The 115,343-nt window shown below is 55.7% G+C and carries 98 protein-coding genes (1 of these 98 only partly in view); 56 read left to right on the top strand and 42 right to left on the bottom strand.

Annotated features, from left to right (window positions below; genetic code table 11):
* The 8 genes from cobI to ACP5OT_RS03595 form a co-directional block, all read left to right on the top strand.
* Nucleotides 1-168, top strand: the 3' end of a protein-coding gene (gene cobI, locus ACP5OT_RS03630; protein ID WP_424677372.1) for a precorrin-2 C(20)-methyltransferase. Its footprint begins 555 nt before the window's first position; only the last 168 of its 723 coding nucleotides appear in the window; the start codon falls outside the window, past its left edge; its stop codon occupies nt 166-168.
* Nucleotides 165-968: a precorrin-4 C(11)-methyltransferase gene (gene cobM / locus ACP5OT_RS03625; RefSeq protein ID WP_424677373.1), complete on the top strand. Its 804-nt coding sequence runs from the start codon at nt 165-167 to the stop codon at nt 966-968. The genes cobI and cobM overlap by 4 nt, the downstream gene beginning before the upstream one ends.
* A 51-nt stretch (nt 969-1,019) precedes the next feature.
* The gene (cobJ, locus tag ACP5OT_RS03620; RefSeq protein ID WP_428112309.1) at nt 1,020-3,356 is read left to right on the top strand and encodes a precorrin-3B C(17)-methyltransferase; all 2,337 of its coding nucleotides are present in this window, start codon (nt 1,020-1,022) and stop codon (nt 3,354-3,356) included.
* A 396-nt stretch (nt 3,357-3,752) separates the two neighbouring features.
* Nucleotides 3,753-4,535, top strand: a complete 783-nt coding sequence (gene cobA / locus ACP5OT_RS03615) for a uroporphyrinogen-III C-methyltransferase (protein WP_424676646.1) — start codon at nt 3,753-3,755, stop codon at nt 4,533-4,535.
* The gene (locus ACP5OT_RS03610; RefSeq protein WP_428131349.1) at nt 4,532-5,929 is read left to right on the top strand and encodes a cobyrinate a,c-diamide synthase; all 1,398 of its coding nucleotides are present in this window, start codon (nt 4,532-4,534) and stop codon (nt 5,927-5,929) included. The genes cobA and ACP5OT_RS03610 overlap by 4 nt, the downstream gene beginning before the upstream one ends.
* A gap of 408 nt (nt 5,930-6,337) precedes the next feature.
* On the top strand, nt 6,338-6,892 hold the full coding sequence (gene cobU, locus ACP5OT_RS03605) for a bifunctional adenosylcobinamide kinase/adenosylcobinamide-phosphate guanylyltransferase (RefSeq protein ID WP_424676644.1): 555 nt from the start codon (nt 6,338-6,340) through the stop codon (nt 6,890-6,892).
* Nucleotides 6,871-7,968 carry a pyridoxal phosphate-dependent aminotransferase gene (locus tag ACP5OT_RS03600; protein ID WP_424676643.1) on the top strand — a complete coding sequence of 366 codons (1,098 nt, stop codon included), beginning with the start codon at nt 6,871-6,873 and terminating at the stop codon, nt 7,966-7,968. Before cobU ends, ACP5OT_RS03600 begins: the two co-directional genes overlap by 22 nt.
* A 36-nt stretch (nt 7,969-8,004) precedes the next feature.
* Nucleotides 8,005-9,480, top strand: a complete 1,476-nt coding sequence (locus ACP5OT_RS03595) for a cobyric acid synthase (protein ID WP_424676642.1) — start codon at nt 8,005-8,007, stop codon at nt 9,478-9,480.
* Here ACP5OT_RS03595 and ACP5OT_RS03590 read toward each other — a convergent pair.
* From ACP5OT_RS03590 to ACP5OT_RS03580, 3 genes are all read right to left on the bottom strand, one after another.
* Nucleotides 9,469-10,590: a tetratricopeptide repeat-containing protein gene (locus ACP5OT_RS03590; protein WP_424676641.1), complete on the bottom strand. Its 1,122-nt coding sequence runs from the start codon at nt 10,588-10,590 to the stop codon at nt 9,469-9,471. The genes ACP5OT_RS03595 and ACP5OT_RS03590 overlap by 12 nt on opposite strands.
* A gap of 34 nt (nt 10,591-10,624) precedes the next feature.
* Nucleotides 10,625-12,019 carry a tetratricopeptide repeat protein gene (locus ACP5OT_RS03585; RefSeq protein ID WP_424676640.1) on the bottom strand — a complete coding sequence of 465 codons (1,395 nt, stop codon included), beginning with the start codon at nt 12,017-12,019 and terminating at the stop codon, nt 10,625-10,627.
* Nucleotides 12,020-12,261: 242 nt separating this feature from the next.
* Complete coding sequence (locus ACP5OT_RS03580; protein ID WP_424676639.1) at nt 12,262-15,921, bottom strand: SDR family oxidoreductase; 3,660 nt, start codon at nt 15,919-15,921, stop codon at nt 12,262-12,264.
* A gap of 176 nt (nt 15,922-16,097) precedes the next feature.
* Here ACP5OT_RS03580 and ACP5OT_RS03575 point away from each other — a divergent pair, with 176 nt between their 5' ends.
* The 8 genes from ACP5OT_RS03575 to ACP5OT_RS03540 all read left to right on the top strand — a co-directional run bounded on the left by ACP5OT_RS03575 (nt 16,098) and on the right by ACP5OT_RS03540 (nt 29,845).
* Entirely contained in the window at nt 16,098-17,438 is a 1,341-nt protein-coding gene (locus ACP5OT_RS03575) for a cytochrome P450 (RefSeq protein ID WP_424676638.1), read from the top strand.
* 51 nt (nt 17,439-17,489) lie between these two features.
* Nucleotides 17,490-18,458, top strand: a complete 969-nt coding sequence (locus tag ACP5OT_RS03570; RefSeq protein ID WP_428131345.1) for a YgfZ/GcvT domain-containing protein — start codon at nt 17,490-17,492, stop codon at nt 18,456-18,458.
* Between the two features lie 16 nt (nt 18,459-18,474).
* Nucleotides 18,475-22,473 (top strand): GAF domain-containing protein, encoded by a 3,999-nt coding sequence (locus tag ACP5OT_RS03565; protein ID WP_428112314.1) that lies wholly within the window; start codon nt 18,475-18,477, stop codon nt 22,471-22,473.
* 324 nt (nt 22,474-22,797) lie between these two features.
* Nucleotides 22,798-25,542 (top strand): VWA domain-containing protein, encoded by a 2,745-nt coding sequence (locus ACP5OT_RS03560; RefSeq protein ID WP_428131343.1) that lies wholly within the window; start codon nt 22,798-22,800, stop codon nt 25,540-25,542.
* A gap of 53 nt (nt 25,543-25,595) precedes the next feature.
* A complete protein-coding gene (locus ACP5OT_RS03555) occupies nt 25,596-25,919 on the top strand; it encodes an ATP-dependent Clp protease adaptor ClpS (protein WP_424676634.1) in 324 nt (107 codons plus the stop codon).
* A gap of 95 nt (nt 25,920-26,014) precedes the next feature.
* The gene (locus ACP5OT_RS03550; protein WP_428131341.1) at nt 26,015-27,529 is read left to right on the top strand and encodes a serine hydrolase; all 1,515 of its coding nucleotides are present in this window, start codon (nt 26,015-26,017) and stop codon (nt 27,527-27,529) included.
* Between the two features lie 3 nt (nt 27,530-27,532).
* On the top strand, nt 27,533-29,329 hold the full coding sequence (locus ACP5OT_RS03545) for a hypothetical protein (protein ID WP_428112319.1): 1,797 nt from the start codon (nt 27,533-27,535) through the stop codon (nt 29,327-29,329).
* Nucleotides 29,330-29,443: 114 nt separating this feature from the next.
* Complete coding sequence (locus ACP5OT_RS03540; RefSeq protein WP_424676631.1) at nt 29,444-29,845, top strand: hypothetical protein; 402 nt, start codon at nt 29,444-29,446, stop codon at nt 29,843-29,845.
* Here the strand turns inward: ACP5OT_RS03540 and ACP5OT_RS03535 are convergent.
* The 8 genes from ACP5OT_RS03535 to ilvB form a co-directional block, all read right to left on the bottom strand.
* Nucleotides 29,842-32,217 carry a LamG-like jellyroll fold domain-containing protein gene (locus ACP5OT_RS03535; protein ID WP_424676630.1) on the bottom strand — a complete coding sequence of 792 codons (2,376 nt, stop codon included), beginning with the start codon at nt 32,215-32,217 and terminating at the stop codon, nt 29,842-29,844. The two genes, ACP5OT_RS03540 and ACP5OT_RS03535, sit on opposite strands and share 4 nt — an antisense overlap.
* Nucleotides 32,218-32,314: 97 nt before the next feature.
* Nucleotides 32,315-32,929 (bottom strand): 3-isopropylmalate dehydratase small subunit, encoded by a 615-nt coding sequence (leuD, locus tag ACP5OT_RS03530; protein ID WP_428112323.1) that lies wholly within the window; start codon nt 32,927-32,929, stop codon nt 32,315-32,317.
* A 167-nt stretch (nt 32,930-33,096) separates the two neighbouring features.
* Entirely contained in the window at nt 33,097-34,530 is a 1,434-nt protein-coding gene (gene leuC / locus ACP5OT_RS03525; protein ID WP_424677558.1) for a 3-isopropylmalate dehydratase large subunit, read from the bottom strand.
* Between the two features lie 21 nt (nt 34,531-34,551).
* Nucleotides 34,552-35,403, bottom strand: coding sequence for a prephenate dehydratase (pheA, locus tag ACP5OT_RS03520; RefSeq protein WP_424677559.1), 852 nt, complete (start codon nt 35,401-35,403; stop codon nt 34,552-34,554).
* A 100-nt stretch (nt 35,404-35,503) separates the two neighbouring features.
* Entirely contained in the window at nt 35,504-37,210 is a 1,707-nt protein-coding gene (locus ACP5OT_RS03515; RefSeq protein ID WP_428131338.1) for a 2-isopropylmalate synthase, read from the bottom strand.
* Between the two features lie 68 nt (nt 37,211-37,278).
* Complete coding sequence (ilvC, locus tag ACP5OT_RS03510) at nt 37,279-38,301, bottom strand: ketol-acid reductoisomerase (RefSeq protein WP_424676380.1); 1,023 nt, start codon at nt 38,299-38,301, stop codon at nt 37,279-37,281.
* A gap of 99 nt (nt 38,302-38,400) precedes the next feature.
* A complete protein-coding gene (ilvN, locus tag ACP5OT_RS03505) occupies nt 38,401-38,940 on the bottom strand; it encodes an acetolactate synthase small subunit (RefSeq protein WP_424676381.1) in 540 nt (179 codons plus the stop codon).
* A 39-nt stretch (nt 38,941-38,979) separates the two neighbouring features.
* The gene (ilvB, locus tag ACP5OT_RS03500) at nt 38,980-40,722 is read right to left on the bottom strand and encodes a biosynthetic-type acetolactate synthase large subunit (RefSeq protein WP_424676382.1); all 1,743 of its coding nucleotides are present in this window, start codon (nt 40,720-40,722) and stop codon (nt 38,980-38,982) included.
* Nucleotides 40,723-40,905: 183 nt separating this feature from the next.
* On the opposite strand from ilvB, the gene ACP5OT_RS03495 reads away from it, so the two are divergent.
* On the top strand, nt 40,906-41,046 hold the full coding sequence (locus ACP5OT_RS03495; protein ID WP_424676383.1) for a hypothetical protein: 141 nt from the start codon (nt 40,906-40,908) through the stop codon (nt 41,044-41,046).
* Nucleotides 41,047-41,472: 426 nt separating this feature from the next.
* Here ACP5OT_RS03495 and ACP5OT_RS03490 read toward each other — a convergent pair whose 3' ends face one another.
* The 8 genes from ACP5OT_RS03490 to ACP5OT_RS03455 form a co-directional block, all read right to left on the bottom strand.
* Nucleotides 41,473-42,582, bottom strand: coding sequence for a hypothetical protein (locus ACP5OT_RS03490; protein ID WP_428131335.1), 1,110 nt, complete (start codon nt 42,580-42,582; stop codon nt 41,473-41,475).
* 103 nt (nt 42,583-42,685) lie between these two features.
* Complete coding sequence (locus ACP5OT_RS03485; protein ID WP_424676385.1) at nt 42,686-43,735, bottom strand: glycosyltransferase; 1,050 nt, start codon at nt 43,733-43,735, stop codon at nt 42,686-42,688.
* A gap of 12 nt (nt 43,736-43,747) precedes the next feature.
* The gene (locus ACP5OT_RS03480; protein WP_424676386.1) at nt 43,748-44,140 is read right to left on the bottom strand and encodes a 6-pyruvoyl trahydropterin synthase family protein; all 393 of its coding nucleotides are present in this window, start codon (nt 44,138-44,140) and stop codon (nt 43,748-43,750) included.
* 182 nt (nt 44,141-44,322) lie between these two features.
* A complete protein-coding gene (locus ACP5OT_RS03475) occupies nt 44,323-45,354 on the bottom strand; it encodes a zinc-dependent alcohol dehydrogenase (protein WP_424676387.1) in 1,032 nt (343 codons plus the stop codon).
* A complete protein-coding gene (locus tag ACP5OT_RS03470; protein ID WP_424676388.1) occupies nt 45,339-46,007 on the bottom strand; it encodes a RibD family protein in 669 nt (222 codons plus the stop codon). Before ACP5OT_RS03470 ends, ACP5OT_RS03475 begins: the two co-directional genes overlap by 16 nt.
* Complete coding sequence (folB, locus tag ACP5OT_RS03465; RefSeq protein ID WP_424676389.1) at nt 46,004-46,387, bottom strand: dihydroneopterin aldolase; 384 nt, start codon at nt 46,385-46,387, stop codon at nt 46,004-46,006. The genes ACP5OT_RS03470 and folB overlap by 4 nt, the downstream gene beginning before the upstream one ends.
* The gene (locus tag ACP5OT_RS03460; protein WP_424676390.1) at nt 46,380-47,246 is read right to left on the bottom strand and encodes a class I SAM-dependent methyltransferase; all 867 of its coding nucleotides are present in this window, start codon (nt 47,244-47,246) and stop codon (nt 46,380-46,382) included. The genes folB and ACP5OT_RS03460 overlap by 8 nt, the downstream gene beginning before the upstream one ends.
* 63 nt (nt 47,247-47,309) lie before the next feature.
* Nucleotides 47,310-47,804 (bottom strand): NYN domain-containing protein, encoded by a 495-nt coding sequence (locus tag ACP5OT_RS03455; protein WP_424676391.1) that lies wholly within the window; start codon nt 47,802-47,804, stop codon nt 47,310-47,312.
* Between the two features lie 565 nt (nt 47,805-48,369).
* Here ACP5OT_RS03455 and ACP5OT_RS03450 point away from each other — a divergent pair.
* Complete coding sequence (locus ACP5OT_RS03450; RefSeq protein ID WP_424676392.1) at nt 48,370-49,443, top strand: DUF4097 family beta strand repeat-containing protein; 1,074 nt, start codon at nt 48,370-48,372, stop codon at nt 49,441-49,443.
* Nucleotides 49,444-49,616: 173 nt separating this feature from the next.
* Complete coding sequence (locus ACP5OT_RS03445) at nt 49,617-50,495, top strand: alpha/beta fold hydrolase (RefSeq protein ID WP_428112330.1); 879 nt, start codon at nt 49,617-49,619, stop codon at nt 50,493-50,495.
* A 121-nt stretch (nt 50,496-50,616) separates the two neighbouring features.
* On the opposite strand, the gene ACP5OT_RS03440 is transcribed toward ACP5OT_RS03445, so the two are convergent.
* Nucleotides 50,617-50,994 carry a globin gene (locus ACP5OT_RS03440; RefSeq protein WP_424676394.1) on the bottom strand — a complete coding sequence of 126 codons (378 nt, stop codon included), beginning with the start codon at nt 50,992-50,994 and terminating at the stop codon, nt 50,617-50,619.
* A 170-nt stretch (nt 50,995-51,164) separates the two neighbouring features.
* On the opposite strand from ACP5OT_RS03440, the gene ACP5OT_RS03435 reads away from it, so the two are divergent.
* From ACP5OT_RS03435 to ACP5OT_RS03335, 21 genes are all read left to right on the top strand, one after another.
* Nucleotides 51,165-52,040 carry a hypothetical protein gene (locus ACP5OT_RS03435; RefSeq protein ID WP_428112331.1) on the top strand — a complete coding sequence of 292 codons (876 nt, stop codon included), beginning with the start codon at nt 51,165-51,167 and terminating at the stop codon, nt 52,038-52,040.
* Between the two features lie 441 nt (nt 52,041-52,481).
* Nucleotides 52,482-53,681: an ArsA family ATPase gene (locus tag ACP5OT_RS03430; protein ID WP_012616496.1), complete on the top strand. Its 1,200-nt coding sequence runs from the start codon at nt 52,482-52,484 to the stop codon at nt 53,679-53,681.
* A gap of 81 nt (nt 53,682-53,762) precedes the next feature.
* Entirely contained in the window at nt 53,763-54,002 is a 240-nt protein-coding gene (locus ACP5OT_RS03425; RefSeq protein ID WP_012616495.1) for a bacteriochlorophyll c-binding family protein, read from the top strand.
* 59 nt (nt 54,003-54,061) lie between these two features.
* Complete coding sequence (locus tag ACP5OT_RS03420) at nt 54,062-55,186, top strand: hypothetical protein (protein ID WP_428131333.1); 1,125 nt, start codon at nt 54,062-54,064, stop codon at nt 55,184-55,186.
* A 43-nt stretch (nt 55,187-55,229) separates the two neighbouring features.
* Nucleotides 55,230-56,591: a hypothetical protein gene (locus tag ACP5OT_RS03415; RefSeq protein ID WP_428131330.1), complete on the top strand. Its 1,362-nt coding sequence runs from the start codon at nt 55,230-55,232 to the stop codon at nt 56,589-56,591.
* A 46-nt stretch (nt 56,592-56,637) separates the two neighbouring features.
* The gene (locus tag ACP5OT_RS03410; RefSeq protein WP_424676398.1) at nt 56,638-57,861 is read left to right on the top strand and encodes an ArsA family ATPase; all 1,224 of its coding nucleotides are present in this window, start codon (nt 56,638-56,640) and stop codon (nt 57,859-57,861) included.
* 65 nt (nt 57,862-57,926) lie between these two features.
* Nucleotides 57,927-59,030 carry an ArsA-related P-loop ATPase gene (locus ACP5OT_RS03405; RefSeq protein WP_424676399.1) on the top strand — a complete coding sequence of 368 codons (1,104 nt, stop codon included), beginning with the start codon at nt 57,927-57,929 and terminating at the stop codon, nt 59,028-59,030.
* 13 nt (nt 59,031-59,043) lie between these two features.
* The gene (locus ACP5OT_RS03400) at nt 59,044-60,051 is read left to right on the top strand and encodes an alpha/beta fold hydrolase (protein WP_424676400.1); all 1,008 of its coding nucleotides are present in this window, start codon (nt 59,044-59,046) and stop codon (nt 60,049-60,051) included.
* Between the two features lie 12 nt (nt 60,052-60,063).
* Nucleotides 60,064-60,945, top strand: coding sequence for a hypothetical protein (locus ACP5OT_RS03395; RefSeq protein ID WP_424676401.1), 882 nt, complete (start codon nt 60,064-60,066; stop codon nt 60,943-60,945).
* Between the two features lie 15 nt (nt 60,946-60,960).
* Nucleotides 60,961-61,689: a hypothetical protein gene (locus ACP5OT_RS03390; protein WP_428112337.1), complete on the top strand. Its 729-nt coding sequence runs from the start codon at nt 60,961-60,963 to the stop codon at nt 61,687-61,689.
* Nucleotides 61,690-61,692: 3 nt separating this feature from the next.
* Entirely contained in the window at nt 61,693-62,376 is a 684-nt protein-coding gene (locus ACP5OT_RS03385; protein WP_424676403.1) for an esterase/lipase family protein, read from the top strand.
* An 8-nt stretch (nt 62,377-62,384) separates the two neighbouring features.
* Nucleotides 62,385-63,098 (top strand): esterase/lipase family protein, encoded by a 714-nt coding sequence (locus ACP5OT_RS03380; RefSeq protein ID WP_424676404.1) that lies wholly within the window; start codon nt 62,385-62,387, stop codon nt 63,096-63,098.
* 72 nt (nt 63,099-63,170) lie between these two features.
* Nucleotides 63,171-63,632, top strand: a complete 462-nt coding sequence (locus ACP5OT_RS03375) for a hypothetical protein (protein WP_424676405.1) — start codon at nt 63,171-63,173, stop codon at nt 63,630-63,632.
* Nucleotides 63,633-63,662: 30 nt separating this feature from the next.
* Nucleotides 63,663-64,727: a bacteriochlorophyllide d C-20 methyltransferase BchU gene (gene bchU, locus ACP5OT_RS03370; protein WP_424676406.1), complete on the top strand. Its 1,065-nt coding sequence runs from the start codon at nt 63,663-63,665 to the stop codon at nt 64,725-64,727.
* Nucleotides 64,728-64,787: 60 nt separating this feature from the next.
* Nucleotides 64,788-65,705 (top strand): (bacterio)chlorophyll synthase, encoded by a 918-nt coding sequence (gene bchG / locus ACP5OT_RS03365; protein WP_424676407.1) that lies wholly within the window; start codon nt 64,788-64,790, stop codon nt 65,703-65,705.
* A 19-nt stretch (nt 65,706-65,724) separates the two neighbouring features.
* On the top strand, nt 65,725-66,012 hold the full coding sequence (locus ACP5OT_RS03360) for a hypothetical protein (protein ID WP_424676408.1): 288 nt from the start codon (nt 65,725-65,727) through the stop codon (nt 66,010-66,012).
* 37 nt (nt 66,013-66,049) lie between these two features.
* A complete protein-coding gene (locus tag ACP5OT_RS03355; RefSeq protein WP_424676409.1) occupies nt 66,050-66,487 on the top strand; it encodes a hypothetical protein in 438 nt (145 codons plus the stop codon).
* A 189-nt stretch (nt 66,488-66,676) separates the two neighbouring features.
* Nucleotides 66,677-67,846, top strand: coding sequence for an NAD(P)/FAD-dependent oxidoreductase (locus ACP5OT_RS03350; RefSeq protein WP_424676410.1), 1,170 nt, complete (start codon nt 66,677-66,679; stop codon nt 67,844-67,846).
* An 81-nt stretch (nt 67,847-67,927) separates the two neighbouring features.
* Entirely contained in the window at nt 67,928-68,386 is a 459-nt protein-coding gene (locus tag ACP5OT_RS03345; protein WP_424676411.1) for an SRPBCC family protein, read from the top strand.
* Between the two features lie 172 nt (nt 68,387-68,558).
* Nucleotides 68,559-68,843 (top strand): hypothetical protein, encoded by a 285-nt coding sequence (locus tag ACP5OT_RS03340; RefSeq protein ID WP_424676412.1) that lies wholly within the window; start codon nt 68,559-68,561, stop codon nt 68,841-68,843.
* A 163-nt stretch (nt 68,844-69,006) separates the two neighbouring features.
* The gene (locus ACP5OT_RS03335) at nt 69,007-69,981 is read left to right on the top strand and encodes a peptidoglycan DD-metalloendopeptidase family protein (RefSeq protein WP_428131327.1); all 975 of its coding nucleotides are present in this window, start codon (nt 69,007-69,009) and stop codon (nt 69,979-69,981) included.
* Nucleotides 69,982-70,140: 159 nt separating this feature from the next.
* Here the strand turns inward: ACP5OT_RS03335 and ACP5OT_RS03330 are convergent, their stop codons facing one another.
* From ACP5OT_RS03330 to ACP5OT_RS03315, 4 genes are all read right to left on the bottom strand, one after another.
* Complete coding sequence (locus ACP5OT_RS03330) at nt 70,141-70,365, bottom strand: hypothetical protein (RefSeq protein WP_428131325.1); 225 nt, start codon at nt 70,363-70,365, stop codon at nt 70,141-70,143.
* Entirely contained in the window at nt 70,340-70,828 is a 489-nt protein-coding gene (locus ACP5OT_RS03325) for a hypothetical protein (RefSeq protein WP_428131323.1), read from the bottom strand. The genes ACP5OT_RS03330 and ACP5OT_RS03325 overlap by 26 nt, the downstream gene beginning before the upstream one ends.
* A gap of 383 nt (nt 70,829-71,211) precedes the next feature.
* Entirely contained in the window at nt 71,212-71,967 is a 756-nt protein-coding gene (locus ACP5OT_RS03320) for an ABC transporter permease (RefSeq protein ID WP_424675607.1), read from the bottom strand.
* Nucleotides 71,968-71,986: 19 nt separating this feature from the next.
* The gene (locus ACP5OT_RS03315; RefSeq protein WP_424675608.1) at nt 71,987-72,934 is read right to left on the bottom strand and encodes an ATP-binding cassette domain-containing protein; all 948 of its coding nucleotides are present in this window, start codon (nt 72,932-72,934) and stop codon (nt 71,987-71,989) included.
* Nucleotides 72,935-73,209: 275 nt separating this feature from the next.
* On the opposite strand from ACP5OT_RS03315, the gene ACP5OT_RS03310 reads away from it, so the two are divergent.
* Nucleotides 73,210-75,057, top strand: a complete 1,848-nt coding sequence (locus ACP5OT_RS03310) for an APC family permease (protein WP_428131321.1) — start codon at nt 73,210-73,212, stop codon at nt 75,055-75,057.
* Between the two features lie 62 nt (nt 75,058-75,119).
* Here ACP5OT_RS03310 and ACP5OT_RS03305 read toward each other — a convergent pair whose 3' ends face one another.
* The 7 genes from ACP5OT_RS03305 to ACP5OT_RS03275 form a co-directional block, all read right to left on the bottom strand.
* Nucleotides 75,120-75,980, bottom strand: a complete 861-nt coding sequence (locus ACP5OT_RS03305; protein ID WP_424675610.1) for a PfkB family carbohydrate kinase — start codon at nt 75,978-75,980, stop codon at nt 75,120-75,122.
* 368 nt (nt 75,981-76,348) lie between these two features.
* Nucleotides 76,349-77,014 (bottom strand): RNA-binding cell elongation regulator Jag/EloR, encoded by a 666-nt coding sequence (jag, locus tag ACP5OT_RS03300; protein WP_424675611.1) that lies wholly within the window; start codon nt 77,012-77,014, stop codon nt 76,349-76,351.
* Nucleotides 77,015-77,058: 44 nt separating this feature from the next.
* Nucleotides 77,059-78,000: a YidC/Oxa1 family membrane protein insertase gene (locus ACP5OT_RS03295; protein WP_424675612.1), complete on the bottom strand. Its 942-nt coding sequence runs from the start codon at nt 77,998-78,000 to the stop codon at nt 77,059-77,061.
* A complete protein-coding gene (gene rnpA, locus ACP5OT_RS03290) occupies nt 77,997-78,401 on the bottom strand; it encodes a ribonuclease P protein component (RefSeq protein WP_424675613.1) in 405 nt (134 codons plus the stop codon). Before rnpA ends, ACP5OT_RS03295 begins: the two co-directional genes overlap by 4 nt.
* A gap of 92 nt (nt 78,402-78,493) precedes the next feature.
* On the bottom strand, nt 78,494-78,667 hold the full coding sequence (rpmH, locus tag ACP5OT_RS03285) for a 50S ribosomal protein L34 (protein WP_012616467.1): 174 nt from the start codon (nt 78,665-78,667) through the stop codon (nt 78,494-78,496).
* 274 nt (nt 78,668-78,941) lie between these two features.
* Nucleotides 78,942-80,444 carry a S1 RNA-binding domain-containing protein gene (locus ACP5OT_RS03280; RefSeq protein WP_424675614.1) on the bottom strand — a complete coding sequence of 501 codons (1,503 nt, stop codon included), beginning with the start codon at nt 80,442-80,444 and terminating at the stop codon, nt 78,942-78,944.
* A 96-nt stretch (nt 80,445-80,540) separates the two neighbouring features.
* The gene (locus tag ACP5OT_RS03275) at nt 80,541-82,631 is read right to left on the bottom strand and encodes a putative cobaltochelatase (RefSeq protein ID WP_424675615.1); all 2,091 of its coding nucleotides are present in this window, start codon (nt 82,629-82,631) and stop codon (nt 80,541-80,543) included.
* A gap of 355 nt (nt 82,632-82,986) precedes the next feature.
* On the opposite strand from ACP5OT_RS03275, the gene ACP5OT_RS03270 reads away from it, so the two are divergent.
* From ACP5OT_RS03270 to ACP5OT_RS03230, 9 genes are all read left to right on the top strand, one after another.
* Nucleotides 82,987-84,066 carry a rod shape-determining protein gene (locus ACP5OT_RS03270; protein WP_424675616.1) on the top strand — a complete coding sequence of 360 codons (1,080 nt, stop codon included), beginning with the start codon at nt 82,987-82,989 and terminating at the stop codon, nt 84,064-84,066.
* A gap of 3 nt (nt 84,067-84,069) precedes the next feature.
* On the top strand, nt 84,070-84,978 hold the full coding sequence (mreC, locus tag ACP5OT_RS03265; RefSeq protein ID WP_424675617.1) for a rod shape-determining protein MreC: 909 nt from the start codon (nt 84,070-84,072) through the stop codon (nt 84,976-84,978).
* The gene (gene mreD / locus ACP5OT_RS03260) at nt 84,951-85,481 is read left to right on the top strand and encodes a rod shape-determining protein MreD (RefSeq protein ID WP_424675618.1); all 531 of its coding nucleotides are present in this window, start codon (nt 84,951-84,953) and stop codon (nt 85,479-85,481) included. Before mreC ends, mreD begins: the two co-directional genes overlap by 28 nt.
* A gap of 87 nt (nt 85,482-85,568) precedes the next feature.
* On the top strand, nt 85,569-87,872 hold the full coding sequence (locus tag ACP5OT_RS03255; RefSeq protein WP_424675619.1) for a penicillin-binding transpeptidase domain-containing protein: 2,304 nt from the start codon (nt 85,569-85,571) through the stop codon (nt 87,870-87,872).
* A gap of 361 nt (nt 87,873-88,233) precedes the next feature.
* Entirely contained in the window at nt 88,234-89,262 is a 1,029-nt protein-coding gene (locus tag ACP5OT_RS03250) for a helix-turn-helix transcriptional regulator (protein ID WP_424675620.1), read from the top strand.
* A gap of 2 nt (nt 89,263-89,264) precedes the next feature.
* Nucleotides 89,265-91,664, top strand: coding sequence for a CRISPR-associated helicase Cas3' (cas3, locus tag ACP5OT_RS03245; RefSeq protein ID WP_428131317.1), 2,400 nt, complete (start codon nt 89,265-89,267; stop codon nt 91,662-91,664).
* A gap of 17 nt (nt 91,665-91,681) precedes the next feature.
* The gene (locus ACP5OT_RS03240) at nt 91,682-93,541 is read left to right on the top strand and encodes a hypothetical protein (RefSeq protein ID WP_428131315.1); all 1,860 of its coding nucleotides are present in this window, start codon (nt 91,682-91,684) and stop codon (nt 93,539-93,541) included.
* Nucleotides 93,542-93,569: 28 nt separating this feature from the next.
* Nucleotides 93,570-94,577 carry a DevR family CRISPR-associated autoregulator gene (locus ACP5OT_RS03235; protein ID WP_424675623.1) on the top strand — a complete coding sequence of 336 codons (1,008 nt, stop codon included), beginning with the start codon at nt 93,570-93,572 and terminating at the stop codon, nt 94,575-94,577.
* Nucleotides 94,561-95,265: a hypothetical protein gene (locus ACP5OT_RS03230; protein ID WP_424675624.1), complete on the top strand. Its 705-nt coding sequence runs from the start codon at nt 94,561-94,563 to the stop codon at nt 95,263-95,265. Before ACP5OT_RS03235 ends, ACP5OT_RS03230 begins: the two co-directional genes overlap by 17 nt.
* 161 nt (nt 95,266-95,426) lie before the next feature.
* On the opposite strand, the gene ACP5OT_RS03225 is transcribed toward ACP5OT_RS03230, so the two are convergent.
* From ACP5OT_RS03225 to ACP5OT_RS03185, 9 genes are all read right to left on the bottom strand, one after another.
* Nucleotides 95,427-96,491 (bottom strand): sensor histidine kinase, encoded by a 1,065-nt coding sequence (locus tag ACP5OT_RS03225; protein WP_428131311.1) that lies wholly within the window; start codon nt 96,489-96,491, stop codon nt 95,427-95,429.
* Between the two features lie 117 nt (nt 96,492-96,608).
* Nucleotides 96,609-97,295: a response regulator transcription factor gene (locus ACP5OT_RS03220; protein WP_424675626.1), complete on the bottom strand. Its 687-nt coding sequence runs from the start codon at nt 97,293-97,295 to the stop codon at nt 96,609-96,611.
* Between the two features lie 32 nt (nt 97,296-97,327).
* Nucleotides 97,328-97,969, bottom strand: a complete 642-nt coding sequence (locus ACP5OT_RS03215; protein ID WP_428131309.1) for a CpsD/CapB family tyrosine-protein kinase — start codon at nt 97,967-97,969, stop codon at nt 97,328-97,330.
* Nucleotides 97,970-98,044: 75 nt separating this feature from the next.
* The gene (locus ACP5OT_RS03210) at nt 98,045-98,698 is read right to left on the bottom strand and encodes a YveK family protein (protein WP_424675628.1); all 654 of its coding nucleotides are present in this window, start codon (nt 98,696-98,698) and stop codon (nt 98,045-98,047) included.
* Complete coding sequence (locus tag ACP5OT_RS03205; RefSeq protein WP_424675629.1) at nt 98,677-99,309, bottom strand: lipopolysaccharide biosynthesis protein; 633 nt, start codon at nt 99,307-99,309, stop codon at nt 98,677-98,679. Before ACP5OT_RS03205 ends, ACP5OT_RS03210 begins: the two co-directional genes overlap by 22 nt.
* A 272-nt stretch (nt 99,310-99,581) precedes the next feature.
* The gene (locus ACP5OT_RS03200; RefSeq protein WP_424675630.1) at nt 99,582-100,730 is read right to left on the bottom strand and encodes a glycosyltransferase; all 1,149 of its coding nucleotides are present in this window, start codon (nt 100,728-100,730) and stop codon (nt 99,582-99,584) included.
* Between the two features lie 66 nt (nt 100,731-100,796).
* A complete protein-coding gene (locus ACP5OT_RS03195; RefSeq protein WP_428131307.1) occupies nt 100,797-102,149 on the bottom strand; it encodes an MFS transporter in 1,353 nt (450 codons plus the stop codon).
* Nucleotides 102,150-102,331: 182 nt separating this feature from the next.
* Nucleotides 102,332-104,473: a PAS domain-containing hybrid sensor histidine kinase/response regulator gene (locus ACP5OT_RS03190; protein ID WP_428131305.1), complete on the bottom strand. Its 2,142-nt coding sequence runs from the start codon at nt 104,471-104,473 to the stop codon at nt 102,332-102,334.
* 382 nt (nt 104,474-104,855) lie between these two features.
* Nucleotides 104,856-105,632 carry an enoyl-CoA hydratase-related protein gene (locus ACP5OT_RS03185; protein WP_424675633.1) on the bottom strand — a complete coding sequence of 259 codons (777 nt, stop codon included), beginning with the start codon at nt 105,630-105,632 and terminating at the stop codon, nt 104,856-104,858.
* Between the two features lie 190 nt (nt 105,633-105,822).
* On the opposite strand from ACP5OT_RS03185, the gene ACP5OT_RS03180 reads away from it, so the two are divergent.
* Complete coding sequence (locus tag ACP5OT_RS03180) at nt 105,823-106,530, top strand: metal-dependent transcriptional regulator (RefSeq protein ID WP_424675634.1); 708 nt, start codon at nt 105,823-105,825, stop codon at nt 106,528-106,530.
* Here the strand turns inward: ACP5OT_RS03180 and ACP5OT_RS03175 are convergent.
* Nucleotides 106,519-107,580 carry a CehA/McbA family metallohydrolase gene (locus tag ACP5OT_RS03175; protein WP_428131301.1) on the bottom strand — a complete coding sequence of 354 codons (1,062 nt, stop codon included), beginning with the start codon at nt 107,578-107,580 and terminating at the stop codon, nt 106,519-106,521. The two genes, ACP5OT_RS03180 and ACP5OT_RS03175, sit on opposite strands and share 12 nt — an antisense overlap.
* A gap of 120 nt (nt 107,581-107,700) precedes the next feature.
* On the opposite strand from ACP5OT_RS03175, the gene ACP5OT_RS03170 reads away from it, so the two are divergent.
* Together ACP5OT_RS03170 and ACP5OT_RS03165 are read left to right on the top strand one after the other, a co-directional pair.
* Nucleotides 107,701-108,801 carry a glycosyltransferase family 4 protein gene (locus ACP5OT_RS03170; RefSeq protein WP_424675636.1) on the top strand — a complete coding sequence of 367 codons (1,101 nt, stop codon included), beginning with the start codon at nt 107,701-107,703 and terminating at the stop codon, nt 108,799-108,801.
* A 69-nt stretch (nt 108,802-108,870) separates the two neighbouring features.
* Nucleotides 108,871-109,215, top strand: coding sequence for a DUF309 domain-containing protein (locus ACP5OT_RS03165; protein WP_424675637.1), 345 nt, complete (start codon nt 108,871-108,873; stop codon nt 109,213-109,215).
* A gap of 653 nt (nt 109,216-109,868) precedes the next feature.
* On the opposite strand, the gene lon is transcribed toward ACP5OT_RS03165, so the two are convergent.
* On the bottom strand, nt 109,869-112,298 hold the full coding sequence (lon, locus tag ACP5OT_RS03160) for an endopeptidase La (RefSeq protein WP_428131299.1): 2,430 nt from the start codon (nt 112,296-112,298) through the stop codon (nt 109,869-109,871).
* A gap of 132 nt (nt 112,299-112,430) precedes the next feature.
* On the opposite strand from lon, the gene menH reads away from it, so the two are divergent.
* The 3 genes from menH to ACP5OT_RS03145 all read left to right on the top strand — a co-directional run bounded on the left by menH (nt 112,431) and on the right by ACP5OT_RS03145 (nt 115,192).
* Nucleotides 112,431-113,249: a 2-succinyl-6-hydroxy-2,4-cyclohexadiene-1-carboxylate synthase gene (gene menH, locus ACP5OT_RS03155; RefSeq protein ID WP_428131297.1), complete on the top strand. Its 819-nt coding sequence runs from the start codon at nt 112,431-112,433 to the stop codon at nt 113,247-113,249.
* Between the two features lie 170 nt (nt 113,250-113,419).
* Nucleotides 113,420-114,247, top strand: coding sequence for a 1,4-dihydroxy-2-naphthoyl-CoA synthase (gene menB / locus ACP5OT_RS03150; RefSeq protein ID WP_424675640.1), 828 nt, complete (start codon nt 113,420-113,422; stop codon nt 114,245-114,247).
* Between the two features lie 39 nt (nt 114,248-114,286).
* Nucleotides 114,287-115,192: a 1,4-dihydroxy-2-naphthoate polyprenyltransferase gene (locus tag ACP5OT_RS03145; RefSeq protein ID WP_424675641.1), complete on the top strand. Its 906-nt coding sequence runs from the start codon at nt 114,287-114,289 to the stop codon at nt 115,190-115,192.
* Nucleotides 115,193-115,343 lie beyond the last annotated feature (151 nt).

Genomic DNA, 115,343 nt, shown 5'->3' with positions numbered 1-115,343 from the left:
CCGTCCATTCTTACTGCGCTTACCCAAGCCGGGTTACTTGACCATGCTCTCTATGCCGAGAGAGTCGGACTGGAGGGCGAGTTTATTACTCGCGATCTGCGTCAGTTGACACCGCAACCTCGTCCCTACTTATCGCTTGTCATTGTGCGTCGTGGAGAATGTCTATGACCTACCCTGCCGTCCCCGGAACAGTGTACTTCGTTGGTGCCGGGCCCGGTGCGCCGGATCTGATAACCGTGCGTGGGCGCGATCTGCTGGCACAAGCCGATCTTATTCTCTATGCCGATAGTCTGGTTGATGCTGCCTTACCGGCGGCGTATGCTCGTCCCGATGCGCAGATCGTCGGTTCGGTTGAGCTACATTTAGCCCAGATTGTCGATCTGATGTGTCAAGCAGCCCAAGCCGGTCAAGTCGTTGTACGCCTGCACAGCGGTGATCCGGCGCTGTACGGCGCGATCCACGAGCAGATGGCAGCACTCGATGAAGCCGGTATTCCTTACGAAGTGGTGCCGGGTGTGACGGCTGCGTTCGCGCTCGCGGCCCGCCTCGGTGTTGAGCTGACCGTGCCGGAATTGGTGCAGACGATTATTCTCACGCGGCCTGCCGGACGTACTCCGTTGCCCGAACGCGAGCAATTGGCGGGTTTGGCTGCCCATGGCGCGTCACTCGCCATCTATCTCGGTATTACGCGCTTGCCACAGGTGATTGAGACGCTGCTGGCGTCAGGTGCGTATACGTCGGACACGCCGGTTGTTGTGGCGTATCGAGTAACGTGGCCCGACGAGGTGATTCTCTCCGGTACCCTCGGCGATATTGTGCCCAAGGTTAAGGCTGCCGGTTTTACGCGGCAAGCTCTGATTCTGGTGAGTGAGGCTCTTAACCCGATCCACAAGCGGACCGATCGGCCAACCAGTCGACTGTACGATCCTACCTACAGTCATCGGCTCCGGCGTCGTGTGGTTGAGTAGTATTTGCGACTGCTCGACGCGGTAGCAGTGTGTCATCAGACTGAGGAACCTATGACCGAAGTTGCCATTATCGCGATCACCCGAACCGGTGTCGAACTTGCTCGGCGTCTTGCGCGTGCGATGCCGGCGACGGTATGGGTGCCGGCCCGTTTTGCCACCGATTGGCCGACTGCCCGAACATACACGACCGTTGCTGAAGCGGTACAGACGGCATGGTCAGAGGCACGTGCTGTCGTCTTCATTGGCGCCGCCGGTATCATCGTGCGCCTTATAGCGCCAATGTTGTCTCATAAAACCGATGATCCAGCAGTGGTTTGTCTCGATGAAGATGGCCGCTTTGCCGTACCGCTGGTAGGTGGTCATCGTGCCGGCGCGAACCAACTGGCTCGCCAGATCGCTGCGATCACCGGCGGACAAGCCGCAATCACCACCGCTAGCGATACTCAGGGATTACCCGCGCTTGATCTCATCGGGCGTGAAGCAGGATGGCGGATTGCCCCCGATTCGGCTGTCACCCACGTTATGGCCTGTCTGGTCAATGGCGACCCGATTGGAGTATGGGTTGATCCAGCCTTATCAACGGCGCGTACTTTGTTGGCCGAGGCATTAGTCGTTGCCCCTGCCGTCACGTGGCTGTCCGATCTGAACGAGTTGGCTACCGAGCGCTTCGCGGCGATCATCGTAGTCTCGCATCGTCGGATGAACGGTTGGTGGGAGCAGGTGCGGAGTAAGGGGTTGCGCTATCTCCCCCCCGTGCTGGTAGTCGGGATTGGTTGTCGTCGTGATACACCGGCCTCCGAACTGGCTGAGGCCGTTGCCATCACCCTCACCGATGCCGATCTCGCGCCTGAAAGCGTAATAGCCATTGCAACTGCCGATCTTAAAGCGGGTGAACCGGGCTTGCGAGCATTGGCCGAACAGATGGGTGTCCCTCTGACAATCGTTGCTCACGAACAGTTACGTAGTTTTGACCCAACCGCACTTAGCCCTAGCGCCGCTACCCGCTTTGCATTGCCGGGAGTGGCCGAACCATGTGCATTGATAGCAGCCCAGGGGCCGTTATTGGTGCCTAAGCGTGCGTTTGCCCGTTGTACGGTTGCAGTGGCCCTACGTGATGTGCTATCTGCACCGCTAACGGATACCGCATCGTGCGGTCATCTCACACTGGTAAGTATTGGGCCGGGCGACCTCATCCATCTGACCGAAGCAGCACGGCAGGCGCTTGCTAACGCCGATGTGGTTACTGGCTACGGACGATATATCGAACTGATCCGCCCTCTGCTCCGCGCTAACCAAGAGGTTATCGCCACTCCGGCAATGGGTGATGAGATGGGGCGGGCGCGCGTCGCGATTGAATTGGCGCAAGCCGGCAAGCGGGTCGTGCTGATCAGCAGTGGCGATATTGGCATCTATGCCATGGCAGCGCCGGTGTTCGAGACGTTACAGTCGTTGGGGTGGGATGGGCAGAATCCGGCCGTCACCGTACTACCAGGCGTCAGTGCTTTTCAGGCCCTGGCTGCGCGTCTCGGTGCGCCGGTGAATCACGATCTCTGTCTAATCAGCCTTAGCGATCTGCTCACGCCGTGGTCGGTGATTGAACGACGGTTGCGGGCGGCAGCACAAGCTGATTTCGTCATTGCACTCTACAATCCGCGTTCGCATGGGCGCAACTGGCAATTGGCGGCTGCTCTCGCCATCGTGCGCGACCATCGTCCGCCGCAGACGCCGGTCGCCTTTGGCCGTCAAGTCACTCGCGCCGATGAGCAGATCATGCTGACCACCCTCGCTGAAGTTGATCCAGAGCAAGCCGATATGTTGACGGTGGTGTTGATCGGCAATAGCCAGAGCTTTGCGCTGGCCGGCCACATGGTGACGCCGCGCGGCTACACCACTCGCACCGCTGCGCCAACCCCAACCACTGCTGCGCCGCCAGCGCCGGATTACCCGATTGTCTTGACCAAACCATCGCACATGCCGGCGGTCGTCATTGGCGGCGGCGCTGTCGGCGAGCGTAAAGTACGCAGTCTGCTCGCCGCCGGCTTTCCGGTGCGGCTGATCAGCCCCACTGTCACGCCGCAACTGGCGGAATGGGCTGCGACAGGAAAGCTAATCTGGGAACAGCGCAGCTATCAAGCCGGCGACCTCACCGGCGCGCAGTTCGTCTTCGCTGCCACCGATGATCGCACCGTCAATGCCCGCATTGCCGCGGCCGCCAGCGCCGCCGGCGCACTCTGCAACGTCGCCGATGATTCCAGCGACGGCGATTTCCATGTGCCGGCAGTACATCGTAGCGGCGGCATCACCATTGCCGTGAGCAGCAATGGCACCGCGCCGGCCCGCGCCGCCGCGATCCGCGACGCGATTGCCGAATGGTTGGCGGAAGCGTGATGTAGCTGTATGGCGTGTGGCAGTTTGCCTGTCGCACGCCATAAGTGGCGAGGTGCATTGCTATGCATTGCGATGACATTCTACGCGAGCCACCACAGATGATGACTTGTCGGAGATGCATGAGGTGCATTGCTATGCATTGCGATGACATTCTACGCGAGAGCATGGAGTGCGGCAGTTTGCCTGCACCATGAATGCTGTTCTACGCGAGCGTGTGCTGTGCGGCAGTGTAACTGCCGCACGCCACAAATGTGAGGTGCAGATAAGAGACGCTGTATGGTTCCAAATCGCCATCCGATCCGTGTTTATCCGTCCAAATCCGTGTGCATCCGTGTTCTATTTTCAACCTGTGTTCATCCGTATGCCTCCGTATCCATGTCCAACCCGGAGTAGCTTATGACCGGAAAAGCCTATCTCGTCGGTGCCGGCCCCGGTCGCGCCGATTTGATAACAGTACGTGGTTTGACCGTCTTGCGCCAAGCCGACGTCGTGCTCTACGATCGGTTAATCGCGGCAAGTTTGCTCGATGAAGCACCGCCATATGCCGAGCGGATCTTTGTCGGCAAACAACCCGGTCATCACACCTTCCGCCAAGACGGTATCACCGAGACATTGGTGCGCCTGGTGCGCAATGGTCTGCAAGTAGTACGGCTGAAAGGTGGTGATCCCGGCGTCTTTGCCCATCTCGCCGAAGAGGCGAGTGCGTTAGCGGCTGCCGGCTTACCGTTCGAGATTGTTCCCGGCGTCTCGTCGGTGTTAGCCATCCCGTTGCACGCCGGCATTCCCCTCACGTGGCGCGGGATCGCATCGGCCTTCACCGTCGTCTCTGGGCACGAAGTTACCCCTCACGGTTGCAGTGGAGTTAGTTGGGCTTTGTTAGCTGCCTCACCCACCCTGGTGGTCCTGATGGCACTGGGTCGCCTAGAGCAAGTCTGTGCTGCTCTAATCGCTGCCGGACGCAATCGTGATACACCGGCAGCCCTGATCAGCCGCGGAGCCAGCGCCGATCAGCGCGTGCTGCTGGCGACGTTGGATAGTTTGCCGGCCAGGCAACAAACGGCGCAATTACCGTCACCTGCCGTGCTGGTCGTGGGTGAAGTGGCGGCATTGGCCAATTCGTTAGCATGGTACGATCCGGCCCAATTTCCTACCAATCCGATGTTGTGGGACGACCTATGATCCACCTGCCCCGCCTATTGTTCGCCGCGCCGATGAGCGGCAGTGGCAAAACAACGATCACCGCTGGTCTGATCGCTGCCTTGCGTCAGCGCGGTCTGCGCATCGCGCCGTTTAAGTGTGGCCCTGACTACATTGATCCTGGCTATCATGCTCTCGCCGCCGGCAGGCCGTGTCACAACCTCGACTCGTGGCTGATTCCGCCTGACCAGATCGCCGGTGTGCTAGCGCGTCGAAGTGCCGATGCCGATCTTGCCCTGATCGAAGGGGTGATGGGCTTATTCGATGGTTACGCCGGTAATGACGATACCGGGAGTAGTGCCCATATCGCCCGCCTGACGGCTACACCGGTGATAATTGTGCTTGACGCGCGGGCAATGGCGCGCACTGCCGCTGCCATTATCGCTGGCTTGCGTGATTTTGATCGACGAGTGAAGATAGGCGGTGTGATCCTCAATCGAGTTGGTAGTCTGCGCCACGCTGTCCTCGTGCAGCAAGCCATTGAACAGACGGTCGGGGTACCGGTGTTGGGCTATCTGTTGCGTAACGAGACGCTCACTCTGCCTGAACGTCATCTCGGCTTGGTACCGGTGGCCGAACCGGGTCGTTGGCAAGAGTGGCTTGATGAAGCAGCACAGCGTGTGGCAACAACCATCGATCTCGACCGTTTGCTAGCGGTAGCAGCGACTGCACCTCCGTTGAACGCGCCGCCGGTGGAGCCGCTCGTGTCGCCCGACACCGGCCCACCTCCACTGATTGCCGTAGCCCGCGATGAGGCGTTCAACTTTATCTACCCCGATAATCTCGAACTTCTCCAGGCCGCCGGAGCAGAGCTGGCCTTCTTCAGCCCACTTCGCGATACCGCATTGCCGGCACGAACGGCAGCGATCTACCTGTGTGGTGGCTTCCCCGAACTCTACGCCGCCCAACTAAGCGCCAATCAAGCGATGCTAGCAGCCATTCGGATGGCAGCGGCGGCCGGTATGCCGATCTATGCCGAATGTGGTGGTTTGATGTATCTGACCGAGACCCTCATCGATTTGCAGGGTCAATCGTTCGCTATGGTTGGTGTGTTGCCCGGCCATTCGCGTATGACCCCGCGCCTCACTCTTGGCTACCGCACGGTCACTGCCCAAACCGATTCGTGGCTGTGGCGTGTCGGTGAAACGGTGCGTGGTCACGAGTTTCACTATTCGGTCTGGGAAGCGCAGCCCACCGATCTGCCGCCGCTCTACGCTTGCCTGCCTGATGCGATGCGTCCGCAACCAGCCAGCGAGGGGGTGGCGATCGGTCAGACGCTGGCGTCGTACATTCATGTGCATTTTCTGGCCTGCCCGGCTATCGCCGAGCGGTTTGTCGCCGCTGCCAGCACATTTGTTGACGCAAAGACACAGTAGATCCGGACGACTGTCCGGCTCCGCAGAGGGCGCAAAGAGGTAAATGCAAAGGCGCAGGGAACGCAGAGGGCGCAAAGGATTGTAAGGTATGATAGAAGTGATGCTACATCTAAACCTCTAAATTACTTAGCTTATTCAGATATTTCTGTGTAGTACCTAACGCTCAAATACCATCTTTGAATATAGAGTATGTGAAAACCATGCTATGCCAACCCTTACAACACCCTCTGCACCCTCTGCACCCTTTGCGCCCTTTGCGCCCTTCGCGTCTTCGCGTCTTCGCGCCTTCGCGTCTTCGCGTCTTTGCGTCTTCGCGCCTTCGCGTCTTCGCGCCTTCGCGTCTTCGCGTCTTTGCGTTCAAAACTCTGTGTCTTTGCTCTCTTTGTGCCTTCATGATTGAGGTGGATGATGAGTACAGTTATCCTTTTTACCGGCGGTGCCCGCAGTGGCAAAAGCCGTTGTGCCGAACAATACGCCGCTCGGCTCAGCGAACGTGTTGTGTACCTTGCCACGGCTACCGCCGACGATGATGAAATGCGGTTACGGATTGAACACCATCGTCAGCGCCGACCATCGACGTGGCGCACAATTGAAGCCACCACTCATCTCGCGACCGTGATTGCCGAACTACCGGTGGGAACGGTCGTGCTGCTCGATTGCTTATCGTTACTGGTGAGTAATCTGTTGCTGGCGAACGAATCACATCCTGAACCGGCTATTGAACGGGAGATCACCGATCTGCTGGCAGTCGTTCCTCAGCGTGATCTGACACTAATCGCCGTAACAAACGAAGTTGGGATGGGCATTGTGCCGGCCTATCCCCTTGGTCGGCGTTACCGTGATCTACTTGGGTTGGTGAATCAGCGCGTCGCCGCTGTTGCCACCGCAGTATATCTAGTTATCTGCGGTATTCCGGTCGAGCTGCGCGCATTGGAGGCTGCATGGAACCGCACGAAACTGTAGTCCACGGTGCGCTCGATGAAGCTGAGCTGGCAACGTTGGGGTTGCATGCCGAACAACTTATCGATTTCAGTAGTAATATCAATCCCTTTGGCCCGCCTGCAACTGTCTTGGCCGCCTTGCGTGCGCTCAATCCGGCTCCCTATCCCGACCGGAGCTGTCTCCGTCTGCGCCAACAGTTGGCGCACCTGCATCATTGTGATCCGGCTGCAGTGTTGGTCGGGAATGGTGCTAATGAGCTGATCCATCTCGTGGCGCGAGCGATAGGGCAGCCCGGCACGACTGCGCTCGTGGTGGCTCCGACCTACGGTGAATACGCCTATGCTGCCCACCTTGTTGGCATGACAATCGCTGAAGTGCGCAGTACTGCCGCCGATCAGTTCCAATTTGATCGCACCGTTCTTATCGCGGCTATTGAACACTTCCGTCCGCGTCTGCTCTGGCTCTGCTCGCCCAATAACCCAACCGGTGTGGCATTAGATACGGCGACCATCCGCGAATGTGCCCACGTCTGTGCGCGCTACGATGGTTGGCTGATACTCGACCGTGCCTATCTCTCGCTGACCCGTGACTACACCGGTTGCGATCCGCTTGACTCCATCGCCGTGCCCCGTCTGATCCGTATCTATTCGCTCACCAAAAGTTATGCCGTAGCCGGGTTGCGGATCGGCTATCTGATTACCACTCCCGACGTAGTCAGTACGATTGCCCGCTTTCAACCTGCGTGGAGTGTCAATAGTGCGGCACAGGCGGCAGCGTTGGCGATGATGGCCGATACCGCATTTTTATCGACAACACTACCACAACTATGGGCCGCGAGTGATGAACTGGTCGCCGGTTTGCATCGGCTTGGCTTGCACGTGTGGCGTTCCCAGATGCCCTTCATGCTGGTGCAAAGCACCGATGCAACCTTCACCCGCCGACAATTGTTGACCCACGGCTGTGTAGTACGTGATTGCACGTCGTTTGGTTTGCCGGATTGGGTACGGGTCGCGCCACGTCGTCCGGCAGAAAATGCACGTTTGCTGACGGCATGGCAGGTGCTGATACCGAAGTATGCTCATACCGGTGATGGTTAAGCTGCTTGTTTGTTAAACGTTTCACGAGGAACCATCATGCCTGCCCCTGTCGTAATGGTCATCGGTACCGCTTCATCGGTTGGCAAGAGCACGCTAGTCGCTGCACTCTGCCGGTTAGCTGCTCGACGCGGCTTGCGTGTTGCCCCGTTCAAAGCCCAAAACATGAGTAACAACGCCGCTGTGACGGCTGATGGCGGCGAGATCGCGCGCAGCACGGCGGTGCAAGCCGCGGCTGCCGGTATTGCTCCTACGGTTGCTATGAATCCAATCTTGATCAAGCCTGAAGGCCAGCGTCGCAGTCAGATCGTGGTTGAGGGCAAGCCGTGGCAAACCCTTGCTGCCGCCGATTTTTGGCAACGCAAGGCGCTGCTGTGGCCGGTGATCACCCGCAACCTTGATGCGCTGCGTGCCGAGTATGATCTGGTCATCGCTGAAGGCGCCGGCAGTCCGGTTGAGCTAAATCTGAAGGCCGGCGATCTGGTCAATATGCGGGTAGCTGTCTATGCCCAAGCCCGCACCTTGCTGGTCGGCGACATCGATCGCGGTGGGATCTTTGCCCAACTGCTCGGCACCTTGATGCTGCTCGAACCGGCTGAACGCCGTTTGATCGAGGGTCTGATCGTCAACCGCTTCCGCGGCGATCCGGCCTTGTTCGTCGATGGTGTGCGCATATTGGAAGAGCGCGGCGGTGTGCCGGTGCTGGGAGTGGTGCCATGGATTGAGGATCTTGATCTACCCGCCGAAGATGCGGTGGCACTCGAGCAAGCCCAACCGACCCCGGCGCAAGGTCTCACGATAACTGTCATTCGCTTACCGGCCATCGCCAATTTCGACGACTTCGACCCGCTGGCCCGCGAGCCGGGGGTGACGGTGCGCTACATTGATCACCCAGCGCAATTGGCCGGCGCGGCGGCGGTAATTCTGCCCGGTACCAAACACACCCTCGCTGCCCGGCGCTGGTTGCGTGAACGTGGATTTGATGAAGCGTTACGTCGTTTTCCCGGTGTCATTGTTGGTATCTGTGGCGGCTACCAACTGCTCGGCGAGCGAATTAGTGATCCCTTAGCGGTAGAAGGTAATGGCGGTGATGAAGTCGGTTTGAGTTTATTACCGGTCGAAACCATCTTCGTTATGGCAAAGCAGACAACGCAAACGGTAGCGCGCGCACGGGTACCGTGGGGAGGGCAAGCACCACTGCACGGTTACGAAATCCATATGGGCCGCACGCACCGGATCGGAGCAGCACCCGCGCTGTTGACCATTATCCAACGTGGTGCGCAGACCGTGCTCGAAGAAGATGGTTGTGTGAGCCATGATGGTCGTGTGTGGGGATGTTATCTCCATGGCCTCTTCACCAATGACGAGTTCCGGCACGGCTGGCTCCGACAGTTAGGCTGGCAACCGACAACAGCCGTCTCAGGATCGGTCGATCCGTTCGATCGTCTAGCCGATCACGTCGCACTCGCGTTCGGTGCGACGGTGCTCGACCGGTTATTCCCATTAACGGAGTGACCATCCCTCATCACCCACCCATAGCCGGATCGGAACACGTTCGGGTGGCAGGTCGAAGAGTAACGGTACGCTCCGCAGCCCGCTGTAAGGAGCAAAACGGTCTTCAAGCGCCAAATCACCGTATACGCTTCGCCCAAGCAGATCGAGGTAGCGGCTCGAAGCTCCGGCAATTGGTCGGTAGCGCTGGCCCGCATCATCTTCGAGCATAAAAACGGTGGCGGGTAATGTTCGTTCCAGCAGGGTATTATTACTCACTGCGATCAGTGCTACCCACAACGTTCCGGTAGGTTTAATGTCACCAATTCCCTGCTCAATCGCGACTACATCCTCGCGCCGGAGCAACCCGAACTGCCAGTCATCATACGTCACTAGGCGACCAATGGGCTGCATTGCCGGTTCTGGCGATGAAGTTGGTTGTGGGGTAGAGGTCGGTGGTAGGGGCGAGGGGGTTGGCACGTTCGGCGTTACCATCGTTCCACCGGCCAACGGTGTCGGTAACGGACCGATCGTCGCCAGTGTTGGTGGCAGATTGGTGGTAGAGAGTTGATGAGCTGGTGGTAAGGGTAGCTTTTGCCGCTGCCACATCACAACTGCCAGTAACCCACCGGCAATCAGTAAGAGCATCGCCGGCAATTTCCATCCCAATCGACGTTGGCGTGGTTGGGTTTGGTCGTGCCGTCGCGTTGAAGTCAGCGGTGGCGGTAGTGCCATCTCTCCACCGGCGGAGGTCGCCACCGGCGCCTTATTGAGAAGTTGGTTCAGCGGTGAGGAGTCTCTCCTCTCCGTCCCACCGATAAGGGGCATTGCCGTCGTCTGATTATTTGGTTCCCCACGGAGCAGGATCGGTGAGAGATGCGAGGGTTCAATCACTCGCTCTCCGCTTGGAGGGAGTGGGGAGCGGGGTGACGGGCCGATCCGACTCAGCGCTTCAGCGCGCTCAGCAGCGGTTGCAGCGACTCGCGCCAGCCCAATCCACACCCGTTGGTCGTAGGGGGCGATGCGGGCAAGCGCACGAAAAATTCGTCGTGCGGTGAATAGATCACCGCGGTGCGCAGCCAACGCACCGCGGCTTAGCCACTGCTCGATATCGATAACCTGCTCGTTGTCCACCCTACTTCCCGTACTTGCCAACGCGAGCTTACACTTAAACTCGCCGTAGCACAAGCCAACCTTGATTGGGATTGCTACGGGCAAAGAAGACCAGATCGGTCGCATCGGGGGCGACATCGAACAGAATAGCTACACTACGCACAAAGCCATCGGCGGGTACCGGATCACTATGGCTCAGGTCGGCATTGATCCCCCGGATCACATAGGCGTCTGACGCATCCAGACGCGGTGTCCACACTCGACCCTGCGCATCTTTCAGCACGAAGAAGTCAAGCGGAACCGGCTGATCTTGCCCGGTTGTATTCCGTACAAACGCCAACACAACCACGAATCGGCCATTGTTCGGAGTAATGCCATTGAGTGGACCAATAATCGGTGCAGCATAGGTAGGCTGATTGAAGTCGTATGCCCAACCATTGCTGGTCAATTCAGTACCGGGGTTAACCAACGTCGGGTTTGCTAAGGCCGGATCAATTGTCGGCGGTGGTGGCGGCGCCGGTTCTGGCGTTGGTTCGACAGTTGCCTCAGGCGTAGGCTCCTCACTCGGTACGGCCGTCGGTTCCGTAACCGGAGGGGTTGTCGGTGCCAGTGCAGACTCGGCGGTGGCGGCAGCGCTCGTTGCCGCTTGGCTGGTCGCCTGGGTAGATGGTGTACTGGCGGTACGGTTGCGCTGTGCCAGGAACAAAAAGCCTAGTCCTACACATGCTACCAGCAAAACAGCGAGCAAAATCACCGTGAGCGGCGTTACACCCTTCTTCGCCGGTACTGTCTCTGCCTCAAGATCGGTATTGTTCGGCTTGGGTGGGCCAGATCGCCGGAAAAGATTGCCCAGGCTAAAGCCACCACTACGGCGGGGCGGATTGGCCGCCGGCTTACCACTGCCACGCGCCCAACTAGTGCTGGGGCGGCTGCTTGGTCGTGATGGTGGCTCACTCGAACGTGAAGGACGTGATGCAGATGCTGTTGGTGCTCGCTCGCCTGCTGGTTGCTTGCTCGTCGGTTCACTGCCAAGGGTTGCTTCTGGACGGGGAACGGTGGGATCGCGCCGCACCGGGCCTGAATCGGCAGCCATAACCTCTGATAACTCATCGAGGGCGGCAAATGGATCATCCTCATCAATTTCGGGTGCCGGCGGTCGTGTAACCGGAGGAGACGTTGGTGGCGGTGTTGGCGCTGTTTGAGGGAGTGGCACTCCGAGGGCCTGTAATCCTTTCTTTGCCATCTCGTTGTTCGGATCAAGACGCAACACCTGCTCAAGCGCGGCCTGCCGCTCTTCACGATCTTCTGCAACACCGGCCAGCCAGAGCCATCCTTGAACATGATCGGGATGCTCGCGGGTCAGCAGGCGGAAGAGCTTGCGTGCTTCGTCCCTCTCCCCTTTTCGTGCGGCTTCAACGCCAAGCTGCAAGATGCTTTCGGGATCCGCCATGACCTGTCCTTCCTTTTATTCCCGCCTGAAGGCAGCAATCAGAATTGTGCGGTAATCGCGCCTATTCTAGCATGGATATTTGTAATGGTCAACACTTTTCACAGGATCTGACGCACTCATACGCGCTAGATACTACCCATGACTTGCAAAAGTGCAAATAGTTTTTTTCAAATCTCATAACTGAAACTCAGAGAGTCGCACAACGTGCGACTCTCTAAGGCCAAGCTCACACAATGAATGATCTAGACCGTAATTGCCCGCCCACGATGGATCCGTCCGGCGTAGCGCGTATCAGCTTCTGGCGGCAACGGGGCAGTGACCAACAAGACAGCCTCGATAAAGCGTTCCAACTCTTGCTGGCGCTCACGCGGATCACGTGGTTCTTCGGCGCGGGCACGCCGGGTCAAATCAACCTGATTGATCAGAATCCGCTGCGCGGTACGTTCACTTTCCACTCCAATCGTAGCCGTAAATGCATGGAGCGTTGTCTTCACGAAATTGGCCAGGGCAAATTGTTCGGTGCTCGATGTCGCCGTCGTTTCGGGTGTGACCAACACCAAGCTCGCTCCGTCGCTCAGTGCAATCTTGCGGGCGACACGGAAATGGTGCGTTAGTTGATGTTCGCACAATTCGGCAAACTCTGCTTCACTAAGCACCGTACTCCAGTCGCTGTCCTTACGTCCAACCAACGGTGCGCTTGGTAGTGGCCGGAAGGGAGTGCAAACCACCGGACCTGGTCGGCCATAGTTGGCAATGGCTTGGTCAATGGCTGCTTCGATCTGGTCACCGGCAACGATGATCGGTAAACGACCGGCCTCAACGTGATCGTGCAAAAGATGACGCATCTTCTCGGCGCCGGCTTCCGTTTCGACGATCATCACAACCTGTCGCGCACCGTACCGCTCCAGATAGGCACGCGCCAATAAGTTGAGATGCTCGGTGAGATGTTCACCGATCAGATAGACGGTGCTCCCCACCAGTTCGGCCAGCCGTTCTGGCGCCGGTAATCCGAACAGTTCGCCACCGGTAGGAGTGCGTTCGTAGCGCAGGCCGCCCGATGGGTGGAAGGTTTCACCGCTGACGTTGCGGTCGGCGAGGTAGTAGACGGTCGCCATCGCCACGTCAAACTCGGTCGGCATACGCTGTAGGTACAGCATCCCCATAATGCCGTCGCGGACCTTCCGCGCCTCACGGTCGATTTGCGCACGGGTGAAAAAGGGATCGGGTGGTACTGGCAGGTTCGCAAAGATGTCAGCCGGTAGATCGTACCCACCGTTGATCAGCCGAGCCAGTAGCTTAGCCGCGATTGAGCGGTTGAGCAAGAAGCTGCTCGAAGAAGCTGCTGGGTCGCCCTCACTGTGGAATCGCTTTGCCAATGTTCGCAATACGTCAGGGGCTGTCGGATGTTGGGCAAGCGTGGTAACATCATTGGATAAGAGCAATTCAACCAGCTCACGCATTGGACGGCTGTCGGTGCGGGCTGCCGTAATCAGGGCAGCGTGCAGCTCATTGAGTCGCTTGTTCTCCAAGATCAGCCGTGCCCGTCGTGCGAATAGCCCAGGTCGCTCGCCGGTACCGCGTAACCGATCACCCTCAACCGGACCCGGCGCAATAGCGTTGATCTGAATCTCGGGGCCAAGGAAGCGGGCAAATACCTCAGCCATCGCTCGCTGACCGGCCTTGGAGACAGCGTAGTCGGCGCGGTTCGGGTAGGGAATTGCTGCATCTTTCTCGCCGCCAAAATACGACGAGACGTTGAGAACATAGCCACTCCCCTGCTTCTTCATGAGTGGCGCCAGTTTGCGCATCAGCGAGTAGTTGCTGATCAGATTGGCGTAGAGAGTATTCCGCCAGCCCTCAACTGGCATGTCGATCACCATCTCTTCGACCCCAGCGATACCAGCGTTGTTGATCAGGTAATCGACCGTGCCGAACGCAGCGAGTGTTCGTTCTACCAGATCAATGAGCTGTGCTTCACTGCTGACATCACAGCCTGGCGCAATCTGTACCCGCTCCTCCACGTCGGTGTAGCCGACCTCGGCCAATTCGGCCCGAATCATCGCTTGCATCTGTTCGAGCTTGTGTCGGTCGCGTGCAGCAAGCATCACACGCGCCCCGCTAAGGGCGAGCAAGCGACCGATTTGCCCGCCAATGCCGGCACTACCGCCGGTGATCAGCGCCACTTTGCCTAAATGCAAGCCGATGAGGCTTTCGGCCCAACCGACCGAGGCACTGCGGGCACCGGTCGTTGCACTAATGTCGGCCGGTATGGTCAGGGTAATCTCGTTGATCCGACGCTGGCTATGCAAGAGCTGTGCTGTCCACGCACAGGCAAACTCCAACCCTTCGAGGCTACGGTTCGTAAAACGCACAATCTGGCTGGCCCATACCGCAGGCAACACCCGTTCACCGGCTGCTGTTGCACGCTCATAGTCAAGGGCAGCCTCATGGCGCCAGACACGGATCAACTGTTCGATAGCGGCACTCTGAATCCGTCCGTAAGGGTTGCCAGCGGTGCCGGCGCCATTCGAGAGAAAGATGACACGCGGCTCGCGTGCCCGCGCTCCCGGTGCGATCCGCTGGGCTTGCCAATACCGTGCCAGTCGGCTTGCAATGATAATCGAACCAACGATCTCATCGTTCAAAAACGCTTGCACATGGGCGTCGTCAATATCGATAACCTGCGTGGCCGGTTCGTGCCCCGACGCCGGAAGGATAACCGCAGCGTGGATACCTCCGGTATTCTCGCCGGCCCAGTCGAAGAGGGCATCGATCGTGCTCGGATTACGTGGGTCGATTGGAAGGGCAATTGGCGGTATAAACGACTCGCCGGCCAGGCGCCGACTCTCACCGATCGCCTGCTCGAATTGGGCGAGTGCCGCTTCCGAACGAAAGCCGATAATCACTTCACTCCCACATGTGCGGAGCATACCGGTGAGGGCCATCACTTCTTCGATCTGATCGCCGGCACAGATTAGCGTCGTGCGGCCATTTGCGTCGATGGTGCGAAGGTCGGTGCGGGCGAGCAGACTCGTTTCACTGCTGGCCGGCAATTCCATGCCGTGTGTCACCTCTATCGTCTCACCGGTCAGGGCCGCTGTTTCATCACTGGCCAGAAAGACTGCTGCATCGGCTACGTCACAGATGGTAGGGAAGCGGCGTTCGAGCTGGCCTTGATCGTTGGCGCGATACAACCGCATCGTGGCGAGGAACTGGGTAGCCGTATCACCTTCTGGCCGGCCTTTGAGCTGGTCCATGCGTTGAAAGACGGTCTGAATCCGTTCACTCTCGATTGGGCCGGGGAAGATCGTATTGACGCGGATGCCCCGAGTACCAAGCTCACGCGCTGCAAGTTGGGTAAGCGTATTGAGGGCTGCTTTCGGGACAACATACGGAATACGACCATAATATTCAGCCCGCGAAAAGATAGTCGAAATGTTAATAATCGCGCTACCGGGCGGCATATGAGGGGAGAGAATTCGCATCAGATGCCACGCCATGCCCAGGAGATTCGCGACACTTGTACTCAACGCCTCTTCATCATCGAGGTCACAGTCGGTTTCGTTTAGAGGTATCTCGGCCAATCGTCGTTGGGCGCCGGTACTCCCTGCATTATTAACCAGAATGTCAATGTGCCCATGCCGACCAATGATCGCTTCAACGCCGGCGCGCACTGCCGCCGGATCACTCCCATCCATCACTTCAAGATCGATCCGTTTTGCCGGTACACCCGCTTCGCTCCGTAGCCGTTCGGCCAACGTCGCCAGTTTGGCGCTGTTCCGTCCGCTGATGATCACGGTGGCACCCTCGGCGAGAAAGCGACGGGTCATTTCACTTCCGATGTTCCCTGCACCGCCGGTAATTAGCGCAATCTTTCCTGCTAATCGCCCTGTTACGCTCATGCGCTCCCCCATCGCCAGTGGTTGGCGCTGTCTTAACATTACGCCTGTTACGTTACGATAGTTATAGTATACCATGCTCTTGTTCTAAATTTCACACACTGTTCCTTCGTTCTGCCTAACCTTTGCACGGTCAAGCGTGGTATGATGCATAAGTCTCCAGGCTTACCAGGGAGGTTATGATGCAGCGTCTGTTTTCGTCGGCTGCGCTTCGCAATTTGCAACGATTGCGCCGCGATCCTCTGACGCTACTGGCCGAATTGGCGGATCGTGGTGATCTGGTTCCGTTTCGTGCCGGCCCGCAAGAGATGCTGTTAGTCAACCATCCGTCATTTATCCGTGACGTATTGGTGACCCACAATCGTGCCTTTGTGAAAGGCCGTGTGCTGGAACGGGCAAAACGGTTACTGGGCGAGGGTTTGCTCACGAGCGAAGGGGAGGTGCATTTGCGCCACCGCCGGTTGATTCAACCGGCCTTCCATCGGCAACGGATTGCCGCTTATGGCGAGACAATGGTGGCATCTGCCGCCGATCGGAGCGCACGCTGGACCGACGGCGCCGTGCTTGATGTGAATCGCGAACTCATGGCGATTACGTTGCGTGTTGTCGGTGCTACTCTCTTCGCCGTAGAGACGGAATCCGATGCCGATGAGGTCTTTGCCGCAATGCATGATCTGGTGGCGATGTTCGATCTAGCCGTCTTGCCGTTTGCCGATTGGCTGCTGGCTCTGCCGTTACCGCCGGTGCGTCGCTTTCAAACGGCAAAAACTCGGCTTGATACCATCATCTACCGGATTATCGCCCAACGTCGAGCCAATCCGGTTGATCACGGCGATCTCCTCTCGATGTTACTGTTGGCCGTCGATCATGAACGTGGTGGGTATCGAATGACCGATACACAACTACGTGATGAGGTGCTTACCCTCTTTTTAGCCGGTCATGAGACGACCGCCAATGCCTTAACGTGGGCTTTGTATCTGCTTGCCCTCCATCCACCGATTGCAGCACGGCTGAAGGCCGAGTTGACGACTGTGCTCGGTAATCGCGATCCCACGGTTGCCGATCTGCCGGCCCTCCGCTATACCGAATGGCTGTTTGCCGAGGCGCTGCGTCTCTATCCACCGGCGTGGTTGATCGGACGGCGCGCTATCGCACCGGTGACGATTGGCGATATGCGGGTGCAGCCTCAGACCATTGTGCTGATGAGTCCGTGGTTGATGCATCATGACCCGCGCTTCTTCCCCGATCCCTATCGCTGTGATCCGTTACGTCACACGCCTGAAGCCCAAGCGGCACGACCAAAATTCGCCTTCTTTCCCTTTGGTGGTGGTCCGCGGAATTGCATCGGTGAACCGTTTGCATGGATGGAAGGGGTGTTGGTCCTGGCAACACTGGCTCGACGCTGGCGGTTTGATCTTGTGCCTGAGCATCCGGTCGTTTTGCAGACGGGGATAACTCTTCGTCCGCGTTATGGGATTCGTTTGCGGTTATCATCGTGTAATGACCGTGCTACAATGTAATATTGAACGTACTTGTCGTTATGCGATTCCTGGATAGCTGATTACTAACCTATGAATAGTGTTGTCGCACATGACTATGAAGCGGTGTATACCACCGCTGCTACTATTGATGAGTCTGACCGGGGGCGACTCTGGATGCGAGGTCGTGATCGGGCGTCGCTGTTACATCGCCTCTCGACGAACCATATTGAGCGACTGCAACCCGGGCAGGGAACATTGACGGTACTCACCACGCCAATCGGTCGCATGATCGACCTACTGCGGGTGTACGCCCTTCCCGACGCACTCTTGCTGGAAACGGGACTGCGTCATGGCGGGCCAATCTTGCGCCATTTGCGTAAAAATATCTTTTTTAACGACCAGGTCACCGTTGCAGATGCCGGTAGTGAATTGGGTCAGATCGGTATCTATGGGCCGCAGGCCGGTGAGGCTGTGCAAGCTCTTGGTTTACCGATGGTCGCGGAACGCTATGGAATCGTTGCTGCGCAGTGGGAAGAGACGCCGGTATTGATCGCCCGTTGTGAGCCGCTCGGTGGTGATGGCTATACCCTTTATCCGCCGGTAGCCCAAACCGAGGCGTTGCTGGCTGCGCTAGTTGCTGCTGGTGCTATGCCACTTAATGCTGAGACCGCTGAGTTAGTGCGTATCGAACATGGGTATCCGCGCTTTGGGCATGAAATCACCCTCGACTACATTCCGCTCGAGGCCGATCTGTGGCATGCGGTGAGTTTTCAGAAGGGTTGCTACGTCGGCCAAGAGATTATTGCACGTATGGAAAGCCGAGGTCGGATTGCTAAGCAGTTGCGCGGGTTGCGATTGATGGCACTGCCGCCAATCGTACCTGCTCCGCTCATGGCTGACGGTAAAGAGGTTGGTGTGCTCACCAGTGCTGCCCACTCGCCGCGATATGGCGTGATCGGGTTGGCGTATGTGCGTAGTGGTTACGCTGATGCCGGTACGACGGTGCTGGTTGCCGATCAGGTAGCAAAAGTGTGCCGGTTGCCCTTTACCGCTGAGTAGGTAGGAAATTGACCACATGAGCCGTAATGAGCCTGGCCGCCAATTGATCAACGAACTCGAACGCCAACGCGATCTGTTGCGCCGCCAACAAGAGCGTGATCAGCGGATTTTGACCACGTTGTATGCAATCGGCTTGGTTGCACGTGACCATCCGTCGCTGCGCGTCATGTTCGAGACCATTGTGCATGAGTTACACAACGTGTTTGAGTTTGATTCCTGTTACCTCGCCCTGTGTGATGAACAGCCCGAACGGTTTAGGGCGGCGCTCTTGTATGATGAGGGGCTTGTCGAATTTCTTGAAAACCGTGAATATGGCTATCTGACCGGTCTCATTGTGCGTCGGCGCGAGCCGATCCTCTTCGGCGATCTGGTTGTCGAGCGTGATACAACATTGCCGACAGTCCCCTTTGGCAATGTTACGAAACTCTCGCGTTCGTGGGTTGGAGTGCCGCTGATGATCAGTGAGGCGGTTATCGGGGTGATTTCCCTCCAGAGCTACGAACCTTATCGCTACAATCAAGAGACTGTCGATCTGTTACAGCGGGTGGCTAATGTCATTGCGTTGGCGCTTGAAAATGTCGTTCTCAACGCCGAGCAGGATCGGCTCAGCCGTGAATTGGCCGAGCAACTGGCCGCTCGGAGTGAGGAGTTGGCCTCGCTTAGCCGATTGGCTGCAACGTTGGTTGATCCCCGTCCACTCGATGAGGTGCTCAATGAGTCGTTATCAATTGCGCTGACAACGCTGCACTTTGATGCCGGTAATGTGCGATTACTCGATGAAACCGGTACTCTTTTAGTATTGCGCGCCCAACAGGGTTTTACTGAGGAGTATGTTGAGCAAACGTACCAGGTGCCAATCGAGATAAGTCCGCTCCGTGAGGTGATTACCAACGTCCAACCCCGGATTATCGAGCGCGAGTGGTATGCGCGCTACGATCCGGCACAATTTCCATTACACCTCTTCCCACGCTTCGAGTCGACGATTAACTTACCGTTGGTCGTTGGCCGGCGAGTATTGGGTACATTAAGCCTGTTTGGTTTTAGCCCACGTGAATTAGCCCCTCACGAATTGGTGCTGGCGCAGGCAGTCGCGAATCAAATCGCCATTCTGATCGAACACAGCCGTTTAACTGAAGAGCGTGAACGACAAATTTCCGAATTGCGCGCGATGCGCGAGATCAGCCTCGCCGCTTCGACGACCCAAACTGCTCACGAGTTGTTGCAACGGGCTGCAACCGAGTTAAGCGCCTGTATGGCTCTTGATGTGTTTTCGATGGTGATTTATGATCCAGTGCGCCATTTGATCAGCGATGGGATTACGCTCGATGAGGGAAATGTCTACCGATACTGGATTAGTCAACCACCACCACCCCGTTCACTGACCGCCTGGATTCTGCGTGAGTGTCAGCCGATTTTTCTCAATAATTTGCCCTCTGAAATTACAACATTGCCTGATGTTGAAGGGGTGATCATCGGCGTCGATCGGATGGCGCAATCGTGGATTGGTTGGCCGTTACTCGATCGCGATGGTCGCCCGATCGGGGTTGTCTCCGTCCAGAGTTACCGGCCATACGCATTTACGCTCCGTGATATGGAGTTTCTCGGTAATGTGGCTGCGCAGTTGGCGTTGCACGTGCAAAATGTTACCTTGCAAGTTCAACGCACACGCCAGATTGCCGAGTTGCAGGCGATTAATCAAATCGGGACGCTGGTGGCGGCGTCGTATGATCTTGACCGCATTTTTCACGAAGTCCGGCGCATCGTGGTCGATTTGACGGAGGCTTCTGTCTTTTATCTGTTGCTGTGTGACCCAGACACGCGCGTGGTGCAGTATGCCGTTTTTGTTGAGCATCACCATCAATTTGGGGCCGAGTTGATGGGTCGCCCGATACCTTCTCGCTCCCTCACCGATTGGCTCCTGATCCAACGTCGTTCATTACGTTTCGATGATCTGAGTGTCGAACGTGATCGGATCGAAGCGTTAGGCATCCAACCGTATCCGATAGGTTCATCCCACCTCATGCGTTCGTGGGTTGGAGTGCCGTTGTTAGCCCAGAACGAGGTTGCCATCGGCGTACTGGCGCTGCAAGATGAACGGCCGTACCGCTACGATGATGGCACGGTCGATTTCCTTGCCCAAATTGCCAGTCTCCTCAGCTTGGCAGTGCAGAAGGTGCGTCTGTTTGAAGAACGCGAACGACAGGCCAAAGAGAATGCGTGGCTGTTCAAGGAGGCGCAAGCACACGCGATTGCTGCCGAGCGACAGGCGGCCCGGATGGCGTTGGTTAACCGTATCGCCAGCTTACTCGCTACCCGCCTTGATCAACAGGCGATTCTTGAAATCGCTACTCGTGAATTGGTGCAGTTATTCTGGGCCGATCATACCGGTCTGGTGTTGTTCCAGGATAATGAAACCGGTGTGGTGGCCGCTGAATATCCGCAGATTGGGATACTGGATACTAAGATTCCTCTCCGTGGCAATCCGCTGGTTAACGCATTACAAACCACGCGCCATCCACAGGTGATCCACGATATTGCTACCGATCCTCGCGCCACAACGTTACGTGAATACTGGCAGTCAATAGGAATACGTTCGCTGGTCATCGTGCCACTGATCAGTCGTGATCAGGTGTTTGGCTCGATCTCGTTTGATAGTTTTGGTGAACCTCGTTCCTATACTGAGGACGAGTTGGAATTGATGATGACCGTTGCAACATCGGTGGCGACAGCCTATGCAAATGCGATGCTCTTTGCCGCCGAGCAAGAACAACGCCGAACTGCCGAGACGTTGCGCGAAGTGGCCCGGGTGCTGAGTTCGAGCTTTGATCCGCACGAAGTTTTGCCGCTTGTGCTGGCCGAATTGCGTAAGCTGATCAACTATGATACGGCAACGATTATGTTGGTCGATGGTTCGGTCTTGCGGATTGCCGCAGCGAGTGGCTGGCCGGCCGATAGTGTGCCGCTTGGGCGTACCTTGCCGGTTGCAGCGAGTGGCGCCGGTAACGTCGTTCGCCAACGCAAGCCGATCTTGTTGGTTGCTCCACCTAACGGTACGATTTGGCCGAAAGGTGATATGGGCGACCGGATTTTGACGTGGCTCGGTGTCCCCCTGATTTCCAAAGGCCGCGTGCTCGGCGTACTCAATATCGACTCGTACCGCCGGAATGCATTCAATGCACGTGATCTTGAGGTGGCGCAGACGTTTGCCAACCATGCCGCCATCGCTATCGAAAATGCTCAGCTTTACCAAGAGTCGGTGGCACGGGTTGAGCAAGAACTCGCAATTGCACGCCAGATACAATCAAACCTCTTCCCGCGCACGCTACCGAGCTGTTCGGGAGTGTCGATTGCAGCACGTTGTTTACCCGCCCGTGAAACCGGTGGCGATTTCTACGATGTGATCGACCTTGGCTCGCGAATTGGGATAATCATCGGTGATGTGAGCGGGAAGTCGTTGCCGGCGGCGATGTTGATGGCCGTGGCGCGTTCAACTGCCCGCTCCGAGGCGCGTAATCACGAGCTTCCTCGTTTGATGATGGCCGAGACTAACCGCTGGTTGGTTGAGGATGTGCCACGGAATACCTTTGTCGCTCTTGGCTATGCTTTGATCGATCCAATAGAGCATCGGTTGATTTTGTCTAATGCCGGTCAATTGGCGCCGTTGCTACGTCATAGTGATGGGCGCACCAGCTTTCTAGAAACTGCCGGGGCGCTGCCGCTCGGTATGCAGCGTGATGCCCGTTACAATCAGATCGAACTCGAATTATGCTCCGGTGATACGTTGGTGTTCTACACCGATGGGGTGGTCGAAGCCCAGAATCGGCAACATGAGCTGTTCGGTTTTGACCGGCTCGAACGTTTGGTTCGCCATTGGGGTCATTTGCCTCCCGAAGCATTGCTTGAACGGTTGCTGGCTGAAGTGCGATCGTTTAGCGAAGGCTGTTCGGTTCACGATGATATGACGATCGTGATTGTGCATATGGAGCCTGAAACGAACATGCACAGTGGTGCATAATATCGCATCATGGAAAAGGTTATAAGTACAGGAAACGTGCGCGTATTGTTGCCCTGTCCGACGACCGGCCCTTTGCAGCTTCGCGCCTTTGCGTTTTTGGGGGCGCGGTCGACGCGGTGGTCCAGCTCACCGACTCGACATCCTATGCAGCTTCGCGCCTTTGCGTTTTTGGGGGCGCGGTCCCGACTCGACATCCCATGCGGCTTCGCGCCTTTGCGTTTTTGGGGGCGCGGTCCCGACTCGCTATGCAGCTTCGCGCCTTTGCGTTTTTGGGGGTGGGAAGGGATATTGTGCTTTCGCGCACGTTCTTGAGAGCAGTAAGCTGTGCTAAGTGTTGTTGAACCAGCCGCGCTGTGGCTCTTTGCTATCGCCGTTCCTATCCTCTTCTTTATGTGGTTAGGTTGGGCCGATCTGCGTCGTCGCCTTGGCCGATGGCGGGTATGGGCGCTGCTGATCGTGCGATTGGGTTTGCTAACGGCTTTGGTGTTGGCGATGGCCGGCTTGCAGATCGGTCGTCCGGTGTGGGCAACGGCGACGGTGTTTCTAATCGATGCAAGCGACTCGATCGCACCCGTCCAGCGCACAGCAATCCTTGACTATCTCGCGCAAGCCCAAGCTAACGCCGATCCCGATGACCGTATGGCTGTAGTTGTGTTTGGGGCGCGGGCGGCTGTCGAACGTATTGCTGAACCGCCGTATCCGCTCAACCGGATCGATACGCCGGTGCTTTCCTCACGGACGAACATTGCCGATGCGATTGAGCTTGGTCTAGCCCTTTTGCCGGCTGCAATGCACCAGCGTTTGGTACTACTCTCCGATGGCGGCGCGAATGAGGGCGATACATTGGCTGCTGCTCGGCTAGCGGCGGCCCGTGGTGTACCGATTGAGGTGGTGCCGCTCGTGATCGAACGGGCCGCTGATGCGTTGATTACGGCGTTTGTAGCGCCGAAGACGGCTCAGACTGAGCAGACAATTCCCCTTACTGTGACGATCGAGAGCGCGGTCAGTGGTGCGGCGACGGTGCAATTGCTCGTCGATGGTCAGTTGCAGACGGAGGTGCCGCTCGATTTGGTGATCGGTGATAATCAACTCACGATCACCGCACCTGCCGGCGAACCCGGTTTTCGTCAGTTTGAAGTGCGTCTCGTTGCCCCTTTCGATACCCAACCGGCGAATAATCGAGCGGTGGCTTTTACCTTTGTCAGTGGCCCTCCCCGCCTCCTTCTCCTTACCACAACCCCCGATCAGGTTGCTGCCTTGGTCGCAGCCTGGCAAGCTACCGGTATCACGGTTGTGGTGAACGAACCTTCACAAGCGCCGGCCGATCCGCGCGCGCTGCGTGCGTTCGATACCATTGCATTGGTTGATACACCGGCAGATCAGATGCCAACCGCCTTGCAACGTGCGTTGACAACTTACGTCCGTGAGCACGGTGGTGGCTTGCTCGTGATCGGCGGCCCTCGCTCGTTTGGTGCCGGCGGTTGGCGTCGTACCTTGTTAGAACCAATCTTACCGGTTGCACTCGATCCGCCGCTCCGCGAAGAACGACCTGATCTGGCATTGGTGTTGGTGATCGATCGCAGTGGTAGTATGCGCGAGGTCGTTGATGATGGGCGCACCCAGATCGATCTGGCACGTGAAGCTGTCTATCAGGCTAGTCGTGGTTTGACCCAGCGCGATCAGATAGCCTTGATCGCTTTCGATAGTGTTGCCGATACGTTGTTACCGTTACAGCCATTGCCTGATCTCTTCACCATTGAAGGCGCCCTCAGTCGCTTGGTGGCCGGTGGTGGGACGAATATTCGCAGTGGTATCGCCTTGGCTGCCGAGACAATTGCGACCTCGCAGGCCCGGATCCGTCATGTAATCCTTCTCACCGACGGGGTCTCCGAGACGGAATATGCCGATCTCGTTGCTGATCTCCGTGCTCAAGGTGTTACCGTCAGTGCCATTGCAATCGGACTAGATACCGATCCGGCGCTCGAACGAGTGGCCCAAATCGGTGGTGGGAAGTACTATCTGGTGCAACGCGTCCCGGATTTGCCACGGGTTGTGCTCGAAGAGACAGTACGGGTAGCCGATCGTGATGTAATCGAAGAGCCGTTCAGACCGGTATTAGCGCTCCCCACTGCGTGGTTGCGTGAGCTAGGGCCGCTGCCACTATTGCGCGGTCGGAATGCGGCATCTGCCCGCTCTACCTCCCGCGTGTTGTTGATGGCCGAAGATGGTGCGCCGCTGCTGGCAACGGCGCAGGTTGGTTTGGGTCGTGTTGTGGCCTGGACGAGCGATCTGAGTGGACGATGGGCAGCGGCATGGTTGACGTGGTCGGATTTTCCGCGCTTTGCCGCAAATCTGGTTGCCGAAGCGTTGCCGTTGGGTAACGATCAACGGCTAGCCGTTACTACGACTGTCAATGCGAACCGCGTCGAAATCGAGGTGCTGGCTCGTGACGAACTCGGTCGTCCCCTTGAACTCGGCGAGCTTCATAATCGGGTCAGTGGTCTCGAAGCGAGTTTCGAGCTGTCGTTTAGCCAAGTGGCTCCTGATCGGTATCGGGCGGTCACGACCATCGATCAGATTGGCGCCTATCTTGTACAAATCGGTGCAAGCGATAGCGCCGGTCAACCTTTAGGCAACGTGACCACCGCTTTTGCGATCAATTTCCTTCCTGAATATGGCCGGTTGGCCGCCAATCCCGGCTTACTCGCCGACATCGCTGCGCTAACCGGTGGGTCTGTTGATCCACCGCCAGAAACGGTCTTCACGCCAACTACACAACCGGTTTACGAAGTGCGGTCGGTGACAATCCCACTCCTCTGGATAGCACTCGTGTTGTTACCGATCGATGTCGCTTTGCGTCGCTTGTTGGTGCCATTGACTGAGCTACCATCGGCAATCGGCAAGTCACGGTCGCGGACGACTGCTGCGCCTGTCCCGTCGTCCTCATCGTCTGACCGGCCATCACCATCTTCGCCTGACGCATCTGATGCACTGCGACGGCCACTGAGTGATGAAGAGCGAATCGCTGCCTTACTGACAGCAAAACGACGCCGGCGTAAAGAACCATAACGGTTTATGCTATACTGCCTATAAGGTGTTGTAGTGTAGCGACGGAGCAGCCCATGTCAACTGAACAACCAACAGTCGTCGTGCGGCCCACCGTCACTTTTGTTGTTGCCGGTGATGAGGAGCTGGAACGCCCGTATCGTGTCATCGTGCAAAACGATGATGTGACGCCGATGGATTTTGTGGTCATCGTATTGCGGGTCTTTTTTGGTCTTGATCTGGCGCGGGCCGAACAAGTGATGCTTACTGCCCATTACGAAGGGCACGCACTGGTGACGGTGTTGCCGTTCCAAGAGGCTCAAGAACGGGTGTATCAAGCGCATCATGCGGCTCGTGAGGCCGGTTATCCTCTCACCTTCTACCTCGAGCCTGATTCGTAGGGGCATACTCGTACCGTCGGTGGTTGATGGGTACGTCTTCCACAACCGATGACACACAACGTTGTAGTAGTCTATCAAGGAGCAAGCCCACTGCTATGAACTTCCGGCCACGTTTGTTTGCCACTGCCCTGCTTTGCGTGGCTCTTCTTGCCGGGTGTACCACGTCACCGCGTTCGTCTGTAGTTACCGATTCCGCGAAGATCTCGGCAGCAGTACAACCTCCGTCGACACCGATCCCTCTCCCACCGTTGGTCCCGGTCTATGCTGATGGTACCGAAATTGCCGGTGTGCCTGTAGGTGGTTTGAGCATGGCAGAAGCGCAGACCTTACTGACCACTGCGTTGCCTGCACCAACGACACCGATCCTACTGGTCGCCGGAGATGTTCGCCAACCCATTGATCCGGCGGCTATTCGTTTGCGTCCCGATCTGAATCAGTTGCTGGCAGCGGCTGCTCCGGCACTCGGTAGTGGTACACCGCTGAAGGTGCCGGTGCAATACTCGTTTGATGCAACTGCTCTTCACGCCAAGCTTGCCGAGTTCGCCGCTGCATCGGCCCTTTCTCCAACGTTTACCGTTATCACCTCGACCGATGTGCTTTCACGCAGTTTTGCCTATCTGCCCGGACGGGCTATTGATCTGGATCGCTCGCTGGAAATTGTCAGCAGCTTACTCCGCCGTGGTCAGTTTACCCATCCGATCTACCTGACGCGCTGGCCAACGTCTGAAGTCCCACGAGTCCCTCCCGAACAACTGACCGAACAACTCGAAGCACTGGTGGCTGAATGGGACGGTGTGATCGGAATCTATCTGTACGATCTGCAAACCGGTACCGAAACGGCAATCAATGCACGTACCGTCTTCGCCGGGACAAGTACCATCAAGACGGCAATCATGCTGTATGGCTATACCAAATTGGCGTCGTTCACCGAAGATCAGTGGCAACAGATGCGGGCAATGATTATCGAAAGCGATAATCTGGCCGCCAACGATATTTTGGCCGCCGGCGTCGGTGGTACAAATACCGAGAGTGCGTTTCGCGGCGCCGAAGAGATGAGTGATATGCTGGCCGATTTGGGGCTAGAGTATCTTTATCTGTACATCCCCTTCGAGTCACTTGATTACATTCGGCTGTACAATGTGAAGTTTCGTTGTGGCCCGAAGGACCCGGTCGGCGAACCGCCCTACGCCGAAACCGGTTGTGCCCTCCGTGCGACACCGTATGCCATCGGCCAGCTCTATCGTATGATCGATGAGTGTGCCCGAGGTGAGGGGGTTTTGCTCGAGAAATTTGATCTGCTTAGTCCCGAACGTTGTCAAGAGATGCTCGATCTGTTAGCCGAAAATGCAGATACGACCCGTATGGTCGCCGGGTTGCCGCCAAATATTCGGGTTGAACACAAGTCGGGCTGGATCGAACATACGCAAGCCGATACCGGTATTGTCCGTTCGCCCGGTGGTGATTATGTACTGACAGTCTATGTGTATAAGCCGCTTGGTGATCGGTGGGCTTGGCCCGACGAACTGCTCGGCGGTGCAATTGCCGATGTTAGTCGCCTCGTGTACACTGCTTACAACCCGATCCGACTCGATCGCTTACCGCAGAAGTGAGCTATGACGATGTCACCGATTAAGCGTATGGTGCTCTATAAACACGGTGTCGGTTATTTTGAACGTCGTGGTCAATTCCATGGCGAGACGTTGACGTTGAGCTTTCCCCTCACCGCGATGGACGACGTGTTGAAGAGCCTGATCGTGATCGACCGCAGTGGACAGGTGCGCAATATCGATTTTACGACTCCCGAAGATCGCGCTGACCGGTTAGCGCGGTCCGGTTTTCATCTTTCTCAAGAGCAGAGTTTGCTCGATTTATTATGCGATCTGCGTGGCCGATCTGTGCGGCTCACCCTTGCCGGTAAGCAAGCTGAACAAGTCAAAGGTTTAGTCATTGGGGTTGATGTTGAACATGAGCAACCGTTGCGTCGGGCATTGGTCAGCCTGTACCTGAGCGATCAACGGGTGGTACGACCGTTTGCTCTTGACGACATCGTTCAAGTCGAATTGCTTGAGGAAGTCATCCATAATGATCTCATCTTTTTCCTACACGCCGACCATGGCGATCGGAGCGACCGCTTGGTCACCGTTCACCTTACACCCGGCAACCACGATTTGCTGATCGGTTATGTGGCGCCGGCGCCGGCCTGGCGGGTGAGCTATCGCTTGCTGTTCGAGGAGGACGGTAACGAGGCTCGTTGTTGGTTACAGGGGTGGGGTCTGTTCGATAACCTTTTAGACGAGGATCTGCGTGATGTAGAGGTGACATTAGTCGCCGGTCAGCCGATCTCGTTTCGTTACCAGTTGTATCAACCACAGACGCCTGATCGACCCGTTGTCATCGATCGACCGCCTCCATCACCGAAGCCGAAAAGAAGAGCGTCGCTTTTGGAAGAAAGTGTTAGTGAGGATGACATACAAATACACGCTCTTGCGGTGTTTGATTCAACAGAAGCGGCTGAAAGTACACCAACGGCAGCTTCCGGTGAGGATCGTGATGTGCTCTTTGCCTATCGTGTTCACCAGCCGGTGAGTGTCGGACGCGGTCAGTCGGCGATGGCGCCTATTGTCGGTTCCTACCTGCCGGCGCGGCGTGTCCTTGTTTACAACTCAAAACAGATGAATCGCTATCCCTTTGTCGCCTTGTTTCTCACCAATACCACCGACTTGACTCTCGAGCAAGGTCCGGTAACGGTCTTGATCGGCGGTGAGTATACCGGTGAAGCGGTCGTACCGTTTACCCGTGCCGGCGCAGAGATCAAAGTGCTCTACGCTGCCGAGTTAGGGGTGACGGTGAGTGAATCATTTGATGTCCAAAATATATTGCAGAGTATTCGTTTGGGGCAAGGCGATTTGATTGCCGATTCGTACCTTCTGACGTTTTCCCGGTACAAGATTACCAGTACATTGGCCAAATCGTGTACGGTTATCATTGAACATACGCTCTCGGATAATGCCGAAATTGTTGACACACCACCGCCACAGAGCCAAACCAACGAATTGGCAAGCTGGAATGTTGAAGTGCCGGCCTTCGGTAGTGTCGAGTTCACGGTTTGCGAACGCTCCCCTGGCTCACGTTACGAAACAATTTCCAGTCTGACCGGTGAAAAGTTGCAAGCGTGGTTACACGATAAAGTTATCGACGACACAACCTTTCAGCGCTTGTCATGTGTTTTGAATCTGTTGCGCCAAATTGATGCTGCCAAACAGCAGATTGTCGAGTATGAGCGCGAGCAGCAGCGCATCTTCGAGCGTCAAAAGCGTTTACAGCAACAGCTCACACCTTTGCATAGCGATGGTAAGCAAGGGGCGTTGCGGCAGCGGTATGTCGCGACGTTAGATCAGCTTGAAAATTAGCTCGAACAGATTGAGGCAGCCATCGCAGCCATCACCGATCAACAGAATCTGATCAAAAAGCTCAAAGATCGGCTTGATCACATGCTGAGCCAATTACAATAATAACGTACTGCAATGGATCGCACTCTTCGTACAACGTTGTTCGTGGCGTTGGCCGGTGGTGTCGGCTGGGTGATTGCACTGGCAACCTATTATCCGCTTGCCGAGAATCGTAACCCTGAGATATTACGCTGGCTCGCCTTGGTCATCCTTGCGACACCGCTGGCGACGTTTATCGGCTGGGTATTCGCGTGCCGTGATGAGTGGCGATTAGCCGCTGCTTGTTGTGGTGCGCTCTACTTTTTCACACCCTTTGTTGCGGCTCGTATCGAGAGTGTACTCGCCCCCGACGCGGCACGCCAAACCGTGGGTCCACATACCGTCTATTTCGTCAGTGTATTAGCCATCCATCTGGTTGGAGTCTTGGGGTTGGTATGGTGGCGGAGCCGGTTTTCAATCGCTTCTTCCGAAGGTTAACGTCCTACCAGCGGGATAAACACCTGATGGCGTAGGGTAATCTCCCGCGGGACACTCACCAGACCGGTTGCATCACGAAAACGCACGAATAGACGTGGTACGTCGCTTTCTGACCAACGCCAGCGTACCTCCGGGAACAGCGGTAACCATGGCGTATCGGCAAAGTCGGGCTGTGTGCTGAATTGCATTTCGACCGGTAGTTCAGCATCGTGCACGTTAAAATGCAAGCGCACCGTCACTTGATCGATCCATTCGCTATCTACATCAACGTGTGGTGGTAGATTAACTCGTACCGTCTGGCTAACTACAGTGGTATTACCCGCCCGATCAATATACCGGATAGATACCACATGCTCACCCTTCACCGCCGGCAAACGCCATCGGTAACTGTCGTAGTACGGCAATGGATCGCTCAGTTCATTGTTGATCCCAAGAATGACCGCTGCAATGACACCATTATCGTCGAGAGCGTTAGTATCAATTCGGACGACTTGGTCGATAACCGGTATCGGCTCTGCGCTAAGCGGCGGCATTGTGGCTAAATCGGCAATCTCCTCTGCTGTTAACGGACGGTTGTAGACGGCCAGTTCATCAAATCGCACCCCGGCTCCTGGACCATCACTACTAAAACGACCGAGGTGCAAGAGAGTGCCACCGATTGTCGGTAAGGCAGTATTGCTCCGCTCTGCAACCAGCACACCATCGATATAAAGCGCTTTCGTACCACTCGTTGCTTCCCAACTCACCGCAAAATGGTGCCATCCCGGCGATAAGGTGTCCGGTACACTCAATTGATCCTCCCCCTTATCGGCATCCTGCACCGTCCAGAACGTCCATTGGGCGCTCCCTTGCAGACCTAACCGGTCTCGTCGCAGCGCCAGGGTTCCCGTATACACCGGTGCCCCCGTTGGGTCAGCACTCGTCGCGAAGAGGTAATGACGGTTGCGACTATTGACCGGATAGTCGGTCGGAATGTCTACCCACAAACTAATCGTCCCCTGCGCGAGATCGAGGTTACCGGTTGTGGGGAAGGCCAAGGAACCACGCTCACTGTTCCACGCTTGCCCAAAACGCCCTGCTTCAAAGCGAAGTACACCGGTGATCTGGGGCAACCCTTGCCCTACCGTGTGGAGGGGATGCCCATCAAAAGTGACAGCCAATAGCAGATCAGACGGTGGAGTGACCCGCATTGTGCCAATCGGCGGTGTTGTGTCGCTAGGTGGTGGTAGGTTATCGGGTGGGGTAAAGTCATACTGTCCAATCAGATCGGGATGCCACAGCCACGTGCTTGTCGCACAACCGGCGTACATAGGGCAAGGATCGACACCGGGACCATACCAACCATACGGATCGACTTGTTTACGTATCCCGCCTTCCCAACGGCGTACTTCAAAGTGGAGATGGGGTGTACCACTTACCCCACTAGCACCACTGAACCCAATCGGCTGACCGGCCATGACCGACACACCGTTGCCGGTGTTAAAGATAGGATCGAGCGCACTCAAATGCCAGTAGACAGTTTCATAGCCGTTTGGGTGAACAATCACTACACCCAACCCGCGCGCTTCGTTAAAGGCGTAGGCTGTTCCGGCAGCGGCAGCGAGAATAGGTGTAGTAAACGGTGCATCTGGAAAGACATAATCGTGCCCATCGTGGCTGTTGTATTGGAGATTACGCCGACCCAGATAGTCAACCATCTCACTATTGCCATCACTGCCAAGATCAACCATAGGGTACATGTGATCGAAATAAGCCAAATGGATAACACGTGTACCCAGTGGCCATGGCGCACGCAACCAACCTGTGCTCAACGAGGCAATCGTTGCCGGAGGAGCCAGTTGCCCATCAAAATAGGTGCGCAATGCGGTATGTGTGGCCTTTACCGCCGCTAACCATGCTGTCGAATCGCGACCGTGTGCCAAGAAACGCTTGATCGCAATCCATTCTGCCGGTTCATCGAGCGACAGGGTTAGTGTTAAACCATCACTCAGGCGAAGTGTCGGAGGTTGTTGGTAAGGCCCCAATCCGGCACGCAATTCACGACTGGCCCATTCAATTTGCGCGACGAAACCATCAGGGCCGTGGCGTCCGAAAGGATACGAAATTGCTTCTGCCGGTGGTGACGGATTACTCAAGAGACCGGCAGTTGCTTCGAGCAGCGCAAGGATTAGAAACGGACTAACTCCAAAATAGCTACTCTGCTCCTCAATGATCTGAGCTGCACTACGTCCATCAAAGGTGAGATCGCGTAACTGTCCCGGTTGATCGGCTAAAAACTCGGCAACACTCCACCCACCCGCCGGCTGTGCGTGTACCGATGTAGCTGCGACGAGTAAGCACAAGATTATGAGCCAGCGGGCAAATCGGTGCATAGTTCGCCAACACAGAATCAAGACATTTCGGCGCTGCTGCGTCTACTTATAATACCGCAGACAGCGCCGATTAGTTCCGCAACGGATGTCAATTTGGTTAACGACGAGTCGTCGTCCGTACCGGCTGTGGGTGAGTGGTCTCGTAAGCCGCGATAGCCGCTTCTTGTTGAAGCAGAAAGCCGAGCTGATCGACTCCGTGTAGCAGGCAATACTTACTAAACGCATCGATAGGAAAATGTACCTGCCGGCCATCGGGTAAGGTGACAGTCTGCGCTGATAGATCAATCGTTAGCACCATGTGAGGGTCATTCGCATACATGATCACTAATTCATCGTAGATACTTTGCTCGACCGTTACCGGTAACAACCCGATCTTGAGCGCGTTACTCCGAAAAATGTCGGCAAACGAGGGAGCGATCACGGCTTGGAAACCGTAGTCTTGCAAAGCCCATGGCGCGTGCTCACGTGAGCTACCGCAGCCAAAATTGCGACCGCTAATGAGAATAGTAGCCCCTGCTGCTTCTGGCCGATTCAGCGGAAAATCGGGGTTGAGGGTCCCGTCGGGTAGGTAGCGCCATGCCTCAAACAACCCCACAGCCAAACCGCTCTTGTCTGTGACTTTGAGAAAACGCGCCGGAATGATCTGATCGGTGTCAATATTCTCAATCGGTAAGGTGACCGCTTTGCCGGTAATCGTTGAAATCGGTTGCATGTCCATCTCCTGTAAACCTTGGCTTGTGCCCTCTGCGCCTTTGCGTTCTTCGCGCCTTTGCGTTCTTCGCGCCTTTGCGTTCTTCGCGCCTTTGCGTTCTTCGCGCCTTTGCGTTCTTAGCGCCTTTGCGTTCTTCGCGCCTTTGCGTTCTTCGCGCCTTTGCGTTCTTAGCGCCTTTGCGTTAACAATGTGCGCGGATCGGTAACCACTCCGGTGACCGCTGCTGCCGCCGCTGTCAACGGACTAGCCAACATTGTGCGGGCACCCGGCCCCTGTCGCCCCTCGAAGTTACGGTTGGAGGTGCTAATCGCATACTTACCCGGCGGTACCTTATCGTCGTTCATTCCCAAACAAGCGCTGCAACCAGCTTCGCGCCATTCAGCGCCTGCCTCCTTGAAAATCCGATCCAGTCCCTCAGCTTCCGCCGCACGCTTCACCTGCTGCGAACCCGGCACCACCATGACCCGAACCCCCGGCGCCACCTTACGTCCACGGAAGAACTGCGCTGCCTGTCGCAGATCCGACAAGCGCGAGTTCGTACATGAACCGATAAAGACAACATCAACCGGATGACCGAGGAGCGGCTTCCCTGGCTCAAGACCCATATATGCCAGCGCTTTATCGAGTGCCACCCGGCTACGCGCATCAGGCATCTCTTCAGGTCGGGGGATTGGTGCATCAATCGGAATCCCCATACCGGGATTCGTCCCATAGGTGATCATCGGCTTCAAATCACTAGCCGACAACGTCAGTTCGTGATCGAAAACCGCCCCTTCGTCGGTTGGGAGCGTGCGCCAGTAAGCGACTGCTGCCTCGAATGCAGCCCCTTTCGGAGCAAATGGACGACCGGCAATATACTCGAACGTCGTATCATCAGGTGCGATCATTCCGGCGCGAGCTCCACCCTCGATACTCATATTGCAGATCGTCATCCGCTCTTCCATTGAGAGCGTGCGAATAGCTTCACCCATATACTCAAAAACATAGCCGGTGCCACCACCGACACCATATTTCGCAATCAGAGCCAAGATAATGTCTTTAGCAGTCACGCCAGGACCAAGCCGACCGTCGATCCGCACAGCGCAGGTCTTAGGTTTGCGCTGTAGGAGACATTGCGTCGCCAGAACATGACCGACTTCCGAAGTGCCGATGCCAAAGGCCAACGCTCCAAACGCACCGTGAGTACTAGTATGACTATCACCGCATACAATCGTCATACCCGGCTGAGTCAGCCCCTGTTCCGGCCCGATCACGTGGACAATCCCCTGATTCTCATCACCCAACTCGAACAACGGAATCCCAAATTCGGCGCAATTCTTCCGCAATTGCTCAAGCTGACTCAGGGCCATCGGGTCAACAACCGGGATAATACCCAGATGATTACGGGGTGTTGTTGGTGTACTGTGATCCATCGTTGCTAACGTCTTGTCTGGTCGGCGCACACGCAATCCGCGCTGGCGCAGTTCGGTAAATGCCTGTGGTGACGTTACTTCGTGGATCAGGTGCAGATCGATGTAAAGAACAGCCGGTGTTTCCGGTGTCTCTGGACGCACCAGGTGAGATTCCCAGACCTTTTCAAATAACGTGCGCGGTTTATCCATCCTTACTACTCCTTGCTACGGCTAGTGATGATTGCCGTTGCTTCCTTTCCAGCGCGGATAACTGCCAAAAATCTTCAGCATTCCAGTACGTTCGCGAATCCGTTCAAGGGCACGTGCAACATGTGGTTCGTGCCGATGTCCGTTGATATCAACCAAAAAGATATATTGCCCTAGAATCGCACGGGTTGGTCGCGATTCAAGTTTCGTCATATTAATATTTTCAGCGGCCAATTCCTGCAACGCACTAACCAAACTACCGGGGCGATCCTCACGGGTGAAACCGAAGCAGAAACTCGTCTTATCATCGCCGGTCGGTGGAGCATCTTCGTGTGCCAAAACCACAAAGCGGGTAACGTTATGCGGACTATCGGCGATCTCACGTGCTAAAATACTTGCTCCCACCAGCTCGGCAGCACGGAGCGTACCGATAGCTGCTGCCGGACGCTCATCGGCCATCGCTTCAGCCGGTGCAGCCGAATTGCTCAGCGATGCGACGGTGATCACACCGGGTAGGCATCGTTCAACGAAACGGCGGCACTGGGCAAGTGACTGGGGGTGCGCGTACAAGACTTTAATGTCGCTCAACTGTAAACCGGGTCGGGCCAGCAAATATTGTCGAATCGGTACGACAATCTCGCCCGTGATTTGTAAATTGGTCTCGTGGATCAGTAAGTCAAGCGTATAGCTGACGCTCCCCTCAAGTAAATTCTCAATCGGTAAGACACCGACCGTCGCTGCTGCGGTTTCAATTGCCGTCACGACGGCTGGGATGCTTGCGAGAGGTAACAAACGCACTTCTCGACCGGCAGCATACGCCAGCGCAGCCTCTTCACTAAATGTCCCCGGTGGACCGAGGTAGGCAATCGTTTGCATACAACATCAATGACAACAACCAGATACTTTGTACCACCTGCACAAGAACGGTATGTGGGTGGGAGCAGATGAACCCTGCCCCCACCCATCGTATCGTCCGTTACCCTAATGTACTGCCGCCAAAAATGTCCACCGGCAGGGTTGTTGCTTCACCACTATACCCGGCAGAATATGCCATCGCCTCAGCCTTGATCCGCTCTTGGCGGGCGGTCAGCATCTTGTTCAACGCCGCCATATACGCTTGCGCAGCGGCAACAATCGTGTCGGTATGAACACCATACCCACTGAAGATCTGCTGGTACTGCCGGCGGCCGGTCAAGCTTGTTGCCGTGCTACTACTTTCCGAAAGGCGTGCCGACGAACCCTGCTCGCGAATGCGAACCGTTACTTCGGCGACAGCATCAAGCCCCTCGGTAATGGCGTTAATCGAAAACTCGATCAACTCATTTGGCCGCTGAATAATCCGGTTGATCGCCTGATACACTGCATCGACCGGGCCGGTGCCTTGTGCGCTATCCACTTTAGCTTGACCATCAGGGCCGATCAGCCGCACCGTTGCGGTTGGGATCATGCCAACCCCTGAAGCGTACTGCACGTGATCGAGTTTGTACAGCTCTGGGGTGTGCTGCATCTCACCTGCGATCAGCGCCTCGATGTCGCGATCATCAACTTTCTTCTTGCGGTCACACAGATCCTTAAAGCGGGCGAAGACATGCTGGAATTCGTCATCGTTCAGCTTGTACCCCTTCTCTTCGAGATACTTGCGGAAAGCATGACGCCCAGAGTGTTTACCGAGTACCAGCGTATTGCTATCGAAACCGACCGTCTCGGCGCTCATGATCTCGTAGGTCTGGCGATACTTCAAAACGCCGTCTTGATGGATACCCGATTCGTGGGCAAACGCATTCGCACCCACAATCGCCTTGTTCGGCGGTACGGGCACACCGATAAAACTACTGACCAGTCGTGAGGTACGTGCAATCTCGCGCGTATTGATACGGGTGCGCAGTCCGTAATACTGTTGGCGGGTATGCAGCGCCATCACCACTTCTTCGAGTGAAGCATTGCCGGCTCGCTCGCCGATCCCGTTAATCGTACACTCCACCTGCCGTGCGCCTGCTCGCACTCCGGCCAGTGAATTGGCCACGGCCATGCCTAAGTCGTCGTGGCAGTGGGTCGAGAGGATGCAGTTCTCGATCCCCGGCACGTTCTCGCGCAAATCACGGATCATTGCACCGTACTCATCGGGGGTGAGATAGCCGACCGTATCGGGGATGTTCAACGTCGTGGCGCCGGCAGCTACCGCCACCGCCACCGCCTCCCGTAAGAAGAGTGGATCGGTACGTCCGGCATCCATCGGTGAGAACTCGACATCCTCGCACAGGGAACGGGCATAGCTCACCATCTCATGGATCAGGTGCAGCGCTTCGGCCCGAGTCTTGCGGAATTGATACTCCAGATGAATATCTGAAGTTGACATAAAAGTGTGAATGCGCTTCTTGGCGGCGGGCTGGATCGCGCTCCACGCCTTATCAATGTCGTCGCGGTTGGCACGGGCCAGGGCGGCAATGATCGGACCATCAGGTGTCCCGATTTCGCGGGCAATCTCGTGAACGGCAGCCCAGTCGCCGGGCGATGCCGCCGGGAAGCCGGCTTCGATAATGTCGACGTTGAGGCGGGCAAGTTGGCGTGCGACTTCCAGTTTCTCCTCTAGTGTCATTGTACAGCCGGGAGCTTGCTCGCCATCACGGAGGGTCGTGTCGAAAATACGGACGTATTCTACACTCGGTTCGGTGGTGTTGGTCATACATTGCCTCCTGCTAACATTGTTGAGTGCTTAATAGGGCGCACGCACGACGGTGTGCCCCCATTACATTACGCACCGCCCTCACCTGGCTTCACTTCGCGTGGATTGACAAACGGCATCATTCGGCGCAATTCGCGCCCAATTTGCTCAATTGGGTGATTAATGTCGGCCTGTCGGTACGCATTGAAGCGCGGTCGGCCATTGTGGTTCTCTTCGATCCAATCTTCGGCAAACGCACCACTCTGAATATCGGCCAGAATCTGGCGCATTGCGGCACGTGTCTGCTCGGTGATAATCTTAGGGCCGGCGGTATAATCTCCCCACTCCGCCGTATCGCTCACCGAATAACGCATGTAATTGAGACCACCTTGATAGAAGAGGTCAACGATCAGTTTCAGCTCGTGCATACACTCGAAGTAAGCCACTTCCGGCTGATAGCCGGCCTCAACAAGCGTTTCAAAGGCAGCCTTCACCAGTGCGCTCACCCCACCACAGAGGACAACCTGCTCGCCAAACAGGTCGGTCTCGGTCTCTTCGGCAAATGTGGTGCGCAACACGCCGGCACGGGTGCAACCAAGCCCCTTAGCATACGCCAGCGCATCCTCGAACGCACCACCGGTTGCATCTTGTTCTACTGCAATCAGCGCCGGCACACCACCACCTTGCACAAAGACCTCACGCACACGGTGCCCGGGGGCTTTGGGCGCGACCATACTGACGTCGATCCCTTTTGGTGGCACGATTTGGCCGAAGCGGATGTTAAAGCCATGAGCGAACATCAGGGTTTTACCCGGTTCCATCGCCGGGGCGATATGCTCGCGGTACAGCTCAGCTTGACCGATATCCGGTGTCAAGATCATCACCATCTGAGCTTCACGGGCGGCTTCTGCCACCGTCATCACTTTCAGTCCGGCTTCCTCAACTTTAGCCCAGCTCTTCGAGCCGGGGTAGAGGCCGACCCGTACATCGAGACCGCTATCGGCCAGATTACGGGCGTGAGCGTGACCTTGGCTACCAAAGCCGATAATCGCAATCGGCTTGTTTTTCAAGCGATTAAGGTCAGCCTGATTGTCGTAGTACAGCTCTGCCATAATGGTTCTTTCCTCACTCTAATGCGGCAAACCTATGCCACAAGCGGTTGGTTAGAAATACCGAGACGCCCTTTGCGGGCGTCTCAGTCGTAGCACCATCTAGTTAAGCACCGGTACCTTCGCACCGTTTGTCGCCGGCTCGACATACTCGCCAGCGTTGTGCCCACGGGCGCCGCGTACCATGGCAATTCGACCGGTGCGCATCATTTCCTTGATCCCATAAGGGCGCACGACCTCGATAAAGTTCTCAACCTTGCCGGGCGTCCCGGTCATCTCGATAATCATCGTGTTCGACCCCACATCAACGATCCGGGCACCGAACACGCTACACATCGAGATAATCTCGTGGCGGGCTGCCGGCGGCGCATGCACTTTGATCATCGTCATCTCCCGCTCGACCGTCGGATCATCGGTAACATCGCTGACTTTGAGCACCTCGATCAGGCGGTAGAGTTGCTTGACGACCTGCTCCACATCTTCCGATTCGACCACGATAGTCAATCGGCTTACACCAGGGGTTTCACTATGGCCGACGGCCAGACTCTCGATGTTATAGCCGCGGCGACGGATCAGCCCGATCACACGGCTCAACACGCCGGGCCGATCTTGCAAGAGGGCGACGATGGTATGCTTCTTCATAATGAATACTCTCCTTTAGTAATAGGAATGACTGCGCCCTTACGCCTGCGACTCCGAGAGGATCATCTCGCCAATCGACTTGTTCTGTGGCACCATCGGGAAGACGTTCACTTCGCGCTCAACGCGGAAGTCGATCAGGACTGGGCCATCGGTCGCATACGCTTCATCAATGGCGGCTTGGACCTCTTCGCTGCGCTCGACAGTTAGCCCCTTCCAGCCATACGCTTCGGCCAGCTTGGCAAAATCGGGACCTGAAAGCGGTGTGCCGCTATAGCGTTTGTTCTCAAACAGTTCTTGCCATTGCCGCACCATGCCGAGATAGCCATTGTTGATCACTGCCACCTTGATATTCTTAAGTCCCTCTTGGACAATCGTCGCCATTTCTTGGTTGGTCATCTGGAAACCACCGTCACCGACAATTGCCCAGACGGTTTCGTTCGGGCACGCAATTGCCACGCCAAGTGCTGCCGGTACCGCGAAGCCCATCGTTCCGGCACCCCCAGAGGTAATATGCGTGCGCGGCCCATGGTTCCAGTCGATCAACTGAGCGGCCCACATTTGGTGCTGGCCAACGTCGGTCACCACTCGATAGTTGCCACGTGCGTTAAGGGTACGGCTGAGCGCTTCATAGACATCGTGTGGCGGTAACGCCATGTTGGACATTGCGGCTCGGTTCTTGTACTGTTGCTTACCCTGATGCTTGTCCTGCATCTCGCGAATATGCTCCATCCAGTCGGAAGCATGGGTGTGTAGTTCGGCCAGCTCGCTCGGCGGCGGCAAATCCTCGAGCAGCGCCTGCAACACGAGCCGGGCATCGCCGACGATCGGCACATCAACCCGCACGTTCTTCCCAATCTCCGATGGATCGATGTCCACGTGAATGATGCGGGCGTTAGGCGCAAAGGTGCTTGCTTTGCCGGTCACCCGGTCAGCGAAGCGACCACCGATGTTGAACAGAACATCACATTCCTGAATAGCGCGGTTGACGTGGACCCAGCCGTGCATGCCGGGCATACCGATGCAGAGCGGGTGATTTTCGGGAATGGCGCCGATCCCGTGGAGGGTGGTAATCACTGGGATGCGTAGTCGTTCGGCGAACGCTTGCAGTTCACGATGCGCACCCGACATAATGATGCCATGACCGGCAATGATGAGAGGCTTCTTGGCGTTGATGAGCAACTTAATCGCTTCACGGATCTGGCGACGGTTGCCCTGATAGGTTGGTTTGTACCCGGGTAAATTCAATTTGATGTCCCAATTCGGCACCGTCGTTTTCTGCATCGCGTCTTTGGTGATGTCGATCAAAACTGGGCCGGGGCGTCCGGTCGTCGCGATGTAGATGGCTTCTTTGAACACGTAGGCGATTTCGTCAACATTCTTGACGAGATAGTTGTGTTTGGTGATCGGCATAGTAATGCCGGTGATGTCGGTCTCTTGGAAGGCGTCTTTCCCGAGTACGTGGCTACCGACTTGGCCGGTGATGGCCAATAAGGGGGTGCTGTCCATCATCGCATCGGCGATGGGGGTGACAAGGTTGGTCGCGCCGGGTCCGCTGGTTCCGATACACACGCCGATTTTACCCGTCGCGCGGGCGTAGCCTTCAGCCGCGTGACCGGCCCCTTGCTCGTGGCGGCAGAGCACGTGGCGCAGTCGGTCGCGATAGTCCCACATCGCATAGTAGAAGGGCATGATTGCTCCGCCGGGAATACCAAACATGACTTCGACCCCCTCGCGGATGAGGGCCTCGCACATGATCTGGGCGCCGGTGAGTGGTTTGGTCATCGAACTACTCCTGTCCTCATGTGATGAATCTGAAACAACCATTGCTTGCACAGTCGTACCTCACGGTTGCCATTCTCGTAAGCGATGGCACCGTTGACGACGACCGATCCAACAACCGACGAGCCACAGCAGTGGGGCATTTCGCCGCTGCTCACTGCGATGTGAGCAAGCCGACGCGCGGCAATGCGCCGACGTGGCGGCGGTGAATCATTGTTTGCGTTGCCGATTGATGACAACCGGCGCGAGCACGACGTGCGGCTGCAACCAAAGGTGTTGCCAATAGTTGATGATGATATTGATGAGCCGCATCATATGTTCCAATAGGATACTAAAAACCTCCCGTTTTGCGGGAGGTTCAGTCTTACATCCTGAGCCGGGGCTTTGTGACCTTCCCCTCCCTAAACACGCTTGCTCCACCCGCCAATAAGGCTAAGGAGGAGTACGAGTACAAGGAGGATAAGGCTTACAAAGTGAGCGACCATAGGTTTGTGTGTACTATCCGAACATGAATATCAATCCGCGATGAGGATACCATAGGGTGACGAATTTGTCAATCTGGGATCATACCGAAGGGCGATCTGGCTGACGAAGGAATGGGAAAGGACTGTATCCTGTCCTTTCCCGATGCGTTGTTGCTACGTTGTAATGCCGCCCGAATCGAGCAGTTGGTGTTTGATCCTGTTGGGCGTGTTGACAATCGCTTTTGTCGTTCGTCACCGTTATCAGATGCGCACAGCTCTCAATGATTACCTACAAACCGAGGAAGATGATCACCTGCGTTCTGTTATCGGTCGTCGAGATGGTGATCGTAGCAGTACGACCGTCCTTGGTAAACGTAAGTTGGTAGGTGTCACCGTACTGCGTGACTGTTCCCGCTTGCCATCCCTTTGCCACCATCTCAGTCTGATAAAACTGGGCGATGTTTGCGGCTGTATCGCTTGCCTCGAAGCTGATCACGTCGTTTGTCCGCAACTGATTGCTGATGTTCGGTGGTAATGGAATGTCGGCACCGGCGGCTTGCTGTTGTGTACATGTCTCAGGGAGAGTGATGGTTGGTGTTTGCGCGATCTGAGTGACGTTGTATTTCCAGCTCAGATTCCCTGTTGATTGCGGAAGTATCTCACCCCCTTCTTCGACGGCTATTCCACCAAACGAGCCGTTCAGGGTGCCGATATGTCGTACCACAATGTTCGGACTGCTCGCCACCCAGATTTCGCCGCTCGCTTGCCCTTGATAACCAAGACTCTGCTCGTTTAAGCTGAAGGTGTAACGATCGGTGGTAAAACCGTTGACTTGTACACCACGTTCGGCAAGAGTTGCTTCTTTGAGATCACCGATCAATGACTCTGGGGTGAGCATACTTCCGGTGAAGAAATCGCTGCCGCTCACGCTAATACAGGTACGCTCGTCGCCACGTTCAGTGTATTGAAAGGTTTCACCGTCGATGAGAAAATAGCTGATACGGCTGATTCCTTGGTCAGGTGTCGTCGACTCGATCACAAGTCTACTATTGCCATTTTGCAGCCGAATCTCCTGCATCACTATTCGGATCGACTCGTCAGTTTGCCCTTCCGTTTTGATGGTCCCCTCAAGGCTCATCTCTACTTGAACATTACCGAGTGTTGTCAGTCCGGTTTGGTTGTTGGTGGGTGGCGGTCGGATAATCGTTCCCTCTGAGGCAGCGGTTGGAGCTGTTGTTGGTTGCGTATTAGCTGCTGCCGGGCGAGGAGTGCGTGTTGGGCGCGCCGATTCTGCTGTCGTGGGAGTAGGAGGAGGGACACCGGCCGTATCGCCACAGGCGGTGAGTACAACAACGAAGGCGATGCTGATGAGGATCAGCACTGTGTTACTTTTGTTCATTATTGGAGATTTCCTCCTGTAGTTGCGGTGGTAGGCAGGCTTCGATTGAGATTATAGCATGTGAGAATTCGTCTCACAAGACGAAGTATAGATGACAATTTGATTAGGTGTGATCGCCTGCCGAATACGTGCATGCGTGGATTACGGCAGCTAACAAACGTTGGGCAGTGTCATCCCAACGTGGCAGGGTATTGGCGCGTCGACGAGCAGCGGCGCTGAGACGTTGACGGAGTGCTGTGTTGGTAGTAATGCGGTGTAAAGCTGTCGCCAATTCTCGTTCATCGTCGGGTGGTACGAGCAGACCACCATCACCGACTAAGTCCGGGACCGGGCCGACTGCACCGGCGATCACCGGTAGGCCGCAGGCGAGCGCTTCGGCAAAGACTAGTCCGTAGCCTTCAAAGCGGGAGGGGAGGGCAAAGACGCCGGCGCGTGCGTAGAGGTGCGCTAACTCGTCATCGCTGAGCGTGCCTCGTACTATCACCGAAGCCGGGCAGTCGCGCACCACTTGCCAGACTTCGGCGGCGTAAGTTGGATCGGCGTCAGTCTCGCCGATCAGTGCTAAATGCCAGCCGTTCACTGCAGCTTTTCCCCAGGCTCGTACTAGGTTGGCTAGATTCTTGCGCGGAATCCATTGTCCAACGGCGATGATCAGTGGCTCGCGGGTGCAGTTGACCGGTAGCAAGGGGAGCAGACGATCACATCCGCCGGAAGCGACAACTAGTCGATTCGGATCTGCACCACGGGCGATTAGGGTTGCCGCCCCATCATCGCTTACCGTGACCAGTATATGAGCGCGTAGGAGTGCCTGTTCCCATTCCCGTTCCCGCGGATCGCTTGCGCCGGCTACTGCCGGTAATTCATGGATCAGTGCGAGTAGTGGCCGCCGGGTGCGCCAATACTCAAGCCATGGAGCAACGACCGCACGGGCTAAGGCGTCAACGATGATCGCATCGTACTGGTCAACGCTGATCCGTGCACCAACGTATGGAGCGGCAGCCAGTTGCCCGGCGACATCGGCCGGACCTAAGACGATTTCATCCACGCGATGACCTTGCGCACGCCAGCGCCGGAAGACTTCGCGATGGTAGAGATAGCCACCAGTGAGCCGGTTGGGATCACCGACGGTGAGGAAGCCAATCGTGTAAGGCATGAGGTGATCTACCTATGTACCGGCTGATGACGCTAATGTTTCGCTGTATGCCGCATAGACCTGTGGATTTTCCCAAATACGCACCGCCAGGGTGGTGAGGTCAGTTCCGCTGAGCGCGGCTGCAATCCGTCGCCAGCAATAGTAGGCAACTTGCTCGGCGGTGGTGTTGACGTCACGCAGCCCTTCGACAGTACCAAGATCGCGATAGTGTAAATCGGCGACAATTGCCTGCACTGCTGCTTGTAGTTGGCTAATATCAAAGAGAGTGCCGTCGGGTTGGAGACGCTCACCGGTGACAATGGCTTCTAGCCGGTAGGTGTGGCCGTGCATACGGGTGGCCGGACCAAAATTGCCTTCAAGACGATGGGCAGCTTCAAATTGAGCACTGACGCATACTTCATACATAACCGCTCCTTGTGTCGTACTTGCTCAACCTTAGTATGAGATATGGTGCCGTCTCCACCATCCGCCCGAACGCGTTGAACGACATTTCCCTTTCCACTCAGAGATCGCATTAGGCCTGGAAGGACCGTCACGGCGTAACATGCGCGATTACACAACTAACGGTCATCGACCGGTTCAGATAGCTATCTGTAGCTGATCATTACCTGCACCAGACCTGTTGCACCCCTATCAAGCAGTTCGTATGCGGCTGCCGCCTGTTCCAGCGGAAAGTGGTGGCTAACCAGTTCAGCGAGGTGGAGACGCGGCAACAGGTGCATCACGGTTGCCGTCCGCCGTGCATAATCCCAACGTGGGAGGCTGTCTGGCGTGAGCCGTCCTACCTGCGATGAGCGCACTCGAACCCGACCGCGGTGAAAGTGTCCGCCGAGCGTGAGCGTTACCGGTTTTTGGCCGTACCACGATGCCACAATGACCAATCCTTCCACAGCGACCGCCTCTATCGCCTGCTGCAATGCTGTCGGTGCGCCACTCACCTCAATCGCAATATCAGCCCCTCGTTTGTCGGTCAGGTCGACAATAATTGCTGGATCGGGCTGGGCCAACGCGGTGGCCCCAAAATGCTCCGCTAGCTCCCGTCGCTGCGGATCGGGATCGACGGCAATCACGTGTACACCGGCCAATTGCAGCAGTTGCGTAACGAGCAGCCCAACCACCCCCTGCCCGAAAACTATCACCGTTTCGCCGAGCCGGGGTGCGGCGTCGTGGCAGATGGTCAGCGCTGTTTCGACATTGGCGTAAAAGCCTCCCAAGGCCGGATCGAGATGGGTAGGTAGGCGTTTGACCAGCGCCGCCGGGATGGTAAAGACACTCTGGTGTGGGTGTAAAGCAGCGACCGCATCACCGATGTGCAGATCATCGACGCCGGGACCAACATCGATGATCCGTCCGGCAATTGCGTAGCCGTACTTGATTGGAAACGCGAAGCTGCCTCGTATGGTCGGCAAGTCGAGCGGGAGTGTTGGATCGACCTCTCCCCGATAGACCAGCCGTTCAGTGCCGTGGCTGATTAGTGAGGCGATGGCAGCCACACGCACTTCACCGACATCGGGTGGTGGTGCCGTTTCGCGTTGTACCCTGACGGTGCGCGGCGCAGTAAACCAGATCGCATCGGCAGGGAGTAGACTACTCGCGCCGGTGGTTATGTCGCTGTCCATAACACCTCACCCTCTAGGACTACATCAACGCCGTAGGTCGTCCAGCGTGCATTACCGAGTTTGATGGCTTGCGCTAACGTCATGATCCCAAGGTCGCCAACGGCTGCCGGCCCCGCGCCGAGGATCAACGGTGCAATGGTAATGGTGACTGCATCAACTAGGCGTGCGCGTAGCAGACCGGTTATGAGACATGCGCCACCTTCGACCATGATGCTGGCAATACCTCGTTCTGCTAGGCTCGCGAGGAGCGCCACCAGATCAACTTTACCCTCTGGAGTAGCCGGTAGCGTAAGGATAGTTGCTCCAAGCTCCCGTAAGACCGTGCGTCGCTCTGACGGCGCGGCGGCGGTGCAGGCCAGTACTGTACCACGCGCTGCACCGTCCCGGATCACCGCCGCAGTAGGTGGTGTGCGCAGTGTGCTATCGACGATGACCCGCAGCGGATCGCGCCCCTCGACTAGCCGTACCGTCAAGCGCGGATCATCGCGCAGTACCGTGCCGATGCCAACCATGATCGCGTCGTGGGCAGCGCGCAGCCGGTGGCAGAAACGCAGCGATTCTGGCTCGCTAATCCATTGCGAACTGCCATCAGCCGCCGCCACCCGCCCATCGAGAGTCTGGGCAAAACTGAGCGTCACTCGCGGTCGAGTCATCGCCAGCGCACAATCTCAACTACTGATCCTGCGAGGATGGTGTCGCCGAGACGCACCCCCGGCTTGGTCACCCGCACCGCCACCGCGCGGATCTGCGGATGGTCGGTGAGTACTGCCGTCGCAATCCGCTCAGCGACCGCTTCAGTCAACCGCAATGCCGGCCCGCAGACAATCTCGCGCGCCCGATCGTGAATCTGGCTATAGTCCACCGTTTGATTCAAGTCGTCGCTGGCCCCGGCGGCCCGCAGATCAAGCTCAACCGCCACATCTACCACAAACCGCTGGCCGAGCCGGTTCTCTTCGAGGCGTGTACCGTGGTAGCCGATAAATTGCATGCCGCTCAGGATAATACGGTCATGACCAATACCCCAATCACTCATCGTTGTAATCCTTTTCTACCACCAAACCGTACATGAGGGGCAGCGCCGGTATGTCTGGTGGTGGATACAGTCGCCGACCCTCAGCTTGTACCATGCGGGTGAAAGGTCGTTCTCCATTGACATAACAATACTCGTGGAGAACCCGCAAACGCAGATTAGCCTGTGCGAAGGCTGTCACCACTTCACCGATTCCCCAACGGTAGAGGATGCATGGCTCGGGGTTACTAAAATCGCGCACACCGTCCACAAACCCGGATGGCGATAACCCGCCTTCGGCGGCACCGACGTAATCACCGACACCTGGCAGCGCAAGGACGGTTCCATCTTGAGGGTAGGCGTGGGCCAACTGCCAATCGGCATTGAACATGTTCGATGTTGGGTGAAACTCCATCAACACGAAGCGTCCGCCGGGGGTGAGCAACGTGGCGATGTCGTGGGCGAAGGTGTGCAGATTGCGTAACCAGCAGATTACCCCATAGCCGGCATAGATACGTTCAAAGCGCAAGCCGTCTGCGGCTGCCGCTGCCAAGTAGTCATAGACATCGGCCTGCACGAACGTGGCCGGAATCCCACTGGCCGCACTCAACGCCCGCGCATAGGCGATTGCAGCATCGCTCAGATCAACACCGGTGACGATCGCTCCGCGTGCTGCTAACGAGAGACTGTCAGCGCCGGTGTTGCAGAGCAAGTGGAGGAGACGGCAACCTTGTATGTCGCCGAGCAAGGCTATCTCTTCAGGAAAGAGGGTCGAGCCACCGTTACGGAGAAAGCTGGCTTCGTCGGCACGATGGCTGGTGTGGACCGGGACAACGGCGTTCCACGAGCGGCGGTTTTGTTCGGTGATCGGGTCAGGTGTCATAGTCTCGATGCGAATCGCAATGATATGCTGAACACAGTCCCCCGCTGCGGGAGGCACATGCATTCAATAATAGAGCGTGTCTTCGTCTTCATCGACGCCAAAAAAACGGAGCCAATCCTCAATTTCGGCTTTACTCAACGGGCGGTCGCCACGTTTGTCACGAGCATTGATCCGTGGTTGGTCGAGCTGTTGCAAACGACGGGCAAACTCTTGGGCCGAGATGACCGGAATGCCACGTGCCTGCGCTTCTCTGACGACTGCTCGGTCTGATGAAACGACCAGCCACTCATCGCGACGACGAATCGCGCGAATTTGTCGGATTAGCTCTTGATCGGCGTTGTGTGGCGGTTTGATGAAGCGTGTTTCCACGCCATAGCCGTTCAAGTTTTGCGGGTGACCGTATACGCCACCATCAAAGACGACCACAATCTTCCGGCCACGCTTACGTGTAGCGTAGCGGCGAAGTTTCGCGACCAACTTTTCTTCGTCGTCGGGGTCACTAAGTTCAATGTCAGGCATTTGCCCAATCAGGTTGTGGCCGTCAATGAGAATAGGCATATATTCATTGTACCTGATGTCGATGAGTATGCTGGTGTGAAGGATATGGCGATGTAACCGACATCGTTGCACTGCTTTGTGCCATCATTCTACCTTATCGTAACGTATATTTCGTCACGCTGCACATGATCGCCGATGAGCATCTCGCTGCTACCGCAGCAGATGGGCCTCTTCTGACATGGCATGTCACGATTGGTGTCTCGTGATTTATTGTTGCACAATCTGCAGTTGCACAGCATTCCCGCTTTTCGATCCCCGATGTTGGTGTGCCGGTATCGCCGGCGATGATAGATACTGTGTGAGTTGGTAGTGAGCGGGTTTGTCTCCATTGTTGCCGCCGTATCGTGATGGTTGGTGGAGTTCGTCGGTCTACCATAGTCATACGGACGATTCGGTGTTGGCAACACGCGCTCGTTGTCGGCAAACGATTGCCAAATGAACCGTTCATACTCACAGTCACGCAATATCGTACACAGGCGGATGGGTGGAGTTGGGCAACGATGCAACCCCCAGTGTTGGCATAACGTCGGATGCAGTGAAAAGTACCAAGTGAAGGGTATGTGCTATGAAAACCGATCTACCAAGAGATTCCGAACGTCCGGTCGAGCGGCAGCTCAGCCGACGATGGCTGGGGATGGTGTTGATCCTCGGTGGACTAGGATGGTTGTTGTTTGAACTGTTGATTCGCGGTACGATTGCCGGTATTGATCTCAATCTTGCTCGCTCTGATAGTGTGCAGCGTATTGCAGAGCAACGATTTATCGTGAAGCGGGTAGAAGTTGTCGGGGTAAACGATCAGGTCGTTCTGATCGGCACCACCGATGATGAAGTCGTCCTCCGTGGCGAACGGCGTGGGTTTGGTTGGGCGGCCAATGCTGCTGCTGATGCGGCGACCAAGATCGAGCTACAGATTGAACAACGCGGTGATACACTCTATATCAATGTGAAACACCCGCAATGGGCGCCGTGGAGTTTCGGTCGTAATCCGTATGCCTACCTCGAATTAGCGCTCCCATCCGATGTTACATTTGAGGTTTCCCTTGTCTCCGGCGATGCTACATTACGTCAGGTAGCCGCTCGTGGCACGATTACAACGATCAATGGTGAAGTGCGAGCCGAAGGAACTACCGGTCAGCTTACCCTCAACACAACAAGCGGTGATGTCACGCTGAGCGATCATCGCAGTGAGATTAACTTCTTGACGGTGAGCGGTGATCTGTCGGCAAGTGGCCTACTTGGCGCGGTCATCGCTCAGACAACGAGTGGCGATGTCAAGCTCAGCGGTGTGCGTGGGCCGGTGCAAGTAACAACCGTTTCCGGTGATGTCGATATTGCGAGTGACGAGGCGGTTCGGCTTGCTATTGACACCACCGGCGGTGATATTACCTTTTCCGGTCGTCTAGCGGCCGGTGAACAGCACGTGAGCACGATTTCCGGTGATGTGCAATTAACGCTCTTGCCGCCGTTCGATGTTCAGCTCAACTTCCGTACTATCGGTGGAAAGATCGATGCACCCGCCGGTTTGGCTGCGCAAGTGAGTAATGCTCGTTCACTACAAACAATGCTCGGTGATGGTCGGTCACTTTTGAATGTTGAGGCAACGTCGGGCAATATCACATTGCGCTTAGCGGAGCAGTGACACGGCATCTTGCAGGTGGGAACGTGTTGCGGTTTGCTGAGACTTGATCTGGTGTGCGATGGCGACCGGCAACGAGGTGTGGTATTTTTGCAAAATCTGTGCAAAATCCTTGCAGACGTGGTATGCTGATAAAGACGTAGATACCATAAGCATACCAAGAAAGCTTGAGATATATGAGTACAACAACAGCTTCTACCACAGGACGCAAGTTTGAGATCCGTGAAGAGTACCGTAGCGGGCCTGATGGCCTAATGCGGGCATGGATCTCGTCACCGCAACATGGCCTGCCGATCATGCTCATCCACGGTTACGGCGCACTCATCGAACACTGGAGTCCGGTGATGCGCCCGATTGCCACCGAACATACCTTGTACGCAATTGATCTCTACTATTTCGGCTACTCAGCGCGTCCTACCGGTCGACCGAGTCGCGAACGTTGGGCTGCTCAAGCAGCGGCGTTTATTCGCGACACCATCGGCCGTCCGGCGGTTGTCGTCGGGCACTCGATGGGCGGTGTTGTTAGTGCTCAGTTGGCTCGCGCGTATCCTGAATTGGTGAGGGCGCTGATTCTCGTTAACAGTTCAGGTGCGCAGTTACAAGCCCGTCCGCTGAGCGCGTTCGACCGGCTGATGCTTGATGCAATCGGGGCACCGCTGATCGGCGAGACATTAGCCGGCGTGTTCGGTAATCGTTGGGGAGTACGTCAGGGGTTGTTGTCGGCCTACCATCGCAAAGAGCGGGTGACGCCCGCATTGGTGGAGACGTTTAGTGGCCCGTTACGTCGCTATGGGGCCGGTTCTTACCTGAAGGTTAGCCGTGAGTTCGCCAACCTTGTGCTCGATCTCAAGCCGGGCGAGATTCAGATGCCCACGCTGTTGATCTGGGGTGCAGAAGATCAATCCATTCCACCGTCTCATGCTGAAATTATCAAAGATCGTATGATCCCGGACGCCGAAATCAAAATCATTCCTGATAGTGGTCACTGTCCGTTCGATGAAACTCCGCAGGAGTTTCTCGACATCTTGTTGCCATGGGTGCGTCGGTTGATGTGATGTGTCTTCTGCGTAGGTCTGTCGGGCGATGATGGTGAGTCTGGTATTGCTTACGAGGCGTAGCGGTACATCCTCGCATAGCTCCTTCGCGCCGGTGATATTCCACCGGCGCGTTTCCTCATTACTCATCACGATTCATCATCGCCTGGGCAGCACTACGGAAATAGGCCTCCATCACGCCGCGTGCCGGTTCGGGTACCCCGGCCTCATTCAGCGCAGCCAGCATATGTTCGAGCCATGCATCGCGTTCAACTGGGCCGATTGGAAACGGTAGATGCCGCATTCGTAGCCGTGGGTGGCCGCGCCGTTCGCTATACGTGCGTGGCCCGCCGAAGTATTGCATGAGAAAAAGCCGTTGATGCTCTTTGCCCGGCTCGAGGTTCGCCGGGAAGAGATGCCGCAGACGCGGATCGGCCTCGACCCGCGCGTAAAAGATATCAACGATCCGGCGAAACGTGGACTCGCCGCCGATCTGTTCGTAAATGGTTGGTTCGCTCATCGAAGTACCCACATTGTAGCGATTACGCTTGTGCCGTCACCGGCGCTCTTTTTATGCTACCATAAGTCCTCAGGATTTCTGTGCTTATCCGGCTGAATCGGTCGACCCGCTCTTGCCTAACCGTTTTCTTGCACAAAATACAAGCCACCGTCATGTAGAGGTCGGCAGGTATGAAGTATCCCACTATCACCATCGCCACCGAACGGATTCGTCTCACCGTACTGGCTGCCGGCGGGCCGCGCATTCTTGCGCTTCATCTTGATAACGGTCCCAACCTTCTGGCCGAAACACCAACAGCACGCTGGCAGACACCTTGGGGTGAGTTTGCCCTGCTCGGTGGTCATCGGCTCTGGCACGCCCCTGAAGCATTCCCGCGCAGCTACTGGCCCGATTTCGATGGCCCACCTGCTGAACCGGTCGATCATGGTGTGATCCTGCGCAGCGCCATCGATCCCGGTGGCATCGCGAAGAGACTCACCGTTACGCTCGATCCACAGCAACCGCGACTCCATCTGCGTCATGCCTTGACCAATCACGGTCTTTGGCCGGTCGAATTGGCTCCATGGGCCATCACGCAACTGGTACCAGGGGGACTCGCCGTTCTTCCGCTCCACGATGCTCAGCCACCGCCAAACCCATTGCTTCCCAATCGTCAGATTACGTTGTGGCCCTACACGTCGTTGCCTGATCCGCGGTTATCCATCACCGACGATGCCTTGTTGATCGATACAGCGCTCACCGGCCCACCGGCCAAAGTCGGTGCGCACAGTGCCGCCGGCTGGCTAGCGTATATCCATCAGGGAGTGGTTGTCGTCAAATGGGCTGCCTACCAACCGACCGGTATTTACCCTGATCGGAACTGCAATCTCGAAATCTACTACGACCAAGGCTGCACTGAACTTGAAACACTGGCGCCGTTGGTACACCTTGCGCCCGGCGCGACCATCACCCACGATGAGATCTGGTTCCTCACGCCATGGTCAGTACCAAAAGATCGGAAAGATCTTTTCAAACCCCTCAGCAAATTGGTCGATGAGCTGGTATAATAACGGCGCAGTAGTTGTGCAAGAGATTGATACTGACACCGTTGGCAGTGGGTAAGAGGCTATGCCTCAGCCACACGTGCATGCCTCGTTGCAAATTATACTACGAGCTTCTTCGCAGTAGGGGTTGGTTCCACGGACGAGATGGTGGTATTATACCGCAATGAATGGTTGCTCGACGGTGCTGAGCGATGGATGATGAAAGTCGTTATACGTCATTAGAATGCCGTCAATCGCTGACGGGGTCTCGGTACATATGAGTAATATTTGTTGACACACATCAATATTCGTGCTACTATTGCGATACAAGCCAAACTAGCGAGGGATACCACCGGTTTTGGCTTTTAAGCAAAAACTTCATGTAAAGTTCGTTCACAACCTCTGGAGGCGCCGCCCTGGCGGCAGTAGATGACAGCCGAGCAGTAAGCTCCTGGAAAGGCCCTGATGCGCACTCTGATCTTTACCGGAAAAGGCGGCGTTGGTAAGACGAGCGTCGCCGCAGCAACGGCCCTACGGGCTGCCGATCGTGGCTTAAAAACACTGGTCATGAGCACCGATCCTGCCCACTCACTGGCCGATTCGCTCGATCTCGAGGGACCGCTGGGTCCTGAACCCGTTCGGATTACGAAGAACCTGGATGCGCTCGAAGTCAGCATCTATCACGACATCGAAAGCAACTGGGGTATTGTGCGCGAGCACTTCGCCCAACTTATGGCCGAGCAGGGCGTACAGGGCGTGTTGGCCGATGAGATGAGCGTCCTGCCTGGTATGGAAGAGGCCTTCCCGCTCATTCGGATCAAGAAGCATAAGGAGCGCGGTGATTACGATCTCTTGGTGATCGATTGCGCGCCCACCGGCGAGACGCTACGGCTCCTTTCGGCCCCTGAGACGTTCAAGTGGGCGATCAATATGTTGCGTGGTGCCGAGCGTTACGTCATCCGGCCACTGATCCGCCCAATGAGCAAGATCACGCCCGGCCTCAACAAAATGGTCGCGCCACCTGAGGTGTACGATGCCGTTGATGAGATGTTCCGCCAGATGGAGGGGGTAACCGCGACGCTGGCTAATCCGCGCGAGACGTCGATCCGCCTGGTGATGAACCCCGAAAAGATGGTGATCAAGGAGAGCCAGCGGGCGTTGACCTACCTTTCGATGTACGGGATGACCGTTGACATGGTCGTGGTCAATAAGATTTTACCTCTTGACCAAGATAGCGGTTATCTGAACCATTGGCGTGATGTGCAGCAGCGGTATCTGCAAGACGTGGAGCACTCATTTGTGCCGTTGCCGATCCGGCGTGTGCCCTACTATCCCGAAGAGGTTGTCGGCCTTGAGAAGCTGCGCCGGATGGGGGATGATATCTACGGCGATATGGATCCAACGGCCGTGCTCTACGACCGCGCACCGCTAGAGATTACCAAGGCTGGCGATAAATTCTACCGGGTGAAGATCCGCTTGCCGTTTGCCGATGTTTCACAACTCGATCTCTACCAGAACGGTGATGAGTTGGTTGTCCAGATCGGCGATTTCCGCCGTGTTATTACCCTGCCGACGAGCCTTGCCGGCCTTGAAGCCGGACAGGCGGAGATGGAGGGTGAGTGGCTGATCGTCCCCTTCATGGCGCCGCAGTTGGCGTCGCGCTGAGTCGGCTGAACGATGGGGTTTCACGGAGGCTTGCCTCCGGTAACCTATAGAGGGAGTTCATATTGTTAAGGAGGTGTGTGCATGGCGACGAGAGGCTGGTTCTCGGAGTCGTCGGCGCAGGTGGCGCAGATCGGCGACATCATGTTCCAGGGCCACTGGCAGTGGGTCTCGAATGCGCTGCAGGCTACCGCCGCTGCGGTTGATAACATCAATCGCAATGCGTACCCGGGTGTGTCCCGGAGCGGCTCGGGCGAGAGTTCTTTTGGCAGCTCGGGCAACGTGTTCCGTCCGAAGCGCATTCGCTCGCGCTTCAACCGCTAGGTTGCGGGCAGGCGTGAGGCGTCTCGCTTGCTGCCTCACGCCGATCCCCGGGAAGCGTTATGATTAACCTGCTCTATCATAGTCATACTATCATTCCAGCTCACCTTGAAGAGATTACGCGGCTTGACGTGCTCGATCCTGATGAGCAGGTGCTGGTCGCGGTCGATGGTGTGTTGCTCGATCATCAGGGTCAACGCCTGAGCGGACCAACCTTGCATGACTATTGTCTGATTACCGATTTGCGGGTCGTGTTGTGGGCGCGTGATTACGGTCGTCATTTGTGCTACGCCTTCCCGCTCGCTGAGTTGACGTTGATTGACGGTCGCGGTATCGATCCGATCCACGGTGAGGTTACGCTGGGGTTTAGCGCTCCTGAAGCTGAAGAGCAATTGTTTACCCTAACCCTGATTCCTCAAGCCTATGTACCGGCATTGATGATATTATTGCGTACAGCGGCTGAGACGGCCCGTTCCGCTTTGGTAGCCGGTCTTGATGCTCGTCAAGCTGCCCCGGAAGTGATGACGGCCCTCGGTGCGGCGATTTATGGTTCTGAAGATGCGCTGCGCCCTGATGAGACGCCGTATCGCTGGCCCGGTGGTGCGCCGCGCACACCGGCAGTGCCGAGTGCGCCGTTTGTGGTTGATCCGGCAATGTTGCCGCCGAATCAGATCTTTACCGCCGGACGCCTTGCTCGTTCGGCGTGGGATACCTTGCGCCGCACGCTGCGCGAAGCGGATTTGCCGTTTGATTTGAGTCCGGCAAGTATTCGTGAATTGACAGAAGCAATCCGTGCAGTTAATGAATTAGTTCAAACGGTGACCAGTAATCCTGCTGCCCAGCAGATGGCAATGGCGTTTCTGAACCGGCAAGCGGCAGCTCGCCAAACATCAGGAGCGGCAAACTCGCCCTCCTCTGTCGAAATGCCGATGCCCGATTCGCCACCGGCGACTGGGTCGCGCTACCATGAAATTCCGTTACGGCGACGGAACATGTCATCCCGTGAAACTTCAGCGCCTGATCGCTCATCTGCACCGCCGGTTTCGACGGAGAAACCGGTGCGGGTGTCGCCCAATGATTTGCCTGATCGGCGTGAGATTCCGCTCCGTCGCCGGAGCACTCCTGTGCGGCGAGCACCGTTGGTTGCGTTGAGTGGTTCAGGCGATGCCGATACTGATCAATCCTGAGAGCTTGTAGCATTGGCGGCCGCAACCGCCCTAAGGAGCAGGTATGAGCCCATTTCTCGGTGTCAATGTGAGTATGGCCAGCGTTGAAGAGCTGCACCAGCGCGAGTTGCTTGAAGAAGGCGAGACGTTGCTGGCGCTGTTCGATGGTACGCTGCTCGATGAGAATCGCCGCCGTATCGGTGGTCTTGCGCTTGCCGATTTCGTCGCGTTGACCGACCGCCGGCTGATCCTGTGGGCGCGCGGCTTTTTTAACGATATTGTTGATGGTTTTCCGTGGAGTGATGTCGATGTGGTGCGCGCCGAGACGTGGGATCCCTGGCACGGCCGGGTGAGTCTGGCGTTGCGGATTCCGGCGACCTCGCCACGCAAGCGTCGGGTGGCTCTTGGCGAAGTGCAAGACCCCGGTCAGCCTGAGCGCGTGATTGTGAATACCCTTGACTATATGCCGGCAGAAGATGTTGATGTGCTGGCAAAGATGGTTGCGTGGGTGGGCGATCAGGTGCTGGCCGGCGTTACTGGTGAAAATCTAATCAAGGCTTTTGAAGCCGAGTTCCCGGCGGTCGAGCGTAAGCCGTTACCGCCGTTTTTCCTTGCTAGTGAGCCGGCGCCACCGCCTGCACCAGAGCCGGAGCCGAAGAAGCCGGCGAAGAAGCCGTGGTGGAAGTTTGGAGCTGCTGATGATGAGGCAGAGCCGGTCCCGGCATCACCGGCTAATCTGATCGCGGCGTATGAGCAGCAACGCGGTGGCTCACCGGTTGCCGGTGCAGCTCCGGTTGGGCCAATTCCTACCTTGCCCGAACAGCCGAATATGTATGAGGTGAGCCGTTCATTATGCCTGATGCTCGAAGTACCGCGTGGATTGGCGCGTGGGCTGCGTCGGGCAACGGAGATTATAAGCGGCGCGACCGAGCTGCTGAACAATATGCAAGATCCAACGGTGCGCCGTAATGCAATGCGTGGGATCTATTACGCCGCTGCCCAACAAGAGGCCGAAGGTGGACCGTTAGCGTCGGTTGGTCCGGTCGTGCGTGCCGCCGTCCGTTTCGCCGAACCGGTTGAACCGCCGGTTGAGCAGTCACCGGTCCAACGCCGGATTGCCGTCCGTGCGATGGTGCGGCAAGCTCAGCCCCAGTCGCAACCGATACCTGCTGCCGAACCATCGCCGGTGTCCGAGCCGACCACTGCTGCGTCTGCGCCCTCAGCAGCCGCTCCACAACCGGTACGACGCTCGATCAGTGTGCGTCGTGTTGATCCTCCGGCAGAGGCGAATAATGGGTCAATGACGGTCCGCCGCGTGGTGGTGAGCCGTACCGATCGCCCGGCGGCAACCGGTGGCAGTGGCGTCGGTATGTCTGCGCCCGAACGTCTGAATGGCCATACTGTCGATGAACCAGCAGGAGAGTGATGGTGTTGGGTGGGTGAATGAGGGTTCAGCAGACGAATGAGGACGTATGACGCGAGTCATTATCTATTCCGGTAAGGGCGGTACTGGTAAGACAACACTCTCTGCGGCGACGGCGGTCATGCTGGCTCAGTCCGGTCGCCGGACATTAGTGCTATCGAGTGATCCGGCTCACTCGTTGGCCGATGTGATGGGTATTTCTATTAGCCGCGAGCGGCCCACGCCACTGGCGCCTCATCTCTATGGGCTTGAGGTGGATACGATCTACGAGTGGCGACAAAATCTCGGTGGTTTCCAACAGTTTGTCACGGCAACCTACACTGCGCGTGGGGTAGAACGTTCGACTGCGGCTGAGCTGGCTAACCAACCGGGTCTTGATGAAATCCTCGCCCTGCAACGGGTTATGGATGAAGCTCAGAGTGGGCGCTGGGACGCAATTGTCCTCGATACCGCGCCGACCGGTAATACCTTGCGTTTGTTGGCCTACCCTGAAATGATCATCGGTGGTGAAGCCGGTAAGCGGCTGTTTCGCGTGTATCGTGGAATAGCTAATGTTGCTCGTCCCTTCCGACGCGATCTGCCCGACGACCGCTTCTTTGAAGAGGTCGGTAAGCTGCTCGAACGCATGGATCAATTAGCTAATTTCTTGGTGAGTTCGGCAGTTTCGGTGCGGTTGGTGCTCAATCCCGAACGGCTGCCCCTCCTTGAGACACGCCGTGCCTATACGTTTCTGAGTCTGTATGGGTTGCAGCTCGATGCCGTCTTGGTGAATAAGATTTTACCCCACCGAACCGATCTCGGACCCTATTTTGATTACTGGGTCAATTTGCAACAACAGTATCTGGCCGAGATTGAAGCGAGTTTTGCCCCAACCCCGATCTTCCGCACCGTATTGCAAGGTGGAGAGCCGATAGGTGTTGATGCGTTGTTACACGTGGGGCGTCTGACGTTTGGCGATGTTGATCCCGGTGAGCTGTTGTACGATGAGCGACCGATTTGGCTCGAACAGTGGAGTGAAGACGGTGAACCCGGTCAGTACGATCTCTGTCTCCGCTTGCCGTTTATCGAGTTGGATGAAGCGATTGAGGTTAGTCATAGTGGGCCTGATCTGACCATCACAATTGGTCGGCTCGAACGTACCATTGCTTTGCCACGTGTCTTGTACGATTGTGTGTTGGGTGAACATCGCTACGAAGATGGTGTCTTGCGGCTGGCTTTCTATGAAGCTAGTCCCGCCCGTGCTAATGGTAAACAGCAAGTCGAGGCGGCATAGCCGAATCAGGCCGTCTCTCCGTTGTCTATGCCGGTTGCGTTCTGCACCGGTTGCGAGCTTTCTGCATGCGCACGCTGATCTTTACTGCCCATCATCAACTGCAACAGAGCGCTGCTGCGCTCGCAACAGCTTGTCACGCCGCTCGCCGCGGCTATCGGACCCTGCTTGCGTCAAGTGGTCCCGGCCATCTGATTGGTCATTTACTCCATCAGACATTGGGGCCGCGCCCGCTTGAACTCGAGCCAAACTTCGCCGCAATGGAGATCCATCCGCACGAGGAGGTAGCTCGCCGTTGGGAACAGGTACGTCCTTCGTTGCGGAGTGGCTTGGTGGCCCGGTTACGCGATCTTGGTCCTGATGAGTTGCCGGCCTTTCCCGGTATTGATGCAGTTGCGGCGATGTTGGTCGCCGAACGTGCGCGTCAGTCAGGTCGGTTTGATCTCTTGATCCTCGATGGCCCCTCACCCGATTCACTGATCCGTGCACTAACTTTACCTGATGTGTTGCGTTGGGCTGTCCGCTTGATTTTTGGTCTTGATCGTGGACCTGGTAAGTCGCGTGCGTCTCAGGAACAGGCAATGATCCCGGCTGCCATCCTGGCGCCAAGCGCGACGGCGCCTCTCCAAGAGTTGCGGATTGAACTTGAGGCACAACGGGCGCGGCTCGAAACCGAGAGCGGTGCTCGGGTTCGTATGGTTGTCTTGCCGCCCGAACTTCGCTTACCGCCCCTACGGAAGTCACTGACCGCTTTTGGGCTGTTCGGGTTGGCAAGTGATGAAGTGATTGTCAATGGTACGCCTGATCAGGTCGATGATGAAAGCCGTCACGATTTTAGTCACGAGACTAGTCGGGCACGGCCTATCTTGCGGATTGGGCAATTGGAGTTAACACCGACCGATCGGGATACATGGGCGTTGCGCGGAGCCTCCCTGTACCGCGATGGTGATATTTTTGCGACCGAACCACCACGCCCGACGAGTAGTGATCGGGATCTCCGTCTTCTGATACCGTTCCTGAATCCGAAAGCGCTCGATATTGCCGTTGCCAACGAAGAGGTCGTTGTGCAGCTTGAACAGTTGCGCCGTCACGTGTTGTTGCCGGGCTTAGTCGATGGCGGTCGTCTACGGGCGCGGGTGGAGGGTGAACTGCTACGGCTATGGGTAGAGTAGGAAGAGGGCGCCTATGTCAGTGCTTGCCCAGACAATCCTTATTGAGCGTCCACCGACACGGCCATTTGATGCCCCACCTACGGCGAAGTATGTCGAGTATGCTCATGAAGTGGCGACTCGCCTTGCCGGAAAGCTCAGTACGCGGGAACGACGCCGATTGGAAGGTGAGCGCGCGTTGTTGGCCCGTGCCCGTTTTGTTGAGTTAAACGGTGTAGTGCATCATTATCAAGATGTTGGGCCGTCAGATGGTGAGCCGCTAGTATTGATCCACGGCTGGGATTGTTCGGCGTTCTGGTGGCACCATGTGATCGATCCGTTGGCGCAGGCGGGCTATCGCGTCATTAGCTACGATCTGAAGGGGCATGGCTTTTCGGCTAACGATCCGCGCCAACAGTATACGGTGGCCGGGTTTAGCGCCGATTTGCAAGAGCTGATCCGTATTCTCGATCTTGGTTCAGTGCATCTGGCTGCCTTTTCACTCGGTGCGTTTATCGGTCTGCACGTCGCTGCCCATCATCCCGATATGGTGCGCTCGCTTATCTTCTTTAACTTTAGTCTCCTACCCTACAATAAGGTGGCCTCGACGTTTGTACCCTGGCTGCTTGATACTGTCTTCAACAAGGTGCTCCGTCCAATTGAACGGCGGAATCTCTGGTGGTTGCCCTTTATATATGCGCGTTTGGTCATGGCGCAAAATACCCCACCGGTAAGCGATATTCGGCTTGGTACGCTGGGCTTGCGTTATTGCGATCCGATTGCGGTGCGGGTGTCGGCAACTGAGCTGTCGCGACCCGAGATTTTGGCAGCAGTGGCGGAACAGGCAAAGATGATCCGGCAACCACTCTTGCTGGTGGCCGGCGCAAATGATCCGATTATGCGTCCGGCTGATGGACGCAAATTGGTCGCGTTGACCCAGAATGGCTCATTCTTAGAAGTACCGAAATGTGGCCATCTGATCCTCTTTGAATTGCCCGAGCACGTCATTCAAATTATGCGCCTCTTTTTGAAAGGCGTTCGCTAGGGAGGTCGTGGTATGCAGTTGTTGCTTCGCTCCGGCGGCCAACAAATCATGATCGATATGGAACGTGCTGATGACCGACCGTTGGTGGTTGGTCAGTATACGTATCGTCCCCGCCGTTTGGCCGGTAAAGTACGCCGATTGGCAACCAAGATGTGGCCCGATATGCCGCTGTCGGTGCTTGATCAGCGATTAACGTTCGAGGCGGTTGATAATGGGCGTGAGACCGCTTGGGGCGATAGCGGTAGTTTTTCACCACGCTCTGGCTCAACGGTGCTGTTGGGTCGGTGGGATGAAGATGGCAGTGTTGGCATTGCCCTCCACGAGTTAGCTCACGAAATGCATCTGCGTCACGGCGGTTATGATGATAGCGATGGCGTCGTGCGTGAGGCGTTGGCGATGCTGGCTGAACGTGAAGCCGGATTGCGCCGCACGTTTGAGCGCGAGCCGTACCATTCGGCTTGCCAGTTGATCGAACAATTGGAGTCGTTGTCGGCTTTTAATCGGATGTCCTTTTCCAAACGCTGGGCAGAAGTGGTCAGTGTGAATTCCGCAGTCGGTTTGGTCGATCTGATCCACTATTACCTTGATCGGAGTGAGCGACTGGGGTTGGCTCGGTGGCTCGACCGCCTGACCAAAAATGTTGATGTACGTGATCAGTTGCTGGCCCGTTTGGCAAATACGTCATTGCGCTATAGTCTGGAATTGCGCCGTCACTTGATTAAAAAATTGGTACGCTGTAAACCGGAAACGCCGGTTGAACAGTTGCTCTATGTACTCGATTCAATAGCTACCCTCGATCGGCGCTATCCTAATGACGATCTCGAACGGATTATTAATTTCTGTTTCGCGCCATATGTGCCGCAACGTCGTCGTCTCTTCGCCTTTGGCTCGTAATAGAGAGGAGCGCGTATGAATCGCTTCGAGGAAGAAAATCCGACCGTTCGTTGGCTTCCCGGTTTTGTTCGCCGTTGGTTCGGGCTGACCAACGACGATCCGCGTCGTAGTGTGGGGGGGCGTTATGGATGGATGCCGATGTGGTTAAAGCGCTTGCTGAATCTCGATGACGATGTTGTCCAGTATGCCGATGAACCCTCACTGCCGCGTCGAGCTGCCTCACCGGCATATCCATCGTCGTATACGCCAGGGACGCCGTCATTCACACCGGGAACACCGTCATTCACACCGCGTAGCGTTACTGCACCAAGCTACCGGCCGGCGGCAGATACTTCTCCGTCGACACCGGCACGCCTGAGTCTGGCTGGTGATGAATTGTCACCGGATGTGCAGCCAATTGGTTATTTATTGCGAGCTTATGCGCGGGGGGCATTGCCACCACAAGGCCTGGAGGCATTTACCCGCGAGGTGCGTACCACGACTGAAAAGGTTCTGAATTTCTACGGTTATTGGTTCCGCTTCCAGACCGAAGAGCTGCTGCGAATCGGTGGCGATCTCTGCAATGCCCTGATCAATGCTCTACCTGGCGAACCTGCTCAATCGCAAACACCGCCAACGATCCGGCGGATTAAGGTCATAGCCGATAACGGCAACGGTAATGCTAGTGGGTCGAGTAGTGTCTCCACAACATCGTCTGCCATATCGACAACTCCTACTAGCTCAGAGACTGAACCTAAAGAGTAACCTATGTCCCGTCCGGTGGTTATTATGGGCGGGTGGCTGTCGTCACCCGCCGATTATTTCGGTATGGCACGTGTCTTGGCGTCGCCGCCGTACAATCGTATTGTGTACGTAGTCGATTTTGGTCGCCTGGACTGGGCACGGTTGCGCGATCCGGATTTCGGTCCGGCACTCGATGCCTTGGCCGCTACAGTGCGGATTGCCCTGGCAGAAACCGGTGCCGATAAGGTTGATCTGATCGGCCACAGTGCGGGTGGCCGGATCGCGCGAGCCTATCTTGCCGATGAGCCGTATCAGGGTGTGCGCTACGCCGGTCATGAAGTCGTGGCTAGCTTGACAACGTTGGGCACGGCCCATGCCACGTCTGAAATTTGGGTGAAGCAGTTCGCCGATTGGCTTGAGGCACGCTATCCTGGCGCTGCCTTCCCCCAGATCAAGTACCGTACCGTCGCCGGGCGTAGTGTGCGTGGTCGCCGCTTTGGTACGCCTGAAGAGATGATTGCCTATCGCTCGTATGAAGTCTCGTTCGGTAATGGCAATCTGATCGGTGATGGCATTGTACCGACGGCCGCATGCTATCTACCCGGAGCGGATAATTTGATCTTGGAAGGGGCGCGGCATGCGCCGTATAACGCCCCGACTACGTGGTACGGCGCCCGTGAGGTCGTACCACTTTGGTTTGATACCTAAGGAGTACTATGGCCCGTCCGTTGGTCATTATTGGTGGTTACCTGACAAGCCCGCACGATTTTCGGGCGTTAGCCCAGGCGCTGACGCAGGCACCGTTTCATTTTCAGGTGTTTGTGACACCAATCGGTCGCTTACGCTGGGCCTTAACCCGCGATTGGGATTTTCGACCGGTGTTGCGGATTGTCCGTGAGACGGTTGCCCAAGCGTTACGTGAGACCGGTGCGCAGACGGTAACTATTCTTGCCCATAGTGTCGGTGGGACGGTCGCGCGGATGTATCTTGGCGATCAGCCGTACAAGGGTGAAATCTACGGCGGTCATCGCTTCGTTCACCATTTGATTATGCTGGGCACACCACACCATAGCCAAGAGTTCTGGACGCGCCAAACCGTCGGCTTTACCAACCGTTGTTATCCGGGTGCGTATTATAACCATGTACGCTACACCTCGATCATTGGGCGTAGTATTCGCGCCAATCGGCGCGGACGCTGGATTGAACGGATGGCGTACAACAGCTATGTTATGATCGACGGGCCTGCCGGCGCCGAAGCGTGGGGCGATGGCATCACGACACTGACGTGTGCCGCACTACCCGGGGCAGAGTATTTAGTGGTTCCCGGCTTACATCACTCGCCGATCCACGGGCGGCCGTGGTATGGCGACCCGGAAGGGTTAAGATACTGGCAACGTGTGTTGTTGAGTTCCGCTCCTGTTGTTGTTTGAAATGTCGCGAATTTGTACTATAATACAAACTGCATGAAGTCAACGCACTTTGACCGTTACATGTTGTACGCTATGGCGGCTGTGTCGGCTGTATCGCTTGCGTGTTATACCGCAGTGTTGTATCTCTGTCGGGAGGAGCACATCTGCCATCAACCGGTGCGGGCGGTATGGCGTAACCGGTTAGCCAACATTGCTCACGCCCTCGATTGGTTGATGAACGTGATGGTGGCACTGGTAGGGATTGGCCGTCTCTTCCGTGATGAGCAGTTCGGCGGGCAGCACCAGCCGCGTTGGTTGAAGATCTACTTTATGATTACCGGCCCCTTGCCGACCATCGGTATGGTGGGAGCAATGATTACCGGTCATCGCTGGGGTGAACGTTTGCGTGACCATCCGCAGCGACGGCGTCTGCATCGCACCTTTGCCTGGCTCGGCTATGTAAGCTGGTGGCTGAGTTTTATCCCGATCTTTTTTCAGCCGTGGTTGAACCGATTGGCTGCGGCGCCAAAGGATACATCATCGATTGTTTCATAAGCAAAATCTACGCGTGCGAAAGGGGAATACATGACAAATGCACCTTCGGTCGACGCGACCACAACCGCCGGCACGGCACTAGAGCAGCAAGAACTCTTTGCCGCTACCAACCGTGCCTACGATATGGTGTTCAAGGGAACGGTTGATTTCTTCGTGATTAAGGCAGCTAAAGACCTCAGTCTGTTCGATTTGCTTGCTACCGAACCGCGCACCTTAGCCGATCTCGCTACCTTGACCGAGACCGTCCAGCCACGACTGGAGAAGTTTCTCATTACGCTCGAACAGGTGGGTTTAGTGGCGCGCGATGCCGATCGCTGGAAGCTGACCCCCTTTGCCGAACAGTTCTTCGCCGATCCAGAACGCCATCGCAATATGACGATGGTGCCATTTGTTGATTATATTTCCGATTTGATCGAGAACTATTACCTGCGTTTGGCCGATGTTGTGCGCGGTAAAGTCGATTTTACCAGCATCGTGCCGCATCCACCACGTACTCGTGAAGATAGCTTGTTCTACGAGACGTTGCACCGCTCAAATATCCAACTTTTCGTTGAACTTTTGGTCAAGCGTGCTCGTCTCGCCGATGTGCAGACACTGGTTGATGTCGGTGGTGGGATCGGTGATATTGCGGCTGCTCTCTGTCAGGCCTTCCCCAATCTGAAAGTGACGTTGATCAACTTGCCGAGCGCTTTAGATCTGGTACGCGAAAATGTGGCGGCCAAAGGCCTGAGTGATCGCATTACACCGGTGGCCATTGATATGTACCGCGACCCGTATCCACCCGGAGACGCGGTGCTCTTCTCGCGCATTCTCTATCCGATGAACGCACAGTTCTGTTCGATGCTGCTCAAGAAGGCTTACGATGCGTTGCCGAGTGGCGGGCGGGTGCTGATCCTCGATATGGTGATTAGCGACCCACAGCGTCCGAACTACGATTACCTGACCCACTACCTCTGCGCGATTGGAATGGGATTCTCGGTGCTGGAGTTTAAGGACCACGCGATCTATCCCGATTTGTTGCGTCAGATCGGGTTTACCGATGTCACTTTTGACGAGGGCTACGATCACGTGTTGTATCAGGCGGTCAAACCGTAAATCGTAGAGTAGACATTTTGTGACCGGTGCAGTTGCTGCCCGGCAATCCGGTAAGCACCTATGATTTCGACGGAACAGCACGTCTCGCTCAGCCGAAAGATCCGAGCCCATATCGAACTGGCCGATCCGGTGACATGGATCTCACCGGTACTCGTCTGCTTCTGTGGGGCACTGGCTTCAGGGTACGAGCGGGGTTTTGATTGGACACGGCCCGATCACTGGTGGCTGATGCTCTTGGGTGCGCTGATGACCGGTCCACTCGGTACCGGCTTTAGCCAGAGTATCAATGACTATTTTGATCGCGAACTTGATGCGATCAACGATCCGCAACGTCCGATTCCGGCAGGTATTCTGACGCTCAATGAGGCGCGCTGGAATTGGATCGTGCTTGGTACCGCGACAATGCTGGTGTCGTTGGTGTTTGGGCAGCCGTTGATCGTGGTTCTTGCCTTCGTCGGTATTGTGCTGTCGGTGATCTACAGCATGCCGCCGATTAAGCTAAAGAAGCACTTTTGGCTCGGACCACCGGCTGTCGGCTTAGGCTATGTCAGTATGAGCTGGTTGGCCGGCCACCTGATCTTTGCTCCGCTTACGTGGCAAAGTGTTATCGTGGCGTTGATCAACGGTGGTTTGGCAGCCGGTCTGCTCTTCCTCAACGACATTAAAAGTGTGGAAGGTGACCGTAAATTGGGGTTGAAATCGCTGACCGTAGCGATCGGTGTCAAGCGCACGCTGATCGTAGCGTATGTAACGATTAATACGTTCGAGGCGATTCTGATGATCTTGGCGTTGATATGGGGTCAGTATTGGGTAGCACTGTTTATGCTGTTGGCATTGGTAGCACCGATCTACAATCAGATCAAGCTCTACCGTGAGCCAACCCAGCAGAATTATGTGCGCTATCTGCTGGCCTCTAATCCGTTCGTCGCCTTGATTCAGATAATCTCGGGTTTTCTCGTAGGCGGCTATTTTGGCTGACCATTAAGGAGGTGCGAACATGACGGAGACTGAAGGTGAGGTGCGAGTGCGCAGCGTCCCGGTGCGACGCAGCGACAGCTTTGTCGAGTCGGCAATGGAGTTCGGTGGTGGTGTCGTCCGTCTTGGCATGTCGATCTTTACCTTGCCGTTTGCGCTGCTGCCGCCCGAGTCGCGCCAGCATATGCGTAACGCTACTAAGGAGTTGATGTACGCCTTCGCCTCGTTGCCACGCGATTTTGCCGAGATTGCCGGTAAGAGCATCGAGAAGTGGGCGGCTGAGGGCGAAGAAAAGACCGAGACGAAGTAACACCGATTGCTCCCCGTGAGCAAAGGAGGAGTATCGTATGAGCAATGAGACGACCAACGAGCGCGATGGGTTGTTCGAGATGGCAGCCGCTTTTGTTGGCGGTGCGACCCGGATCGGGTTGACAGTGGCGTCAGTTCCGCTGGTGTTGCTCCCGCGCAATTCGCGTCGCCGGGTGCGTCGGGCAATGGCTGAAGTAGCGCTTGCGGTGGTGGCTTTCCCGAAGGAGCTGGCAAACGTCTCTGAGCGCATTGTCGATGAGATCGTTGCAGCTGAGCCACCGCAGGTGTCGTTGCCCAGCCCCCGTCAAGTCGGTAAGCAGGTGCGTTCGTTCACCGAACGGCTGTCACGTGCCGCCGAGGAGCTTGGCACCAGCTTTAGCCGAGCCGCCGGCCGTGCTGCCGATGCTGTTGAGCAAGGCGCGGCAAAGGTTGATGAGTGGGTTGAAACGCCGCCCAAGACCCCGCCGGCGCAGTGATTGTGATCGTTTCGTGATGCGGGTTTGCGCAGAGGTGTGGGATGCGCTCACCGTATCCCTCCCTCTGTGTTTGTCGCTTTACACGTTCGATTGTGTGGTTGACCGGCAGGCGAGCCGTGGTATGCTGTAAAAGAGAGGAAGCGTTGTGCTTCTCTCGTTGTCGCGATCAGTCCACGGAGCGTTATAACCATGCGGATCGTTATTCTCGGCGCCGGCTATGCTGGTTTACGCACTGCCCTTGATCTCGCTCGGCTTCGTCGTGAGCATGCACTTGATGTGACGATTCAGCTTGTCGATCAGTATCCGTATCACCAGTTAATCCAGTTATTGCATCTCACCGCTACGGCCGGGATTACCGACCAAAAGACGATCTATCAGCTTGATCAATTGTTGCAAGGGCGCGAGATTGAACGGGTCGAAGGCCGGGTGACGGTTATCCATCCCCTCGAACGTGCGGTGACGTTGGCCGATGGTCGTACCTTGTCATACGATCGGTTGGTCATTGCGCTTGGTAGCGAGACAGCGTTTAATGTGCCGGGAGCGCGCGAGTATGCGTTGCCACTCCACAACTTTACTGACGCTGTGGCGTTACGGAAGCATATTGTTGCTCAATTTACGAAAGCAGCTTCATTGACCGATCCAACCGAGTTGCGGATTACGATGACGACGGCAATCGTCGGTGGTGGCTATACCGGTTGTGAATTAGCCGGTGAATTGGCAGTCTGGGCTGATGACCTCTGTCGTCAAACTGGTGCTCCGCGGACGGAAGTCCGTATTGCATTGATCGAGCGCGAGAATCAATTACTGCCCCATTTTGGCAAGTGGGCGAGTGATGAGGCTGTTCGCCGGCTTGAACGGCTCGGAGTAAATGTCTTCCTCAATACGCCGGTTGTTCAGGTTGAGCCACAACGCCTTCGCTTCGCCGACGGGCGGATTTTGCGCGCCGGAACGATTGTTTGGGGGGCGGGCGTGCGTGCGCCGGCACTCCTCGCCGAAGCCGGTTTTCCTACCGACCGGATGGGTCGGGTGTTGGTTGACCGCTATTTGCGTGTTGATGGGCAAGCTTTTATCTTTGCAATCGGTGATTGTGCGGCAGTATCGGATGGGCGAGGCGGATTCTTGCCTCCTACCGCTTCGTATGCTATCCGTCAGGGTGCCCATTTGGCCGAGGTGTTGGCTGCCGAGGCCCAAGGGAAAGCGCCGCGTGCCTACGAACCGGTTGAGCTTGGCGAGGTGGTTTCACTGGGGCCAAATGATGCTATCGGGAACGCCCTCGGTGTGCCGGTGGTAGGGTATCCGGCGGTATTGCTCAAGCGGGGCATTGAGGAGTATTATCGCGCAACTATCGAGAATGCGTAACGGTTGTACGCATGTCTCGTTTGCCGGGAGTCGTGGTGGATTCGGAAGGTAGATATGTTGTAAGCCGCAGGAGAGTCATTTATGATCGTGCAGGAACAGTTTGTTTCCATTAAAGCTCCCCCCGCGACGGTTGAGCGTTACCTGACCGATCCCCAATTACTGACCGAGTGGCGCTCGCCGTTGGTGGTGTTCGAGCCAATTGAGGGTAATTTAATGACGCTAGGCAGTAAACATAAGCTGCGCTTGAAGTCGTTGGCATTGGCTGGCTCCACCTACACCGTCACCGAACGCGATAGTGGTCACATCTTACTGACTATCGATGGGCTCTGGTGTGGTCAGGAACTCTGGCGATGGTTTGCCGACGGTGACCGCACGATTGTTCAGCATCGGGTTGAGTATGAGGTGCCTGATCCGAGTCTACGGGTCTTTGTGGTAGGGATTGGGCAGATATTTGTGTCGCTCGATATGCGCGTGGAGCTTGAACGTCTGCGCATGATTATCGAGGGTAAGGGCCAACCGGCAGCGGCGCAATCACGGTAAGGTACATTTAGGTAACGGCGGACGAGTGACCGCCGTTTCTTTTAGTTGGTGTTTTGCATAAAAGCACAGATATTGCACAAAAAATGCATCGTTTCAGCTACTACCATCTGCCAGGCCGCTGTGCTAGCATGCAGGTGTCGGTAGACGGTTGTGCGTGATAACGAGGTTGCGTATGCCACGACAGCAACGGTTCAGCCCACGAGATGAAGTCTATCTTGCCAGCACCAGCTTTGAAGTGTATATGGCCGCCGGTGGAGTATTCATCGGGCTATTTGGTTTATTGTTCTTGATCAGTATTAAAACCGGCTTTGAGCTGCTCGTCTGGCCGGCGTTGCTGGTCTCTGTGCTTGCCGGATATATTACGCTCAATCGGCTAGAAAAACGGGAACGCAAGCGCAAACTCGCCGAGCTTGAAGCCGAGTATGCTGCCAAAGAGCGACGGGCGGTTGGCGATTGAGTTACGCTCTACACGGTGCATGTTGTGCAAAAGAGGCGGATCCCACTCCGCCTCTTCGCCTTGTTAGCCGATCGTACCTTGCTGTTTGTATCCGTCTTGTCATCTTGACAACAACCCGGTTGTGCTATCTTCAAGCTGACCGTCTTGTTGTCAGAGGATAGTGATGCAAACACTTCGTCAACTTCGTCGTTCACGTCATCTGACGTTTGTCGATTTAGCGTTACTCACCGGCATTCCAGCACGGACTATCGCCGAAGCGGAATACGGTCTGCGTCACCTTAGTCGTCCTGAAGCTGAGACGCTTGCTTTGGTGTTGGGGTTGTCAACACCTACCCCACTACCCTCGTTATCTCGTCATCAAGCGCAGTCGTCGGTAATACCGTGGGCGTTAATGACCGGTTTGGCAGCAGTTCTGTCGGTCGCACCGCTGATGAACGAGCTATTGCCGGACCAGCAACGTCATCTGTATACACCGATTATTGTACAAGCCGGTGAGTGGTTGGTAACTCGGTCGTTGTCGGTACCACCGCCGATGACATCAACGCCAACCGAAACTACATCTGAGATCGCAACGGAGTCCTCAATCGTATTCCCTCTTTCCGCAGGAGAGGCATTAGCTCCGCTCATCGCACCTGCACCGCGTCTGCCCCACCTAGCGAGTAATAAACCTAGCGTGTCGTTCTACCTCGACGAGAACGGGCCGCATGGTTGCCCGGTGCAGCCCACAGCCGGACAAGTGGTGATTACCCAGGGGTATGGGATAGGCTCACATACCCCTGTTCAGGTCTGGGGAGCTATCGATCTTGCGGTTGATGGTAACGGTGATGGGTTCGCCGATCCGGGATCAAGCTGGTACACACCGGTCATTGCGACTCATCCGGGGAAGGTCAAAGTAACCCTGAATAGTTACCCTGCCGGTAACCATGTGTGGGTCGTGGCGCCTGACGGAACGTGGCGTACCGGCTATTCCCATCTCGCAGTGGTGATGGTGATCGATGGGCAGCAGGTGCAAGCCGGCGAAGTGATCGGGTTAATGGGCGATACCGGTGTGACGAGTGGTCCGCATCTCGATTACCAGGTCTGGCGTGGTGACACAAACATTGATCCAACACCCTTGGTTGGGTGTGGATTGAGATAGCAGAGACGATTCGGTAATTCAAGCGGGTGCATGGATGGCAAGTACCTTCATGCGCGAGCCGACAAGTTCAGGACGTTGGAAACGGTGTGCAGTGAGTGCGACACCGAGCATGACACTGTAGACAAGCGCAGTATGTTGATAGGCAGCGCATAGACCTTGCTACCGCGCAGCCTCCAAACCGAAGTAGCGTTTTGCCCAAGCAACGTGGCGTTCAATCACAGTTCGGAACTTGAGATGGAAACGCCATTGACGAATAAAGGGCAGCGTTGCCAGCGCCTTCTTCCCCGGCTTGCGGAGATTGTAGTCAATCACCCAGCCTGCCTGCAGGACGGTGCGAATGTAATTCAACAATGCAAAGCTAAAGTAAGCCGCATCCGCACGCACAATGGCAATCGGCAGGCCGAAGAAGGCAACTGCCAGAGAGCAACGGAATGATCAGTGGCACATCATGGCGATTGGCAGGCGTCACCAGGAACAGGATCGGCAGTTCCGACCAGCGGCATAAGCGCGTATGCACCTTGTACCCCCAAATCGAACCTTTCCAAGGCTTGGGAAAACTCCACGCAGCGTCGGAATCGCTATGAAACCATACCTTTTGGGTGGTGGAATCCAGAACCACATCCACTCCTTGAATGATTTTGGCCTGCAATAACTGCCAAACCATGCCAAGAAAGAACAACCAGAACGCCCAGATGCCCAAAGATTGACGGCGTTCCCAGTATTGTCCAATACGGATGACCCGTCCACTCGCGAACCCTGCTGCTTGGGCGGCTTCGGGATGACTACGAAAATAGTCCACCACCATCTCGTAGCGCATCTGCCACGCTGCCTGGATGTATGCCAGCATCAAGATGCTCTCGTCCGAATACTGGATTTTCGGACCGCGGCGGGAGGACGCGGGGAGACTGTGGCGGTGCGACAAACTCACTTGCACTGCCCAATGCGCTATCGTCATGGCATTGGTAGTCTTTAGAAACTCGGCAGGCGGTACCCACAAGCGTTTGCTTAGTCGAGCAGGCAGGCGCCCCAAGTCAATTTCGGCTGGCGTCAATCTCACGCCTGTTGTTTTTGAACGTGTTGTACAATCTGTCATAGGGTCTCTCTCGGTCGTAGTGGTGTGAATGACCAATTCTACTTCCGTTAGAGACCCGCTCCCTCAATTCTAATTACCGAATCCTCTCATAGCATTATACGGAATACCCGCATCGCAACCGGCGGTGCGGGTACTGTTTACGATTGCAACGACCGTCGGAATAGGGCGAGTGCAAACCACATCGTTGCAATTGCGAATCCGGTTAAGATGATGCTGCTAAGCCACAGCGGTATAGTTGGTTCGGTACCAAACGCCAGCGCACGCACTGCATCGATGAGATAGGTAGCCGGATTGATCAAGACAATTGTGCGCATCCATCCCGGCAAAACGTCGAGTGGGTAAAGTGCATTTGACGCAAACAGCAGCGGCAAATTGAAGAGAAAGATCATGCCGTGATAGCCGGCAATACTGCGTGATACCGCTGCCACACCGAGTGCTAGGCCGCTAAAACCAATGGCAAAAATCGCCAGCAAGCTAAGCGCACCAAGCCAACCAACCGGATTAAGGGTCAGCCGTGCTCCCATCAGCAAACCAACGATCAACATCAAGATAGCTTGGAATAGCGATTTAGTAGCAGTACTGGCTGCACTGCCGAGTAACACACTGAGACGTGGGATCGGGGCGGCAAGATATTCCTTCACAATTCCACGCAGCCGCTCATCTAACAATACCATGCCACCGCCTACCGCGCCACCGAGGGCGCTGAGGGCGACGATCCCCGGTAAAATGAACGACATATAATCGTTGCCACCAACCTCACGGATCATTCCCCGCATGCCGACGCCAAACAGCACGACCCATAACACCGATTGGAGTGCCAGCCCGACCAGTTCCTCGGTCTGCTGGACGAACTTACGCATGTGTCGGGTCCAGATGACATAAGTAGCATACATACCAATCTCCTGAGCAGTCTCAATCGCGCAATGCCGTGCCGGTGTAGTGCAAGAAGACATCACCGAGCGATGGACGAGCTAATGTCACATCTTCCGCGACAAACCCATTACTACTGATCGTCCCTAATACCGCCGGTAATCGCCGACTACCATTATCGACGTAAATCAGCGCAATTCCATCGGCCGGATCGATCTCGGTGCGGTTGACCCCTTCAATGGTACTGACCGTCGTCACCAGATGATCGAAGTTCCCCTGACCGCGTACCCGAATCACGTCTGACCCCAATGCAGCGATCAGATCACCGGGTTTGCCTTCGACGATCAGGCGGCCATGATCGATAATACCGACCAAATCGGCCAATGCCTCGGCTTCGTCCATCGCGTGGGTGGTGAGTAAGATGGTCATACCGCGACGCCGGTTTAAATCGCGGATATAGCTCCAGATATTCACTCGGTTTTGCGGATCGAGCCCCTGGGTTGGTTCGTCGAGCACCAACACTTGTGGGTCGGTCATCAACCCACGTGCTAATTCGAGGCGTCGCTTCATACCACCCGAATAACTCTTAACCGGACGATCGATCGCTTCGGTTAACTGTACCAACTCGACCAACTCGGCGATCCGTTGCCGACGAACTGCTGCCGGGAGACTGTAGAGCCGACCGTGAAAATCGAGGGTCTCGCGACCGGTCAGTAAGGGATCGAGGACCATCTCTTGAAAAGTAACTCCGAGCCGGCGACGAACTTCTGCCGCCTCGTGACTGACGTCATAGCCGAGGATTCGGGCCGTCCCAGCAGTCGGCGGGATGAGGGTAGTCAGGATACTCAGCAGCGTGGTTTTACCGGCACCGTTAGGACCGAGTAGGGCATAAATCTGTCCTGCCGGCGCTTGCAGGTTGACGTGATCGAGGGCTGTAAGTGAGCCGTACCGTTTGACTAAGTCGATGGTTTCGACGGCTAACCGATTCATCGCTGTGACCTCGTTCTAGTAAGCCTACCTTGAGCATAGCGTGCCCACGTAGTGCTGTCAAGTGATGCTGTGAAGATTATCACAGGCATTGACTTTCGTTGATAATAGTGCTATGATCGCAAGCCGAATGTCAATGATGACGGATTACTGTCTGATCGCCCATGCGTCCGACAGCCGACGGAACGCCGACTGCCGCGCGCAGATCGCGTTCCGTCTTTTTATTGGCAGACCATTGTTTGTTTGCTACATTCTATCTATCCAAAGAACCTGTCGCTATGTTTGCCCAGATCAAGCGGATTTTAGTCGGTCGCCCTATTGCTACCGAACACCAGCATCAAGAACGACTAAACAAGGTGACGGCATTAGCCGTTTTTTCTTCTGATGCGCTCTCGTCAGTCTCGTATGCGACCGAAGCCATTCTCACTATTCTCGTCTTGGGTGGTAGTGTAGCACTTGGTCTTTCCCTGCCGATTGCCGTCGCTATTGCGATGTTGCTGCTGATTGTGGGCTTCTCATATCGCCAAACCATCCATGCCTATCCACAAGGTGGTGGCAGCTATATTGTGACCCGTGATAATTTGGGCGATTTGCCGGGATTAATCGCAGCAAGCGCGTTGCTCATCGATTATGTGCTGACGGTAGCGGTGAGTATTTCCGCCGGAGTGGCTGCAATTACCTCGCTTGCTACCAACTGGGGATTCCCAGGCGTGCGCGATTATGCGGTTGAGATTGCGCTGTTATGTATTCTCGTCGTCACGATTGCCAATCTGCGGGGAGCTAAAGAGAGCGGATTGATCTTCTCAGTGCCTACCTATGCGTTTATTGCAAGTATCCTTTCGATTATTGTGGTAGGTGTTAGCCAGGATTTGCTGTTTGGTGTCGAACCGGTGCGGCATAGTATTGATCCAGATATTCCACCGGTCGGTGAGACGTTATCGCTTTGGTTGATTTTACGTGCTTTTGCCGCCGGATGTACCGCATTAACCGGGATCGAGGCTATTAGCGATGGTGTGCAGGCGTTTAAGGCACCGGAGGCGCGTAATGCCTCGATTACGCTGACATGGATGATCGGCTTGTTGGTGACGATGTTTCTCGGAATCACATGGTTGGCCGACGCACATCGAGCCGTCCCCAACGAGTTTACCCACGAAACCATTGTTTCCCAAATTGCTCGTACCATTTTTGGAATAGGGCCGGTCTATGTGTTTATTCAAATTGCTACGGCCTTGATCTTGGTATTAGCGGCCAACACCGCTTTTGCCGACTTTCCCCGGTTGGCGTCGTTCCTCGCGCGTGATCGGTTCCTGCCGCGCCAGTTTGCCTCTCGCGGTGATCGGTTGGTTTTTTCGAATGGTATTCTGGTGTTAGGGTTGTTTTCGGCATTGCTCGTGATTATCTTTCAGGCCAATGAGATAGCGATGCTTCCACTATACGCGGTTGGTGTCTTCACCTCGTTTACGCTTTCGCAGTCGGGTATGGTACGGCGTCACCTACGGTTGCGGCAACCGGGGTGGACACGGAGTGCGATAATTAACGGGTTTGGGGCAACCCTTACCTCGATTGTGTTGGTGATCTTGATGATTACCAAGTTTGTCCACGGTGCGTGGATGGTCATCCTTACGATCCCGGTTTTGGTGATGATGTTTCGCGGGATTAATCTCCATTACCAACGGGTAGCCGAACAGCTTTCATTGAGTGGCGCAGTGGTGCCACCTGAATTGCGACGTCACACGGCGATTGTGTTGATTAGCGGCATTCATCGGGGGGTGTTGCCGGCGTTGCAATATGCACGCTCAATCGCGCCCGATAATGTTGCAGCCGTCTACGTTGATCTCGATCCTGAAGCAACTGAGAAGTTACGTAAGCGCTGGCAGGATTGGGGATGCGGCATTCCTCTGGTAGTGCTTGAGTCGCCGTTCCGCTCGTTGATCAATCCTATTGTGCGCTATATCGAAGAGGTTGAGACGCGCTACGGCGATGATGTGATCACGGTTATTTTGCCTGAATTTGTTCCGGCCCGCTGGTGGGAGCATTTACTGCATAATCAGACCGGTATTTTGATCAAGACGGCATTGCGCCTACGAGGAACAGTGGTGACAAGCGTGCCGTATCGGTTGCGCTAGTAGGGTACGCATGAAGTGTCAGTTCGAGTTGGCGAACTGACACTTGCATCCTCCTATCGTGTTCAAGACGTTCCCAACGCGCTGTCTGTCCCCTTTTTGACGGCTGAAAGGCTGCCAGCCTTCATTCGCTGTACGATCTGTACTCGGTCGGGCAGGGTCTCACGACCTTCCACTGCGCACGCTGCGGCAGCGGCAGCAAAACGGGCGGCAATGAACGGATCGCCGATCTCCCAAAGGCGAATGAGAAAAGCTGCTGTAAAGACATCACCAGCGCCGGTAGGATCGATTTCTCGTGCCGGGTATGGGGCGATGTGGTGGGCTTGCCTATGGAGATACATCGTGGCGCCGCGTGCGCCGTGGGTGACGATACCAATCGGCACAGTGCGAGCATAAGCTGCTGCCAGTTCTTCATCACCGGCGACATCTTCGCTGCTGAGTGTGAGGACGTGGAGACGGGAGAGTTCGGTTGCGGTGGGTTGCCAGCGCCGAAAGCGTACCGGTGATGGGAGGGGCGTGTCCCAGTCGCGCAGCCATCCCTGTGCTGTTGCTCCGATAAGTGCTCCAGGAAAAGCAGCCGCAACGTCGGCGGTACATTCGTGTAATACCGGCCCTAACAAGACAATCGGAGCGGTGCGCCAACGGGCTGGGATGTCGGTCATGAGAATTGGTGGTGCAACTGCGTGGAGCCACTGGTGTCGTCCGGTTACGGTATAGCGGTTCTCGAACGTGGAGCTGACGGTGGAGGAGATACTTGACCACGCGATGCCAGACGGTGGTTCTTCAGCACTCGCAGTGACGATAGCCGCTCGTAACCCCAGACGTTGGGCCAGTAGTGCAGCGAAGCGAGCGGTGCCACCGGCGGCAGTTGCGCCGTTCGGTAGCAGATCGCACGTAACATGACCAATGATAACAATGTCAATCATAGTGAATTCAGTGCTCGCGCAGCGAGTTTCGCCTAAAGTCCTTGCTTAGGAAAGCTACTGGTGAGTTGTGGATAAACGCTTAGCTTTGCCGTGAGCGTCGCTACAGGTAGTGCTGTAAGCTGACGCCCACATATACTACGGCCTGTTGTGGGCTAAAGTCTTCTTCTGGCGTGGTCGCAGTGTACGAGCTGAAACCTTTGGGCGCGGCTGCGTGGGTGTTGCCGGTATATTGGTAGTCACGGGTTACAATCTATTTGATTAGTTTGCCAGGTCAATCTTCGGTTTAGGTTTCAATCGCATATATTGACAGAACGTCTATCCCTCGTGAGTAGAGTGGTTCCAGGCAAGGCCAGGGCCGCGCGCGTCGGCTACTGTTTAGCCGGATAGATCACAATCTTACGATTTTCGCCTTCCCCAGAACTCTCGGTATAGATCGTCTTATCATCACGCAGGGCAAGGTGAACGATACGTCGTTCGTAGGCTGCCATCGGTTCGAGCATAATCGGTCGTCCGGTCTGGCGTACTCGTTCGGCCATCCGGCGGGCGAGGCTTTCGAGCGATTCTTGGCGGCGTTGGCGATAGTTGCCGACATCAACCACCAGTTGTGGCCATGCCTGTATTCGTCGGCTTACCAGCAAATTCAGTAAGAACTGTAACGAACGGAGCGTTTCGCCACGCCGACCGATCAAGAGACCCATCGCCTCTTCATCGGCTCCTTCGACGTGCAGCGTAATCGTCTCTTCTAAGTTCCCTTGTGGGCCGGGCACGCGCGAAATTACCGACGTAACGTAGGCTTGAATATCCATACGTTCGAGTAGGTCTTCGAGGATACGCTGCGCAATCGCACTCACCTCTTCAATCGAAGGCTTTTCTTCGTCATCTTCGACGACGGTGACGCGCACCAGTGCTTCGTCACCATTCTCGCCGGGATCGAGCACCTCAATCGCCACTTCATCGCGGTCGCGGCCCAGTTGGGCCAATGCCAATTCAACGGCTTCGGCGACGGTGCGTGCGCTGATTTCAATGCGCTTCATAGACACCTCTCGGTCACGGTGACCGTCTTCCTAAGTAGATAACGTTAACGGCGACGACGAGGATTGGGATATTGGCGTGATGTACGCTGCTCCTCACCACCTGCTTCACCCTGCTCAACCGGCGCTTCGATCAATGGGCGCATGACCGACCAAAAATCGACTTTTGGTGTCTCGGTTTGGGTCTCGGTTGCAGTAGTAGAGGCTGATGCGAGGCTCAGCGCCGATGTAGGACGATTGTCAGGTGGCAAGAACCGCAGATAGTTGGCCAGTGAACCCCAACCCGATGTAAAGTACTGCTGGATCACACCGATCACACTGCTCACAACCCAGTATAGGACAGCACCGGTGGGGAAGGTGAAGGCAATGTATCCAAATACAAACGGCATAATTAACATTGCTTGGGTAAATGCCTTCTGCTGTGGATCTTGAACCCGCGGTGTTGCCATGAGCTGCTGCACCAATTGTAAAACGATCGATAGTACCGGTAAGACGAGATAAGCAAAACCGGCAAACCCATTTGGCCCAAATGCCGGCACCCCCAGGTCCATACCGAAGAACGGAGCACTGAGAATTTGTGCCAGGCGTTCATCTTTCAACATCTCGGCCGCAGCAGCACTCAAATTCACGCGCTGTTCAGGTACCATCAGGTGATAGACAGCTTGGTACACACCGAAGAAAATTGGGAGTTGCAGCAAGAGCGGCAGACAACCGCCTACCGGATTAATCTTATATTCACGGTAAACCCGTAGGGTTTCTTCTTGGAGTCGTTGCGGGTCTTTGCCGTACTTACGCTGAATCTCTTTCAGGATGGGCTGTACTTCTTGCATCCGGCGACTCGAACGCAACGAGCTTAGGGTAAGTGGCAAGATAAAGAGACGGGCAGCGATCGTGAAGAGCACAATGCCCAATGCCATATTGCCGGTCAGTGATGAGAAGAAGAGGAGTAATTGTTCGAGCAACCCAACGAATGCCGACCAGATATTCATGGCGATCCCCGTTCGTTTTGTGGTAGTGAGGTAGGTGGTACTGGTGAAACAGGTTCTGTTTCAGGTGTGAGCAGGCAGGCCTGCCGGAGTAGACGAATAATATCGGCTTGCAACTGGCTAAATGGCGTCTCAATCACCTCTGGTGAACGAATAGCAAAAAGTAGGTCGTAACCGGTGGTAAGTGACGGTAAAAGCAAGCGCACTGCCTCACGAACTCGCCGGCGAGCACGGTTGCGCTGGACGGCCTTGCCAAGGCGACGACCGGTGATGAAACCACAGCGTACACCATCGCGCCGACCCGGTGCGACGGTGAGGGTCAGCCAAGCCGAAGAAAAGGTGCGTCCCGTTTGGCGTACTCGACGGAATTGTGCAGGCCGACGGAGCCGGTTTGCGCGTCGCATAGACAAAAAACAAACGGGCTACCGACTACAGATGGCATACCTGCCAGCCGCCTGTCGCGACTCTGTAGACGATAACCCGTTCCATGCAGTTGTTAGCGGTGCCCGCGTCGTACTGCTCGCCGCTCATCACTGACGGTTAACTTCCAGCGACCCTTGAGGCGCCGACGACGAAGAATTGCCCGTCCGTCCTTCGTAGCCATCCGTGCCCGGAAACCATGCTTGCGACGGCGCGGAATACGTTTAGGTTGCCATGTTCGTTTGGGCATTGTATGTTCTCCTCAGAAGTTGTCGAATTTATTGACAAAACTAGTGCCATTATAATCGTCGCACCGGATCGGTGTCAAATCTGGTCTCTCCTACCAAGATGCCAGGCAAGGTTTGTGAACATCATGACTTGGGGAGTGGTGCGTGACGGCGTTACCAACCGCAACAGGTTTCCGAGATGGTGTGACCGTAGGAACAAGATGTTGCTATGCTCCTACGGTCACATCATAACGACCGAGCCAATGTCAGGCAGCTTGGGAAGCCGCTTATCGCCTTCTACTCATCGTAGCCGATCTGCTGGAGGGTTCGGCGAATTGCCTCACGCTGACGGCGATTTGAGGGACGCTCCGTCTCCTCATCATCATCGTCCTCATGGCGTCGGCGTCGATCACGGTCACGGCGACTGCTGGAACCACCGAACTTGGTTAGCAGATCTTCAATGGTAGCGTTACCCTCAAACGATACATCATCATCTTCACCGACGATATAGGTGTCGGGGCTGGACTGAGCCGGTCGGCGCTCACGACGCTCGCGTCGTTCACCACGCTCACTGCGTTCACCACGCTCACTGCGTTCACGGGCGGCCTGGGCAGCGGCTGCGAAACGTTCGAGGTTGCCTCGTCGTGTCGGTGTTACCTCTTCTGACGGCTCGGCAGCTTCTTCACCGGTCGTAGTTGCCGGCTGCTCCTCTTCAAGACGCATCGTCAGGCTAATCCGCTTGCTCTGTGGATCGACGCCGAGCACCTTGACCTTCACCTTGTCACCGACTTTGACCACATCTTCAACCTTAGCCACGCGGTGCGGGGCAAGTGCTGAGATATGAACCAGGCCATCGCGCCCGACACCGATGTCCACAAACGCGCCAAAGTTAGCGATCCCGCTGACAGTACCCTCGATAATCTGACCTGGTTCGAGCTGTTGCATGCGCTGGGCGCGCTGTGCACGGCGCAAGCTCAGACTAATGCGGGTTCCTTCGCCATCGATTTCGAGTACTTTAAACTGATAGCGCTCACCCACCTTGACTGCGTCTTCCGGCTTTTCGACACGGCCCTCGGACAACTCACTGATATGGATCAACCCATCTTTACCGACCCCAATATCAGCAAAGGCGCCGAAGGGGGCGAAGCCGGTGATCACACCCTCAACGATGTCGCCAACTTTCAGGCTTGCCAACTTCTCGCGATCGACCTCTTGGCGGCGCGGTTGCGGTTGCGCCGGCTGTGACTGGCGGGCACGACGTGGTTTTTCACCTCGGCTCGGATTGAGCATGGTCAGACTAATCCGACGTGCATCTAGATCAACGCTCTTGACCCACACCTTCACCGTATCGCCGATCTGCACCAGTTCTGACGGCGTATCGATCCGGCGATCGCTCATCTCCGAAATATGGACGAGGCCGTCACGACCAACTCCAACATCAACGAAGATACCGTACAGTGCGATGGAAGTAACCTTGCCTTCCAGCTCCATGCCGGGCTGCAAATCCTTCAGCCGACGCGGCTTTTGCGGTTGCTGCTCACTCACCGGGGTAAAGCTGGCACCGGTCGCCTCAGCCGGTTCAGTTTCTTGCGCAGCGGCTTGTGCCGTTGTTACCGGAGCCTCAGACTCCCCTGTAGTAGCGGGTTGATCTACCGCCTGTTCAGGGGTAGGCGCTACCGCCTCCGCCGGAACCGATGTTGCGGCGACAGCAGCGTCAGCCGCCGGAGCCTGAGCTGCCGCAAGAGGCGTATCTGCCAGCTCGCCCGCAGCGACCTCTTCCCTACGAACCTGATCCGTCATTGCCTACCTTCCTCCTCGCGTAACATACATAACCGTAGTTATACCCTTGGCGCCCGATCACTCGTGTGTCCGACGCTTGCCGACCGCTTGGATAATTTATGTGCGCATTTGTTGTCGAACTGCGCGCACCAGACCGTCATCTTGCAAATCTTCTAAGCGATAATAGATGCCGCGAAGATATTCAGCCAATCGTCGTGATAGGCCGCGATCAAAATGGGGATGTTCAGTATCAATGACGATAGCCTGAATCTGACGATCGGCGATCATTTCAGCGATCCGATATGCCTCCTGTTGCGGTGGGAGATCGGAGATAGAGACATTAGCCTGTCCATCGGTTAATAGTACCATCAACGGTACCACTTCTGCATCACGCCGGCGTGCGCGTTCAAGCAGTTCAAACGCTGTCAGTAAGCCGCGTGAGAGCGGTGTCTTACCTCCGGTAGGCATTGATTGCAAGCGACGTTGGGCCAATTCAACGCTGTTGGTTAATGGCAACAACACCCGTGCATAGTCGCGCTGAAAACTGACCAACCCCACCTGATCGCGACGTTGGTATGCGTCACGCAGTAGCGAGAGCACTGCTGCTTTTGTCGCTTGCATGCGCTCTTCGGCGGCCATGCTCCAACTGGCATCGACCACAAAACAGACGGCATTGCGAGTCCGGCGCACACGCACTTTCTGGCGCAAATCAGAACGCTTAATCAATATTTTTGGCCGTTGGCGGTGCGGTGTATCGATGGTGTGCATCAATTCCATCCGGCGTTTACGCTGGTAGATCGCTGCTTCACGCAAGGTGGCATCGAGGGCCAAATCGGTTACGCGCGCAGCTTGTCGGCTCGTAATGTAGCGCCCCTGCTTTCGGGTTGTCCGCGAGCGTGAACGACGACCGGGAGCACGGCGTTGCGTGCGATCGGGGGTTGTTTCGAGACGGCGTGGGCGAAAGACATCACCGGCTTTATGCTCAGTACCACCGGTTGCTTGTTCATTAGCCGGCTTGGCTGTTTCTGGGGTTCCTGCGCCGCCGATCGGTACGGTTGTGGCGCTACCGCCATGCTCGTCACCACCCTCATCGTCATTGCTACCGTCATCGTTCAGATCAGGCTTTTTTTTTACCTCCGCCTGTGCTCTGATCTCCTCGGCCCGCTTGCTATAGTGATCGAGAATAGTAGCCATCCGCTGCTCATCAAGTTTGACCTCGCCAAAGGGCTGGCGTCTCATTCGGTGTGGTAAGGCCAACTCGGCCGCCAGGCGAATATCTTCTGCGAGCAGCATTCGCCGACCACTCCATGCAGCGTGGGTCCGCGCCGTCTCGAGAATAGTCAAATCGGCGCGATGCCCATCTACTCCCATCTCGATACACAAACTTGCCACAACCGCCATATCGCTCCGATCGATCTGCACCTGCGGTAACAGGGTACGGGCTGCGGCAATACGCTGCGATAGCGCCTCTTCGGCCTCGTGCCACTGCTGAATAAAGCCGAATGGATCGGCCTCATACGCCATCCGGCGCTCGATCACGGCAACCCGATCGTTGACATCGGTCAGACCGACGACTTCGACAGCCAGACCGAACCGGTCGAGGAGCTGTGGACGAAGCTCACCCTCTTCGGGATTCATCGTACCGACGAGGATGAAACGGGCGGGATGCGATACGCTTACCCCTTCGCGTTCAACAGTATTGACCCCCATTGCTGCGGCATCGAGCAGCAAGTCAACGAGATGGTCATCGAGTAGGTTGACCTCATCGACGTACAACACGCCGCGATTGACCTGTGCGAGCAGACCGGGTTCAAACCGACGCTGTCCTTCAGTAATTGCGTGTTCGAGGTCGAGTGAACCGACGACGCGATCCTCAGAGGCCGAAACCGGCAACTCAACCAGTCGTGTAGGGCGTACCATTGTGGGCAAGGGACCGTGAGCCAGCCGTTCTTGGCATGAGGCACAGAGGATTGCCGGCATATCAGGATCGCAACTGTAGGGGCAATCAACCACCACCTTAATCGATGGCAAGAGGCGGGTCAGCGCACGGACTGCCGTTGACTTCGCCGTACCCTTCTCGCCGCGAATCAACACACCACCGATACGTGGGTTGATCGCGTTCAAAATGAGGGCGCGTTTCAACCGCTCTTGGCCAACAATGGCGGAGAATGGATAAACCGGTCGTTGCGGAAGATTGGTGATGTTCACGACAACAAAAATCTTCTAGCTCAGCGTGAGCCAGAAGCCATAGCAGCAATGCCGCGTAATGTTGAAAAGCAGCATCTTCATCATCCGACGGGCGAGCCTGACCTACGGCAATGCTCACAGCGAACACGTCCTACCTGCTTGCAACGAAGCAGTATAGCAATTGTGTCACAAAGCCGCTGAAAAGTCAAATGACACCGGGAGTAGGCCGAAGAACGGTGCTTACCTATTGGGCGACGCTCGTTGTCTTTGCCCTTGCTGTGCGTATGCTATAATATAGCGATTCGAGCCGGGCTAATGTTCGGCGTGATCAATACGGTAAGACGAATTCTGGTTGGCAACAGATGGAGTAACACACGTGGGTTTGAACCCTTTTAATACATTTTTCGGTGTATTCAGTCGTGATCTTGGTATCGATCTGGGTACGGCCAACACGATGGTGTATATGCGAGGTAAGGGGATTGTGATCAGCGAGCCATCGGTTGTTGCCATCGATACCCGGACCAAAAAAGTGCATGCGGTCGGTGCGGAAGCCAAGGCGATGGTTGGCAAGACGCCGGCCAATATCGTTGCAGTACGACCTCTCAAGGATGGCGTGATCGCCGATTTTGACGTGGTCGAGCAGATGTTGTCTTACTTTATCAAGAAGGCTCATACCTATGCTGCATTGCCGTTAGTCGATCCGCGGCCTCGCGTCGTTGTTGGTGTACCGTCGGGGGTGACCGATGTTGAGAAGCGGGCTGCCCGCGAAGCTGCGTTGAATGCCAAGGCTCGCGAAGCGTTTGTTGTGGAAGAGCCGATGGCGGCGGCGATCGGGGCAGGCTTGCCGGTTGAAGAGCCGATTGGATCGATGATCGTCGATATTGGCGGTGGGACGACGGAAATTGCTGTCATCGCCCTCGGTGGGATTGTGATTAACCACTCGATCCGTATCGCCGGTGATGAGATCGATGAGGCGATTATCCAATTTGCCCGCCGTGAATACAACTTGTTGATTGGCGAACGAATGGCGGAGAAGGCGAAAATTGCCGCCGGTTCAGCGTATCCGCTTGACGAAGAGATTAAGGTTGTGTTGCGCGGGCGCGATCTGCTGACCGGTTTGCCTAAGGCTATTGAAGTCAGCTCGGTTGAGCTACGCGAAGGTATTGCTGGCCCGGTCAATGCTATCGTGGCCGAGGTGCGGGCTGCGCTGGAAGAGACGCCGCCTGAATTGGTGGCCGATATTATGGAGCACGGCATTATGCTGGCCGGTGGCGGTTCATTGCTACACGGCCTTGATAAGCGGATTGCTGCCGAGACACGCATGCCGGTGCATGTTGCGCAAGATCCTCTTTCGTGTGTGGCGCGTGGCGCCGGTAAAATGGTCGAGCATTTTGACAATAGCGTGTATCAGGATATTCTCATGCGTACCCAAACCACGCGACGGGTGCGGAGATAGCGCATGCGCGATTTTCTCGATGAACGTCCACTGAAGCTACGGCGTGACCGGTTTGGTGACACCAATTATGGTCGGGTCGTGGTGACGGCCATCGCTCTTTTATTGTTGAGCGTGATACTCATCGTATTCGACCGGCAAGGAGTGGTGTCACCGATTCGGTTGTCCGCACGCGAGCAGTTGCAGCCCGTGATTAGTTGGTTGACCGACCGCCGGATGGCGCTTGAGGCATGGTGGGCTACGCCACGCGATGTTGTCACTCTCCAGACTCGAGTAGCCGAACTAGAGGCTGAAAATGCTCAGTTGCGTAACGATGTGTTGCGGCTTGAGCAGGCCCGGGTCGAGAATATTTTTCTGCGCCAACAGTTAGCCATAACGCAAGCTCATCCGTGGCGAGTTCTCGGTGCCGAGGTGATGGTGCGTGCCCCTGATGCAGCTCGTCGGGTGATGACGATTGCGCGTGGTGCCAATGACGGTGTGCAGACGGGGATGGCGGTGATTGGGCAGCAACCGGGCAACCCACCGGCATTGATCGGGGTAGTAGAAACGGTGGGTCCGCATACGGCAGAGGTGTTACTCATTACCGACATCAGTAGTCAGCTCAGTGTGCGGGTTTTACAGCCTGGTGGGGCACCGCTCGGTTTGATGCAAGGTCAATGGCAGCGCGGCTCGCGATTGCGGGTTGAGTTGATCGACCGTAGTGCTACCCTACGGGTTGGTGAGCATGTAATCACTGCCGGCTTGAGTGGTGCGCTCGATCTCCCCCTCGATCTGTCAGCGATGCCGGCAGCAGTGCCAATTGGCTTTATTGAAACGGTACGGCAGGAGGGGCAGCGCCAAATCGGTGACATCCGACCTTTTGCCGATCCCGATCAGGTACGCTACGTGTGGGTGATTCTCAGTCAAGACGAATAGAAGAGCGGATAGCGCGCGAGCTAGGGTTGGCCCTGGCGTTGCTTGTGATTGCCTTAGTGCAGACGACCGTGCTCAGTGGGCCGGGTGGGTTCAGTATTCCGCTCCTGTTGGTGCTGGCAATTGTGCGTGCGCTCGTCGGTGTCAGAACTGCTGAGCCGGTCCGTGGGTTGATGCGCGGATTGTGGTGGGCGTTCTATGGTGGGTTGGCACTCGATGTCTTGGGGACGTTGCCTCTTGGGAGTCATGCAGTTGCTCAACTTATCGCAACCGTTATTGTTGGCTTATTTGCGCGCCGCTTTGCACTCGAACGACCATTAGTACCGTTGGTGGCAGTAGCCGTTGGTACGGTGATCTATGAGGTGATCCTCTTTGCGATCACACTTCCCGCCATGCCTGATTGGCAAGCCTACTTTCTCGTAGTGGTTGTTCCGTCGCTGTTACTGGCGCTCATTCCGACCTTACCGGCAGTAGTGATTATCCATCGTTTGGTGCGCACCGAGTAGCTCAAGGGTATCACCACAGTTATAATTTATAATTAACGTCGTTGGTTGGAGTACGATCATTGTGGCTGGAAAGGCGAATGTGCAGCTATGGCACGGCTTATCGCACTACGCATAGTACTGCTGATCACGGTTATGGTGCTAGTCGCCCGGCTCGCCCAACTCCAACTGGTACAGACCGATGCGCAGCGGTTTGGCGCCGATATTGAAGTTACAACCCGTCGCTATCTGACGAATCAACCGCGCCGCGGAGAAATTGTCGATGCACACGGTACGCTACTTGCCGAGAGTGTACCGATTTACAATTTGGCCGTGATTCCCGGCCAATTGCCATCGGCCAACAGTGCGCCTGCACAACGTGCAATGACCCTCGCCCGTTTGGCCCAGATTGTGGGTCTGCCGTCTACGTTGGTAATTGACCCGGCGAGTGCATTAGCAACGACGCCCAACCTCCGTCGTGATGTAGCTGCACTAGGTGCTTTACCGGAGTTAACCAATACCGACGTCCTCACTATCTCGATTGCCCCTGAAGATACCTTAAAAGCGCTCAGCCTGAGTGAAACCTACGCTTCGGTCGTCAAACTCGTAAATCCGATTGAGCAGCTTCTGCAACAAGCCAATGTACGCCGCTATCAGCCGGTGATTATCAAAGAGGATATTTCTCCCGAACTGGCGTTGGCGCTGCGGGAAAATGCTAACTACATGCCCGGTGCACAGGTGATCGAGGGGTTCCGTCGGCGTTATCCACTCAGTAGTCAGATACCGTCACTCTCGCATATATTAGGATACACCGGACGGATCAACTCGTGCGAATTGGTGGCGGTCAATCCGGCCAGCTCGTGGCTCCGCGGTTTGGTTGACATTACTGCGAATGCACCGATCTGTGGATTGATCACCAAACCGATTGATCCGACGAGTGTCGGTTTGCCACCGTACTTGCCGAGTGATCAGATCGGAAAAGACGGGCTAGAAGGCGCCTACGAGAAGGTTTTGCGTGGGCAGATGGGTATCGACTCGTTGTTGGTCGATGCTCTGCAACGACCGGTCAGTGCTGTGACAACGCTACGCCCGGTGACCAATGGCTACAATCTGGTACTGACCATCGATGCACAATTCCAAGCTGAGGTGGAACGGATCTTACAACGTTGGATTAACGTAGGTGAAGAGCGACGACAGACTGCGCGGGAAGCCCACAAACGGGCCTATGCTCCGATCGTTGCCGGTGTGGCCGTCGCACTCGATCCCCGCGATGGGCGTATCCTGGCGATGGTCAGTCTCCCCGATTACGATAACAACATTTGGGTTGATCCGGCGCGTGCGGCTGACTTGAGAGCATTGCTTACACCGTCGAGTGACGAAGCTCAGCGTGAGCTACAACGGCTGGCGCCTTTTACCAATCGTGCCATTGCCGGCCAGTATCCACCCGGCTCGACGATCAAACAGTTTGTGGGATCGGTGGCGTTACAGCAGAACGTGATTAAAACCGATACCAGGCTGCGCGATCCCGGTCTACTGCGATTGATAGAGCGTAGTGGCACCGAATTTATCTTACCCAACTCAGTCCGTAATCGTGACAATGGACTGATCGATGTACGAGATGCGTTACGTCTCTCATCGAATGTGTTCTTTGCCAGTGTTGCCGGCGGAAACGAGCAGGCGGTCAATCTCGACGAGCGCGCATTGCGGATTAACGGTCTTGGCATTGATGCACTCGTTGAAGGGTTGTCGTGGTTTAATCTAGGTCGTCCAACCGGGATCGATCTCGTCGGTGAAGCGAGCGGGCGTGTGCCCACGCGCGCATGGAAGGCGCAAGTATTGCGTGAGGCGTGGACAACCGGTGATACCTACAATACCGCGATTGGGCAGGGATATCTAGAGGTGACGCCGCTGCAACTGGCGGTTGCTGCCGGTGCTGTGGCAACCAATGGTACGCTCTACCGTCCTCATCTAGTTGATCGGATTGTTGACGAAAATGGGCAGCTTATCCGGCAAATCCTGCCGGAACCGATCGGACAAGTACCGATCAACCCTGAACATTTGGCAACGATCCGAGCCGGTCTCTTTGCTTCGATCACCGATGGGTTAGGTATTGCAGCGCGTGAAGTCTGTTCGGGCTTGCGTATTGCCGGCAAGACGGGCACTGCCGAGTTTGGACCGATCCTAACCACGAGTGATGGTCGGTTGGTGCGGCAAAGCCATGCGTGGTTTGTCGGTTTTGCCCCTTACGAGAATCCTGAGATCGTGGTCGTGGTGTTGGTCGAAGGGGTTGGTGATCTCAACGATGGTTCTTCAACGATTGCTGTACCGGCGGTGACGCAGATTATGCAAGCGTACTTTGGGGTGAATCCACCGGAGAATCCGCCGACGATCTGTCCGGTGTTGCCGCAACCGTAACGTTGCGCAGGCTGGTAGAAGTTTTACCGCAGGGGGCGCAGAGGATCATCACCATCCCCAACCATCTTTGCATCTTAGGTTGGCCCCCTCCTAGTCGCCCCCGCTGGGGGAAGTAGAATGTTAGCGCAAAGGACGCGGAGAAGGGGGTATGCTGTTCTCCTCATATTCCAAGCTTTGCGATCTTAGCGGGTTTTGCGCCTTTGCGTTAGAGTCCTCTGCGGCTTGGCTTGCTTTGCGGCGTGGCGATGGCCCTCTAGTCTCTTCGTGAAAGATCAGTTGCGCAAAACAGTGGCCTGTTGCGATTTTTGCGCCTGCGGGATGCTATGATAGACATATAACGAACAATAGTTTGAGGAATAGTATGGGCAAGGGAAGAGGACTCGCGCGCGCCGAGCGGTTGACCGAAATGAAGCGGCTTTATGTGCAGCGCGCTTTCAGCGATGCTGAGATGGCTGAACGCCTAGGCGTTGATCGCACAACGGCCTATCGTGATCGAATCGCCCTTGAGCAGGACTATCCGTTCGTTGAAGACCCGCCGGGACGCTACCGCATTGATCGCAATCGCCTCCTGTCTGAAATTCGTCTGAACCCGCATGAGGCGCTGTTCCTCTACCTGCCGGCGCGCCGGTTACTACGGCAAACTCACTTCGCCAACCGGCATGTTGTCAATGCCGTGGAAAAATTGGCCGCCTGTCTCCAACAGCCGATGACGGAAAAATTATTACGGCTTTCTCATGAGGTGCTTCATCAGCAAAATTATCCAGAACGAATAGGTGTACTTGAACAGATTACAATGGCTTGGATTGACCGGAAAAAAGTGCGTATTACCTACCGCGCTCTGCGAGCCAAGCGCCCGCTGATTCATACAATCTGCCCATATTTGATCGAACCGGCGTTGTGGAGTGATAGCGTATATGTAATCGCCTATAGCGATGTAGCTAGAGATATTGTGCCATTTAAGCTTGAGCGCATCGAAGATGTAGTAACGACCCTAGAATATTTTGATTTTCCCGACAATTTTGATGAACAACAACTGTTACGCCGTACATGGGGCATCTGGATTAGCGATAGTGAGCCGGTAACGGTAAAACTGCGGTTTTTGTCCGGTGAAGCGACGCGGCGGGTGCAAGAGACGGTCTGGCATCCTTCGCAGCAGATCACGTTGTTACCTGATGGCGGTTGCGAGTGGCAATCGCAAGTGGCGGATTGGCGCGAGATATTACCTTGGGTGCGAGGATGGGGTGCTAGTGTTGAGGTGATCGAGCCGCGCGATTTGCGCGAAACGCTGATGAGTGAAGCAAAAGCGCTGGCCGAACGGTATGGTTGGTACGTTTCGTCACAGCCTGCGGGAACTGCATCGACCACCTTGCGAGATTTCTTTGGGGAGTAGCGATGGTGCTTTACCCGTACCAACAGCGTGTGAGAAACCACATTCTACAGGGCAAGTCGGTCATCTTGCAAGCACCGACTGGGGCCGGCAAGACGCGAGCTGCGTTGGCGCCGTTTATTGAAGGATTTTTTGATCAGCCCGACTCGACTCCACGCAAGTGCTTGTACGTGACGCCGATGCGGGTGTTGGCTAATCAATTTTATGCTGAGTATAGGGCATTAGCTGATAGCTATTGCCGTCGTCATGGCCGTCATTTAGATGTACGGATTCAAACTGGCGAACAGCCAGATGATCGACGCTTTGAAGGCGATCTCATTTTCTGCACAATCGATCAATTTCTTAGCAGTTATTTGGTGATGCCGTACAGTTTACCCTACCGATTGGCTAATCTGAATGCCGGAGCGATAGCGGGTTCGTATTTAGTATTTGATGAATTTCATCTGTTTGATTCTGAAGCGGCATTACCGACGATTTTGCATGCGTTGCCTACCTTAAGCCGGTTAGCTCCGGTGATGTTGATGACGGCTACCTTTAGCATTCACATGCTGAAATCGTTAACGTCGTTCCTGCCCAATGCCGAGATTGTGACACTTACGCGGGACGAGATTACCGCCATTGATTGCCGTGGCGAACAATCACCCCGACAGCGATACTGGACTGCGGTCGATCAGCCGTTGTGTGCAGACGCAGTCTTACAGCGTCACCAGCGTTCGTCGTTGGTGATTTGTAACACGGTGACTCGTGCGCGTGCCTTGTATCGTGAACTGAAGCAAAAGGTTGGTCAGGATACCGAACTTCTGCTCTTACATAGCCAGTTTTTGCCTGATGATCGCCGTCGGATCGAAGGGGAGTTGCAGCGACGAATCGGTGTAAACGCAAATCGCACTTGCGCCAATGTGATCGTGGTTGCCACCCAAGCGATCGAAGTCGGCGTTGATATTTCCGCCGAAGTCTTACACACCGAGCTGGCACCGCCTGCCAGTTTGATTCAGCGCGCTGGTCGTTGCGCGCGTTACCCCGGTGAAAAAGGGGAGGTGATCGTATATCGGGTAGAGAAATATGCGCCGTATGCATTCGAGGCTGATGAGTTGTTAAAGCAAGAGATGGACACTGCTTGGCAGTGGTTGCACAAGTGTAAGGGAGAGATTTTTGATTTCACGCGAGAGCAGGAACTGGTTAATACAGTGAGTGCGCCACGCGATAAGCAGGTGATAGATGGTCTGAACGCTGATCGGTTTAATCGATCAAATTATATTCATATCTGTCAACAAGGCAACCGTTGTGGGGCGAGCCGATTGTTGGTGCGAGATGTAGACAGCCGGCTTGTATTAATCCATCCTAATCCAGATCAGTTGCTCGACTCACCATACGATGCAATTGGGTTGAACATTCCGGTCTACTCGCTGCGCGCAATGGTACAGGAATGGTTGCAACGGTCAGTGACAGCACCTTGGCGCGTTAAGCGGCTCTATGAACGTCAGTCCGATGATCGGGCAGAAAGCCGGCAGATGGTATATCACTGGGTTGACGTTCAAGATACTAAAGAATTGGGTGAAACAGCCATACTCGTTGTCCATCCTGTTTTAGCCGGTTATTCGGAACGCGAAGGGTTTCTACCTGACACGGGTGATTTACCTTTTGTTTCGTCGTTACCATCGGCAACGACGCGGATCGAGCGGGCCTTGCAACCGCTGCAGGTAGAGACCTACACTGAACATATTCAACGGGTTTTACAAGCATTTAGCGAGCTAGCGCTTCCTGAACTGCGCTATGCTGCACCGGCGCTCGAGAGGGCGGCGAATTGGCCGGAAGGGAGTGTGATACAAGCCGCGTGGTTGGCCTGTCTCTTGCATGATGTTGGCAAGTTAAGTAGCGCTTGGCAGCAGTGGGCTCATGCCTATCAGCAAGCGATCAATCAGCCGGTAGCAGCGCACGTCGCTTTAGCCCATACCGCATTTGATCGCCAAAACCCGTTGCATGTGCAGGCACAGCAGCAGGTTTCAGCCAAGATACCGCGTCCCCGTCATGCATCAGAGGGTGCGTTGGCATGTAAGCAGATGATCACAGAGGCATTAGGCAATCAACGATGCTTAACCAAGGCAACCATCACAGCGATTGCTCGTCATCATGCGCCGTTTGTGAATGATTGCCAACCATTTCAATTGGTACCAAACGCTGACCACATCTTAGCCTGTACGGTACAACACATACCATCAGCGCTACGCCAGCATATCAAGGTGAATTTGCTCTGTAAACAAAGTAATGGAAACCAAATCCAGGAGTTCGGTAATTGGATCACAACTCCCAGAGATCAGTTTGGTTGGATGGCATACACCTTGCTGGTGCGGGCATTACGCCGGGCAGATCAGAGAGGTACGGAGTTAGGAAGGGGAGCCTTATGAAGAGCAAGGCGGCGAACATGACAACATCTTCGATTTACCGTCATGAATACTACGTAGAAAAGCGCACCGGGTCGTTTGCCGATAATCTGGTGACATTCGGGTTAGCGTATATATTAGATAGTATCGCGAATCGCCAGGCGCAGGTGACGATTAAAGACGCCGGGCCGCACTTTACCGTGTCTTGCGAGCCGCCTTTGCAAGCAAATTGGGTCACGAATTGCCAATTTTTCACCGGTGCATTCATGTTGATCACGCTTGATCGCAAAAAAAACCAAAAACTGATCAAAGGAACTGATATTCCCATTACTGATGTGGCGGCAATGTCGGGGATCGCATTGGATTACGAACAGGAAAAGAAAAATAACGCGCAATATTGGGAGTGGCGAAAGAGAGTTGGCAACCAGTGGCAAACCATGCAGCCACCGGTTGAGCCACATCCTGATTGGGAACTCTTCCGGGCGATTAATCCATCGGCTTTGCAGGCCAATAACAGTGCAGCGGCTGAATGGTGGCGCGGACGTACCAAATTTGCCGAGTTGTTGAAGATGGTATTGATGTACGCTTCTCAATTGCCAAATGATGAGGTTGGGGCGGCAAGGTATTGGATAGAAGTCTGTAAGCAGTACAACCTCAGCCCCAAGAAGGAGATAACAGCATCGCAGTTGACCAATCCTACACAGGGTAAGGGCATTGCAACCACCAAAGCCGTGTTCGCTAGTCCCGGCAATCTCAAACAGTTTTGGCTGATCGAATATCTTAAATGGGTCGGTTTGCGTTGGGCCGGTTTTACCCGTCTGATCAAGAATAGCAAAGATCGCAAAGTCTACGTCTTAGCGCCGCATCACCTTGATTGGGAGCACCATCTTGAAATTCGGGAGCGGTTTCACACGTTGATGATCGGTTCAGGTGGTGCAATCCAGCTCGATGCCTTAGTAGCGTTACATTACACGAAAGCAATGCTCGACTACGTACATGTCACGCAACAAAACAGCCTGCTCAACTCTCTGTTCGGCTCGAGCCATGGCGTGAATAAGGCTGTGTATGGTCTTGACAGTGCCTACTACAAAGATCTTGGACAGTCGGCTGCAATGATGAACATTGCCCGCATTGGTTTACCAACGTGGGTACAACCGCAACAACTGGCTGATATTGCGCGTTATAAGGCAGTGCTTGATGAGCATATTCTGATTGTGCGCAGCCTCGATGAGAATAAAGGTGAAGAGTACGAGTTGTTGCGCCTCTACCGTGATTTTCTCTCGGCAAGAGATCTGTATGCGCTACTAGCCTTTACCGATGCTTATGCTGGTTTTGTTATTCAGCGTGATAAACTTGCGCCGCAGCTTACCGTACAGAATCTGGAGGTGATTATGAGTTCGCTCGCGCCGCCACTCAGTAAGATTACTCAATCTCGTGGGTTCCGTAATCTCGCTTATGCAATTCGGATGGCAACGGTTGAGGCCCATCGCCGTAATCTCAAGCGCAATCAGGGCAAGTACGATATCTCGTATGAGGTGCGTTATGGGTTAGGCCAAGAGTTATTGCGTAAAGCTGCTTATCGGAATGAATTCATTATCGCGTTGAGCGAGTTTATTCATGATTACAACGCGGAAAATGCACGTAAGCGTGAACGGCAGGAACGTGAGAGTGGGAATGATCGTCCGCGAGGATCGCGTAGTGATGTTTCGATTCACGACATCGACGACATTTTGGCCTTGATGGATGAATATGGCGATCCGCAGATGATTGCAAGTTTGCTGGTGGCTTATGGCTATGCGAGTACCTACCAGCGTGATGAGACATACGCTGGTCTTGAAGAGACCGATGAGAGCGTGTCGGTAGACGATAGTGATGTTCAGGATATTGAAGAAGAGGAATAACCTTATCAATATATACGGAGACAGCCTTATGGCGAAGATTTACAGTCTAGCAATTGCAGCACGGGCCGTCCTTAATCTCCACTCGCTGAATAATGAGGGCGGTGAAGGTAATCAGATCCAAGCCCGGATGGTCAACGTCTTTGCCGATGGTCGTTTGCACAATGTCAATGCGATTAGCGGTGATATGTTCAAGCATATTCAATCAGAACATCTCCACCGTTTGGCGTTGCAAGCCGAGTTGCCGCTGTCCACAGGAGCACGATTGTTTAACGCCAATCGCATTAATTACGACGTTGATACCGACACTGCTTTCAAAGCGCAACTGGATGCGGCTAAGACGAATGCCGGTGAGCTTGATCTCATCTTGCGCCGCTGTGCAGTCACCGATATGGCTGGCGTGCTGGTGACGGCTGATAAGCGTTCACTTCCACGCAAAAGTGTGGTTGAATTTGGCTGGGTGGTTGGCATTCCCGGCAGTATCAAGACTGATTCCTATTTCCACATCAAGTTTGAGAGTGAACGTGGCGGCGGTAGCGCTCGCGTTAACGAGTCTGGTTCGATTTCGGGCAAGCAGACCCCATTTCACCGTCCGGCGTCATCGGGTGAATATGCGATTGTGGTACAGGTTGAAGCAGCGCGAGTCGGATTCAATGATATTGCCCAACGCTATGCTGTTGATATGGCGGAGCGTCAAAAGCGGCTGCGTGTTCTGCTCGAAAGTGTGCTCTACACGTTTGTTGAACCGTCTGGAGCAATGCGCACGGCGCAAAATCCACACATTCTCGATGTCAGTGGTGTCATTACGGTCAGCTCGCATGTTATCCCGGCACCTTGTATCTCACCGTTGAAAGCCGATTTCGTCAGCGACATTGAGCGTATTGCCAAGAGTTTCAACCAGTTGCACGCAAACGCGATTACTATGCTGCCCTTCGCCTCGCTAGGCGAGTTTGCGGAGCAAATGAGCGTCCTGATTGAGAAATCTGAACCATTCGAGTTGCCGTCAGTAAATGGAGCGAGCAATGTGGCTGATAGCTGAGTTCGAGGCAGTTACGCTCTTCTCATTACGTCCGAGTTTTACCACTTCTGCGGGTGGCACAACATTGTTAGCGCCTACACCTTTTTCGGTCAAGATGGCGTTGTTCGATGTATTGTGCCGAACTGCCTCGCTATCTATGGCGAAACACTATTGGCCCACCATTTGTCAGCTCGAAATCGGTTTGCGTCCGGCAGCACAGGCGGTCGTTTCACATGTCTTTCAGCGCGTGTTGCGGCCAAGTAGAAAAAATACTCAGCCGAATGATCCAACCTTTGAAGGGTATTTTCAGCGTACTATCGGCTACCGAGAGTACGTACATTTTGCCGGCAGTTTTGGCTTAGCATTCGGTTGGGAGGGCCAGCAACACTATAATTGGTTGCGTGATGCGGTGCTCAACGTTACCTACCTTGGTAAGCGGGGTGGGTTTGTGCAGGCCTTGTCGGTGCCGGAGTATAAGGAATTTCTACCGCCGGAGTTTGTCTTGCTCACCCAATCAGCAACGAATTTTCCGTTCGATGGTACGTTGCAGATGCTGGATGATTGCGCAGCACAGCTCAGCTTTGACAAAATCAATGTATACGATCGAGCGGCGAAGCTCAACGAGAAAGATCGTCCGTTACGGCACGTCGTCTTACCTTATCGCCTTAAGCGCTCATCGAAATCGTTTTCTTGGTATGAGCGAGGATGAATTGCAGGGCACGGCAGGATGGGCGCGGCAGCGCCGTGCCCTGACCATGTTGGGCGACCCGGCGGGTCGCCCCGACGCAATGGGCGATGCGGTGCGTGGCCCCGACGCGAACCGGCACGGCAGGATGGGTACGGCATGATGGGCAGGGCAGCGCCGTGTCCCTACGGGTGGGTTGTGCTGTGCGGCAAAGTCAGTGTGAACCGACTGCCTTTGCCGAGGCCGGCGCTGTAGGCGGTGATGTCTCCGCCCATTGCCCACGCAAGATGGCGGGCGATGGTGAGGCCAATCCCGCTACCGCCGCTGGCGCGTGAACGCGATGGGTCGGCGCGGTAGAAGCGCTCGAAGATGTAGGGTAGATGTTCGGGAGCGATGCCGATGCCGGTATCTTCTACCGTGACCTGTACCCACTCATTGACAAGATCTGAGCGAACCGTAATACAGCCACCTTCTGGGGTGTAGCGCACCGCGTTGCCGATCAGGTTGAGCAAGATTTGGGCGACACGATCTGGATCGGCCCGGGTTAGTATTGGTTGATCGGTGCGTTCACAGATGATTTTGAGGCAGCCGTCGAGGACCTGTGGTTGGAGTTGACTAACGACGTGCCGGATGACTTCGTTGATGTCGAAGGTGGTGAAGTGGAGCGAGATTTGGCCGGCTTCAACGCGCGAGAGAGTTTGTAGGTCGTCAACGAGCCGACGCAAGCGGCGAACCTCGTGTTTCATCTCGAGGAAGGTGTCGGCTTCAGCCGGAAGGACACCGTCGATTAAGCCTTCGAGGTAGCCTTCGATGCCGGCCAGCGGTGTGCGCAGTTCATGAGCAACGTTGCCAATCATCGTGACGCGACGCTGTTCGATCTGTTCGAGCGCTTCGGCCATCTGGTTAAAGCTTTCGGCGATGGCACGCAGTTCATCGCTGGCCGGTACGTGTACGCGCTCGTCGTAACGTCCGGCGGCGATGCGCTGGCTGCTGCGGGCGATGCTACGCAGCGAACGCAAGATGACTTGCACGAGTAGGATGCTGGTGGTGAGGCCGGCAATGGTGGCGGCGATCGCGGCGACCGTGAGCGCTTGAATAACTGCGGTATGCACGGTCGTGAATTGCTCAGGAGGTACGGTCTGTTCGAGGAGGGTGTTGGCGGTGAGGTTGAGGGTTACCACACCAACGATGACGACCAGCATCTGGGCGCCGATTATCTGCCAGCGGAGTTGTCGCCAGAAATGAATCATACGTTGCATCACCAAGATTTGTATAGTCGCACGGTAGTGTGGCTCCCATCTACAGTGCCATTGAACCGCTGCGTAAGGCCGCACGGTTGTGTGGCTCCCATGGATATCGGTTGCCCTCTATGCCGGTGTATCGACAAATCGGTAGCCAACGCCGCGAGCGGTGCGGATGAGATTTTCGCCGGTGAGGGCTTCAATCTTGCGTCGCACCTGGCTAACGTAGACATCGACTACGCGGTCGGTACCGTAGAAATCGCTCCCCCACACCTTCTCAATAAGGTCTTCACGGCTCAGCACTCGGTTGTGGTTACGCGCGAGTGCTAGTAGCAAGTCGAACTCGGTGGGAGTGAGTTCGAGGAGTTGACCGGCGGCACGGGCTTCGCGGGTGTCGGGATCGATTTCGACGTAGGTGAAGCGCATGACCGAACTCTTGACCGGTTTGCCGCGCCGTCGGCGCAAGATAGCTTCGACACGGGCGACTAGCTCGCGTGGACTGAAGGGTTTGGTCAAGTAATCGTCGGCGCCGACGCGCAGGCCGGCTACGCGATCTATCTCGTCACTGCGCGCGGTGAGCATGAGAATGAAGACATCGGACTTTTCACGTAAGCGTGCCGTGATTTCCATACCATCCATGCCGGGTAACATCAGATCGAGTACGATGAGGTCTGGTTCTTCATCGAGCGCCATCTGTAACCCTTCAGGACCGGTGGTGGCGCACAAGACGCGATAGCCGGCGTGTTCGAGGTAGGCTTTGGCGACGTTCCGAATGCTCGCTTCATCATCGATAACGAGAATGGTCGGTTGCATAGGTTCCTCACCGATAGCACAAGGAATGCTGGCTATCGTACACCACTCAGCACGACACCGAGCACGTTCGCCTTCACCTTTTCCAACTTTTGGCGTGCCTCACGGACTCGGTCCCGGCGGGAACGGCCGGCTTGCACGACCAACAACACACCATCGACGCGGGTAGACAGGACGAGTGCATCGGTGAAGGTTTGTACCGGTGGTGTATCGAAGATCACGATATCAACAGTTTGGCGAAGCCGAGCCAATAAGCCTTCCATCCGACGCGAACCGAGCAGATCGGCAGGGCGAGGGGGAAGTGGCCCGCTGGGCAGGAGGCTCAAGCCGGGTACATCGGTAGACTGAATGGCCAGTGGTGCATCCTGATCCAGGATCGAGCTGGTAAGGCCTTGCTCGTTGGAGAGGCCAAAAAGGGTATGAAGCGACGGTTGGCGTAGATCGCAGTCAACTAAGAGTACGCGCTGTTCGGCTTGAGCCATCGTTACTGCGAGGTTGGCGGCAGTCAAACTCTTTTCCGGCGTCGGTTCGGCGGCAGTGAGTAGCAGCGTGTGGATTGGCTTGTCAAGACTAGAGAAGAGAATGTTGGTGCGCAGAGTGCGGTACGCTTCGGCGGCGGCAGATGCCGGTTCGCGTAACGTGATCAGCACTTGCTCAGGCGACGATGTCACTAGCATCACTCCTACCTATCTGTCGGTATCGATGCGCTGGCTTCCGATACTGCGGTGTAACGATATACACAGGTTCGATGTCTATTTTTCGGGGATTGGAATTGCGCCGAGTGTCGGCAAGCCGACAAAACGCTCGACATCCTCCGACGATTTCAGCGTATCGTCGAGGTACTCTAACACAAAGGCAAGCACCAGACCGACGACTAAGCCCAGGATGGCGCCGGCCAGCATATTAATGCGCGTGTTGGGTCGAATTTCAACCAGCCGGGCGGGTTGGATGCGGGTTACGTTGATGCGTGCCGTACCTTCAAGGGTGGCATTGATCCGGTTGACTTCGGCGACAATCCGCTCACCAACCGCGTCGGCGAGCGCTTGTGACTGATCGAGTCGAGGGAGATCGACCTCGATCACGATCTTCTGTTCGTCGGGGCGAGGTTGGATGTTAACATCTTCCATCAATTGTTCGCCGCTGATATCGAGACCGATCTGTTGGCTGATCTGGTCGAGGACGCTGGGCTGCATTACTAATTCACGATAGCTGTTCATCGAATTGCGCAGCACGATGTTCAGACCGTTGTCAGCTTGGTTTGCCAGCGCAAGGTATACTGCCTGAGTGCGAAACGTTTGGGGCAGTAGCTTGCTAATCATGTACGCGCCGGCAATTGCAGCGATGGCGGTGAGTGCAATCACCCACCAGCGTTTACGCAACACATTTACATAATCGCGGATTTCCATAGCGGTTCCTCCTTCAGTGGGCGGAATGTAGCAGCAGCGACCGCCAGTCCGAATCCGGCAACCAAGCCGAGCATCGCTCGTAGAGCGGCATCGAAGAGTGCTGACCGGAGTGAAAATGTTGGTTGCGGATCGTTAACGGCATCGAGTACCACAACGTTCAAGTGGAGATTGGAGCGACCCCAAAAGTCGAGACCTTCGCGTTGTAAAACGGTAATGGCCGCTTCAACAAGTGCTTGGGCTGCTGCCGGTGATGAAGCTTCACCGTGCAGATCGACCGACCGGTGAAGTAGGGTGATACGTAACCCTTGCTGTATTTCGGTACGGGTGAGTGCAAGGTTGCGTTCGGTCAATAGTGGCGCAACTTTAGCAGCGAAGGTGGCACTGCTCAAGACTTGTGGGAGATCGTCGAGCACATATTCAGTCATTTGCCAATTTTCGACCGTATCTTCTGCACCGTTGATCGGGTATGTGATCAGCAAGCGGGCGGTAGCAACATAACGAGGTGGTTGGTGCAGATCGAACCAGAGGCTCAATCCGCCCGCCAGTACGCTTGGAATAAGGATGAGCAGCCAAAAACGGCGTGCGATTCGCAAAAGGCTAGTCAATTGCATAGGAACAGTCTCTGGGTATGTAGCCGCATCAAACGAAACGGTCCTGTTCATCCGATCCACATCTTACTACACTTTGGGTTGTTGGTAGCATCTGGTAGTAGTGACAGCCAATTTGGGAAATAAAACGTATCATTGCGGCGAGCTGTGTCTGTTTGGCAAGGTGATACACGGGTGCAAGTCCGACTCGCCGAGAAGCGCTCTCTACGGAATCGTACAGGATAGACCGACGACCATTCGCGGCAAGTGCCCCTGTCATTCAAACCACTATGCGATTATCGTGATACCGGCAGAGACAATTGGGCGAAGCTCTGTTCCAATTCGGTGAGGCGGCCGGTGTGTTGGGCAGTAAGTGCCTCGTCGATCAAGTTGCGTATCGCAGTGAGAAAACGAGGACGGCTAAACTGTTCGGCGTGGCGACGCAGCACGAGCGGGTCGATATAGTCGGTGCGTGAGAGGGCAACGGCGGCAGCGAGGGCTGCGGCGGTAGGTTCGTAGAAAAACCGGCCGGTCACACCGTCGATCAACGTTTCGAGGGCACCGCCGGCGGCGTAGGCGATGACCGGTCGGCCCATAGCCAGCACTTCGAGCGGAGTAATGCCAAAATCTTCTTCACCTGGGAAGATAAAGGCCCGGCAGCGGGCGAAGAGATCGAGACGAGTTGCTTCATCAACCCACCCTAGAAACTCAATATTGGGACCGGCCATACGTTCAAGGCGGGCACGGTCACGTCCATCGCCGAAAATCTTCAAGGGTAAGCGGAGATGGTTAAACGCTTCGATTGCTAATTCGAGCCGCTTGTACGGGATCAATCGCCCACCGGCCAGATAGAACTCTTCGGGTTGACGTGGGGCGTAGGATGGAAGATCGACCGGTGGAGGAATCACCATCGCCGGTCGGCGATAATACCGTGCAATCCGTCCGGCGACCTCACGGGAGTTAGCAACAAACAGATCAACCCGATTAGCACTGATCGTATCCCAGATGCGGAGATAATTGAGTAAAAACGGTAAAAGCTTAGCCTGTAGACCGTTAATCTGCTCGCGGGCCACGTAATCATCGGTACGCCACGCAAAACGCATTGGTGTATGGCAGTAGCAGATATGTAATGCGCCCGGACGGGGGATAATGCCCTTGGCAAAAGCACTCGAACTGCTGATGATCAGGTCGTAGCTGCTCAGATCAAACCGCTCGAATGCCGTAGGATACAGGGCAACATAACGGCGGAATTGGGTACGCCATGCCGGCAGGCGTTGCATAAATGAGGTACGAATGTCCCATTGCCGATACACCGCTGGCATTGCCGTGGGGTCGAAGATTGAGGTATAGATCGGCGCCGTCGGAAACAGCTCATGTAGCGCCTCGAGCACCCGTTCGGCGCCACCATATTGATTAAGATAATCGTGAACTAAAGCGACCCGCATGGTTTTGCCTATCCTATCCGGCCCATTCTTGCTGCCAGATAGGATAGCACAAGTTGTGGGTAGTGATTACGTCCGGTATTGGCGGCGTAAACCAAGACTAATCACCGTCATTAAAGCCATTACCGCAGCACAAGCCAGATATGCGGCCGACAGATTAATAGTGTCGGCAATGCTGGCCATTACTGCTACCGAGATTAATGTACCGATACTGATCGATATATTGATCACGCTCTGTGCGACACCGCGATCACCGGGAGCGACCTCTTCAAGTACCAATGCCCGTAGTGTTCCGCCAACGACAATACCCAAGCCGCTACCGACGACAATCGTTGCGATCACGAAGAGCCAGAACGGTGCGCTCGGCCAGCCTAGCATCAGATTACCCACTGTTAGTTGCCCATACCCGATCAGCATCGCAGCCCGGCCACCGATCTTTGGTAACATTCGCCCACCGATGATCGATGTGACCGAAGCGAGAAAGACGAGGGGTAAGAGGAAGAAACCGGCTTGGCTAATCGGTACCCCGAAGTTCACGGCGACTGAGGTAATGAAGATAATGCTGGCCATTGCAATTCCCGACCCGGTTGCCAAGAGGTAGACGAACTGCAACTGACGATTGGTAAACAGGCGTGGTGGTAGCAATGGCGCCGGCGTTTGTTGTTCACGCCACGCAAGCACCGGTGTGAGCAAAGCCACCAGCCCAAATAGCCACGGCCAGATCGTCATACCCAGGAAGCGGTCGAGCAATTGATTAATACCAAGGGTCAGGCTAACCAAGATCGTGATGAGGAGCAGCAATCCCGGCCAATCGAACGTATCGTGCAGCTCTGGCTGGTGGGGATTCGTGCGTGGCAATGCACGCCAACCCAGCACAATCACTGCCGCCGCTACCGGTAAATTGAGCAAGAAAATCCACTGCCAGTTGGCAAACGCGAGAATGAGAGACGCCAAAACTGGACCGATCAGAAAAGCCATGCCCGACGTTGCGCCGATCAGGCCAAGCGCCTTGGCCCGCTCAACCGGAGGTAACACATCGCCGATGACCGCACTAGCAGTAGGGGTAATGCCACCGGCACATATACCTTGCAGCGCACGACCAATCAGGACGGTCAGCAGATCGTGTGACAGCGTGATCACTAGCGAACCGATGGCAAAGCCAAACACGTTGAGGAGGTAGACCTGCCGGCGACCATACCGGTCACTAAGGCTAGCCATGAGAGTTGTGCTACTGAGCGAGCAGAGCGTGAAGACAATCGAGACAAGCACCACTTGCGTATTGTCAATCGCAAATGCAGCTCGCAAGGCCGGTACGATTGGGCCAATGATGGCCGAATCGAGTGCCGACATAAAGACGCCGACAAAGAGTACGGTCATAATGGCACGACGGGTATCGGTTTCGGGCACAGCCACCGAAGCCATGAGACCTCCTTCATTCGCTGATCGGATTTAATGGTTGCATTTCGGGTACAACACGAAGCGTTTGACTAGCCTATCTCTTTGTTGTGGCCGGTTGATGGTCGGGTGACAGCGTAGTGTGTCGTTGTATCTAGCGAGTACAAACACTATTGGTTCGACACGAGCGAGCACCGATAATGCAACAATTATACCGCATGTGATGATAATGCGTTACGAATTGCTGCTGATAGTGCTGTAATGGTAAATGGTTTTGCCAAAAAGGAAGCTTTTCCGCTATTTCGTAGATTCGCAGGCAATTCTTGCTGTGAAAAACCACTCATCAAGATCACATGTACGTTCGGATAGTGTTGCAGCAAATCGATAGCGAGCACATCACCGGTGATATCCGGCATTGTCAAGTCGATCAGGGCAAGGATAATCTGTTCACCGAACTGCGCTATCACCTGATGTGCTTCTTCGCTGCTCCCCGCCGCGTATGCGATAAAGCCAAGCCGTTGCAAAATACGGAGTGCTACGTGACGAACCTCAGCTTCATCATCAACAATCAGCACTCCGCGTTGTGGGAGATCGTTCGATATGGTCGACGTGATCGACGTAGTTTGCTTAACGGGAGTCGGTTGTTCTGCCGGAGTGTCAGTCATCGAGATGGGAAAAAAGACGCTAAACGTCGTACCTTGGTTGGGCGCCGTATTGATGGTGAGGGCAGCACGATGGGATCGAACGATACCGTTGACCGCCGCTAAGCCTAGACCACGTCCGGTAAACTTCGTACTGAAAAAGGGATCGAAGATGCGGGCTTTGGTTATCTCGTCCATTCCGTGGCCGGTGTCTTGGACGATTAACGCGGCGTAGTGACCGGGTGGTTGATCGGACCCGATTTGCATGTTCGCCATATCATCAGCGCTCAGCTCGCACTGTTGCGTAATAATGGCGACCTTACCGATTCCACTAATAGCTTCGGCACCGTTAATAGCCAGATTCAGTAGTACCTGTCGGATCTGAGCCACATTGCCGCTGATTGGGAGGGGGATTGGTGACGATTGAACAACTATCTCGATCCGGCGCGGCAATATGCTGCGCAATAATGTTTGCATCTCTTCGACAACCTGTTTCAGATCGAGACGTTGCATTTCTAATTGATGTCGTCCGGTATAGGTGAGCAATTGACCGGTGAGCTCGGTCGCGCGCAGCGCAGCTTGCTCGATCTGGGTCAGCAGGGGATAAACCGTGTGATCTTCAGGTATCTCGTTAAGCGCCAATGACACGTTGCCTAAGATGCCGACGAGCAGATTATTGAAATCGTGGGCTATACCGCCGGCCATCAGACCGAGGCTTTCAAGCCGTTGCGTCTCGCGTAACTGCTGCTCGATCCGTTCACGTTCTCGTTCCATCCGGCGCCGTTCGGTGATATCAATCGATACACCGGCGATGCCGTACATGGTGCCTGCGTGATCGAAGAGAGGGAATTTAATGGTAGTATATGACGACAATCCATCGGCCGTCCACCGATCATCATCGCGCTGAATAGGACGGCGGTGGATGATGACCTCGCGGTCAAATGCGCGGTAGTAATCGGCTAATGCCGGTGCAAACAGTTCGTCATCGTGTTTCCCGATCATGGCTTCTGGTTCATAACCGGAGAAGCGGGCCAGCCGCTCGTTGACGATCAGATACCGCCCTTCAATATCTTTGACGAAGATAAGGGCCGGAATCTGATTAATAATGTCTTGGAGTAGGCGTCGGCTCATTTCAACCGCTGCTTCGGCGTTGCGTTGAGCTGAAATATCATCAATGAGTCGCACCAAAAAGGTGATCTTCCCGTGCTCATCGCGCACCGCCGAGCAGGTCATTCGCCCGTACACGATATGTCCATCTTTGTGAAAATATCGCTTTTCAATCGTGTAACTATTGCGTTTGCCTTCCAGCAATTCCTCCCACAGCTCGAGATCGCGGACGCGATCATCGGGGTGCGTGCGATGCAAAATCAGTTTGCCGATCAGTTCCTGGCGCTCAAACCCTAAAATGCTCGTGACTGCACGGTTACAATCGAGGATACGTCCACTCTCTTCAATCACGACGACGCCAAGGCTCAGTTGATCGAACAAAGCGCTAAAGCGTTGCTCGCGATCGCGTAATTCAGCGGCAAGGCGCTGTTCTTCTTCCCGGATACGGACCCAATCGGTTACATCACGGTTAAGCTCGCCGATCAACACAAGCCGATGCATGTGATCGTAGATCGGAAAATAGGTTGTTTCCAACCAAAATTGTTGATCAATCGTCCGGCCTTCGATATTCGCTTCGGCAGTATTGTAAGGTGTAGGCGGCATTGTGGTGACCTGTCCACGTCGAGCCGATTCAAATGCGGCAACGAAACCATGCTTTTGTGCTGCCGGGTCTTGAAAATATTGTAGCGCCCAACCACTTGATCGATAGGAGTTGCCACCAGTTGCTCGTTAGCCCGGTTCATCGCTACGGCTAAGCCGTCGGGGGCGAAGAGCACCATTGGCAACGGTAACTGGTGGAACACTGCATCGAAGGGTAATTCGTGGGCGGCCAAACTGGCAGTGAACTGGGCGCGGAGGATGGCGAGTTGTTGACGAAGAATCGCATTTTCGCGTTCCAGAGATCGCAGTCGCTCGTGCAAATCCATAGTGGTTTCCTAGGGGTATTTTAGGTAATGGATGCCACGATCTAGCCGCCCTACGTCGATTAGCGACCACTGAAGTTGGCTGTACGCTTTTCGATAAAGGCTCGCATGCCCTCTTTCTGATCGGCACTGGCAAAGAGCAGATAAAAGTTACGCAATTCAATGGCTAACCCTTCACGCACGGTCGTTTCAGCCGCAGCGCGCACGGCTTCCTTGGCTAAACGAACAGCGAGTGGCGGCTTGGCTGCAATGGTCTGGGCCAGCTGGCGGGCTTCATCAAGCAGGCTATCGGGTGGGCATACCCGATTCACCAGGCCGTAGGCGTAGGCTTCTTGGGCGCTGATGGTAGCACCGGTTAAGACCATCTCCATTGCACGGTATGGGCCAATTGCGCGGGTCAGGCGTTGGGTGCCACCGGCGCCGGGGATAATGCCGATGTTGATTTCGGGTTGACCGAATTGGGCTGTTTCACTGGCAAGAATGATGTCACACATCATAGCCAACTCACAGCCACCACCGAGGGCAAATCCGTTCACGGCTGCGATCACGGGTTTGCGCACCGCCGCAATCCGCGCCCAGCGGGCAATCATATCGGTTGTGAGCATATCGATCGGTGTCGCATCGGCCATCGCCTTGATGTCGGCACCGGCGGCAAAGGCGCGACCGGCGCCGGTGATAATGATCACCCGGATCTCATCATCGTTATCGCAATGCTCGAGATGGCGGATGAGTGCGTCGATGAGGGCAGGGCTAAGGGCATTGAGTGCTTGCGGTCGATTGAGCGTAAGGATTGCAACGGGGCCTTCGATAGTGCTGAGCACGAGAGATTCATCGCTCATCGGTGACTCCTTTGCTTGCAATACAGTGAATTTCTGCTAACCGACGTTGTGATAAGGATAGCCGATCAGCAATCGCGTAGCGAGTGCAATGGTGGTACGATTGTACCACGCTCGTTGCATTGTAATGCCGCTCTATGGTACATTGAAACAAGTAAAAATCGGGTTTTGCGCCGCCAGAAGGAGACGCACCGTGACCCCTGTCGAAGATCCTAACCTTCCTGGACGAATTACGCCGGCTATCGAAGATTATCTGAAAGCAATCTACCTGCTGCAACAGCAGGTCGGTGCGGTAACGACAACGTTGCTCGGTGAACAACGTGGTTCGCGGCCGGCATCGGTCACCGGGATGATCAAGAAGCTGGCCGAGATGAATCTAGTGCAGCATACGCCATATCAGGGGGTTGTACTGACACCGGCCGGCGAACGGATTGCGTTGGAAGTGATCCGCCATCATCGTCTCCTCGAGCTGTATCTGGTCGAAGCGCTCGGTTATAGCTGGGACGAAGTTCATGAAGAGGCCGAGCGGCTTGAACACCACATTAGTGAGAAGCTTGAGGCGCGGATCGCCGAACGGCTGGGGTATCCCGATTTCGACCCGCACGGTGATCCTATACCGGGTATTGATGGAGTGCTGCCGGTAACCCATGCGATCAGGCTGGCCGATGTGCCGCTCAATCAGGCTGCTCGGATTGTACGTGTCCGTGATCAGGCTGCCGAGCGGTTGCGCTATCTGGCCGATTTGGGGTTAATCCCCGGTGCGCATGTTGTCGTTACTGCCAGTGCGCCGTTCGATGGCCCATTGATGGTACAGATCGGTGAGGCCGATCCTATACCGCTCGACCGTCGTCTGGCGCGGACTATCGAGGTGATAACCGACAATACGTCGTCATTGGGCTGATTCGGCAGCGGTGACGAAAATCGGGTTGGTAAAGAGCCACGGTTTACCGCCCCAGTAGGCTTCAACGCGGTAGATGCCGTCATCGATAATTGTCTGTCGGATGCGGCCAATACCGCTGGTCATGACTTCGCCATTCACGATGAGGCGGGTATAGGCATCGGCGCCAACATCAGCCTCAACCAGTAATGGCCCATCAGCAAGGCTAATGGTATCGCCCATTTCGGCCACTTGACCGGGTCGGCTGAGACGAAAGATGATTGAAGGTGCATCACCATCCAGCCGGTTGACAAAGTAGCAACGACCGGCCGTAAGGGCGGCGTAAACCTGGTTGGTTGCGACGGTCGCGTCAGGGCTGAACGGTTCGGGCAACAGGATGTAGTTGGTGAGGGTACGGAAGATCCACGGGTAGGGAAAGACTTCAATTTCACCCCACGGCGCACGGCGCTTAAAGCCGTGGGCATCAACGCCACCGATGCCAAAGGTGCGTCGGCCAACCATGTTCAACCGATCCCACCATGCAAGTGTAGCAAGGGTTGGCCCGCTAAGGCCGAGACGTGGATTGAGCACGAGCGCCAGTTTGTTGCGTTCGGTCAGGTGTTCGCCCCAGTCACTCATCAGATTCCATAACTCAAGCCCAACCACGCGCCCCTCGCGTTGGGTTGGCCCGTCGATGGTCCAATCGTCCCAGCGATAGATGTCTTTGAAAGAATTCCGTACCCGTTCGTCGGGATGGGCAATGATGCCAAATCCACCCCATTGATAAACCTCATCGATAAACTGCTGAGGTGGCAGCTCGTTGCTGATCACAGTATCGACGTTGAGGGCGAGGAAGTGGTTATGGTCGGGAGTGATTTCGTGACCGACGATGACCAACACATCGTCGTGCCAGCCGGCGAACGGTAGCCCCTCAAGCGTGTCGTGGTCGGTGACGATCACCCATCGCAGACCAGCCTCACGGGCTGCGGCGATCAGTTGGGGAAACGTGGCCGAGCCGTCCGAATAGGTGGTATGCATGTGAATTGCGCCGGGATAGATGAAGGGGTAATTCATTGGGTAACTCCGTAAAAACAGACCTTTCATCTTGCATGCTACCATATCGCGGATGAAGAGTTGGCAGCAACGGCGATGATGATGTTTCGTACTTCTAAAGATATTACGCAAGGATCAAGTATGGTGATCGATATTGACGCGAGCCGGGCAACCATCGGGCAGCGTACCGGGACGGAACGTTATAGCTGGGAAGTGATCGCAGCCCTCGACCGGGTTGCGCCACCGCAGATCAGTTTGCGTCTTTATATCAACGGCGGGCGCGAGCGATTACCGCCGTTGAGTTCGCGGGTGATGATCCGCGATGTGCGTTTGCCCCGTCTGTGGACGCATCTGCGTTTAGGGCCGACCAGTTGGTTGGCTCAACCGCACGTGCTCTTTGTCCCGGCCCATGTGGTGCCGGTGGTGCATCCGCCCACCGTCGTGACCATTCATGATGTGGGGTATCGAGTCTTTCCCGAAGCGCATACGTTCCGTCGGCGGCTCGAACTCGAACTAACGACGCGCTGGAGTGTATGGGTGGCGCGGCATGTGATTACAGACTCGTATGCGACAAAGCGCGACTTGGTAGCGTGGTATGGCGTTGATCCAAACCGGATCACGGTCGTGCATCTTGGTCTTAGCCCCGGTTTTGCGCCACCGACGGATCCGAGGAGCATTACTGAGGTACAGCGACGGTACGGCTTACTATCATGCCGTTATCTATTGTATATCGGTACCGTGCAGCCACGTAAGAATCTGCGACGTGTTATTGAGGCGTTAGCAATAGTGCTTGCCGCCGGTTATGACCTCGATCTGGTAATTGCGGGCAAGCGTGGTTGGTTAAGTGAGCCGATTGAACGGTGTACGGTTGAATTAGGGCTGACCAACCGTGTTCATTTCACCGGTTATGTGGCCGATGCCGATCTGCCGGCACTGTTGGCGGGGGCGCAGGCATTTGTGTTTCCCTCGCTGTACGAAGGGTTTGGCATGCCGGTGCTTGAGGCGATGGCTTGTGGCACGCCGGTGATTACCAGCACGATGTCATCGTTGCCTGAGGTGGCCGGTGATGCGGCGTTACTCGTTGATCCATTGGACACGAACGCGATAGCACAAGCGATCATACGTTTGTGCGATGATGAGGACCTGCGAACCGATTTGCGGTGGCGTGGTTTGGCACGGGTGCGCCGGTTTACATGGGAGGAGTGCGCTCGGCGGACACTCGAGGTGTTGACGGCGGTATGATGAGAATGGTCATGATGGCAGTGGTGTAGCGTAGGTAATGGATGTGGTTTATGGGTGGAAGGCTGGGTTATGGATCAGCTTACGACGGAAGAAGCTTTTCAGTCTGGTCTCCGTCTTTTCAACGAAGGTGAGTATTGGTACGCGCACGAGCGATGGGAGATTTGTTGGCGTGCAGCCCAGGGGATGGATGCTGAATTTTACCAAGCGTTAATTCAGACGGCAGCGGCATTGGTGAAATGGCGGCAGGGTAACTTGCGCGGTTTGCAGCTCAACTGGGTCAAGGCCCGGCGTCGCCTCGTACACTTACCGCCGGTGTATCGTGGGCTTGATTTGACGGCGTTGACCACAACGATGGAACACCTGTTAGCCAATCCGGGCGGTGCGTCGGTGCCAGTGATCCATCGGGAAGCGTAGTCGGCGTAGGTTCGACGCGCCTCGCCCTTACAGGGTGGGGATTGGTATTAGGGTGTGCCGTAGCGACGGGTAGTTGCCGTACCCTCTCAGCGGCGTTGCGTGCCTCAGCGACTTGGCGAGCTTAGCGACTTTGCGTTAGGCTTTCTCGGTCGCTCCGCTCCCGCGAAATGACTTGGCGAGCTTAGCGACTTTGCGTTAGGCTTTCTCGGTCGCTCCGCTCCCGCGAAATGACAGAGGGGTTTTCCCGCAAGATGACAGGGGGGTGTGGAGCGTCGATTGTGTGGTGGTGTGGGCTGGCTCGTGCCTCAGCGACTTGGCGAGCTTAGCGACTTTGCGTTAGGCTTTCTCGGTCGCTCCGCTCCCGCGAAATGACAGAGGGGTTTTCCCGCAAGATGACAGGGGGGTGTGGAGCGTCGATTGTGTGGTGGTGTGGGCTGGCTCGTGCCTCAGCGACTTGGCGAGCTTAGCGACTTTGCGTTAGGCTTTCTCGGTCGCTCCGCTCCCGCGAAATGATAGAGGTCCCGCGAGATGACAGAGGTTGCGCGTGGCTGTAGAGGCGTGATGCACCTTAGCCCTGACGGGGTGGGGCGTGATTGGTGGGAGTTGGTGAGGCGACGCGCCGATACCTCAACGATATTTCGTTGATCCTCTGCCTAGTCGTCTTCGGATTGGCGGGGGATGACACGAGGGGCACGACGTGGTTCTTTGGGTGGTGGTGGCCCCAACACAAGATCGATCGCTTGCTCGATACGCTCAATGAGGTGAATGGTGAGTTGTCGGCGCAACGTTGGTGGTATCTCAACCAGATCGTGCTCGTTGCGCTTGGGTAAGATAATCTGGCGAATGCCGGCGCGATACGCCCCCAATACCTTTTCTTTGACGCCACCGATCGGCAAGATCCGCCCGTGAAGGGTAATTTCACCGGTCATGGCAATATCGTGCCGTACCTTGCGCCCGGTGAGTGCCGAGATGAGAGCGATTGCGATAGTGATCCCTGCCGATGGACCATCTTTGGGAGTAGCACCTTCGGGTACATGCACATGCACATCGATCTTATCGAAATGGCGAATCTCGATCCCGAGGCGCGTAGCATTGGTACGGGCGAACGAGAGGGCGGCCTGCGCCGACTCCTGCATGATTTCGCCAAGCTGACCGGTCAGGATCAGATTACCTTTACCGTCCATCAACACGACTTCAACCGGCATAACATCACCGCCGGCACTAGTGTAGACCATCCCAATGGCCACACCGACTTGATCGTGCGGTTCGATCTTGCCAATCTCGAAGCGGGGTGGCCCGAGCAGCTTGGGAAGGGCACGCGGGGTAATCTGGCGCGGATGGTGTTTTCCTTCGGCGATCCGACGGGCAATTTTGCGACAAATAGCCCCGATTTCACGTTCGAGGTTGCGCACTCCGGCTTCATAGGTGTAGTGGCGAATGATCGTATGGATCGTCTCGTTACTCAACCGGATCGTTTTCGGCGGCAAGCCACTGTCGGCCATTTGACGGGGGATGAGGAAGCGCCGGGCAATGTGCAACTTTTCATCTTCAGTATAGCCGGATAGCTCCACCAACTCCATCCGGTCGAGCAACGCTTCAGGGATCGCATCAGCGACATTGGCCGTCGTGATGAACAACGTCTGGCTGAGGTCGTAAGGTAGATCGAGATAGTGATCGCTGAAGGTGCTATTCTGTTCGGGATCGAGCACCTCGAGCAACGCGGCTGCCGGATCGCCACGAAAATCGCTACCAAGCTTATCAACCTCGTCGAGCATGAAGACCGGGTTGATGGTGCCGGCTACCTTCATACGCTGCAAAATGCGTCCGGGCAGGGCACCGATGTAGGTGCGACGATGGCCGCGAATTTCGGCTTCGTCGTGAACGCCACCAAGGCTTAGGCGCACAAAGCGGCGACCAAGCGCCTCGGCGATGCTTTGGCCGAGACTCGTCTTGCCAACACCGGGTGGGCCGACGAAGCAGAGGATAGGAGCACGACGGGCCGGGCCGGCCAGCTGGCGCACGGCGATATATTCGAGGATACGATCTTTGACTTTGCGCAGGCCGTAGTGATTGCGCTCGAGTACTTCCGCTGCTACGCGCAGGTCACGATTCTCCGGGCTGGTGTTGCTCCACGGCAAAGAAATCAGCCAATCGAGGTAGGTGCGCAACATGCCGTGTTCGGGTGACATCGGCGAGATGAGATCAAGCCGCGCCAACTCTTCTTCAAACCGGGCCATAGCGTAAGGTGGTAATCCGGCGGCGGCGGCGCGTTCGCGCAAGAGGGCAATCTCACGGCGCAATGGGTCTTCTTGGCCGAGTTCGCGCTGAATGGCACGCAACTGCTCGCGCAGGAACATCTCACGCTGGCTGCGATCGACCTCTTGCTGTACCTGGCTATGGATACGGTTTTCAAGTTCGAGCAGGTCAAGTTCTTTGGCGAGCAAGAATTCAAGATGGCGCAGCCGTTGTTCAATATCAACCAGTTCGAGAATCTTTTGCCGCTCTTCCACCGAGATGGGCAGCAGAGCCGCAATAATATCGGCCAACTCACCCGGTTCGGCGCTGTTGAGCGCGGACAGATAGGCGTCGTCGGGCAAATTGCGCGACAGGCGCACAATCTTCTCGAAGGTAGTGAGGATCGTGCGACTGAGTGCCTCAACCATCAACGCAGCATCGTCGTCGAGGGGTGGCGTTTCAAGCGGTGTAGCCAGCACGCGCAAAGCCGGTTGCTCACTGACGACACTTACAATCTGCATCCGCTGACGCCCCTCGATCACAATACTGAGGGTTCCGTCGGGCAAACGTCGAACCCGCTGCACCATCGCTTCCACGCCGACCGTATAGAGATCATTGATCCCGATTGAAAAGTCTTTGATCGGGCCGCGAGCGGCTACGGCGAGCACAATCCGATCACCGGCAGCAGCCTGCTCGACCGCATTGATCGCGCGCTCGTCACTGACAAAGAGCGGCGCCAGCATCTGCGGAAAGAGCACACTATCGAGGAGCGGCAACACCGGCCGTTCGTATAAGCTGGTACCGGCAGAGGGTGCTGATGATTGTTCGTTTGTCGGAGTCGTGGTCATAGCCTCGCTCCTGTGCAGGTGAGATGATTCGAAGTTATGGTATACACCTGCACATTGTCATGATTGTATGTTCAGTGTAGCATATACCGATGGATTGTGTGTTGTTCGTCAGAATCTCGTGATCGGAATGCAGTGAAGCTTCTCCTTAACGGTGTTGAATGGTATGTCGAATTGACCGGCGAGGGGCCGCCGTTACTGTTGTTGCACGGTTTTACCGGGAGTGGGCAGACGTGGCAACCGTTGGTGCCAACGTTGGCCGAGCATCATACACTGATCATCGTTGATCTGATCGGACATGGGCAGAGTGATGCACCTGCCGATCCGGCCCGTTATGCAATTGAGCAGTGTGTCGCCGATCTGCTGACGCTCCTCGATCATTTGCGTGTCGAACGGGTGGATCTATGCGGTTATTCGATGGGAGGGCGGATCGGGCTGTTGTTGACGGCCGGTGCGCCGGCGCGGGTGAGGCGGCAGATTTTAATCGGTGCTTCACCGGGATTAGCCGATCCGGCCGAGCGGGCTGCTCGGCTGGCGAGTGATGAGGCGTTGGCCCGACGGATCGAGCAGGAAGGGATGGAGTGGTTTGTCGATTATTGGGCGGCGCAGCCAATCTTTGCATCGCAACAACGGTTGCCGGTGGAGGTACGGGCGGCACAGCGGGCACAGCGGCTGGCCGGGAGTGCGCAAGGCTATGCTCACGCGCTGCGTGGCATGAGCGTCGGGCGGCAGCCGTCGTTGTGGGCGGCATTGCCGGTCATTGTAACCCCCACCCTGCTCATCACCGGCGCGCTCGACGAGAAGTTCTGCGCGATTGGGGCGCAGATGGCGGCGCTGATGCCGCATGCGCGTCACGTGATCGTGCCGGATGCCGGTCACGCGGCGCAGCTCGAGCAGCCGGAGATCGTTGCACAGGCCATCATTGCGTTTTTGCAGGAAGGATCGGTTGGGTGAAATTGTTTAGAACTTCTACATATTAGCGATGCGCTGTCTCACTCTGTGCTTGCCTGCTAGCGATCATGCATGTCGCTCGGTTTGCCAAGCATTAACCTGTGAGAATTTGATCATGTTGTGGTACTATGCAAAATGAGAAGTCAAAGGTAACAACTGTCGAGAGGAGACATATGCCAATCGAGTGGGTAAAAGTTCGCGATTATACCGACATTATTTACGAGCACGATGCGGCCGGTGAGGGGATTGCCAAGATTACCATCAATCGGCCTGAAAAGCGTAATGCGTTCCGTCCCGAAACGGTGAACGAGCTGATCGATGCCTTTTCGCACGCTCGTGACGATGAGCGGATTGGGGTGATCTTGTTTACTGGCGCCGGTGATAAGGCGTTCTGTTCGGGTGGTGATCAGAGTGTGCGCGGTATAGGCGGTTATGTGGGCAAAGATCAGATTCCGCGGCTGAATGTGCTCGATTTGCAACGGCTGATCCGGATCATTCCTAAGCCGGTGATTGCGTTGGTGGCCGGGTATGCGATCGGTGGCGGTCATGTGTTGCATGTGGTGTGCGACCTGACTATCGCTGCCGAGAACGCGATTTTTGGGCAGACCGGACCGAAGGTAGGTAGTTTCGACGGTGGGTATGGCTCGAACCTGTTGGCTCGCATGGTCGGTGATAAGAAGGCGCGAGAGATTTGGTATCTGTGTCGGCAGTATACTGCGCAACAAGCCTTGGAAATGGGTTTGGTGAATGCGGTGGTGCCGCTCGAACGGCTTGAAGATGAAGGCGTGCAGTGGGCGCGCGAGATTCTGGAGAAGAGTCCGCTGGCTATCCGCATGTTGAAGGCGAGCATCAACGCTGCGGCTGATGGGTATGCCGGCTTGCAGCAGTTGGCCGGCGATGCGACGCTGCTTTACTACCTGACCGAGGAGGCACAGGAGGGTAAGCAGGCATTTCTCGAGAAGCGAAAGCCCAACTTCCGCCGCTTCCGGCGCTATCCGTGATGACGGGCGGTACGTACTGTTACCAACAGGAGCGTAACAATGACTACCAAAGCAGCTCCGGCGGGGCGACCGTCGCAGTGGCAGATTTGGCTGATGGCTGCCCGCCCGGCAACGTTGCCGGCGGCAGTTGTGCCGGTGCTGGTTGGCTCAGCACTGGCCTTTAGCGCCGGCCAGTTTCGGCCATTGGTTCTGCTGGCTGCCCTCGTAGGAGCGCTCTTTATTCAGATTGGGACCAATCTCGCCAACGATTATTTTGACGCAAAGAAAGGTGCCGATACCGGCGAGCGGCTTGGTCCGCCCCGGGTGACGCAGTTTGGCCTGTTACCGGCAAAGACGGTGTTGGTGGCTGCGCTGGTCAGTTTTGGGATTGCGGCGCTGGCCGGTGTCTATCTGATTGCGGTGGCCGGTTGGCCTATATTGGTGATCGGTCTGTTGTCGATTGCTGCCGGTATTCTCTATACGGCCGGCCCGTTTCCGCTTGGCTATAACGGTCTTGGTGATCTGTTTACTTTTGTCTTTTTTGGGTTGGTGGCCGTGATCGGCACCGACTACGCTCACACTGGTCAGTTCCGTTGGGTGGCGTTGTGGGCCGCGTTGCCGGTAGCGATGCTGGTGACGGCTATCTTGGTGGTGAATAATTTGCGTGATGCGCCGACCGACCGTAAGGCGGGTAAGCGGACGCTGGCCGTGATCTTCGGTGAACGTTTTGCGCGTAGTGAGTTTGCGTTGTTGGTGCTTGGTGCGTTTGTGACGTTGCCACTGGCGTGGATGTGGGGTGGTGAGTCGCCGTTTACGCTGTTGGCTTGGCTCACCGCACCGATGGCGCTCAACCTGATCGATTTCGTAAATCGTGAGCGGGGTCGGGCGCTGAATAAGGCGTTGGTGGGAACGGGACGGTTGCATCTCCTTTTTGGGGTCTTGTTTGCGATAGGGATACTGTTGTGAGGGACGCAAGGGTGTTAACGCAAAGGCGCAAAGAACGCAGTAAGAAGTTGAACAACAAGTATTAGTGAGAGACAGGGACGCAAGGGTGTTAACGCAAAGGCGCAAAGAACGCAGTAAGAAGTTGAACAACAAGTATTAGTGAGAGACAGGG

Source organism: Chloroflexus sp. (assembly GCF_049970315.1).
In the GTDB taxonomy this organism is placed as follows: Bacteria; Chloroflexota; Chloroflexia; order Chloroflexales; family Chloroflexaceae; genus Chloroflexus.
This window is presented reverse-complemented; position numbering and strand designations above follow the sequence as displayed.

What these genes read in the sequence shown, in the direction of transcription:
- cobM (WP_424677373.1), top strand. Translation starts at nt 165, where the DNA reads ATGACCTACCCTGCCGTCCCCGGAACAGTGTACTTCGTTGGTGCCGGG.
- cobJ (WP_428112309.1), top strand. Translation starts at nt 1,020, where the DNA reads ATGACCGAAGTTGCCATTATCGCGATCACCCGAACCGGTGTCGAACTT.
- cobA (WP_424676646.1), top strand. Translation starts at nt 3,753, where the DNA reads ATGACCGGAAAAGCCTATCTCGTCGGTGCCGGCCCCGGTCGCGCCGAT.
- ACP5OT_RS03610 (WP_428131349.1), top strand. Translation starts at nt 4,532, where the DNA reads ATGATCCACCTGCCCCGCCTATTGTTCGCCGCGCCGATGAGCGGCAGT.
- cobU (WP_424676644.1), top strand. Translation starts at nt 6,338, where the DNA reads ATGAGTACAGTTATCCTTTTTACCGGCGGTGCCCGCAGTGGCAAAAGC.
- ACP5OT_RS03600 (WP_424676643.1), top strand. Translation starts at nt 6,871, where the DNA reads ATGGAACCGCACGAAACTGTAGTCCACGGTGCGCTCGATGAAGCTGAG.
- ACP5OT_RS03595 (WP_424676642.1), top strand. Translation starts at nt 8,005, where the DNA reads ATGCCTGCCCCTGTCGTAATGGTCATCGGTACCGCTTCATCGGTTGGC.
- ACP5OT_RS03585 (WP_424676640.1), bottom strand. Translation starts at nt 12,019, where the DNA reads ATGGCGGATCCCGAAAGCATCTTGCAGCTTGGCGTTGAAGCCGCACGA.
- ACP5OT_RS03580 (WP_424676639.1), bottom strand. Translation starts at nt 15,921, where the DNA reads ATGAGCGTAACAGGGCGATTAGCAGGAAAGATTGCGCTAATTACCGGC.
- ACP5OT_RS03575 (WP_424676638.1), top strand. Translation starts at nt 16,098, where the DNA reads ATGATGCAGCGTCTGTTTTCGTCGGCTGCGCTTCGCAATTTGCAACGA.
- ACP5OT_RS03570 (WP_428131345.1), top strand. Translation starts at nt 17,490, where the DNA reads ATGAATAGTGTTGTCGCACATGACTATGAAGCGGTGTATACCACCGCT.
- ACP5OT_RS03565 (WP_428112314.1), top strand. Translation starts at nt 18,475, where the DNA reads ATGAGCCGTAATGAGCCTGGCCGCCAATTGATCAACGAACTCGAACGC.
- ACP5OT_RS03555 (WP_424676634.1), top strand. Translation starts at nt 25,596, where the DNA reads ATGTCAACTGAACAACCAACAGTCGTCGTGCGGCCCACCGTCACTTTT.
- ACP5OT_RS03550 (WP_428131341.1), top strand. Translation starts at nt 26,015, where the DNA reads ATGAACTTCCGGCCACGTTTGTTTGCCACTGCCCTGCTTTGCGTGGCT.
- ACP5OT_RS03545 (WP_428112319.1), top strand. Translation starts at nt 27,533, where the DNA reads ATGACGATGTCACCGATTAAGCGTATGGTGCTCTATAAACACGGTGTC.
- ACP5OT_RS03540 (WP_424676631.1), top strand. Translation starts at nt 29,444, where the DNA reads ATGGATCGCACTCTTCGTACAACGTTGTTCGTGGCGTTGGCCGGTGGT.
- ACP5OT_RS03535 (WP_424676630.1), bottom strand. Translation starts at nt 32,217, where the DNA reads ATGCACCGATTTGCCCGCTGGCTCATAATCTTGTGCTTACTCGTCGCA.
- leuD (WP_428112323.1), bottom strand. Translation starts at nt 32,929, where the DNA reads ATGCAACCGATTTCAACGATTACCGGCAAAGCGGTCACCTTACCGATT.
- leuC (WP_424677558.1), bottom strand. Translation starts at nt 34,530, where the DNA reads ATGGATAAACCGCGCACGTTATTTGAAAAGGTCTGGGAATCTCACCTG.
- pheA (WP_424677559.1), bottom strand. Translation starts at nt 35,403, where the DNA reads ATGCAAACGATTGCCTACCTCGGTCCACCGGGGACATTTAGTGAAGAG.
- ACP5OT_RS03515 (WP_428131338.1), bottom strand. Translation starts at nt 37,210, where the DNA reads ATGACCAACACCACCGAACCGAGTGTAGAATACGTCCGTATTTTCGAC.
- ilvC (WP_424676380.1), bottom strand. Translation starts at nt 38,301, where the DNA reads ATGGCAGAGCTGTACTACGACAATCAGGCTGACCTTAATCGCTTGAAA.
- ilvN (WP_424676381.1), bottom strand. Translation starts at nt 38,940, where the DNA reads ATGAAGAAGCATACCATCGTCGCCCTCTTGCAAGATCGGCCCGGCGTG.
- ilvB (WP_424676382.1), bottom strand. Translation starts at nt 40,722, where the DNA reads ATGACCAAACCACTCACCGGCGCCCAGATCATGTGCGAGGCCCTCATC.
- ACP5OT_RS03495 (WP_424676383.1), top strand. Translation starts at nt 40,906, where the DNA reads ATGCGCCGACGTGGCGGCGGTGAATCATTGTTTGCGTTGCCGATTGAT.
- ACP5OT_RS03490 (WP_428131335.1), bottom strand. Translation starts at nt 42,582, where the DNA reads ATGAACAAAAGTAACACAGTGCTGATCCTCATCAGCATCGCCTTCGTT.
- ACP5OT_RS03485 (WP_424676385.1), bottom strand. Translation starts at nt 43,735, where the DNA reads ATGCCTTACACGATTGGCTTCCTCACCGTCGGTGATCCCAACCGGCTC.
- ACP5OT_RS03480 (WP_424676386.1), bottom strand. Translation starts at nt 44,140, where the DNA reads ATGTATGAAGTATGCGTCAGTGCTCAATTTGAAGCTGCCCATCGTCTT.
- ACP5OT_RS03475 (WP_424676387.1), bottom strand. Translation starts at nt 45,354, where the DNA reads ATGGACAGCGACATAACCACCGGCGCGAGTAGTCTACTCCCTGCCGAT.
- ACP5OT_RS03470 (WP_424676388.1), bottom strand. Translation starts at nt 46,007, where the DNA reads ATGACTCGACCGCGAGTGACGCTCAGTTTTGCCCAGACTCTCGATGGG.
- folB (WP_424676389.1), bottom strand. Translation starts at nt 46,387, where the DNA reads ATGAGTGATTGGGGTATTGGTCATGACCGTATTATCCTGAGCGGCATG.
- ACP5OT_RS03460 (WP_424676390.1), bottom strand. Translation starts at nt 47,246, where the DNA reads ATGACACCTGACCCGATCACCGAACAAAACCGCCGCTCGTGGAACGCC.
- ACP5OT_RS03455 (WP_424676391.1), bottom strand. Translation starts at nt 47,804, where the DNA reads ATGCCTATTCTCATTGACGGCCACAACCTGATTGGGCAAATGCCTGAC.
- ACP5OT_RS03450 (WP_424676392.1), top strand. Translation starts at nt 48,370, where the DNA reads ATGAAAACCGATCTACCAAGAGATTCCGAACGTCCGGTCGAGCGGCAG.
- ACP5OT_RS03445 (WP_428112330.1), top strand. Translation starts at nt 49,617, where the DNA reads ATGAGTACAACAACAGCTTCTACCACAGGACGCAAGTTTGAGATCCGT.
- ACP5OT_RS03440 (WP_424676394.1), bottom strand. Translation starts at nt 50,994, where the DNA reads ATGAGCGAACCAACCATTTACGAACAGATCGGCGGCGAGTCCACGTTT.
- ACP5OT_RS03435 (WP_428112331.1), top strand. Translation starts at nt 51,165, where the DNA reads ATGAAGTATCCCACTATCACCATCGCCACCGAACGGATTCGTCTCACC.
- ACP5OT_RS03430 (WP_012616496.1), top strand. Translation starts at nt 52,482, where the DNA reads ATGCGCACTCTGATCTTTACCGGAAAAGGCGGCGTTGGTAAGACGAGC.
- ACP5OT_RS03425 (WP_012616495.1), top strand. Translation starts at nt 53,763, where the DNA reads ATGGCGACGAGAGGCTGGTTCTCGGAGTCGTCGGCGCAGGTGGCGCAG.
- ACP5OT_RS03420 (WP_428131333.1), top strand. Translation starts at nt 54,062, where the DNA reads ATGATTAACCTGCTCTATCATAGTCATACTATCATTCCAGCTCACCTT.
- ACP5OT_RS03415 (WP_428131330.1), top strand. Translation starts at nt 55,230, where the DNA reads ATGAGCCCATTTCTCGGTGTCAATGTGAGTATGGCCAGCGTTGAAGAG.
- ACP5OT_RS03410 (WP_424676398.1), top strand. Translation starts at nt 56,638, where the DNA reads ATGACGCGAGTCATTATCTATTCCGGTAAGGGCGGTACTGGTAAGACA.
- ACP5OT_RS03405 (WP_424676399.1), top strand. Translation starts at nt 57,927, where the DNA reads ATGCGCACGCTGATCTTTACTGCCCATCATCAACTGCAACAGAGCGCT.
- ACP5OT_RS03400 (WP_424676400.1), top strand. Translation starts at nt 59,044, where the DNA reads ATGTCAGTGCTTGCCCAGACAATCCTTATTGAGCGTCCACCGACACGG.
- ACP5OT_RS03395 (WP_424676401.1), top strand. Translation starts at nt 60,064, where the DNA reads ATGCAGTTGTTGCTTCGCTCCGGCGGCCAACAAATCATGATCGATATG.
- ACP5OT_RS03390 (WP_428112337.1), top strand. Translation starts at nt 60,961, where the DNA reads ATGAATCGCTTCGAGGAAGAAAATCCGACCGTTCGTTGGCTTCCCGGT.
- ACP5OT_RS03385 (WP_424676403.1), top strand. Translation starts at nt 61,693, where the DNA reads ATGTCCCGTCCGGTGGTTATTATGGGCGGGTGGCTGTCGTCACCCGCC.
- ACP5OT_RS03380 (WP_424676404.1), top strand. Translation starts at nt 62,385, where the DNA reads ATGGCCCGTCCGTTGGTCATTATTGGTGGTTACCTGACAAGCCCGCAC.
- ACP5OT_RS03375 (WP_424676405.1), top strand. Translation starts at nt 63,171, where the DNA reads ATGGCGGCTGTGTCGGCTGTATCGCTTGCGTGTTATACCGCAGTGTTG.
- bchU (WP_424676406.1), top strand. Translation starts at nt 63,663, where the DNA reads ATGACAAATGCACCTTCGGTCGACGCGACCACAACCGCCGGCACGGCA.
- bchG (WP_424676407.1), top strand. Translation starts at nt 64,788, where the DNA reads ATGATTTCGACGGAACAGCACGTCTCGCTCAGCCGAAAGATCCGAGCC.
- ACP5OT_RS03360 (WP_424676408.1), top strand. Translation starts at nt 65,725, where the DNA reads ATGACGGAGACTGAAGGTGAGGTGCGAGTGCGCAGCGTCCCGGTGCGA.
- ACP5OT_RS03355 (WP_424676409.1), top strand. Translation starts at nt 66,050, where the DNA reads ATGAGCAATGAGACGACCAACGAGCGCGATGGGTTGTTCGAGATGGCA.
- ACP5OT_RS03350 (WP_424676410.1), top strand. Translation starts at nt 66,677, where the DNA reads ATGCGGATCGTTATTCTCGGCGCCGGCTATGCTGGTTTACGCACTGCC.
- ACP5OT_RS03345 (WP_424676411.1), top strand. Translation starts at nt 67,928, where the DNA reads ATGATCGTGCAGGAACAGTTTGTTTCCATTAAAGCTCCCCCCGCGACG.
- ACP5OT_RS03340 (WP_424676412.1), top strand. Translation starts at nt 68,559, where the DNA reads ATGCCACGACAGCAACGGTTCAGCCCACGAGATGAAGTCTATCTTGCC.
- ACP5OT_RS03335 (WP_428131327.1), top strand. Translation starts at nt 69,007, where the DNA reads ATGCAAACACTTCGTCAACTTCGTCGTTCACGTCATCTGACGTTTGTC.
- ACP5OT_RS03325 (WP_428131323.1), bottom strand. Translation starts at nt 70,828, where the DNA reads ATGCTGGCATACATCCAGGCAGCGTGGCAGATGCGCTACGAGATGGTG.
- ACP5OT_RS03320 (WP_424675607.1), bottom strand. Translation starts at nt 71,967, where the DNA reads ATGTATGCTACTTATGTCATCTGGACCCGACACATGCGTAAGTTCGTC.
- ACP5OT_RS03315 (WP_424675608.1), bottom strand. Translation starts at nt 72,934, where the DNA reads ATGAATCGGTTAGCCGTCGAAACCATCGACTTAGTCAAACGGTACGGC.
- ACP5OT_RS03310 (WP_428131321.1), top strand. Translation starts at nt 73,210, where the DNA reads ATGTTTGCCCAGATCAAGCGGATTTTAGTCGGTCGCCCTATTGCTACC.
- ACP5OT_RS03305 (WP_424675610.1), bottom strand. Translation starts at nt 75,980, where the DNA reads ATGATTGACATTGTTATCATTGGTCATGTTACGTGCGATCTGCTACCG.
- jag (WP_424675611.1), bottom strand. Translation starts at nt 77,014, where the DNA reads ATGAAGCGCATTGAAATCAGCGCACGCACCGTCGCCGAAGCCGTTGAA.
- ACP5OT_RS03295 (WP_424675612.1), bottom strand. Translation starts at nt 78,000, where the DNA reads ATGAATATCTGGTCGGCATTCGTTGGGTTGCTCGAACAATTACTCCTC.
- rnpA (WP_424675613.1), bottom strand. Translation starts at nt 78,401, where the DNA reads ATGCGACGCGCAAACCGGCTCCGTCGGCCTGCACAATTCCGTCGAGTA.
- rpmH (WP_012616467.1), bottom strand. Translation starts at nt 78,667, where the DNA reads ATGCCCAAACGAACATGGCAACCTAAACGTATTCCGCGCCGTCGCAAG.
- ACP5OT_RS03280 (WP_424675614.1), bottom strand. Translation starts at nt 80,444, where the DNA reads ATGACGGATCAGGTTCGTAGGGAAGAGGTCGCTGCGGGCGAGCTGGCA.
- mreC (WP_424675617.1), top strand. Translation starts at nt 84,070, where the DNA reads ATGCGCGATTTTCTCGATGAACGTCCACTGAAGCTACGGCGTGACCGG.
- ACP5OT_RS03255 (WP_424675619.1), top strand. Translation starts at nt 85,569, where the DNA reads ATGGCACGGCTTATCGCACTACGCATAGTACTGCTGATCACGGTTATG.
- ACP5OT_RS03250 (WP_424675620.1), top strand. Translation starts at nt 88,234, where the DNA reads ATGGGCAAGGGAAGAGGACTCGCGCGCGCCGAGCGGTTGACCGAAATG.
- cas3 (WP_428131317.1), top strand. Translation starts at nt 89,265, where the DNA reads ATGGTGCTTTACCCGTACCAACAGCGTGTGAGAAACCACATTCTACAG.
- ACP5OT_RS03240 (WP_428131315.1), top strand. Translation starts at nt 91,682, where the DNA reads ATGACAACATCTTCGATTTACCGTCATGAATACTACGTAGAAAAGCGC.
- ACP5OT_RS03235 (WP_424675623.1), top strand. Translation starts at nt 93,570, where the DNA reads ATGGCGAAGATTTACAGTCTAGCAATTGCAGCACGGGCCGTCCTTAAT.
- ACP5OT_RS03230 (WP_424675624.1), top strand. Translation starts at nt 94,561, where the DNA reads ATGTGGCTGATAGCTGAGTTCGAGGCAGTTACGCTCTTCTCATTACGT.
- ACP5OT_RS03225 (WP_428131311.1), bottom strand. Translation starts at nt 96,491, where the DNA reads ATGATTCATTTCTGGCGACAACTCCGCTGGCAGATAATCGGCGCCCAG.
- ACP5OT_RS03220 (WP_424675626.1), bottom strand. Translation starts at nt 97,295, where the DNA reads ATGCAACCGACCATTCTCGTTATCGATGATGAAGCGAGCATTCGGAAC.
- ACP5OT_RS03215 (WP_428131309.1), bottom strand. Translation starts at nt 97,969, where the DNA reads ATGCTAGTGACATCGTCGCCTGAGCAAGTGCTGATCACGTTACGCGAA.
- ACP5OT_RS03210 (WP_424675628.1), bottom strand. Translation starts at nt 98,698, where the DNA reads ATGGAAATCCGCGATTATGTAAATGTGTTGCGTAAACGCTGGTGGGTG.
- ACP5OT_RS03205 (WP_424675629.1), bottom strand. Translation starts at nt 99,309, where the DNA reads ATGCAATTGACTAGCCTTTTGCGAATCGCACGCCGTTTTTGGCTGCTC.
- ACP5OT_RS03200 (WP_424675630.1), bottom strand. Translation starts at nt 100,730, where the DNA reads ATGCGGGTCGCTTTAGTTCACGATTATCTTAATCAATATGGTGGCGCC.
- ACP5OT_RS03195 (WP_428131307.1), bottom strand. Translation starts at nt 102,149, where the DNA reads ATGGCTTCGGTGGCTGTGCCCGAAACCGATACCCGTCGTGCCATTATG.
- ACP5OT_RS03190 (WP_428131305.1), bottom strand. Translation starts at nt 104,473, where the DNA reads ATGCCGCCTACACCTTACAATACTGCCGAAGCGAATATCGAAGGCCGG.
- ACP5OT_RS03185 (WP_424675633.1), bottom strand. Translation starts at nt 105,632, where the DNA reads ATGAGCGATGAATCTCTCGTGCTCAGCACTATCGAAGGCCCCGTTGCA.
- ACP5OT_RS03175 (WP_428131301.1), bottom strand. Translation starts at nt 107,580, where the DNA reads ATGAATTACCCCTTCATCTATCCCGGCGCAATTCACATGCATACCACC.
- ACP5OT_RS03170 (WP_424675636.1), top strand. Translation starts at nt 107,701, where the DNA reads ATGGTGATCGATATTGACGCGAGCCGGGCAACCATCGGGCAGCGTACC.
- ACP5OT_RS03165 (WP_424675637.1), top strand. Translation starts at nt 108,871, where the DNA reads ATGGATCAGCTTACGACGGAAGAAGCTTTTCAGTCTGGTCTCCGTCTT.
- lon (WP_428131299.1), bottom strand. Translation starts at nt 112,298, where the DNA reads ATGACCACGACTCCGACAAACGAACAATCATCAGCACCCTCTGCCGGT.
- menB (WP_424675640.1), top strand. Translation starts at nt 113,420, where the DNA reads ATGCCAATCGAGTGGGTAAAAGTTCGCGATTATACCGACATTATTTAC.
- ACP5OT_RS03145 (WP_424675641.1), top strand. Translation starts at nt 114,287, where the DNA reads ATGACTACCAAAGCAGCTCCGGCGGGGCGACCGTCGCAGTGGCAGATT.